At 70.5% G+C, this 114,789-nt stretch carries 103 protein-coding genes and 3 pseudogenes (1 of these 106 cut by a window edge); 72 read left to right on the top strand and 34 right to left on the bottom strand.

Annotation, left to right across the window (positions count from 1 at the left end; all coding sequences use genetic code 11):
* Positions 1-393 carry the 3' portion of an inositol monophosphatase family protein gene (locus V1227_RS36560; protein ID WP_329789707.1) on the top strand. Its footprint begins 372 nt before the window's first position, so the window shows 393 of its 765 coding nt (coding positions 373-765); its start codon lies off the left edge, out of view; its stop codon occupies positions 391-393.
* Here V1227_RS36560 and V1227_RS36565 read toward each other — a convergent pair.
* Complete coding sequence (locus tag V1227_RS36565) at positions 390-1,280, bottom strand: AsnC family protein (protein ID WP_442916410.1); 891 nt, start codon at positions 1,278-1,280, stop codon at positions 390-392. The two genes, V1227_RS36560 and V1227_RS36565, sit on opposite strands and share 4 nt — an antisense overlap.
* Before the next feature lie 205 nt (positions 1,281-1,485).
* Between V1227_RS36565 and dnaE the strand changes: the two genes are divergently transcribed.
* From dnaE to V1227_RS36585, 4 genes are read left to right on the top strand one after another with little or no spacing between them, the layout of a single operon-like run.
* A complete protein-coding gene (dnaE, locus tag V1227_RS36570; protein WP_442916562.1) occupies positions 1,486-4,998 on the top strand; it encodes a DNA polymerase III subunit alpha in 3,513 nt (1,170 codons plus the stop codon).
* Positions 4,999-5,034: 36 nt separating this feature from the next.
* Positions 5,035-6,240, top strand: coding sequence for a cytochrome P450 family protein (locus tag V1227_RS36575; protein ID WP_329789709.1), 1,206 nt, complete (start codon positions 5,035-5,037; stop codon positions 6,238-6,240).
* Between the two features lie 4 nt (positions 6,241-6,244).
* On the top strand, positions 6,245-7,507 hold the full coding sequence (locus tag V1227_RS36580; RefSeq protein ID WP_329794204.1) for an adenosylmethionine--8-amino-7-oxononanoate transaminase: 1,263 nt from the start codon (positions 6,245-6,247) through the stop codon (positions 7,505-7,507).
* Positions 7,508-7,518: 11 nt separating this feature from the next.
* The gene (locus tag V1227_RS36585) at positions 7,519-8,022 is read left to right on the top strand and encodes an RICIN domain-containing protein (RefSeq protein ID WP_329789710.1); all 504 of its coding nucleotides are present in this window, start codon (positions 7,519-7,521) and stop codon (positions 8,020-8,022) included.
* Positions 8,023-8,049: 27 nt separating this feature from the next.
* Here the strand turns inward: V1227_RS36585 and V1227_RS36590 are convergent, their stop codons facing one another.
* Positions 8,050-8,304 carry a glutaredoxin family protein gene (locus tag V1227_RS36590; RefSeq protein WP_236218359.1) on the bottom strand — a complete coding sequence of 85 codons (255 nt, stop codon included), beginning with the start codon at positions 8,302-8,304 and terminating at the stop codon, positions 8,050-8,052.
* A 36-nt stretch (positions 8,305-8,340) separates the two neighbouring features.
* On the opposite strand from V1227_RS36590, the gene bioD reads away from it, so the two are divergent.
* From bioD to V1227_RS36610, 4 genes are all read left to right on the top strand, one after another.
* Positions 8,341-9,060 (top strand): dethiobiotin synthase, encoded by a 720-nt coding sequence (bioD, locus tag V1227_RS36595; protein ID WP_329789711.1) that lies wholly within the window; start codon positions 8,341-8,343, stop codon positions 9,058-9,060.
* A 70-nt stretch (positions 9,061-9,130) separates the two neighbouring features.
* Positions 9,131-10,147: a biotin synthase BioB gene (bioB, locus tag V1227_RS36600; protein WP_090095644.1), complete on the top strand. Its 1,017-nt coding sequence runs from the start codon at positions 9,131-9,133 to the stop codon at positions 10,145-10,147.
* Positions 10,147-10,344 (top strand): biotin synthase auxiliary protein BsaP, encoded by a 198-nt coding sequence (gene bsaP, locus V1227_RS36605; RefSeq protein WP_236218355.1) that lies wholly within the window; start codon positions 10,147-10,149, stop codon positions 10,342-10,344. Before bioB ends, bsaP begins: the two co-directional genes overlap by 1 nt.
* Before the next feature lie 13 nt (positions 10,345-10,357).
* Positions 10,358-10,951, top strand: a complete 594-nt coding sequence (locus tag V1227_RS36610; RefSeq protein ID WP_329789712.1) for a DUF2567 domain-containing protein — start codon at positions 10,358-10,360, stop codon at positions 10,949-10,951.
* 20 nt (positions 10,952-10,971) lie between these two features.
* Here the strand turns inward: V1227_RS36610 and V1227_RS36615 are convergent, their stop codons facing one another.
* The 4 genes from V1227_RS36615 to V1227_RS36630 all read right to left on the bottom strand — a co-directional run bounded on the left by V1227_RS36615 (position 10,972) and on the right by V1227_RS36630 (position 14,837).
* On the bottom strand, positions 10,972-11,694 hold the full coding sequence (locus V1227_RS36615; RefSeq protein WP_329789713.1) for a putative hydro-lyase: 723 nt from the start codon (positions 11,692-11,694) through the stop codon (positions 10,972-10,974).
* On the bottom strand, positions 11,691-12,935 hold the full coding sequence (locus V1227_RS36620; protein ID WP_329789714.1) for an MFS transporter: 1,245 nt from the start codon (positions 12,933-12,935) through the stop codon (positions 11,691-11,693). Before V1227_RS36620 ends, V1227_RS36615 begins: the two co-directional genes overlap by 4 nt.
* A 542-nt stretch (positions 12,936-13,477) precedes the next feature.
* Positions 13,478-14,158, bottom strand: a complete 681-nt coding sequence (locus tag V1227_RS36625; RefSeq protein ID WP_329789715.1) for an LON peptidase substrate-binding domain-containing protein — start codon at positions 14,156-14,158, stop codon at positions 13,478-13,480.
* 10 nt (positions 14,159-14,168) lie between these two features.
* Complete coding sequence (locus V1227_RS36630; protein WP_329794205.1) at positions 14,169-14,837, bottom strand: NUDIX hydrolase; 669 nt, start codon at positions 14,835-14,837, stop codon at positions 14,169-14,171.
* 100 nt (positions 14,838-14,937) lie between these two features.
* Between V1227_RS36630 and nadA the strand changes: the two genes are divergently transcribed.
* From nadA to nadC, 3 genes are read left to right on the top strand one after another with little or no spacing between them, the layout of a single operon-like run.
* Entirely contained in the window at positions 14,938-15,957 is a 1,020-nt protein-coding gene (nadA, locus tag V1227_RS36635) for a quinolinate synthase NadA (protein WP_329789716.1), read from the top strand.
* Entirely contained in the window at positions 15,957-17,570 is a 1,614-nt protein-coding gene (locus tag V1227_RS36640; protein WP_329789717.1) for an L-aspartate oxidase, read from the top strand. Before nadA ends, V1227_RS36640 begins: the two co-directional genes overlap by 1 nt.
* Positions 17,567-18,427 (top strand): carboxylating nicotinate-nucleotide diphosphorylase, encoded by an 861-nt coding sequence (nadC, locus tag V1227_RS36645; protein WP_329789718.1) that lies wholly within the window; start codon positions 17,567-17,569, stop codon positions 18,425-18,427. Before V1227_RS36640 ends, nadC begins: the two co-directional genes overlap by 4 nt.
* Before the next feature lie 45 nt (positions 18,428-18,472).
* Here nadC and V1227_RS36650 read toward each other — a convergent pair whose 3' ends face one another.
* On the bottom strand, positions 18,473-18,883 hold the full coding sequence (locus V1227_RS36650; RefSeq protein WP_329789719.1) for a hypothetical protein: 411 nt from the start codon (positions 18,881-18,883) through the stop codon (positions 18,473-18,475).
* 22 nt (positions 18,884-18,905) lie between these two features.
* Positions 18,906-19,685, bottom strand: a complete 780-nt coding sequence (locus V1227_RS36655; protein ID WP_329789720.1) for a carbon-nitrogen hydrolase family protein — start codon at positions 19,683-19,685, stop codon at positions 18,906-18,908.
* Positions 19,686-19,709: 24 nt separating this feature from the next.
* Between V1227_RS36655 and V1227_RS36660 the strand changes: the two genes are divergently transcribed.
* A complete protein-coding gene (locus tag V1227_RS36660; protein ID WP_329789721.1) occupies positions 19,710-21,209 on the top strand; it encodes an ABC transporter substrate-binding protein in 1,500 nt (499 codons plus the stop codon).
* On the opposite strand, the gene V1227_RS36665 is transcribed toward V1227_RS36660, so the two are convergent.
* Entirely contained in the window at positions 21,202-21,693 is a 492-nt protein-coding gene (locus V1227_RS36665) for a hypothetical protein (protein ID WP_329789722.1), read from the bottom strand. The two genes, V1227_RS36660 and V1227_RS36665, sit on opposite strands and share 8 nt — an antisense overlap.
* A gap of 99 nt (positions 21,694-21,792) precedes the next feature.
* Between V1227_RS36665 and V1227_RS36670 the strand changes: the two are divergent.
* Positions 21,793-22,850: pseudogene (locus tag V1227_RS36670) on the top strand (aminotransferase class V-fold PLP-dependent enzyme).
* Here V1227_RS36670 and V1227_RS36675 read toward each other — a convergent pair.
* Positions 22,831-24,129: a M14 family metallopeptidase gene (locus V1227_RS36675; protein ID WP_329789723.1), complete on the bottom strand. Its 1,299-nt coding sequence runs from the start codon at positions 24,127-24,129 to the stop codon at positions 22,831-22,833. The pseudogene V1227_RS36670 and the gene V1227_RS36675 overlap by 20 nt on opposite strands.
* 132 nt (positions 24,130-24,261) lie before the next feature.
* Here V1227_RS36675 and hisD point away from each other — a divergent pair, with 132 nt between their 5' ends.
* From hisD to V1227_RS36695, 4 genes are read left to right on the top strand one after another with little or no spacing between them, the layout of a single operon-like run.
* A complete protein-coding gene (gene hisD / locus V1227_RS36680; protein ID WP_329789724.1) occupies positions 24,262-25,578 on the top strand; it encodes a histidinol dehydrogenase in 1,317 nt (438 codons plus the stop codon).
* Entirely contained in the window at positions 25,575-26,681 is a 1,107-nt protein-coding gene (locus V1227_RS36685) for a histidinol-phosphate transaminase (protein WP_329789725.1), read from the top strand. The genes hisD and V1227_RS36685 overlap by 4 nt, the downstream gene beginning before the upstream one ends.
* On the top strand, positions 26,678-27,277 hold the full coding sequence (gene hisB / locus V1227_RS36690) for an imidazoleglycerol-phosphate dehydratase HisB (protein ID WP_329789726.1): 600 nt from the start codon (positions 26,678-26,680) through the stop codon (positions 27,275-27,277). Before V1227_RS36685 ends, hisB begins: the two co-directional genes overlap by 4 nt.
* Positions 27,277-27,432 carry a hypothetical protein gene (locus tag V1227_RS36695; protein WP_236218320.1) on the top strand — a complete coding sequence of 52 codons (156 nt, stop codon included), beginning with the start codon at positions 27,277-27,279 and terminating at the stop codon, positions 27,430-27,432. Before hisB ends, V1227_RS36695 begins: the two co-directional genes overlap by 1 nt.
* Here the strand turns inward: V1227_RS36695 and V1227_RS36700 are convergent.
* Both V1227_RS36700 and V1227_RS36705 read right to left on the bottom strand, forming a co-directional pair.
* A complete protein-coding gene (locus V1227_RS36700; protein ID WP_329789727.1) occupies positions 27,429-28,034 on the bottom strand; it encodes a class I SAM-dependent methyltransferase in 606 nt (201 codons plus the stop codon). The genes V1227_RS36695 and V1227_RS36700 overlap by 4 nt on opposite strands.
* Positions 28,031-28,555 carry an RNA 2'-phosphotransferase gene (locus tag V1227_RS36705; RefSeq protein ID WP_329789728.1) on the bottom strand — a complete coding sequence of 175 codons (525 nt, stop codon included), beginning with the start codon at positions 28,553-28,555 and terminating at the stop codon, positions 28,031-28,033. Before V1227_RS36705 ends, V1227_RS36700 begins: the two co-directional genes overlap by 4 nt.
* 71 nt (positions 28,556-28,626) lie before the next feature.
* Here V1227_RS36705 and V1227_RS36710 point away from each other — a divergent pair, with 71 nt between their 5' ends.
* Positions 28,627-29,478 (top strand): alpha/beta fold hydrolase, encoded by an 852-nt coding sequence (locus V1227_RS36710; protein ID WP_329789729.1) that lies wholly within the window; start codon positions 28,627-28,629, stop codon positions 29,476-29,478.
* Here V1227_RS36710 and soxR read toward each other — a convergent pair.
* The gene (gene soxR, locus V1227_RS36715; RefSeq protein WP_442916563.1) at positions 29,422-29,868 is read right to left on the bottom strand and encodes a redox-sensitive transcriptional activator SoxR; all 447 of its coding nucleotides are present in this window, start codon (positions 29,866-29,868) and stop codon (positions 29,422-29,424) included. The genes V1227_RS36710 and soxR overlap by 57 nt on opposite strands.
* Before the next feature lie 73 nt (positions 29,869-29,941).
* Between soxR and V1227_RS36720 the strand changes: the two genes are divergently transcribed.
* From V1227_RS36720 to priA, 5 genes are all read left to right on the top strand, one after another.
* Positions 29,942-30,604: a thiamine pyrophosphate-dependent enzyme gene (locus V1227_RS36720; RefSeq protein WP_329789731.1), complete on the top strand. Its 663-nt coding sequence runs from the start codon at positions 29,942-29,944 to the stop codon at positions 30,602-30,604.
* Entirely contained in the window at positions 30,604-31,497 is an 894-nt protein-coding gene (locus tag V1227_RS36725) for a transketolase family protein (RefSeq protein ID WP_329789732.1), read from the top strand. The genes V1227_RS36720 and V1227_RS36725 overlap by 1 nt, the downstream gene beginning before the upstream one ends.
* Positions 31,498-31,686: 189 nt before the next feature.
* Positions 31,687-32,499, top strand: a complete 813-nt coding sequence (locus V1227_RS36730) for a hypothetical protein (protein ID WP_329789733.1) — start codon at positions 31,687-31,689, stop codon at positions 32,497-32,499.
* Between the two features lie 10 nt (positions 32,500-32,509).
* Entirely contained in the window at positions 32,510-33,145 is a 636-nt protein-coding gene (gene hisH / locus V1227_RS36735; protein ID WP_236218306.1) for an imidazole glycerol phosphate synthase subunit HisH, read from the top strand.
* Positions 33,146-33,220: 75 nt separating this feature from the next.
* Positions 33,221-33,952, top strand: a complete 732-nt coding sequence (priA, locus tag V1227_RS36740) for a bifunctional 1-(5-phosphoribosyl)-5-((5-phosphoribosylamino)methylideneamino)imidazole-4-carboxamide isomerase/phosphoribosylanthranilate isomerase PriA (protein WP_090095667.1) — start codon at positions 33,221-33,223, stop codon at positions 33,950-33,952.
* Here priA and V1227_RS36745 read toward each other — a convergent pair.
* Both V1227_RS36745 and V1227_RS36750 read right to left on the bottom strand, forming a co-directional pair.
* A complete protein-coding gene (locus tag V1227_RS36745) occupies positions 33,918-34,619 on the bottom strand; it encodes a Clp protease N-terminal domain-containing protein (protein WP_329789734.1) in 702 nt (233 codons plus the stop codon). The genes priA and V1227_RS36745 overlap by 35 nt on opposite strands.
* A 462-nt stretch (positions 34,620-35,081) precedes the next feature.
* Complete coding sequence (locus V1227_RS36750) at positions 35,082-35,462, bottom strand: PPOX class F420-dependent oxidoreductase (protein ID WP_329789735.1); 381 nt, start codon at positions 35,460-35,462, stop codon at positions 35,082-35,084.
* 45 nt (positions 35,463-35,507) lie between these two features.
* Between V1227_RS36750 and hisF the strand changes: the two genes are divergently transcribed.
* The 6 genes and pseudogenes from hisF (at position 35,508) to V1227_RS36775 (ending at position 38,517) form a co-directional block, all read left to right on the top strand.
* Complete coding sequence (hisF, locus tag V1227_RS36755; protein ID WP_090095669.1) at positions 35,508-36,266, top strand: imidazole glycerol phosphate synthase subunit HisF; 759 nt, start codon at positions 35,508-35,510, stop codon at positions 36,264-36,266.
* A complete protein-coding gene (locus V1227_RS36760; protein WP_329789736.1) occupies positions 36,263-36,622 on the top strand; it encodes a hypothetical protein in 360 nt (119 codons plus the stop codon). Before hisF ends, V1227_RS36760 begins: the two co-directional genes overlap by 4 nt.
* Positions 36,619-36,969: a phosphoribosyl-AMP cyclohydrolase gene (hisI, locus tag V1227_RS36765; protein ID WP_329789737.1), complete on the top strand. Its 351-nt coding sequence runs from the start codon at positions 36,619-36,621 to the stop codon at positions 36,967-36,969. The genes V1227_RS36760 and hisI overlap by 4 nt, the downstream gene beginning before the upstream one ends.
* Positions 36,970-37,155: 186 nt before the next feature.
* Positions 37,156-37,338: a hypothetical protein gene (locus V1227_RS36770; protein ID WP_329789738.1), complete on the top strand. Its 183-nt coding sequence runs from the start codon at positions 37,156-37,158 to the stop codon at positions 37,336-37,338.
* Positions 37,335-37,595, top strand: a pseudogene (locus tag V1227_RS40775) (caspase family protein); the annotation flags it as partial. The gene V1227_RS36770 and the pseudogene V1227_RS40775, both read left to right, overlap by 4 nt.
* Before the next feature lie 91 nt (positions 37,596-37,686).
* The gene (locus V1227_RS36775) at positions 37,687-38,517 is read left to right on the top strand and encodes a hypothetical protein (RefSeq protein WP_329789739.1); all 831 of its coding nucleotides are present in this window, start codon (positions 37,687-37,689) and stop codon (positions 38,515-38,517) included.
* Here V1227_RS36775 and V1227_RS36780 read toward each other — a convergent pair.
* Entirely contained in the window at positions 38,493-39,086 is a 594-nt protein-coding gene (locus V1227_RS36780; protein WP_442916411.1) for a TetR/AcrR family transcriptional regulator, read from the bottom strand. The two genes, V1227_RS36775 and V1227_RS36780, sit on opposite strands and share 25 nt — an antisense overlap.
* Before the next feature lie 55 nt (positions 39,087-39,141).
* Between V1227_RS36780 and V1227_RS36785 the strand changes: the two genes are divergently transcribed.
* From V1227_RS36785 to V1227_RS36810, 6 genes are all read left to right on the top strand, one after another.
* Positions 39,142-40,680, top strand: a complete 1,539-nt coding sequence (locus tag V1227_RS36785) for an anthranilate synthase component I (protein WP_236218292.1) — start codon at positions 39,142-39,144, stop codon at positions 40,678-40,680.
* Positions 40,670-41,071 carry a Trp biosynthesis-associated membrane protein gene (locus V1227_RS36790; RefSeq protein ID WP_329789741.1) on the top strand — a complete coding sequence of 134 codons (402 nt, stop codon included), beginning with the start codon at positions 40,670-40,672 and terminating at the stop codon, positions 41,069-41,071. Before V1227_RS36785 ends, V1227_RS36790 begins: the two co-directional genes overlap by 11 nt.
* A gap of 132 nt (positions 41,072-41,203) precedes the next feature.
* Positions 41,204-42,013 carry an indole-3-glycerol phosphate synthase TrpC gene (gene trpC / locus V1227_RS36795; RefSeq protein ID WP_329789742.1) on the top strand — a complete coding sequence of 270 codons (810 nt, stop codon included), beginning with the start codon at positions 41,204-41,206 and terminating at the stop codon, positions 42,011-42,013.
* 35 nt (positions 42,014-42,048) lie between these two features.
* Complete coding sequence (gene trpB / locus V1227_RS36800) at positions 42,049-43,269, top strand: tryptophan synthase subunit beta (protein WP_329789743.1); 1,221 nt, start codon at positions 42,049-42,051, stop codon at positions 43,267-43,269.
* Positions 43,269-44,057 (top strand): tryptophan synthase subunit alpha, encoded by a 789-nt coding sequence (gene trpA / locus V1227_RS36805; RefSeq protein ID WP_090095679.1) that lies wholly within the window; start codon positions 43,269-43,271, stop codon positions 44,055-44,057. Before trpB ends, trpA begins: the two co-directional genes overlap by 1 nt.
* A gap of 280 nt (positions 44,058-44,337) precedes the next feature.
* Positions 44,338-44,904 (top strand): Uma2 family endonuclease, encoded by a 567-nt coding sequence (locus V1227_RS36810; protein ID WP_329789744.1) that lies wholly within the window; start codon positions 44,338-44,340, stop codon positions 44,902-44,904.
* Here V1227_RS36810 and V1227_RS36815 read toward each other — a convergent pair.
* Positions 44,901-46,049 carry an FAD-dependent monooxygenase gene (locus tag V1227_RS36815; RefSeq protein ID WP_329789745.1) on the bottom strand — a complete coding sequence of 383 codons (1,149 nt, stop codon included), beginning with the start codon at positions 46,047-46,049 and terminating at the stop codon, positions 44,901-44,903. The two genes, V1227_RS36810 and V1227_RS36815, sit on opposite strands and share 4 nt — an antisense overlap.
* A gap of 260 nt (positions 46,050-46,309) precedes the next feature.
* Here V1227_RS36815 and lgt point away from each other — a divergent pair, with 260 nt between their 5' ends.
* From lgt to V1227_RS36830, 3 genes are read left to right on the top strand one after another with little or no spacing between them, the layout of a single operon-like run.
* Entirely contained in the window at positions 46,310-47,305 is a 996-nt protein-coding gene (gene lgt / locus V1227_RS36820) for a prolipoprotein diacylglyceryl transferase (RefSeq protein ID WP_329794206.1), read from the top strand.
* A 3-nt stretch (positions 47,306-47,308) separates the two neighbouring features.
* Positions 47,309-47,971: a response regulator transcription factor gene (locus V1227_RS36825; protein WP_329789746.1), complete on the top strand. Its 663-nt coding sequence runs from the start codon at positions 47,309-47,311 to the stop codon at positions 47,969-47,971.
* Positions 47,972-48,019: 48 nt separating this feature from the next.
* Positions 48,020-49,393 carry a sensor histidine kinase gene (locus tag V1227_RS36830; RefSeq protein ID WP_329789747.1) on the top strand — a complete coding sequence of 458 codons (1,374 nt, stop codon included), beginning with the start codon at positions 48,020-48,022 and terminating at the stop codon, positions 49,391-49,393.
* Here the strand turns inward: V1227_RS36830 and V1227_RS36835 are convergent.
* Positions 49,362-50,261, bottom strand: coding sequence for a TAXI family TRAP transporter solute-binding subunit (locus tag V1227_RS36835; RefSeq protein ID WP_329789748.1), 900 nt, complete (start codon positions 50,259-50,261; stop codon positions 49,362-49,364). The two genes, V1227_RS36830 and V1227_RS36835, sit on opposite strands and share 32 nt — an antisense overlap.
* A gap of 111 nt (positions 50,262-50,372) precedes the next feature.
* Here V1227_RS36835 and dctA point away from each other — a divergent pair, with 111 nt between their 5' ends.
* The 3 genes from dctA to V1227_RS36850 all read left to right on the top strand — a co-directional run bounded on the left by dctA (position 50,373) and on the right by V1227_RS36850 (position 58,293).
* Complete coding sequence (dctA, locus tag V1227_RS36840) at positions 50,373-51,731, top strand: C4-dicarboxylate transporter DctA (RefSeq protein WP_329789749.1); 1,359 nt, start codon at positions 50,373-50,375, stop codon at positions 51,729-51,731.
* Between the two features lie 540 nt (positions 51,732-52,271).
* Positions 52,272-56,795, top strand: coding sequence for a glutamate synthase large subunit (gene gltB / locus V1227_RS36845; RefSeq protein ID WP_329789750.1), 4,524 nt, complete (start codon positions 52,272-52,274; stop codon positions 56,793-56,795).
* Positions 56,788-58,293 (top strand): glutamate synthase subunit beta, encoded by a 1,506-nt coding sequence (locus V1227_RS36850; RefSeq protein WP_329789751.1) that lies wholly within the window; start codon positions 56,788-56,790, stop codon positions 58,291-58,293. Before gltB ends, V1227_RS36850 begins: the two co-directional genes overlap by 8 nt.
* A gap of 102 nt (positions 58,294-58,395) precedes the next feature.
* Here V1227_RS36850 and phnD read toward each other — a convergent pair whose 3' ends face one another.
* On the bottom strand, positions 58,396-59,298 hold the full coding sequence (gene phnD / locus V1227_RS36855; protein WP_329789752.1) for a phosphate/phosphite/phosphonate ABC transporter substrate-binding protein: 903 nt from the start codon (positions 59,296-59,298) through the stop codon (positions 58,396-58,398).
* The gene (locus tag V1227_RS36860; RefSeq protein ID WP_329789753.1) at positions 59,295-62,900 is read right to left on the bottom strand and encodes an nSTAND1 domain-containing NTPase; all 3,606 of its coding nucleotides are present in this window, start codon (positions 62,898-62,900) and stop codon (positions 59,295-59,297) included. The genes phnD and V1227_RS36860 overlap by 4 nt, the downstream gene beginning before the upstream one ends.
* Before the next feature lie 414 nt (positions 62,901-63,314).
* Between V1227_RS36860 and V1227_RS36865 the strand changes: the two genes are divergently transcribed.
* The 3 genes from V1227_RS36865 (at position 63,315) to V1227_RS36875 (ending at position 65,616) form a co-directional block, all read left to right on the top strand.
* Positions 63,315-63,629 (top strand): hypothetical protein, encoded by a 315-nt coding sequence (locus V1227_RS36865; RefSeq protein ID WP_329789754.1) that lies wholly within the window; start codon positions 63,315-63,317, stop codon positions 63,627-63,629.
* 154 nt (positions 63,630-63,783) lie between these two features.
* Positions 63,784-64,257, top strand: a complete 474-nt coding sequence (locus V1227_RS36870) for a carbonic anhydrase (RefSeq protein ID WP_329789755.1) — start codon at positions 63,784-63,786, stop codon at positions 64,255-64,257.
* A gap of 9 nt (positions 64,258-64,266) precedes the next feature.
* Positions 64,267-65,616, top strand: a complete 1,350-nt coding sequence (locus tag V1227_RS36875; RefSeq protein WP_329789756.1) for a SulP family inorganic anion transporter — start codon at positions 64,267-64,269, stop codon at positions 65,614-65,616.
* A gap of 224 nt (positions 65,617-65,840) precedes the next feature.
* On the opposite strand, the gene V1227_RS36880 is transcribed toward V1227_RS36875, so the two are convergent.
* The gene (locus V1227_RS36880) at positions 65,841-67,061 is read right to left on the bottom strand and encodes an IS110 family transposase (protein ID WP_329794022.1); all 1,221 of its coding nucleotides are present in this window, start codon (positions 67,059-67,061) and stop codon (positions 65,841-65,843) included.
* 648 nt (positions 67,062-67,709) lie between these two features.
* Between V1227_RS36880 and V1227_RS36885 the strand changes: the two genes are divergently transcribed.
* A complete protein-coding gene (locus V1227_RS36885; RefSeq protein ID WP_329789757.1) occupies positions 67,710-68,534 on the top strand; it encodes a DNA/RNA non-specific endonuclease in 825 nt (274 codons plus the stop codon).
* On the opposite strand, the gene V1227_RS36890 is transcribed toward V1227_RS36885, so the two are convergent.
* Together V1227_RS36890 and V1227_RS36895 are read right to left on the bottom strand one after the other, a co-directional pair.
* On the bottom strand, positions 68,524-71,388 hold the full coding sequence (locus V1227_RS36890) for an NACHT domain-containing protein (protein WP_329789758.1): 2,865 nt from the start codon (positions 71,386-71,388) through the stop codon (positions 68,524-68,526). The genes V1227_RS36885 and V1227_RS36890 overlap by 11 nt on opposite strands.
* A 52-nt stretch (positions 71,389-71,440) precedes the next feature.
* Entirely contained in the window at positions 71,441-73,372 is a 1,932-nt protein-coding gene (locus tag V1227_RS36895; RefSeq protein WP_329789759.1) for a helicase-associated domain-containing protein, read from the bottom strand.
* A gap of 76 nt (positions 73,373-73,448) precedes the next feature.
* Between V1227_RS36895 and V1227_RS36900 the strand changes: the two genes are divergently transcribed.
* Positions 73,449-74,096, top strand: coding sequence for a DUF2461 domain-containing protein (locus tag V1227_RS36900; protein WP_329789760.1), 648 nt, complete (start codon positions 73,449-73,451; stop codon positions 74,094-74,096).
* Here V1227_RS36900 and V1227_RS36905 read toward each other — a convergent pair.
* Positions 74,044-74,388, bottom strand: coding sequence for a VanZ family protein (locus V1227_RS36905; RefSeq protein ID WP_329789761.1), 345 nt, complete (start codon positions 74,386-74,388; stop codon positions 74,044-74,046). The genes V1227_RS36900 and V1227_RS36905 overlap by 53 nt on opposite strands.
* A 64-nt stretch (positions 74,389-74,452) precedes the next feature.
* On the opposite strand from V1227_RS36905, the gene pyk reads away from it, so the two are divergent.
* The 3 genes from pyk to V1227_RS36920 all read left to right on the top strand — a co-directional run bounded on the left by pyk (position 74,453) and on the right by V1227_RS36920 (position 77,524).
* Positions 74,453-75,877, top strand: coding sequence for a pyruvate kinase (pyk, locus tag V1227_RS36910; RefSeq protein WP_236218249.1), 1,425 nt, complete (start codon positions 74,453-74,455; stop codon positions 75,875-75,877).
* Positions 75,878-75,981: 104 nt separating this feature from the next.
* On the top strand, positions 75,982-76,884 hold the full coding sequence (gene tesB, locus V1227_RS36915) for an acyl-CoA thioesterase II (protein ID WP_329789762.1): 903 nt from the start codon (positions 75,982-75,984) through the stop codon (positions 76,882-76,884).
* A gap of 82 nt (positions 76,885-76,966) precedes the next feature.
* The gene (locus V1227_RS36920; RefSeq protein ID WP_329789763.1) at positions 76,967-77,524 is read left to right on the top strand and encodes a Uma2 family endonuclease; all 558 of its coding nucleotides are present in this window, start codon (positions 76,967-76,969) and stop codon (positions 77,522-77,524) included.
* Here the strand turns inward: V1227_RS36920 and V1227_RS36925 are convergent.
* Positions 77,521-78,027 carry an Lrp/AsnC family transcriptional regulator gene (locus V1227_RS36925; RefSeq protein ID WP_329789764.1) on the bottom strand — a complete coding sequence of 169 codons (507 nt, stop codon included), beginning with the start codon at positions 78,025-78,027 and terminating at the stop codon, positions 77,521-77,523. The genes V1227_RS36920 and V1227_RS36925 overlap by 4 nt on opposite strands.
* Before the next feature lie 60 nt (positions 78,028-78,087).
* Between V1227_RS36925 and V1227_RS36930 the strand changes: the two genes are divergently transcribed.
* Positions 78,088-78,681 (top strand): LysE family translocator, encoded by a 594-nt coding sequence (locus tag V1227_RS36930; RefSeq protein ID WP_329789765.1) that lies wholly within the window; start codon positions 78,088-78,090, stop codon positions 78,679-78,681.
* On the opposite strand, the gene V1227_RS36935 is transcribed toward V1227_RS36930, so the two are convergent.
* Positions 78,664-78,966, bottom strand: coding sequence for a DUF2218 domain-containing protein (locus V1227_RS36935; protein WP_329789766.1), 303 nt, complete (start codon positions 78,964-78,966; stop codon positions 78,664-78,666). The genes V1227_RS36930 and V1227_RS36935 overlap by 18 nt on opposite strands.
* Positions 78,967-79,087: 121 nt before the next feature.
* Here V1227_RS36935 and gndA point away from each other — a divergent pair, with 121 nt between their 5' ends.
* Positions 79,088-80,518, top strand: coding sequence for an NADP-dependent phosphogluconate dehydrogenase (gene gndA, locus V1227_RS36940; RefSeq protein WP_329789767.1), 1,431 nt, complete (start codon positions 79,088-79,090; stop codon positions 80,516-80,518).
* The gene (dacB, locus tag V1227_RS36945) at positions 80,515-82,050 is read left to right on the top strand and encodes a D-alanyl-D-alanine carboxypeptidase/D-alanyl-D-alanine endopeptidase (protein ID WP_329789768.1); all 1,536 of its coding nucleotides are present in this window, start codon (positions 80,515-80,517) and stop codon (positions 82,048-82,050) included. The genes gndA and dacB overlap by 4 nt, the downstream gene beginning before the upstream one ends.
* A gap of 54 nt (positions 82,051-82,104) precedes the next feature.
* Here dacB and V1227_RS36950 read toward each other — a convergent pair whose 3' ends face one another.
* Together V1227_RS36950 and V1227_RS36955 are read right to left on the bottom strand one after the other, a co-directional pair.
* Positions 82,105-84,330 (bottom strand): SulP family inorganic anion transporter, encoded by a 2,226-nt coding sequence (locus V1227_RS36950; protein ID WP_329789769.1) that lies wholly within the window; start codon positions 84,328-84,330, stop codon positions 82,105-82,107.
* Between the two features lie 399 nt (positions 84,331-84,729).
* Positions 84,730-85,047, bottom strand: a complete 318-nt coding sequence (locus tag V1227_RS36955) for a hypothetical protein (protein WP_236218230.1) — start codon at positions 85,045-85,047, stop codon at positions 84,730-84,732.
* A 147-nt stretch (positions 85,048-85,194) separates the two neighbouring features.
* On the opposite strand from V1227_RS36955, the gene V1227_RS36960 reads away from it, so the two are divergent.
* The 11 genes from V1227_RS36960 (at position 85,195) to V1227_RS37010 (ending at position 101,303) form a co-directional block, all read left to right on the top strand.
* Positions 85,195-86,043 (top strand): helix-turn-helix domain-containing protein, encoded by an 849-nt coding sequence (locus tag V1227_RS36960; RefSeq protein ID WP_329789770.1) that lies wholly within the window; start codon positions 85,195-85,197, stop codon positions 86,041-86,043.
* Between the two features lie 32 nt (positions 86,044-86,075).
* Positions 86,076-86,258: a DUF397 domain-containing protein gene (locus V1227_RS36965; protein WP_236218226.1), complete on the top strand. Its 183-nt coding sequence runs from the start codon at positions 86,076-86,078 to the stop codon at positions 86,256-86,258.
* A 326-nt stretch (positions 86,259-86,584) separates the two neighbouring features.
* Positions 86,585-89,416: an AfsR/SARP family transcriptional regulator gene (locus tag V1227_RS36970; RefSeq protein WP_329789771.1), complete on the top strand. Its 2,832-nt coding sequence runs from the start codon at positions 86,585-86,587 to the stop codon at positions 89,414-89,416.
* Positions 89,417-89,486: 70 nt separating this feature from the next.
* Entirely contained in the window at positions 89,487-89,642 is a 156-nt protein-coding gene (locus tag V1227_RS36975; protein ID WP_329789772.1) for a hypothetical protein, read from the top strand.
* A gap of 11 nt (positions 89,643-89,653) precedes the next feature.
* On the top strand, positions 89,654-92,626 hold the full coding sequence (locus V1227_RS36980) for a helix-turn-helix transcriptional regulator (protein ID WP_329789773.1): 2,973 nt from the start codon (positions 89,654-89,656) through the stop codon (positions 92,624-92,626).
* 119 nt (positions 92,627-92,745) lie between these two features.
* A complete protein-coding gene (locus V1227_RS36985; protein WP_329789774.1) occupies positions 92,746-93,498 on the top strand; it encodes an ABC transporter ATP-binding protein in 753 nt (250 codons plus the stop codon).
* A gap of 4 nt (positions 93,499-93,502) precedes the next feature.
* The gene (locus tag V1227_RS36990; RefSeq protein ID WP_329789775.1) at positions 93,503-96,019 is read left to right on the top strand and encodes an ABC transporter permease; all 2,517 of its coding nucleotides are present in this window, start codon (positions 93,503-93,505) and stop codon (positions 96,017-96,019) included.
* A gap of 762 nt (positions 96,020-96,781) precedes the next feature.
* Entirely contained in the window at positions 96,782-98,044 is a 1,263-nt protein-coding gene (locus V1227_RS36995; protein ID WP_329789776.1) for an ABC transporter substrate-binding protein, read from the top strand.
* Positions 98,045-98,118: 74 nt separating this feature from the next.
* The gene (locus V1227_RS37000) at positions 98,119-99,018 is read left to right on the top strand and encodes a carbohydrate ABC transporter permease (protein ID WP_329794207.1); all 900 of its coding nucleotides are present in this window, start codon (positions 98,119-98,121) and stop codon (positions 99,016-99,018) included.
* A complete protein-coding gene (locus V1227_RS37005; RefSeq protein ID WP_442916412.1) occupies positions 99,015-99,845 on the top strand; it encodes a carbohydrate ABC transporter permease in 831 nt (276 codons plus the stop codon). The genes V1227_RS37000 and V1227_RS37005 overlap by 4 nt, the downstream gene beginning before the upstream one ends.
* 36 nt (positions 99,846-99,881) lie before the next feature.
* Complete coding sequence (locus tag V1227_RS37010) at positions 99,882-101,303, top strand: GH1 family beta-glucosidase (RefSeq protein ID WP_329789778.1); 1,422 nt, start codon at positions 99,882-99,884, stop codon at positions 101,301-101,303.
* Between the two features lie 76 nt (positions 101,304-101,379).
* On the opposite strand, the gene V1227_RS37015 is transcribed toward V1227_RS37010, so the two are convergent.
* Positions 101,380-102,579 carry an esterase-like activity of phytase family protein gene (locus V1227_RS37015; protein WP_329789779.1) on the bottom strand — a complete coding sequence of 400 codons (1,200 nt, stop codon included), beginning with the start codon at positions 102,577-102,579 and terminating at the stop codon, positions 101,380-101,382.
* A 72-nt stretch (positions 102,580-102,651) separates the two neighbouring features.
* Here V1227_RS37015 and V1227_RS37020 point away from each other — a divergent pair, with 72 nt between their 5' ends.
* Entirely contained in the window at positions 102,652-103,674 is a 1,023-nt protein-coding gene (locus V1227_RS37020; protein WP_329789780.1) for a GNAT family N-acetyltransferase, read from the top strand.
* Between the two features lie 78 nt (positions 103,675-103,752).
* Complete coding sequence (locus V1227_RS37025; protein ID WP_329789781.1) at positions 103,753-104,778, top strand: LacI family DNA-binding transcriptional regulator; 1,026 nt, start codon at positions 103,753-103,755, stop codon at positions 104,776-104,778.
* A 64-nt stretch (positions 104,779-104,842) separates the two neighbouring features.
* Here V1227_RS37025 and V1227_RS37030 read toward each other — a convergent pair whose 3' ends face one another.
* Positions 104,843-105,229, bottom strand: coding sequence for a hypothetical protein (locus tag V1227_RS37030; RefSeq protein ID WP_329789782.1), 387 nt, complete (start codon positions 105,227-105,229; stop codon positions 104,843-104,845).
* Between the two features lie 137 nt (positions 105,230-105,366).
* Entirely contained in the window at positions 105,367-105,717 is a 351-nt protein-coding gene (locus tag V1227_RS37035; protein ID WP_236218199.1) for a hypothetical protein, read from the bottom strand.
* A 185-nt stretch (positions 105,718-105,902) separates the two neighbouring features.
* Here V1227_RS37035 and V1227_RS37040 point away from each other — a divergent pair, with 185 nt between their 5' ends.
* Both V1227_RS37040 and V1227_RS37045 read left to right on the top strand, forming a co-directional pair.
* A complete protein-coding gene (locus V1227_RS37040; protein ID WP_329789783.1) occupies positions 105,903-106,325 on the top strand; it encodes a DM13 domain-containing protein in 423 nt (140 codons plus the stop codon).
* A 212-nt stretch (positions 106,326-106,537) separates the two neighbouring features.
* Positions 106,538-107,488, top strand: coding sequence for an AraC family transcriptional regulator (locus V1227_RS37045; protein ID WP_329789784.1), 951 nt, complete (start codon positions 106,538-106,540; stop codon positions 107,486-107,488).
* Here V1227_RS37045 and V1227_RS37050 read toward each other — a convergent pair.
* From V1227_RS37050 to V1227_RS37060, 3 genes are read right to left on the bottom strand one after another with little or no spacing between them, the layout of a single operon-like run.
* Complete coding sequence (locus V1227_RS37050; RefSeq protein WP_329789785.1) at positions 107,485-109,512, bottom strand: 3-hydroxyacyl-CoA dehydrogenase NAD-binding domain-containing protein; 2,028 nt, start codon at positions 109,510-109,512, stop codon at positions 107,485-107,487. The genes V1227_RS37045 and V1227_RS37050 overlap by 4 nt on opposite strands.
* 3 nt (positions 109,513-109,515) lie before the next feature.
* On the bottom strand, positions 109,516-110,718 hold the full coding sequence (locus tag V1227_RS37055) for an acetyl-CoA C-acetyltransferase (RefSeq protein ID WP_236218191.1): 1,203 nt from the start codon (positions 110,716-110,718) through the stop codon (positions 109,516-109,518).
* A gap of 56 nt (positions 110,719-110,774) precedes the next feature.
* On the bottom strand, positions 110,775-111,209 hold the full coding sequence (locus V1227_RS37060) for a GNAT family N-acetyltransferase (RefSeq protein WP_329789786.1): 435 nt from the start codon (positions 111,207-111,209) through the stop codon (positions 110,775-110,777).
* 107 nt (positions 111,210-111,316) lie between these two features.
* Between V1227_RS37060 and V1227_RS37065 the strand changes: the two genes are divergently transcribed.
* The 4 genes and pseudogenes from V1227_RS37065 to V1227_RS37080 all read left to right on the top strand — a co-directional run bounded on the left by V1227_RS37065 (position 111,317) and on the right by V1227_RS37080 (position 114,748).
* On the top strand, positions 111,317-112,453 hold the full coding sequence (locus tag V1227_RS37065) for an acyl-CoA dehydrogenase family protein (RefSeq protein WP_329789787.1): 1,137 nt from the start codon (positions 111,317-111,319) through the stop codon (positions 112,451-112,453).
* Positions 112,450-113,574: a CaiB/BaiF CoA transferase family protein gene (locus V1227_RS37070; RefSeq protein WP_329789788.1), complete on the top strand. Its 1,125-nt coding sequence runs from the start codon at positions 112,450-112,452 to the stop codon at positions 113,572-113,574. Before V1227_RS37065 ends, V1227_RS37070 begins: the two co-directional genes overlap by 4 nt.
* Positions 113,575-113,892: 318 nt before the next feature.
* Entirely contained in the window at positions 113,893-114,090 is a 198-nt protein-coding gene (locus V1227_RS37075; RefSeq protein ID WP_236218184.1) for a hypothetical protein, read from the top strand.
* 164 nt (positions 114,091-114,254) lie between these two features.
* Positions 114,255-114,748, top strand: a pseudogene (locus V1227_RS37080) (helix-turn-helix transcriptional regulator).
* The last annotated feature ends 41 nt before the right edge of the window (positions 114,749-114,789 follow it).

Below are 114,789 nucleotides of genomic sequence, written 5' to 3' on the forward strand. Positions count from 1 at the left end.
GGGGAGGGCGCCTTCCTGAACGGCGTCCGGCTGCGGGTGTCGGAGAAGACGTCCCTGGACGGCGCGCTGGCCGGCACCGGGCAGGCGCAGCCGGGACAGGGACCGGAGATGGCCGACCGGGTGGGCGCGTCGTACGCGGCGATGGCGAAGAAGGCCCTCCACGTCCGGATCTCCGTGCCCGTCACGCACCAGCTCGCCCAGGTCGCCGCCGGACGGATGGACGTGCACTGGCAGTACGACAACGTGCGCGCGCACGCGTCCGGTGTGCTGCTCGTGCAGGAAGCGGGAGGTGTCGTCACTGATCTCGACGGCAAGCCGTGGACGCTGACCAGCGCCGGGTACCTGGCGGCGGCGCCGGGCGTGCACGCCGAGGCGCTGGAGGTCCTGGGTTAGTCGTCGACGGTCCAGACGAGGGTGTTCTGGTCGACCTCAGGGCGGACGCTCCAGCGGACCTGGATGATCTCGGTCGCGTCCGGCAGCACGAACACGCTGTGCCCGCCCGCGGTCTCGCCGGGCTGCACGCCGAGCTTGTGCGCCGGGCGGGAGGACAGCGAGACGGGGGCCTTCGTGACGGTCTCGCCGGTCTTGGTCACCAGCACGAGGTACATGTCCGGCAGGGAGGTGTACGGCACCTGCGAGGTGTTCGTCACCTCGGTGTGCACGACCACGGCCCGCTCCCCGTCGGCGAGCTTGTAGCCGGCCGCCGTGAAGAGGAAGTCGGCCGGGTCGACGACCTCGACCAGCTGGATCGACAGGCGGGCGCCCTCGAGGCTGTCCGCCTCCAGCGCCGTGCCGATCTTGCCGGTCCGCGAGAGGGGCTTGGGCTGCGGCTGGTCGGCGCGCACCCAGCCCGCCGACTGCGGCGGGCCCCAGGTCGACTGCGGCGGCTGCTGAGCCGGGAACGGCTGGCTCACCGGACCCTGCGGGCCGTACTGCTGGACCTGGTGGGGGCCGCTCTGGTGCACCGCGTAGGGCCCGGACGGCGGGCCGCCCATGTAGTTGCCGTAGGCGGCGGCGTTCGCGAGCGCCCGGCGGACGCCGTTCGGGTCGCACTCCACGCCCACGAGCAGGGGCAGGCCGCTGCCCGACAGGGTGATCAACCGCATGGCCGCCTCGCGCGGGTCCATGCCGAGGCGCTGGGCGATCTCGTGCACGGCGGCACGACCCGACTCGGCGAGAACGGCGAGAAGGCGAGCGTCTACGGGATCGGGGGCCACCACGAAAAGAACGCTACCCGCCGCCGCGGAGGCGTGTGCCACCGCGTACCTGATCGAGATCATGCGGGCGCCGTGGCCTTCGCCACGGCGTGTCGGCGGGGCGTTCGCGAATCGCGGAGGCCAATCCGAGGCTGCCGCGAGCGGTGCCTGTAGTGTTGGCGGGCGCCCGGACGTGTTCGTCCCTCATTCGCGCTAAAACGCTTGCTACACAAGGGGGTTGCCGGTGGCAGACTCGTTTGTGCACCTGCACGTGCACACCGAGTACTCGATGCTCGACGGCGCGGCCAAGGTGGCCCCGCTGTTCGAGGAGGCCGGGCGTCTCGGCATGACGGCGGTCGGCATGAGCGACCACGGCAACATGTACGGGTCCGACGAGTTCTACCAAACGGCGCAGAAGACCGGCATCAAGCCGATCATCGGCATCGAGGCCTACCTCGCACCGCACAACCGCCTGCACAAGAAGCCGGTCTTCTGGGGCGACCCGGGCCAGCGCGGCGACGACATCTCCGGTGCGGGTGCCTACACGCACATGACGATGTGGGCCCGCAACGCGGACGGCCTGCGGAACCTCTTCCGGCTGCACACCGAGGCGAGCAAGACGGGCTACTACTACAAGCCCCGCATGGACCGCGAGCTCGTCGCGCAGCACGCCGACGGCATCATCGCGACGACCGGCTGCCCGTCCGGCGAGGTGCAGACCCGGCTGCGGCTCGGCCACGTCGACGAGGCGCTCAAGGCCGCGGCGGACTACCAGGACATCTTCGGCAAGGAGAACTTCTTCCTGGAGCTGATGGACCACGGCCTCGACATCGAGCGCCGCGTCCGCGACGGCCTGCTGGAGATCAGCAAGAAGCTCGGCATCCCGCCGCTCGCCACCAACGACAGCCACTACGTCACCAAGGACCAGGCCGACACGCACTCCGCGTTGCTCTGCGTGCAGTCCGGCAAGATGCTGACCGACCCGAACCGGTTCAAGTTCGACGGCGACGGTTACTACCTGAAGTCGTCCGAGGAGATGCGGCAGATCTGGAAGGACCTGCCGGAGGCGTGCGACAACACGCTGCTCGTCGCGGAGATGGTCGAGTCCTACGACGACATCTGGAGCATCAAGGACCGGATCCCGAACTTCGAGGTCCCCGAGGGCGAGGACCAGGCGTCCTGGTTCCGCAAGGAGATCCGGCGCGGCCTCGAGTGGCGCTTCCGCGGCCAGGAGGTGCCGCAGGAGTACATCGAGCGCTGCGACTACGAGGCCAAGGTCATCATCGACAAGGGTTTCCCGGCGTACTTCCTCATCGTCGCCGACCTGATCAACTACGCCCGCAGCGTGGGCATCCGCGTCGGTCCCGGCCGTGGTTCCGCCGCGGGTGCCGCCGTGTCGTGGGCGCTCGGCATCACGAACATCGACCCGATCCCGCACGGTCTGCTGTTCGAGCGGTTCCTGAACCCCGAGCGCACCGCCATGCCCGACATCGACATCGACTTCGACGACCGCCGTCGAGGCGAGATGATCCGGTACGCGAGCGAGAAGTACGGCGCCGACAAGGTCGCCCAGGTCATCACCTTCGGCACCATCAAGACCAAGGCCGCGCTGAAGGACTCGGCGCGCGTGCACCACGGCCAGCCGGGCTTCGCGATCGCCGACAAGATCTCCAAGGCGCTGCCCCCGCCGATCATGGCGAAGGACATCCCGCTCAACGGCATCATCAACAAGAGCCACCCGCGCTACAACGAGGCGGCCGAGGTCCGCTCGCTGCTCGAGACCGACGCGCAGGTGAAGGAGATCTTCGACACCGCGCTCGGCCTGGAGGGCCTGATCCGCAACGCCGGTGTGCACGCGTGCGCGGTCATCATGTCGAAGGACCCGCTGTCCGACTCGATCCCGCTCTGGTACCGCGACGACGGCTCGTTCATCACCGGCTGGGACTACCCGTCGTGCGAGAACATCGGCCTGCTGAAGATGGACTTCCTCGGGCTGCGCAACCTGACGGTCATGGGCGACGCCATCGAGAACATCGAGATGAACCGGGGCAAGGACGCCGTCCCGGACTTCGACACGCTCCCGATGGACGACCCGGAGACGTACGCGCTGCTCGGCCGCGGCGACACGCTCGGCGTGTTCCAGCTGGACGGTGGCCCCATGCGCGACCTGCTGCGCCGCATGCAGCCGACGTCGTTCGAGGACATCGTCGCGGTCGGCGCGCTGTACCGCCCCGGTCCGATGGGTGTGAACGCGCACAACGACTACGCGGACCGCAAGAACGGCCGCCAGGAGGTCAAGCCGATCCACCCGCAGCTCGCCGAGCCCCTCAAGGAGATCCTCGGCGAGACGCACGGTCTGATCGTCTACCAAGAGCAGATCATGTTCATCGCCCAGGAGGTCGCCGGGTACTCCATGGGGCGCGCGGACGTGCTCCGCAAGGCGATGGGCAAGAAGAAGGCCGAGGTCCTCGCCAAGGAGTTCGAGGGCTTCCAGGCGGGTATGCGGGCCGACCCGCGCGGGTTCTCCGACGAGGCGATCCAGGCGCTGTGGGACACGATCCTCCCGTTCGCCGGCTACGCGTTCAACAAGTCGCACGCCGCCGCGTACGGCCTGATCTCCTACTGGACCGCGTACCTCAAGGCGAACTTCCGCGCCGAGTACATGGCCGCCCTGCTCACGTCGGTCGGTGACAACAAGGACAAGTCCGCGGTCTACCTCGCGGAGTGCCGTCGGCTGGGCATCAAGGTGCTCCCGCCGGACGTCAACGAGTCGGCGCTGCGGTTCAGCGCGGTCGGCACGGACATCCGCTTCGGCCTGGGCGCGATCCGCAACGTCGGCGCGAACGTCGTCGAGTCGATCATCAAGACCCGCAAGGAGAAGGGCGCCTACACGTCCTTCACGGACTTCATGGACAAGTCCGAGCTCGTCGCCTGCAACAAGCGCGTGATCGAGTCGCTGATCAAGGCGGGCGCGTTCGACTCGTTCGGCCACCCGCGCCTCGCGCTGATCCAGGTGCACGAGGACGCGGTCGACGCCGTCGTCCCGATCAAGCGCAAGGAGGCCGAGGGCCAGTTCGACCTGTTCGGCGGCGACAGCGCCGACGACCAGGACGACAGCACCTCGCCGCTCGCGCACCTCAAGTTCGGCACCGAGGAGTACCCGCGCAAGCAGATGCTGAGCCTCGAGAAGGAGATGCTCGGCCTGTACGTCTCCTCGCACCCGCTCGACGGCGCGGAGCGGATCCTGCGCAAGTTCGCACCGAGGCCGATCGCCGTCGTGCTCGACGACCCGCCCAAGGAAGGCGAGCTGATCGTCTCGGGCATGATCTCGTCGATCGAGCGCCGGGTGAACAAGAACGGCCTGCCGTGGGCGATCACGGTGATCGAGGACCTGGACGCCTCCATCGAGGTGCTGTTCTTCCCGAAGGCCTACGAGGTGCTGCGCGACGACCTGGAGCTCGACTCCGCGGTGTGCGTGAAGGGCCGGGTGAACTGGCGCGAGGACAAGATGGCGATCTTCGGCGACGGTGTCGTCCCGCTCGACATCAGCGACGCGGAGATGAACCCGGACGCGGAGCCGCCCCTCGTCCTCGGGCTGCAGACCAAGATGCTGACGCCGGAGCTGATCGAGGAACTGAAGATCACGCTCAAGTCCCACGCGGGCCAGGTCGCCGTGCACCTGGAGGTGCAGAAGCGCGACAAGTCGAAGGAGATGCTGGTGGTGGACAACTACCGCGTCAACACGACGCCTTCGCTCTTCGGCGACCTGAAGACGATCCGCGGGATCACCATCCAGCGGTAGTGGCGAGGTTTCAGTGAACGGGGTTAACTGGGTGAGGTGACGACACTCACCCAGTTGCCCGACGACTACGTCCAGAACCCGCACGAAGTGCACGACCTGCTGCGCGCCGAGGGCCCCGTGCAGGAAGTCCTCATGCCGCACGGGCTCAAGGTCTGGCTCGTGACTCGGTACGACGAGGCGAAGATCGCCCTCACCGCCGCGGAGGTCAGCAAGAACATCGCCGAGGGTGGTCACCTCATGGCGGTGCACTCCTCCCGAAGCGACCAGCACCGCGAGATCGAGCCCACGCTCTCGGTGCACATGCTCAACATGGACCCGCCCGGCCACACGCGGCTGCGCAAGCTCGTGACCAAGGCGTTCACCGCCCGCCGCATCGAGCTGATGCGCCCGCGCGTGCAGGAGATCGCGGCCGAGCTGATCGCGAAGCTGAACGACGGCGACGAGGTCGACCTGCTGGAGGCGTTCGCGTTCCCGCTGCCCATCACGGTGATCTGCGAGCTGCTCGGCATCCCGATCGACAACCGCGACGACTTCCGCGAGTGGTCGAACCAGCTGCTGACTTTCGGCACGCCCGAGCAGGTCCAGGCCGCCGCGTCCGCGATGGCCGGCTTCCTGTTCCAGCACGTCACGGCGATCGCCGAGGCCGAGCCGGACGACACGTTCTTCTCCGCCCTGGTGCACGCCGACGACTCCGGCGACCGGCTGAACACAGAAGAGCTGATCTCGATGGCGTTCCTGCTGCTCGTGGCGGGTCACGAGACGACGGTGAACCTCATCGGCAACGCCGTGCTCTCGTTGCTGCGCAACCCCGACCAGCTGCAGGTCCTCAGGGACCGCCCGGAGCTGATCCCGGCGAGCACCGAGGAGTTCCTGCGGCTGGAGGGCCCGGTGAACGTCGCGACCTTCCGCTACACCAGGGAGCCCCTCGAGCTGGGCGGCGTGACCGTGCCCGCGGGCGAGATCCTGATGGTGTCGCTGATCGCCGCGAACCGGGACCCCGAGCGCTACGAGAACCCCGACCGGCTCGACGTGACGCGGTCGGCGCAGGGGCACGTCGCGTTCGGCCACGGCATCCACTTCTGCCTGGGCGCACCGCTGGCCCGGCTGGAGTTCGACGTGGCGCTGACGCAGCTGCTGGAGCGGTTCCCGAACCTGGCGCTGGCGGCGGAGCCCGAGACGCTGGTGTGGCGGGACAGCACGCTCATCCGCGGCCTGCACACCCTGCCGGTACGCCTCGCCTAATGTGCTGCGGGTGGACGACCTGCTGAAGCTCGACCAGGCGCACGTCTGGCACCCGTACGGCCCGATGCCGGGCACCCAGGAACCGCTGCTCGTCTCGGAGGCCTCGGGTGTCCGGCTCACCCTCGCGGACGGCCGGGAGCTGGTCGACGGCATGTCGTCGTGGTGGGCGGCCATCCACGGCTACCGCCACCCGGTGCTCGACGCGGCCGTCACCGAGCAGCTCGGCCGGATGAGCCACGTGATGTTCGGCGGGCTCACGCACGAGCCCGCCATCCGGCTGAGCGCGAAGCTCGTCGAGATCACCCCCGAGCCGTTGCAGCACGTCTTCCTCGCCGACTCGGGCTCGGTGTCGGTCGAGGTCGCGATCAAGATGTGCCTGCAGTACTGGCGTTCGCGCAAGCGGCCGGAGAAGCGCCGCCTGATGACGTGGCGCGGCGGGTACCACGGGGACACGTTCAACCCCATGTCCGTGTGCGACCCCGAAGGCGGAATGCATTCGCTCTGGCGTGGAATCCTCCCGGTCCAAGTGTTCGCGGACGCGCCGCCGGCCGAGATGGACACCGCCTACGTCCAGCACCTCGCGGACCTCGTCGAGCAGCACGCCGACGAGCTGGCCGCGATCATCGTCGAGCCCGTCGTGCAGGGTGCCGGTGGCATGCGGTTCCACGACCCGCGATATCTGCACGTGCTGCGAGAGCTCGCGTACACACACGACGTGCTTCTCGTGTTCGACGAGATCGCCACGGGATTCGGCCGCACCGGCGAACTGTTCGCCGCCGACCACGCGAACGTCAGCCCGGACGTGATGTGCCTCGGCAAGTCGCTGACGGGCGGCTACCTGACGATGGCCGCCACCCTCTGCACGTCACGGGTGGCGGACGGGATCAGCAAGGGCGAGGTGCCGGTGCTCGCGCACGGGCCGACGTTCATGGGCAACCCGCTCGCGTCGGCGGTGTCGCTGGCGTCGATCGACCTGCTGCTGTCCCAGAACTGGAAGAGAGAAGTCGCTCGCATCTCGGCCGGGCTGTCCGAGGGCCTTGCGCCCGCGCGCGCCTTGCCCGGCGTTCGGGACGTACGCGTCTTGGGCGCTATCGGCGTCGTGCAACTGAACGAGCCGGTGGACATGGCGCGCGCCACACGGGCCGCCGTGGACGCCGGGGTGTGGCTGCGGCCGTTCCGCGACCTCGTCTACACGATGCCGCCGTTCGTCAGCACGGACGACGACGTGGCCCAGATCGCCGCCGCGGTGGTGGCCGCCGCCCGCTAACGTGACACCTCATGGGGAAACTCCCGGCCGCCCTGGGCGCGGTCGTCCTGCTCGCCGCGGTTCTCGTCGTGCCGGCGCGGGCGTCGGCCGAGCCCGTCACGTTCCCCAAGCTCCACGGCTCGGGCCGCGGCGGCACGATCAGCCTCCCCGGGACGGGCAGGTGCCTCGACGCGGCGCTGGAGGAGATCGACCGCAACGGCGGCAAGGTGCAGATGTGGACGTGCGGCCTCGCCGGTGACGAGCAGCAGTGGCGCTACGACCACCTCCCCGACATCGGCGCCGGCGCGTACATCGTCAGCCAGGCCAACGGCAAGTGCCTCGAGGTCGCCCCGGAGGAGCTCGGCGCCGAGGGCGGCAGGCTCCAGATGTGGGACTGCACCGGCCGCGTGGAGCAGCGGTGGGAGGTCATCCACCACCAGGGCGACCTGTTCCTCACGAGCAAGGCGACCAGGGGTGTCCTCGGCGTGTGGAGCGTCCACGAGGGCGCGCCGATCGGTGTGCACGGCAAGAGCTGAGAGCCACGGCGGCGCCCCCGTACGCCTCTACGGCGAGGGCTGGACGTCGATCGCGGCCGCGAGCTGCGTGTCGGTCGGCTCGACCAGGACGTCCCCGCCCGGCAGCACCAGGACGGGGATGTTCCGGCGTCCGGAGAGCTCGACGGCCCGATCACGCGCCGCGTCGTCGTTCGCGACGTCGACGTAGGTGAACGGCACGTTGTTGCGGGTCAGCCAGGACTTGGCCCGGCGGCAGTCACCGCACCACTCGGCGCCGTACATCACGATCGGTTGCTCAGTCATGCCCTCACGGTAGGTGACGTCCTAAGGTGATGGTTCGTGAGCGTGCTGGTGATCACCGGAACCGGGACCGAGGTCGGCAAGACCGCCGTCACCGCGGGCATCGCGGCGCTGGCCAGGGCAGAGGGCAGACGGGTCGCGGTGCTGAAGCCCGCGCAGACCGGTCTGCTGCCCGGCGAGCCCGGCGACGTGGCGGAGGTGGCGCGGCTGGCGGGCGACGTGACGACGCGTGAGCTGGTCAGATACCCCGACCCGCTGGCGCCGGCCACCGCGGCCAGACGCGCGGGCATGGCCACCCTGCGCCCCCAGGAGGTCGCCGCGGAGGTGACGAAGCTCGACGAGACCCACGACCTGGTGCTGGTCGAGGGCGCCGGCGGGTTGCTGGTGCGGTTCGACGAGGCCGGGTCGACCCTGGCCGACATCGCGTGGGCCGTGAACGCGCCCGTCCTGGTCGTGGCCCAGGCCGGGCTCGGGACGCTGAACGCGACGGCGCTGACGGCGGAGGCGCTGCAGCGGCGCGGGCTGGAGTCGATCGGCGTGGTCGTCGGCAGCTGGCCGTCGCACCCCGACCTCGCGTCCCTCACGAACCTGGCCGACCTGCCCGAGGCCGCGGGTGCCCCGCTGCTCGGCGCGCTGCCGCAGGGTGTGACGAAGCTCGGCTCCGCGGACTTCCTCCCGGTGGCCAGGAGAGCGTTCTCACCCTGGTTCGGGGGCGAGTTCGACCCGGAGACGTTCGCGGCTCAATTCGCGGTCCAGTGACCTACGTCGCTCCACGATGAAGGATCCAGTGCGGCATAGTGCACGCCAGGCCACAGGAGGAGGAGAGACCGTGACCGCAGCACCGGAACAGATCGACGTGCTCGACGAGGCTCGCGAGCAGGTGCTCGAACGAGGCGTCGGGCTCACCGAGGCCCAGGTGCTGAAGGTGCTCGAGCTCCCCGATGACCGGATCCCCGAGCTGCTGGCGCTGGCGCACGAGGTCCGCGAGCGCTGGTGCGGCCCCGAGGTCGAGGTCGAGGGCATCGTCTCGCTCAAGACCGGCGGCTGCCCCGAGGACTGCCACTTCTGCTCGCAGTCCGGCCAGTTCCCCTCGCCGGTGCGCTCGGCGTGGCTCGACATCCCGGGCCTGGTCCGCGCGGCCCGGCAGACCCGCGACACCGGCGCGACCGAGTTCTGCATCGTCGCGGCCGTGCGCGGCCCGGACAAGCGGCTGCTCTCGCAGGTGCGCGACGGCATCAAGGCCATCCGCGCCGACGGCAACGACATCCAGATCGCCTGCTCGCTCGGCATGCTCACGCAGGAGCAGGTCGACGAGCTCGTGGCGATGGGCGTGCACCGCTACAACCACAACCTCGAGACGGCCCGCTCGCACTTCCCGAACGTCGTCACCACGCACTCCTGGGAGGAGCGCTGGGACACGTTGCGGATGATCCGCGACGCCGGCATGGAGGTCTGCTGCGGCGGCATCATCGGCATGGGGGAGACCCTGGCGCAGCGCGCGGAGTTCGCCGTGCAGCTCGCCGAGCTGGAGCCCGACGAGGTCCCGCTGAACTTCCTCATCCCGAACCCCGGCACGCCGTACGAGAACTACCCGGTCGTGGAGGGCGCGGAGGCGCTGCGCACGGTCGGCGCGTTCCGCCTCGCCCTGCCGCGCACGATCCTGCGGTTCGCGGGCGGCCGTGAGCTCACGTTCGGCGACCTGGGCGCGAAGCAGGGCATGCTCGGCGGCATCAACGCGATCATCGTCGGCAACTACCTGACCAACCTCGGCCGCCCGGCGCAGCAGGACCTCGACATGCTCGAGGAGCTGTCGATGCCCATCAAGGCGCTGAGCCAGACCCTGTGATGATCACTACCGTGTACTGCTCCTTCTGCGGCAAAGAGGAAGCTGACGGCGACCACGCGGTCTGCCGTCAGCGGTTGTCGGTGATCGATCCGCCCAGGTACTGCGGGGAATGCGCGCGCCGCATGGTCGTCCAGGTGACCCCGGACGGCTGGACGGCGCGCTGCAGCCGCCACGGGGAGATCGGGTCCGCTCGGTAGTAACCTCTCGCGAATGGACGAGAACGCAGCGCCGGTGCGCACCGAACCCGTGCCGGAGCCGCCGTACGTCTACCACTACTACCTCCGGCCACGGCCGAAGGTGGTGGTGAAGCGGGACCTGCTGCCGGGCCTGGTGGTCGCGCTGACGACGTTCGCGGCCGGGCTGCCCGCGGCCTACCTGTGGTCGTGGCTCGCCCCGGCGCAGCTCAAGATCGTCTCGGCGCAGGACGGCAAGCTCTACCCGATCGGCGTGGAGAGCTACCACCGGCTCGACGCGCTGATGGTGTTCGTGCTGATCGGTCTCGGCGCGGGCGTGGTCACCGGCATCGCGGTGTGGCTGCTGCGGCAGCGGCGCGGTCCCGTGGCGATGCTCGGCATGACCGCGGGCTCGTTCGGCGCGGCCTGGTTCGCGCAGTACCTGGGCGGCTCGCTGGCCGCCGGCCGCTACCCGATGCCGTCGACGATCGAGGCGAACGACACCCTGCTCGTGGCCCCGGCCCTGGAGACGTGGTGGGGGATCCTCGCGTGGCCGCTGGGCGCGGCTCTCGCCTACGGCTGCTGCGCGGCGTGGAACGGCCTGGACGACCTGGGGCGGCGCCTCGGCTGAGGCACCGCCCTCGTGGTGGCCTATCCGACCCGATAGGCGAAGTCGGGCATGTCCGTCACGAACATCTGCCCCGGCGCGTGCGTGATCGCGAACGGCGGCCTGGACTTCATCAGCACCGCCTGCGGGGTCACCCCGCACGCCCAGAACACCGGCACGTCACCGGGTTCGTGCTCCACGGCGTCGCCGAAGTCCGGTGCGCCGACGTCGGAGATCCCGAGCATCTTCGGGTCGCCCGCACCGACCGGCGCGCCGTGCACCGACGGCATGAGCGCCGTGACCTTGTGCGCCATGTCCACAAGGGACTCCGGGATCCAGCGCATCGACACGACCATCGGCCCGTGCAGCCTCCCGGCGGGCCGGCACTGGATGTCCGTGACGAACATGGAGACGTTCCTGCCCTGCTCGACGTGCCGCAGCGGCACCCCCGCGTTCACGAGCGCGGTCTCGAACGTGAAGCTGCAGCCGATCAGGAACGTCACCAGGTCGTCGCGCCAGAACTCGGTCGCGTCCTCCGGTTCCGCTGTCAGCTCACCGTTCTCCCAGACCCGGTAGCGCGGTGCGTGCGTGCGCACGTCGGCGTCCCGCTTGAGCGCGCTGACCGTCTCGCCCGCGTCCAGCACGTCGAGCACCGGGCACGGCTTGGGGTTGCGGTGGGTGAAGAGGAGGAAGTCGTACGCCCAGTCCCGGGGGATGGCGATGAGGTTGGCCTGCGCCTGGCCCGGCGCCTGTCCCGCGGTCGTCATTCGAGCTCCTTGTTGGCGGTCTCCGGCAGCCAGACCAGTGCGACGACGGCGATCCCGTACGCGGCCGCCCCGAACAGCATCGCACCGCCGATGCCCAGCCGGTCGGCCATGAAGCCGACCAGCCCGGGGAACACCGCGCCGAACGCGCGCCCGAGGTTGTAGGTGAAGCCCTGCCCCGTGCCGCGCAGCTGCGTCGGGTAGAGCTCGCTGAGGTAGCTGCCGAACCCGCTGAAGATGGCGGACGTGCAGAACCCGAGCGGGAAACCGAGGAACATGACCAACGTGTTGGCACCGTTGGGGATCTGCGTGTACGCCACGATCAGCAACGCGCTGGTGACCGCGAACAGCGCGAAGGTCTTCTTGCGCCCCAGGTAGTCCGTCAGGTAGCCGCCGCACACGTACCCGATCCACGCACCGGTGATGAGGAACGCGAGGTACCCGCCCGTGCCGATGATCGTGAGCCCGCGCCCGGTCTGCAGGAACGCCGGCAACCACAGGGCGAGCGTGTAGTACCCGCCCTGCACACCCGTTGCGAGCAACGCCGCGAACAGCGTGGTCTTGAGGATCGGCCCCTGGAAGATCTTCGGGAACGTCCCGCGCGCCCTGGGCTGCGCCTTGACCTCGGGGGCGTCGTCGACGTTGCGGCGCACGTAGAAGATGAGGACCGCGGGCAGCGCGCCCGTCCAGAACATGACCCGCCAGCTGATGGCGGGGTCGGCCAAGCTCGCCACCAGCGTGTTGACGACGACAGCGAGCCCCCAGCCCACGGCCCACGCGCTCTGGATGAACGCCACCGTGCGCCCGCGGTACTTCGGCTTGCAGTACTCGGCCACGAGGATCGCCCCGGCCGCCCACTCGCCACCGAAACCGAGGCCCTGCAACGCCCGGAAGACCAGCAGCGTCTCGTAGTTCGTCGCGAAGCCGCACAGCACGGTGAAGAACGCGTACGCCGCCACGGTGATGATGAGCGTTCTCGACCTCCCGAACCGGTCGGCCATGACGCCCGCCACCGCGCCGCCGATGGCGCTCATCAGCAGCGTGCTCGTGCCCAGCAGGCCCGCTTCCGCCTTGGTGAGGCCGAAGTAGCCCGTGATCGCGACCAGGCTCAACGGCAGAACCCAGTAGTCGTACGAGTCCAGCCCATAGCCGCCGAACGCGCCGATGAACGCGCGCCTGCCCTTCTGGCCCAGACTGCGGAACCAGGCGAAACGGCCTGTGTCCTCGGTCGTGGTCGTGCTCATGCGACACCTCGCAGCGTGGTGGAGGAGTGGTCGAGTGTGATGTGGGACTCAGCGTATGGGATTGTTGAACAATCCGACAAGACCACAATTCAACGATCCGACGATCGGTGGGTGGCGGATGGGCTGAGCGGCGCTCCGGAGTGCGGCTCAACGGGCTGCGGCTCAGGGGCGGAGGACCCGAGGTGGCCGTGGCGGGCGTGAACGCAGGCGGGCTGCCTAGAAACCAGCGCGTTGGGGTTTGTCTGTACGCCAGAAGGATGCTGGCGCCCGCGTGGCAGGTAAGGCCTGGCCGCGACCTGTGCGGCGAGGCGAGAACTGGGCAGGAGTCGCGATGCGCTCAGCAGGCAGCATGGCGAAATGGGGCACAGCCCTGTGGAGGGACACGTCCTGACCGGGACTGCCGCCGAGCCGGTCGACTGGACGGTCGGGGTCGGCTGTGCGTTCCGCCGAGGCCCATCGGGCGGTCGGCTGCACGTTCCGCCGCCGAGGCCCACGGGGTCAGGCTTCCGGGTGCGCCCAGCGCGGGCTCCCGGCCGAGCCGCCTAGTTGGGCGAAGGCACGTGCCCGAACTCCGTCAACGGCACCGGAACCGCCTTCAAGGTGCTCAAGATCCCGGTCTCCCGGTGCAGCATCCGCCGCACCAGCCGCAAACGGCGGGCCGGCGATCTCTCCTCCAGCAGCCGCTGCCGGTCCTCGACGGGCAGCAGGCAGTCCGCGGCCAGCAGGTACGACAACGCGCCGAGGTCCACGTCCGCGGCGGGGGAGGACCAGTCCTCCCGGTTCCACGCCGCCCCGCAGTAGCGTTCGTGGGCCGCGCGGGCCCCGCGTTCGAGGATGGGCACGACCTCCTGGGCCGCCTCGGGCACCGGGGCGTCGTCCACGTAGTCGACGTGCGCCAGCAGGTAGGGGGCGGTGGTGGTGTCCACGTCCAGCAACCGGAACCGCCGCACCCCGCGCGTCACGATGTCGAAGCGCCCCTCGGGCAGCGGACGTGCGTCGAGGAGGTCGGCCGAGCAGCCGATGTCCTGCAGGGAGCGGACGTTGTCGGCGCCCACCTCCCAGCCCTCCTTGATGCACACGACGCCGAAGGTGCGGCCGAACAGCGAGCCGGTCATCAGGTCGACGACCAGCTGGCGGTAACGCGGTTCGAAGATGTGCAACGGCAGGGACGCCCCGGGCAGCAGCACGGTGCCCAGGGGGAACAACGGAAGCGTCTCTGCCACGCGTGCAACGTTACGGGGTGGCAACTCCGCCTGCTGGACGGCCGGATCCCGGCGGCCTCAGCACGGCGAACGGATCGGTCACCTTGATTCCCTTGGCGCTGAACCGGAACAGGGCGGCCGGCCTGCCTCCCGACGGGCCGGGGGGTGCGGTGCCGCCCGTCGGTTCCAGCAGCAGGCGGCGGGAGAGCACGCGTTGCAGGTTCGTCGCGGAGACGCGGTAGCCCAGTGCGGCGGAGTAGTGGTCGCGCAGCAGGGAGATGGTGAACTCCGGTGGTGCCAGGGCGAAACCGAGGTTCGTGTACGACAGCTTCGAGCCGAGCCTGTGCCGCGCTCGTCCGACGATCGAGGCGTGGTCGAACGCCATCGCGGGAAGTTCCTCGACGCAGTGCCACGTGGTGTCCGAGGGGACCTCGGGGTCGACGTCCGACGGAACCAGCCCGAGGAACGCCGTCGCGACGACGCGGGGGCCGGGAACGCGGTCCGGGGCGCTGAAGACAGCCAGCTGCTCGACGTGTGACAACTGTCGCACGTCGACTTTTTCCGCCAGCTGACGGCGGATGGAGGACTCCACGTCCTCGTCGACCCGCAGCTCGCCACCGGGCAGCGACCAGCGGTGAGCGTGTGGCTCCCGTGCGCGCTCCCACAGCATGACCTGGAGTGACGCACCTCTCACCCGCAGCACAGCTGCCAGAACTTCATGTCCCACACCGGCCACTCGGCTGATACTATCGGCCACGTTTTCGACCAATAGGCGAAAACCCCGGATCGAGGAGGCAGTGATGGTCGCTACCGCAATCGTGGAGCGAACCGCGTCGGGTGTGTACGGCGGAGTCGAGCCGAACGCAGCGTGGCGGGACGAGGTGTTGCGCCTCGCCGAGGAGCGGGATGCCGTCATCCTGGCGCACAACTACCAGCTGCCCGAGATCCAGGACATCGCCCACCACACCGGCGACTCCCTCGCGCTCAGCAGGATCGCCGCGCAGTCCGACGCGCGGACCATCATCTTCTGCGGCGTGCACTTCATGGCCGAGACCGCGAAGATCCTGAGCCCCGAGAAGACCGTGCTCATCCCGGACGAGCGCGCGGGCTGCTCGCTCGCCGACTCGATCACCGGCGCGCAGCTGCGCGAGTGGAAGGCGCAGCACTCCGGCGCGGTCGTCGTGTCCTACGTGAACACCACGGCCGAGGTGAAGGCCGAGACCGACATCTGCTGCACGTCGTCGAACGCCGTCGACGTGGTGCGCTCGATCCCCGCCGACCGCGAGGTGCTGTTCTGCCCGGACCAGTTCCTGGGCGCGCACGTCAAGCGCGAGACCGGCCGCGAGAACCTGCACATCTGGGCGGGCGAGTGCCACGTCCACGCCGGCATCAACGGTCCCGAGCTGGCCGAGCGCGCCGCCGCGAACCCGGACGCCGACCTGTTCATCCACCCGGAGTGCGGCTGCGCCACCAGCGCGCTGTACCTGAGCGGCGAGGGCATCGTGCCGGCGGAGAAGGTCAAGATCCTCTCGACCGGCGACATGATCACCGCCGCGCGCAGCACGAACGCCCGCAAGGTGCTCGTCGCGACCGAGGTCGGCATGCTGCACCAGCTGCGCAAGGCCGCGCCGGAGATCGACTTCCGCGCCGTCAACGACCGCGCGTCGTGCACCTACATGAAGATGATCACGCCGGCCGCGCTGCTGCGGTGCGTGCGCGACGGCCTGGACGAGGTGCACGTCGACCTGGAGACCGCCAAGCGCGCCCAGGGCGCCGTGCAGCGCATGATCGAGATCGGCCAGCCCGGCGGCGGTGAGTGATGGCCGCGCGCTGGGAGGCGCGAGCCGACCTGATCGTGGTCGGCACGGGTGTGGCGGGTCTCACCGCCGCGCTGCGGGCTCGTGAGCTGGGACTCCGGGTCATGGTCGTCACGAAGGCCGCGGGGGACGACGGCAACACGCGCTGGGCGCAGGGCGGCGTCGCCGTCGTCCTGGAGGACCAGCACGACCCCGGCGACTCGGTCGCGAGGCACGTCGAGGACACGCTGACGGCGGGCGCGGGCCTCTGCGACGACGCGGCGGTCGCGGCGATCATCACCGGCGGCCCCGCCGCCGTCGCCCGGCTGCGCGAGCGCGGTGCCGTGTTCGACGCCAAGCCCGACGGCCTGCTCGAACGCACCCGCGAAGGCGGCCACAGCGCGTTCCGCGTCGTGCACGCCGGCGGCGACGCGACCGGCGCCGAGGTCGAGCGCGCGCTGCTCAAGGCCACTGTGGACGGACGGGTTCCCCTGCTGGAGAACCACGTCGCGGTCGACGCCGTCAAGACGCCGCTCGGTGCCGTGGCCGGACTGCTGGTCCTGGACGGCAACGGCGTGCCCGGCGTGCTCACCGCGCCCGCCGTGCTGCTGGCGACCGGTGGCATCGGCCAGATGTACCAGGCGACCTCGAACCCCTCCGTGGCGACGGGTGACGGCCTGGCGCTGGCCCTGCGCGCCGGCGCCCTGGCGGCGGACGTCGAGTTCATCCAGTTCCACCCGACCGTCCTCTACACCGGACGCGGCGCGCGAGGCCGTTGCCCGCTCGTCACCGAGGCCGTGCGCGGCGAGGGCGCCGTGCTGGTCGACGCGACCGGCGCCCGCGTGATGAAGGGCGTGCACCCGCTGGAGGACCTGGCCCCGCGCGACGTCGTGGCGGCCGCGATCACCCGCCACATGGCGGCGGGCCCCGGCGGCGTCGACGACCACGTCTTCCTCGACGCGACGTCGTTGCGGGACATGGCTTCCCGCTTCCCGACCGTCCACGCGGCCTGCGTCTCCGTGGGCATCGACCCGGCCGTGGACCCGATCCCGGTCGCCCCGGCGGCGCACTTCGCGTGCGGCGGCGTGGTGTCCACCGTCGACGGCCGCACCGGCGTGACCGGCCTGTACGCCGTCGGCGAGGTCGCGCGCACGGGCCTGCACGGCGCGAACCGCCTGGCGTCCAACAGCCTCCTCGAAGGCCTGGTCTGCGGCACCCGCGCCGCCGAGACCGTGGCCGCCGACCTCGCCATCGGCCTGATCGCCCCCGCCCGCGCCGTCGACCCCGCGTTGCCGACGGCGCCGGTGGCGGACAGGGACATGCTCCAGCGCGTGATGTCGCGCTACGCCGCGATCGGCAGGGACGCCGAGGGGCTGGCCGTCGTCGGCTCGGTGCTCGACGTGTCCACTGTGGACAAGCAGCTGGAGTCGCGGGAACTGGTCGAGGACGCGGCGCTGACCATCGCCGCCCGCGCCCTGATCGCGGCGGCGCAGGAACGCACCGAGTCGCGCGGCTGCCACGTCCGCACGGACTTCACCGAGCGCTCCGGGGCGTGGCAGCGCAGCCAGCTCGTCCGGCTCACCCCGACCGGTCAGCCCGTGCTGGCCGATCCCGTTCTGGTGGAGGGGGTCGCATGACCACCGAGGGCAGCACCGACAACGGCATCGACTGGGACGACGCGAACCGGGTCATCCAGCTCGCGCTCGAGGAGGACCTCCGCTACGGCCTCGACGCCACGACGCTCGCGACCGTGCCGGAGAAGGCCGTCGCCACCGCGGAGATCACTCCCCGGGCGGCCGGCGTGCTGTGCGGGGTCTCCGTGGCCCGCACGGCTTTCCAGCGCTACCTGCCCGAGATCGAGGTGCTGCACGAGGCCTCCGACGGCGACAAGGCCGTGCCCGGCGAACCCGCGCTGGTGCTCAGGGGATCGACGCGCGGCCTGCTCACCGTCGAACGCACGGCGCTGAACCTGATCTGCCACCTGTCCGGCATCGCCTCGCGGACAGCGCTGTGGGTCGAGGCGGTCGAGGGCACCGGTGCGGCCGTCCGCGACTCGCGCAAGACGTTGCCGGGCCTGCGCTTGCTCCAGAAGTACGCGGTCAGGGCGGGCGGCGGCGTCAACCACCGGATGGGCCTCGGCGACGCGATCCTGATCAAGGACAACCACGTCGCCGCGGCCGGTTCGGTCGGTGCCGCGATCCGCGCGGCGCGCGCGCACGCGCCGGAGCTGCTGATGGAGGTCGAGGTCGACAGCCTGGAGCAGCTCGACGAGGCGCTGGCCGAAGGCGCGGAACTGGTGCTGCTGGACAACTTCACGCCCGAGCAGTGCGCGCGGGCCGTGGCGCGCAGGCCGGAGGGCGTGAAGCTGGAGGCGTCCGGCGGGCTCACCCTGGACGTGGCCCGCGCGTACGCCGGGACGGGCGTGGACTACCTGGCCGTCGGCGGGCTCACGCACTCGTCGCCGTCGCTCGACCTCGGCCTGGACCTGAAGTAGCGCAGGGGGCGGCCCGCACCCCCGAGGCGGGCCGCCCGGCCGGGGTCACCCGCGGCGCGGCCGGTAGCGCACGAAACCGCCCTGCCGGGTGCCGGGGAACGTCTGCGCCCGGCGCCAGTCCGCGGTGGCGGAGCCGACGCCGACGCCGTTCGCCAGCGCGTCGGCGTGGTCCTCCGCGCTCACCCACTCCGCGTAGTTGATGACCTGCTTGCCGTCCTCGCGGATGTGGAAGGCGGCGGAGATGCCGCCGGGGTGCGGGTTCGGCTCGCTCGCCAGCGCCACGAAGACCGCGTCGACGAACCCCCGCGCGGCGGCCTCGTCGTCGGTGTCGATCGTGACCAGGACGACGCACCCCACGGGCTTGTCCGGGGAGGACATGCCGGCGGTGCGGTAGAGCTCGAAGCCGTCGATCTCCTTGCGGTCGCGGACGAACCCGGGCAGTTCGGGAAGAGTCATGCCCCGATCCTGCGGGCTCGACCTAACTGGAGGTCAAGCGCCGGTTCGCCAGCACGGGCAGCACCTCGCGCGCCTGCTCGACCACGGCGAGGTCCAGGTCGACGACCGTGCCGGACGGCTGGTCCGACAGCTGCACGACGACGTTGCCGAACGGGTCCGCGACCGTCGAGTACCCGATGCCGGTCGGCGCGGACGACCCCAGGTCGCCGGGATGGGCCTGTCCGCACGCCACGACGTACGAGGTGCAGTCGAGAGCACGGGCCCGCACCAGCAGTTCCCACTGCTCCTTCTTGCCCGGCCCGGCGCCCCACGACGCCCCGACCAGCACGGCGGACGCGCCCTTGTCCGCGAGCGCGCGGAAGAGCTCGGGGAAGCGGATGTCGTAGCAGGTCGCGACGCCCAGGGTCACGCCGTCGACCTCGAAGACCACCGGCGAGGAGCCGGGAGCGACCGTCCGCGACTCCTGGAACCCGAACGCGTCGAACAGGTGGATCTTGTCGTACCCGACGTGCAGGCCGGGCCCGGTCACCAGCAGCGTGTTCGCCACCCGGTCGCCGGCAGGCGTGAACATGCCGGCCACCACCACGACGTCGTGCGCGGCGGCGATCTCGTGCACGGCGGACGCCCACGGGCCGTCCAGGGGCTCGGCGACGGGCCCGAGGGGCACGCCGAAGCGGCACATCGTCGCCTCCGGCAGCACCACGACCCGCGCGTCCTCGGCCCGGCGCACCGCGTCGCGGACGAGCTCCAGGTTCGAACGGGGATCGGTCGTGGAGCTGATCTGACTCACGGCGATGCGCATGGGGATCACTGTAGGGTCCGGGACGTGCGTTCCCCACTGCTCCTAGTCGTGCTGCTGGCCGTCGCGGGCTGCACCGAGACCGCCACGCCCCGCCCGGACGGAGGGTCGAACGGCACGTCGATCGTGCTGGCCGACCGCGATGAACCCACGACGCTGAACCCGCTGCTCGGCTACGGCGCGCAGGGCGTGTCCAAGATCTACGACGGCCTGGTCGAGCACCGCCAGGACGGCTCGCTCGCTCCCCGGCTCGCGGCCGACCTGCCCGAACCGGCGGCGGACGGCCTGAGCTGGACCGTGAAGCTGCGCGGGGACGTGAAGTTCACCGACGGCAGCGGGTTCGGCGCCGAGGACGTCGTCGCGACGTACACCGCGGCGCTGAGCAACCCGGTCAAGGAGCGGTTCAGCACGCTCGAGAGCGTCGAGCAGCTCGACCCGTCCACGGTCCGCTTCACCCTGAAGCAGATGCACGCCGCGTTCCCGCACCTGCTGGTGCTCGGCATCCTGCCCAGCGAGCAGGCGAACCCGGACGGCCGGCCGGTCGGCACCGGCCCGTACAAGGTCACCGAGTGGAAGAAGGGCGATCGGCTGCTCCTGGAGAGCAACGAGAGCTACTTCGACGGCGCGCCCAAGGTGAAGAAGGTGACTGTCGTCTTCGTCACCGACGACAACCAGCGCGCCCGCCGCATGCAGGACGGCGAGTTCGACGGCACGGTGCTGCCGCCCAAGACCGCCGAGCAGTTCACCGGCAGGTCGGGTCTCACCGTGCAGTACCACCGCAGCGCCGACTACCGCGCGGTGCGGCTGCCCGCGGCGAACCCGGTCACCGGCAACGCCGCCGTCCGCCTCGCCCTGAACTTCGCCGCGAACCGCCAGGGCATGATCGACAGCCTGCTCGACGGCAAGGGCACCATCGGCTACACGCCCGTGCCCGACGCGCTGGCCGAGGAGTTCGACCCGTCCGCGAGGTTCCGGTTCGACAAGGACGAGGCGTCGAGGCTGCTCGGCGCGGGCGGCTGGGCGCCCGGTGCGGACGGCATCCGGGTCCGCGAGGGCGTGGCGGCCCGCTTCACGCTGATGTACCCGCTGGGCGACGACCTGCGAGCCGACCTCGCGACGGCGTTCGCTGCCGACGCCAGGGCGGTGGGCGTGGACGTGCAGCTCGCCGGCCTGTCGTGGGAGGCGATCCGCCCGCGGATGGACCAGGACGCTCTGCTCTACGGCGAGGGTTCGCCGTTCGACCCGGACCTGATGCTCTACGACCTGCGCGGCCAGGGCAGCCCGGCGGCGGACGCGGCGATCGAGAACGGCCGCGAGCTCATCGACCCGGCGCAGCGGGCGGTGGCGTACAAGCTCTTCCAGCAGGCGTTCGTGGCCGCTCCGTCGATGGTGGTGCTGGTCTTCCCCGAGCACGCGTACGTGCTGCGCGACTCGTGGAACGGCTACCAGCCCGTGGTCGACGCGAACTCCTACGGCGCACTGGCCTGGGGCCCGTGGTGGAACCTGGAGAAGTGGGAGCCTAAGTAGTGCGGGCGTTGATCTCGCGGACGGCGCGCTCGGGGTCGTCCGCCCAGAACTCGACGCGCTCGACCCGCTTCGCGCCCGACTTGCCGAGGTCGACGAGCTGCGGCTCGCGGAACGGCACGGACACGTTCGTCCTGGTCAGCGACTGGATGACGAGCGCGTCCCCGATCACCTCCACGCTGCGCTGCCCCTTGTGGCCGCGCTCGGCGACCTGGGCCGCGCCGAGGTCCGCGGTCGGGATGCGCCAGTCGAAGAACCCCAGCTGGCGCAACCGCAGCTCGTCGGCGGAGACGGTGTGCGGCTGCTTCGTCAGCACGTAGAGAGCGCCCGCGCACACGACGGCGTTCAGCACGCCCAGGACGATCAGCGTGATGAGCAGCCACGGGATGTCCAGCCCGAACGCGACCAGCGCGATCCCGACCGCCGTGATGATCAGGAACCGCACGTACCGCGGCTTCATGCGCTTGCCGTAGGGGATCTCCACCATGCGACGAGCCTATTTCGTGGCAGAGTGCGAACCGTGAGCGACCTGATCTTCCTGGACAGCGCCGGTTCCTCGATCCCGCCCGCACCCGTCGTCGACGAGGTGGTCGGACACCTCCGCCGGGAGACCGAGATCGGCGGCTACCGGGCCGCCGCGGAACGCCGCGACGACCTCGAGGCCGGGTACGGCGTGCTGGCCGAGCTCTTCGGCTGCGAGCCGTCCGAGGTCGCGTTCACCGACAGCGCGACCCGCTCGTGGCTCGCGGCCTTCGACGCCGTGCCGCTCGCGGAGGGCGACCGGATCCTCATCACCGAGGTCGAGTACGGCGGCAACGCCGTGCCGATGCTGCGCCGCGCGCAGGAGACCGGCGCGACGATCGAGGTCATGCCGTCCGACCGGCACGGCCAGGTCGACGTCGAGGCCCTCGACCTCGACGAACGGGTCAAGCTCATCTCGCTCGTGCACGTGCCCACGAACGGCGGCCTGGTCAACCCGGTCGGCGAGATCACCGCGAAGGCCCGTGAGGCCGGCGCGCTGGTGCTGCTCGACGCGTGCCAGTCGACCGGGCAGATCGACCTCCGCGCGGTCGACTACGACATGCTCGTCTGCACCGGGCGCAAGTGGCTGCGCGGGCCCCGCGGCACGGGCGCGCTGGTCGTGCGGGACGAGGTCCGCCGGAGGCTGCGGCCGAGGCTGATCGACCACAGCGCCGCCGAGTGGGTCGCGCCGGACCGCTTCGAGCCGCGTGACGACGCGCGGGTGTTCGAGCTGTGGGAGTTCAGCGTCGCGGACAGGCTGGGGATGATCGCCGCGGCCCGGTACGCGCTGGCCAAGGGCTTGGACGTGATCGAGGCCGAGGTGGGTGACCGCGCCGCGCGCCTGCGGGAGGGCTTGCCGCGATTCCCGGCATCACCGTGCGCGACCTGGGCGAACGGCGGTCCGGCATCGTCACGTTCACCAGTGACGTGGTGTCCGCGGTGGAGCTCAAGGACCGGCTGTGGCGGGAGAACGTCGCCGTGACCGTGTCGCAGCGCGGGTCGACGCTGATCGACATGACCCGGCGGGGCCTGGACGAGGTAGTGCGGGCCTCCCCGCACTACTTCGTCACCCCCGAAGAGGTCGATCAGGCGGTGGAGAGGATCAGCAGGTCTGCCCGATGACCCGCTTCACGCAGTCCGAGTAGCTCATCAGCAGGTCGACGGCGCGGTCGTTGCGGGCGGTCTGCGTCCCGATGACCGTGTCGCGCGGGTAGAAGCCGTTCAGGCCGCTGCCGCTCGCCGGGTACATCTCGAACGTGAAGGCCCAGATCTTGTGCTGGCCCCACATCCAGTCGTCGCTGCTGCCGTCGGTGATGTAGAGGTCGCTCGCCTGCTCCGGCGTGTAGCCGTTGGTGGCGGCCATCTGCCGGCCCAGCGTCTGGAACGCGCGCGCCTCGTCGGCGTTCAGGCCCGTGTCGGTGTCCGCGCGGGTGTAGCCGTACGGCCACAGCACGAGCTCCGAGTACGAGTGGAAGTCGATGAACGTCTTGATCTGCTGCGTGCCCCCGACCACGCGGGAGTTCACGAAGTCGCGGATGCGGGCGGTCTCCGGCGCGGAGAACGGCGCGGTGCCGCGGTAGGTGTCCGACGTGCTGGTGCCGCTGGAGCCGCCGCAGCAGCCCCACTTGTAGCCCCAGTTGCGGTTGAGGTCGGTGCCGTTGCCCTGGCGGTTCTTGCGCCAGCCGCGGAAGGAGCCGGTGGCGATGTCGTACTCGGCGCCGTCCGGGTTCATCATCGGGACGAGCCAGACCTCGCGGCTGTCGACCAGGTTCTTGACCGCCGGGGTGGCGTAGTTGTCGGTGTAGCGCTTGATGATCTGCAGGCACTGCTCGACGGTCAGGTGCTCGCGGGCGTGCTGGCCGCAGACGAACAGCACCTCCGGCTCGCTCTCGTCGGACGCGACGTTGTCGCTGACCTTGAGCGCCCAGATGTCCCGGTTCTGGTAGCTCTTGCCGATGCTGCGCAGGCTCGCCAGGGTGGGGTGGTCGCGGACCGTCTGCTGCAGCTCCGCGGTCATCTCCGCGTAGTTGTGGTAGCCGGTGTAGCCGGACGGGAAGTCCTGGGTGCCGACCTGACCGGGCTGCGGATCCGTGAAGTCGACCTTGCCGAGCTTCTTGAGCTCGGCCTCGAAGTCACCGACGTACCTGATCGGCAGCCCGGTCGCCTGCAGGGCGCGGTACTGGGCCTTGTCGGCGACGACCTGGACCGTGGTGAGCTTCGTCGCTCCGAGCACGTCGACGCCGATCCGCGCGACCTGCGTGCGTTCGGCGGACGTGTTCGCCGTGACCTCCAGCAGGTAGCGGCCGGAGTCGGCGTTGCTGGGTGCCGCCATGCCCGCGACCAGCACGGGCAGGCAGAACCCGAGCACTGCGGCGATCATGCCGCGGCGCTTGGTGAACATGGTTCCTCCATCATCAGCAGGGGTTTGCGACGGAGTGGTGCTCGACCGAGCGTGGCCGGGGCGTCACAGGCTGAGTAGCGCCGATAGCGGGGTGACCGTTGACAGATTTCCGCGGGAACTAGGCTGTAGGACATGCTGAACCGCATCGACCTGCGAGGTCGTACCACGACCCCCGCTCAGTTGCGCGCCGTCGTGCCGCGCGCCGAGGTGGACGTGGACGCGGTGCTGCATCACGTGCGTCCGCTGGTGGACGCGATCGCCGACCGCGGTGTCGAGGCCGCTCTCGAGTACACGGAGAAGTTCGACGGCGTCCGCCCGGCCTCCGTCCGCGTGCCCGTGCCGGAGATCTCGTCCGCTTTGTCCTCGTTGGACCGGGCCGTGCGCGAGGCGCTGGAAGAGGCCATCGAGCGCACCCGCCGCGTGCACTCCGACCAGCGCCGGGTGGAGACGACCACGCAGGTCGTGCCCGGCGGCACCGTCACCGAGAAGTGGGTGCCGGTCGCGCGCGTCGGTCTGTACGCGCCCGGCGGCCTCGCCGTCTACCCGTCCACCGTCGTCATGAACGTCGTCCCCGCGCAGATCGCGGGCGTCGAGTCGCTCGTGGTGTGCTCGCCGCCGCAGGCCGAGTTCGGCGGCCTGCCCCACCCGACGATCCTGGCCGCCGCCGCGCTGCTGGGCGTCGACGAGGTGTGGGCCGTGGGCGGCGCGCAGGCCGTGGCGCTGCTGGCGCACGGCGGCGTGGACACCGACGGGGCCGAGCTGGCCCCGGTCGACATCGTCACCGGCCCCGGCAACATCTACGTGACGGCGGCCAAGCGGCTGCTGCGCGGCCTGATCGGCATCGACTCCGAGGCGGGCCCGACCGAGATCGCGATCCTCGCCGACTCGTCGGCCGACCCGGTGCACGTGGCCGCCGACCTGATCTCCCAGGCCGAGCACGACCCGCTCGCCGCCTCGGTGCTGGTGACGGACTCCGCCGAGCTGGCGGACGCGGTCGACGCCGAGCTGGACCGGCAGGTCGTGGCGACCAAGCACGTCGAGCGCATCCGCACCGCCCTGGGCGGCAAGCAGTCCGGTGTCGTCCTGGTGTCCGACGTGGACGAGGGCGTCCGCGTGGTCGACGCCTACGCCGCCGAGCACCTGGAGATCCAGACGCGCGACGCCCGGTCCGTCGCCGCCCGCGTCCGGTCCGCCGGGGCGATCTTCGTCGGCGCGTACGCGCCGGTGTCGCTGGGCGACTACTGCGCCGGCTCGAACCACGTGCTGCCGACCGGCGGCTGCGCGCGGCACTCGTCGGGGCTGTCCGTGCAGACGTTCCTGCGCGGCATCCACGTCATCGACTACTCCGAGGAAGCACTGCGCGAGGTCGCGGACAAGGTCGTGGCACTCGCCAACGCGGAAGACCTGCCCGCGCACGGGCAGGCCGTCACAGCGAGGTTCTCCCGATGAAGCCAGTCGTCGGCGCGAGGGTGGAGCTGTCCGACCTGCCCCTGCGCGAGGACCTGAGGGGCCGCACGCCCTACGGCGCGCCGCAGCTCGACGTCCCGTACCGCCTGAACACCAACGAGAACCCGTACGCGCCGACGGATGCCCTCGCGGCGGACGTCGTCGCGGCGGTCGCCGAGATCGCCGGAGAGCTGCACCGCTACCCGGACCGCGACGCGGTGGCGTTGCGCGAGGACCTGGCCGCGTACCTGACGGAGGCGACGTCGGTCACGCTGACGTCGGAGAACGTCTGGGCCGCCAACGGCTCGAACGAGATCCTCCAGCAGGTCCTGCAGGCGTTCGGCGGTCCGGGCCGCGTGGCGCTGGGCTTCGAGCCGTCGTACTCGATGCACCCGATCATCGCCGCCGGCACCCGCACCGAGTGGTCGCCGACCCCGCGCCGGCCCGACTTCTCGCTGGACGTGGAGAAGGCGGCCGCGATCATCGCCGAGACCCGCCCGGACGTCGTCTTCGTGACGTCGCCGAACAACCCGACGGGCCAGTCGATCCCGCTCGCGGACCTCCGCCTGCTGATCGCCTCCTCGACCGGCATGATCGTCGTGGACGAGGCGTACGCCGAGTTCTCGCCGCAGGAGAGCGCGATCAAGCTGCTCGACGAGTTCGGCTCGCGCCTGATCGTCTCGCGGACGATGTCGAAGGCCTTCGCGTTCGCGGGCGGCCGCCTCGGCTACCTGGCGGCGGCCCCGGCCGTCGTCGACGCCCTGCAGCTGGTGCGCCTGCCGTACCACCTCTCGCAGCTGACGCAGGCCGCCGCGCGCGCGTCGCTGCGGCACGCCTCGGAGACGCTCGGTTCGGTGGCCCTGCTGGCCGCGGAACGCGACAGGGTCGTGGCCGAGCTGGGCGCGATGGGCTTTCAGGTCGTGCCGTCGGACGCGAACTTCGTGCTGTTCGGCTGGTTCGAGAACGCACGCGAGGTGTGGAAGTCCTATTTGGACCACGGCGTGCTCATCAGGGACGTCGGAATCGCGGGTCACCTGCGGGTGACCATCGGAACGCCCGAGGAGAACGACGCTTTCCTCGCGGCCAGCAAGGAGGTCAGCCGGTGAGTCGTGTCGGCAAGGTGGAGCGCACCACCAAGGAGTCGTCGGTCTACGTCGAGATCGACCTCGACGGCACCGGCAAGGTCGAGATCAGCACCGGAGTGCCGTTCTACGACCACATGCTCACCGCGTTCGGCGTGCACGGCTGCTTCGACCTGATCGTCCGCGCCACCGGTGACGTCGAGATCGACGCCCACCACTCGGTCGAGGACATCGCGATCGTGCTGGGCCAGGCGCTGCGCGAGGCACTGGGGGACAAGAAGGGCATCCGCCGCTTCGGCGACTGCTGGATCCCCATGGACGAAACCCTCGCCCACGCCTCGGTCGACGTCTCGGGCCGCCCGTACACCGTGCACAGGGGCGAACCGGAGCAGTTCAACAGCTTCGTGATCGGCGGCAACTACCCGTTCGTGCTGAACAGGCACGTCTTCGAGTCGCTCGCCTTCCACGCCCAGATCGCACTGCACGTGCGCGTCGAGTACGGCCGCGACCCGCACCACATCGCCGAGGCCGAGTACAAGGCCATCGCCCGCGCCCTGCGCGCGGCCGTGGAGCCCGACCCGCGCGTCGGCGGCATCCCGTCGACCAAGGGCGTTCTCTGATGCCGAAGGAAGTCGTCGTCATCGGCCTGCTGGCCCTCGCGGGCTTCCTGGCCGGTGGCGTCTACACCACGTGGAAGACCGCCAGGGTCATGGCGGTCGTCCTGCTGGTGCTGGCGCTGGTGGCGGTGGGCGGCGCCGTTCTCTGGCTGCTCTAGCCCCTGCGGGCGAGGACCCAGTGGAACGTCGCCGGGTCCGGCTCGTGCATGGTCACGAGGTCGTCGACGACGATCTCCAGGTGCTCGGTGAGCAGCTCCCGGTTCCTCTCGGGGGTGTTGCTGCCGAAGAACATCTCCACGCCGAGCCACGTCTCGGTGACGTCGGGCGTGCCCACGCCCAGCGAGGCCAGGAAGAGGCCGCCGGGCTTCAGCCACCGCGCGATCCCCGCGAAGAGCGCGGGTTGCTCGGCGCGGGGCACGTGGAGGATCGAGTAGAACGCCGCGACGCCGTCGAACTCGCCGTCCGGGAAGTCGAGCGCCGTCATGTCGGCCTTCTCGAACCGTGCTCCCGGCACGTTCGCGCGCGCCAGTTCGACCTGCCGCGCCGACAGGTCGACGCCGAGGACGTCGTGCCGTTCCGCGAGCTTCCGGCTGCACGGGACGCCCGCCCCGCAGCCGAGCTCGAGCACCTTCGCACCCTCGGGCAGCCGGCGGTCGAACTCCGCGAGGTAGTGCGAGCGCGGGTCGTCGGCGATCTGCGCGGACCACGCGAGGTACCGCTGCGCGATGGCGTCGTAGCCGTTCTCGACGGTCCGCTTCACGACGTCGCCAGGTAGCTCGCCGGTACGTGCTGGGTGAGCCACACCCCGTTGGCGCTGAGCCGGAACTCGTGCCCGTCCTCGTGCATCGCCTTGGCGTCGACCGTCAGCACCAGCGGCCGCCCGTGCCGCGCGCCGACCCTTCGCGCGGTCTCGCGGTCGGGGGAGAGGTGCACGTCGTGGCGCGACATGGGGCGCAGGCCGTCGCGCAGGATGTCGTCGAGGTGCTGCGCGACCGTGCCGTGGAACAGCTGGTCCGGCGGCGTCGCCGCCGGCAGGCCGAGGTCCACCTCGACGCTGTGGCCCTGGTTCGCGCGGATGCGGTCGCCCGCGACCGTGAAGCGGTTCTTGTCGTTGCGTGCCACGACCTCGAGCATCTCGGCCTCGGAGATGCCGAGCGCGGCCAGGAGGTCGGCCACCGGGACCCAGCCCGCGGGGTCGAGGGTCAGGCCGACGCGCTCGGGCTTGTGCCGGAGCGCCTTGGACATCCGCTTCGAGAGGCGGATCATTCTTTCGTCTTCCATTTCGCCCCCAGGAAACCACAGCGCGTCCATCGATTTTGCGATTTCATGGCCGGGTGTGGCGCGAGCGGCGGGTGACCGGTGAGACCGAGATCTTCGTGGCGTGGCGGGAGGGGCGGCAGGACCGGGCGTTGCTCGCGATCCACGGCGGCCCCGACTGGGACCACAGCTACCTCCGCGACCCGCTGTCGGAGCTCGCCTGCCGGCTGCTCCTGCCCGACCTGCGCGGATGTGGCCGTTCGGGACGAGTGAGCGAGTACCACCCCGACGGCGTGGTGGACGACCTCGTGCGCGTGCTGGACTCGTTCGGCGTCGAGCGCGCGGACGTGCTGGGGCACTCGTACGGCGGCATGGTCGCGCAGCGGTTCGCGATCACCCACCCGTCCCGCGTGCGGAGCCTGGTCGTGTCGGGCAGCAGCATGCTGCCGGTACCGCCGGACGCGTTCGAGGGCTGGGCGGAGCGCGACGCGCTGCTCGCCGGCCGGGAGGACCCCTGGCAGCGCCAGGATCCGACACCGGACGACGTCAAGGCCGAGGCAGTCGCGGCGGCACCGGTGAACATCTGGCGCGCCGAGGCGATGCCGGGCTACCTGCGGCGGCTGGAGGCCGTCCGGTTCGGCGTCGAGTGGGTGCGGCAGCTGCAGGCCGGCACCCTCGTCACACCCCGGCTCCCCGATGCGGCGCAACGGATCGCGGAGCTCGACATCCCCGTGCTCCTGCTGCACGGCCGCTATGACATGACGTTCCCCGTGAGCCTCGTGGAGCCGACGCTGGAGCTGATCCCGCGGGCACGCGCCGTCGTGCTGGAGGCAGGCCACATGCTGCACGTCGACGACCCCGAGGGGTACCTGCGCGCACTGCGGGAGTTCCTAGGCGGTGCCACCCTCGAGGGCGGGCTTGAGCTTGGGGGCACCCGGCCCGTGTGAGGCCTGCTCGTCGTCGATGTTCTGCAGCGCGCAGCTGCGCAGCGACAGGCAACCGCAGCCGATGCAGCCGGTGAGCCGGTCGCGCAGGCGGTACAGGGCGTCGATGCGCGCGTCCAGCTCGGCGCGCCACGCGCGGGAGAGGCGTTCCCAGTCGGACTTCGTCGGCGTGCGGTTGTCCGGCAGCTGGGCCAGCGCGTCGCGGATGTCCTCCAGGGTGAGACCCACGCGTTGGGCGGTGCGGATGAAAGCCAGGCGGCGCAACACCGAGCGCAGGTAGCGGCGTTGGTTGCCCGCGGTGCGCACGGAGGTGATCAGGCCCCGCTCCTCGTAGAACCGCAGGGCCGTGTGGGGCACGCCGCTGCGTTCGGCGACCTGCCCGATGGTCAGCATTTCCGGCAACTTGCTCACCGGATCATGGTAACCGCTTGACCTCCAGCATAGTCGAGGTTGAACAGTTGGTGCCATGCAACGGATACCGGAGCTCTTCGCGAGGATGACCGGGGACGAGAAGCACGAGTGGGCGGCGGCTTCCACGATCGACGTGCTCTGGGTCCTCTACGACAAGGTCCTCAACGTCACGCCCGCCACGGCCGACGACCCTGACCGCGACCGGTTCCTGCTCTCCAAGGGGCACGGTCCGATGGCCTACTACGCCGTCCTGGCGGAGAAGGGCTTCCTCGACGAGTCCACTTTGGACGACTGGACCTCGTGGGACAGCCCGCTCGGCCAGCACCCCGACCGCGTGCTCGTACCCGGCGCCGAGATCAGCAGCGGCTCGCTCGGCCACGGCTTGCCGATCGCGGTCGGCACGGCGATCGGACAGCGGATCGGCGGAAGCCGCGGGCGTACGTTCGTGCTGGTCGGCGACGGTGAGCTGGACGAGGGCAGCAACCACGAGGCGATCGCCGTGGCCGCGCGGCTGCGCGTCGCGAACCTCACCGCGATCGTCGTCGACAACCAGTCCGCGATGTACGGCTGGCCCGGCGGCATCGCCCGGCGCTTCGCCGTCGAGGGCTGGCAGACCGCCGAGGTGGACGGCCGCGACCACGAGGCCCTCCTCACCGCACTGACCGCTCCGCACGACCGCCCGCACGCGGTCGTGGCCAAGATCGAGAAGGGCCACTGATGACGACCATGCGCCAGGCGTTCGTCAAGACCGTCAACGACGAGATCGCCACCGACCCGCGCATCGCCGTGGTGACCGCGGTGATCTCCAGCAACGAGTTCCCGCAGGAGCACGAACGCGTCGTCGACGTCGGGATCCGCGAGCAGACCATGGTGGGCGTCGCGAGCGGCCTGGCGCTCACAGGCCTGCGACCGGTCGTCCACAGCTACGCGCCGTTCCTCGTCGAACGGCCGTACGAGCAGATCAAGCTCGACATCGGGCACCAGGACGTCGGTGCCGTGTTCGTCAGCATCGGCGCGTCCTACGACGACCCGGTGTGGGGCCGCACGCACCAGTCGCCGGGCGACGTCGCGTTGTTCGACACGCTGCCCGGCTGGACGGTGCACGTGCCCGGACACCCGGACGAGGTCACACCCCTGCTGCGGCAGGCGCTGAAGGACGACAACCGCGTGTACGTCAGGCTTTCGCTGCACGAGAACAGCCGGGCGTACCCGGTCGGCCGGGGCTTCACCGCGCTGCGCCACGGCAAGCGCGGCGTCGTGCTCGCCGTCGGGCCGATGCTCGACCGGGTCCTCGAGGCGGTCGACTCCGAGAACGCCGACGTCACGGTGCTGTACGCGGCCACGGTCCGACCGTTCGACTCGGACGGACTGCGCGCCGCCGTGCAGGACACGGACCACGCCGACGTGATGGTCGTGGAGCCGTACCTCGAGGGAACGTCATCCCATCTGGTATCCGAGGCGCTGCAACAAATCCCGCACCGCATTCGTTCTACAGGTGTCAAACGACACGCTGAACTCCGCAACTACGGCACGGCCGAGGACCACGACGCCGCGCACGACCTCGACGTGGTGGGGCTGGGCAGCGCTGTGCGGAGTTTCTTCAGGGGGTGAAGGAACATGTTCGCAGTCATGGGGGATGACTGGACCGGCGCGCCTTCCCGCGCCGCATAGGGGAAGCGAGGCGCGATCGGGCGGTGCGCCCGATCGCGCACCGCTGTTCGCACGACTGTCCGTTCCGGAACGCGACGACGGTGGCATGTCTCCACGAGCCCCCGAACCGGACCAGGAATGATGTTGTGCGTGAGAATGCTGATCTGGACCCCGTTGAACGCCGCCGAGCTGCAGAAGGCCATGCACGGCGGCAACGTGGGACCCGCGGCGCTCGTCCCGGTGCAGACCGGCACGGTGCTGCTGCCTCCGCCTGCCACCAGGCTCAACGAGGCCGCGTACATGACGAGCAGGGTGCGCAGGATCGGGGGCGGCGCCGCGCTGGCCGTGTGGAACGACGAGGCCGCGTTGCTCTACCTGTTCACCACGACGCTCGGCCGCGCCTCGATGTGGGGTTCGCGCGAGGCGGTGCTGCGGTTGTCGGCGCAGGCGAAGCAGTCGGGCCCGGCCGGGAGGTTCTTCGACCGCGCGACCGCGGGCATGATCGACCTGCGCGAGAAGGAGAGGTGGCAGCTCGACGCCATCGACAAGCTCACCGCGCTGCACCCGGCCGCCGGCCGCCGGGCTCCGCTCGAACGCATCCGCGACTTCACCAACGCCGAGGCGGCGATCCCGGACTTCTTCCGCGCCGCGGGCCTGCAGGAGGTCGCGCAGGTGGCCGAGCTCACCGAGGAGGGCCGGGCGGACTTCATGCTGCAGGCCCTGGAGCCGCCGCGCGCGCAGATGTGGCCGTCCGCGCTCATCTTCCCGTTGCTCGTGGTGGCGGCGCTGGCGACGGTCCTGCTCCAGCTCCCGGCGGTCGTGTACTACCTCATCGGCGCGCTTCTGCTCGTGGTGATGTGCACGCTGATGGTGGCGCTCAGGCGGCAGCTCGTGCGCAAGAAGCCCATCAACACCGTGTTGCCGGTCATACCGGTTACGCAGGGTGCGGTGCCGACCGACTAACCTGGACGTCGTGGCACGTGTCGTCGTACTTGACTATGGCTCCGGCAACCTGCGCTCGGCCGAGCGCGCGCTTCAGCGTGTCGGCGCCCATGTCGAGGTGACGTCCGACCCGCGCGCCGCCCGTGAGGCGGACGGCCTGGTCGTGCCCGGCGTCGGCGCGTACGCGGCGTGCATGGAGGGCCTGAACTCGGTGCGGGGCGCCCGGATCATCGGCGAGCGCCTCGCCGGCGGCCGTCCGGTGCTCGGCATCTGCGTGGGCATGCAGATCCTGTTCGAGCGCGGCATCGAGCACGGCGTGCTGACCGAGGGCTGCGGCGAGTGGCCCGGCACCGTCGAACGGCTCGAAGCGCCGGTCGTGCCGCACATGGGCTGGAACACGGTCCGCGCGCCGGAGGACTCGCAGCTCTTCGCGGGCCTCGACAAGGACACCCGGTTCTACTTCGTGCACTCCTACGGCGTGCGCCGCTGGGAGCTGGAGGCGGCAGACCACATCAAGGCGCCGCTCGTGACGTGGGCCGACCACTCGGGCGACGAGTTCGTCGCCGCCGTCGAGAACGGACCGCTCTGGGCGACGCAGTTCCACCCGGAGAAGTCCGGTGACGCCGGGGCGCACCTGCTGCGGAACTGGCTGTCCACCCTGGCGTGACGCCCCCGTGCGCAGTCGGCGCAGACGCCAGGAGCACTTGGCGGAGCCCGTGCCGCGGGACGCTAGGCTGCTCAGGTGACGTTCACACTCCTCCCCGCTGTTGACGTGGCCGACGGTCGTGCCGTCCGGCTCGTGCAGGGCGAAGCCGGTACCGAGACGAACTACGGCGAGCCGCTCGACGCGGCCCTGCAGTGGCAGCGCGACGGAGCGGAGTGGATCCATCTCGTCGACCTCGACGCGGCGTTCGGCCGCGGCTCGAACCGCGAGCTCATCGCGCGCGTCGTCGGCGAGCTGGACGTGAAGGTGGAGCTGTCCGGCGGCATCCGCGACGACGCCTCGCTGGAGGCCGCGCTCGGCACCGGCTGCGCCCGCGTCAACCTCGGCACGGCCGCGCTGGAAGACCCGGAGTGGTGCGCGAAGGCGATCGCCGCGTACGGCGAGAAGATCGCCGTGGGCCTCGACGTCCGCATCACCGAGCAGGGTCACCGGGTCAAGGGCCGCGGCTGGACGTCGGACGGCGGCGACCTCTGGGAGGTCCTCGACCGCCTCGACCGCGACGGCTGCTCCCGCTACGTCGTCACGGACGTCTCGAAGGACGGCACGCTCACCGGCCCGAACCTGGACCTGCTCAGCGAGGTCTGCGCCCGCACCGACGCCCCGGTGATCGCCTCCGGCGGCGTGTCCACCGTGGACGACCTGGTGGCGCTGGCGAAGCTGTCGCGCGACGGCGTCGAGGGCTCCATCATCGGCAAGGCCCTCTACGCCGGCGCCTTCACGCTCCCGGAAGCACTGGCCGCGGTCCGCTGACCACGGACTCGATGTGAGCGGCCGCGGCCGCGTGCGTCACACCGGTGTTGTGCAGCACGTCGGCCGCGGTCCCGCCTTCCTCGAGCAGCACGCCGAGCAGGATGTGCTCGGTGCCGATGAACATGTGGCCCATCCGCAGCGCCTCGCGCACGGCCAGTTCGAGGGCCTTCTTGCAGTGCGCCGTGTACGGCTGCTTCTCCGGCCGTTGCTTGGCCTCGGTGTCGAGCCGGTTGAGGGTGGCGATGCGCGTGCTGCCGTCACCCGACTCCAGCTTCGCGATGGTCTTCGCCGCGAGCCCGCCCGACTCGTCCAGCAACCCGAGCAGCAGGTGCTCGGTGCCGATCCGCTCGCTGAACCGCGCGTGGTGCCTCGCGAGCGCGATCACCCGCCGCGAACGCTGCGTGTAGCGCTCCATGGTGGGCTTGCCGAGGTCCGGTGACTCCCTGGGCACGAACCGCTTCTGCGCGGCCTGCTTCGTGACGCCGAGGCTCTCGCCGATCTCGGCCCAGCTCGCCCCGCCGCGCCTCGCCTCGTCCACGAAGTGACCGATCAGGTGATCGCCCAGCTCGTTCAGCTGACCGCTCGTCTCCACTGCTCTCGCCAGGCGCACGAGAGCGTCGTCGGCCTCCCGGGCGACGGTGACGATGAGGTCGGTCAACTGGATCATGCGTCAACTTTAGGTTGACGTCGAGTGGTGGGTCAACCTGGGGTTGACGGACTGGCGCGCTCAATCAATGTCGATTCTGCGGTCCACGTCGACTCAAGGTGGACGGCCTGATCAACGTCGATCCGCCTGGATCCATGTGTGCTGATGACAACGTTGTCATCAGCATCGACCCAGCGCCAAGCGTTTGCGAAGAGGTGGACACGACACAACATGACACGCTTGGTCCGCATCGACTCTGCCATCCATGTCAACCCATGTCAACCGATGTCGATCCATGTCGACGGCCATCCCGTCCACGTTGATGCGCTTGGTCCACATTGACGACTCCATCAACGTGGACGGTTCTCGACAATGTCGACCAGTTGCCCTCCATGCCGATCAGAGGCGTCAACATCGTCTCCACGTCGATGTCACCGAATCAACGTCGACCCGCTGAGATCAACGTTGACGGTCCACCCCGCGTCAGGACGCCGCCGTGATCCGGATGCCGATCGAGCCGGTCCGTCCGCGCCGCAGCTTGCTGCCGAACACGGTCATCCACCCGAACACCCCGTACTTCTTCGAGATGCGGGACCGCACGTCGTCGCTACCGGTGTCGTCCAGCAGGGACGCGTGCGCCTTGATCGACGGCCCCTTGGGGTTGCCGCGAACGTCGCACGGCCCGACCTCGACGTCACCGCTGCGCCGGATCCGCTTGACCTTGCCGGTGTCCACGGCGCTCCACGCGTAGATCACCTCGTCGCTCTCGCCCGGCACGACCCAGACCGGTGTGGGTACCGGGGTGCCGTTCTTGCGGAACGTCGTCAGCAGCAGGTACTTGCCCTCGCCCAGTTCCCGGATCATGGCCGCGCAGCGTAGTCCGAGACGGCGGCTTGTAGGCTTTCCCGCATGTCAGTCGCGGTCCGTGTCATCCCCTGTCTCGACGTCGACCGGGGCCGGGTGGTGAAGGGCGTCAACTTCACGAACCTCGTCGACGCGGGCGATCCGGTCGAGCTCGCGAGGGCGTACGACGCCGAGGGCGCCGACGAGCTCACGTTCCTCGACGTGACGGCGAGCAGCGGCGACCGGGAGACGACGTTCGACGTGGTCCGCCGCACCGCCGAGCAGGTGTTCATCCCCCTCACGGTCGGTGGCGGCGTGCGCAGCCCCGAGGACGTCAACAAGCTGCTGCGCGCCGGCGCGGACAAGGTCAGCCTCAACACCGCGGCCATCGCGCGACCCGAGCTGCTCAAGGAGTGCTCGGAGCGCTACGGCGCCCAGTGCATCGTGCTGTCGGTCGACGCGCGGCGCGTGCCCGGCGGCACCGGGTTCGAGGTCACCACCCACGGCGGGCGCAACGGCACCGGCATCGACGCCGTGCAGTGGGCCGCGAAGGGTCAGGAGCTGGGCGTCGGTGAGATCCTGCTGAACTCGATGGACGCCGACGGCACCAAGGCCGGGTTCGACCTCGAGCTGATCGAGCTGGTGCGGCGCGAGGTCGACGTCCCGCTGATCGCGAGCGGTGGCGCGGGCGCGGTCGACCACTTCGCGCCGGCCGTCGCCGCGGGTGCGGACGCCGTGCTGGCGGCCAGCGTGTTCCACTTCGGCCAGCTGCGCATCGGCGAGGTCAAGGACGGCCTGCGCCAGGCGGGCGTCGTGGTGCGGTGAAGCCCGTCGAGGTGCGGGTGGCCTCGGCGGTCGGGTTCGGCGGCGGCCTGGTGTTCTTCGTGGTCGGGCTGGTCCTGTGGCGCTCGACCGGCGACGCGGACGTGCTGAAGCTGCCGTCGTTCATCGCGGCCGTCGAGCTGCCGGTCGCGGCGGCGTTGCTGCTCAGGCTGCGGCTGATGCACTACCCGGCGATGCTCGTGTTCGTCCTCGTCGCGTTGCTGCACCTCGTCATCGTGCTCGCCGACGGACCGGCGTGGGCTCGCGTCGCGTCCGGCGTGCTGTCCGCTGTGCACATCTACGGCGTGGTCCTGCTGAACACCGGACCGGCTCGTGAACACCTGGGAGGATCCCGTTGAGCAGCCCGCTCGATCCCGCCGTCTCCGCGAGGCTCAAGCGCACCCCGGACGGCCTGGTGTGCGCGGTCGCGCAGCAACGCGGCACCGGTGAGGTGCTGATGGTGGCGTGGATGGACGACGAGGCGTTGCACCGCACCCTCACCACCCGCCGCGCGACGTACTACTCGCGCAGCCGCCAGCAGCTGTGGGTGAAGGGCGAGACTTCGGGCCACACGCAGTACGTGCACGAGGTCCGGCTGGACTGCGACGGCGACACGCTGCTGCTGACCGTCGACCAGGTCGGTGCCGCCTGCCACACGGGTGACAGGACGTGCTTCGACGCCACGGTTCTCCTAGCGGACGTGTGACGCACGGCGCACTGATCCTGATGAGTCTTCATGGCTGACATCACGGTCCACGTCGAGGCGTAGGGCGAGAACCTGGCGCAGGGCAGCGCGGAGCTGCTCGAACTCCTGACCACAGCCGCCCGCCCCGTCACCGGGTCCGCACCGGACGGCGCGAAGTCCGCCGGTCTGGCGATCGGCGAGCTGGTCGTGACGGGTGTGCTGTCCGCTGCGTCCGTGCGCGCCGCTTCGTCGGTCCTGTCGTCATGGCTGCAAGGACACGCGAAGCGCAAGGTGACCCTGAAGTCCGGCGACGACGAGATCGTCATCGACGGTCCGCTGACGCGCGCTCAGCAGGAACTGGTCGAGAAGTGGCTGCGTGAACGCGGATGAGCCGGCACGCGCTGCTCGTCGCGGTCGGTGACTACGAAGATCCTCGCCTCAACGCCCTGCGTGCGCCGAAGCAGGACGTCACGCGCCTGGCCGCCGTGCTGGAAGACCCGGCGGTCGGCGGCTTCGACTCGGTGCGGGTCGTGGCCGACGCGCCCGACCACGAGATCCGCAAGGCGCTCGAGGACACGCTCGCCGAACGCGACGCGGACGACCTCGTGTCTGTCTACTTCTCCTGCCACGGCGTCAAAACACCGCAGCAGCGACTGTACTTCGCCGCCACCAACACGCGGCAGGACCGTCCGCGGGCACGGCCGTGGCGCGCACCCTCGTCAACGAGCTGTTCGAGGGTTGCCCCGTGCCGCGGGCCGGATCCTGTTGCTGGACTGCTGTTTCAGCGGCGGGTACGGCAAGGGCATCAAGGCTTCCACCGGAGGTTCGGTGCTCGACGACCGCAGCGGCGAGGGCTACGTCGTGCTGACGGCGTCGAACGCCTTCGAGTACGCGTTCGAGGAGGAAGGGCTTTCCCTTGGGGCGCCACGGGCCTCCGTCTTCACCGACGTGCTGCTGGAGGGGTTGTCGAGCGGTGCCGCCGACCTGAACGGCGACGGCTGGATCGACGCCCAGGAGCTGTTCGGCTACCACGCGATCCCGAGGTGTTCCGCCAGATCGCCTGGGCGGTGGAGGGGAAGGTGCTGCCCGCCGACCGGCTCCAGCAGGCCGAACCGGCCGAGCTGGGGCCAAGTGCGCAGGGCGTCGGTCGGCGAGTGCGAGACCGTCGTCGTGGCCCACGGCTACCACCCCGTGTGGACCCCTTCGGTGGTAGCCGTGCTCACGGTCGGGGTGCTGGGCGAGACCGCGTTGGCCGAGCGGCGCCGGCGGCTGGAGCGGGCGGTGCTCATGGTGCGCCTCGCGGCCGGCGACGGCGTGGTTCTCGGCGGGGGTGACGCCCTGGCAGGCGCCGCCGACGTGCTCGACGGGTCCAATCCCGCGCACGCGGCCCTGGCTGACGCGTTGCGGGAGCCACGGCGCCGGATCGCGCTCAACGCGGGCTTCGACCCGTCCGCCGCGGTCGAGCCGGTGTTCCGCGCGGTCGGGGTGCTGAGCACAGCGGTCGGCCTCGCCGTGCAGGCGGCGCAGCGGTTCCTGCTGCTCGGTCAGCCGAGGTCGCCGGTCAGGTAGCGCTGCAGGTTCGGGGCGATGGCCTTGACGACGGTCTCCACGTCGGCCGACGCCAGCGGCTCGAACCGCACGACGTAGCGGACGATGCCCAGCCCGACCATCTGCGTCGCGCACAGGGTGGCGCGCAGCTCGCTCTGCTCGACGCCGATCTCCGCGAGCACGCTCCTGAAGATGGCGTTGACCAGGAACTGCTTCAGCGCGCCCGCCACCTCCGGCTGGCTCGTGACGCTGCGGATCAGGGCGGCGAACGTGCCGCCGCCGGTCGCGTCCCACACCGTCACGAACGTGCGGATGATGCGCTCGCCCGCCTGCTCCACCGGCCCGTCGAGCAGGCGCTTGAGGACCTCGGCCGGGTCGAACGGCAGCTGCAGCACGGACTGGGCGAACAGGCCCTCCTTGCCGCCGAACCAGTGGTTGACCATCGCGGCGTCGACGCCCGCCTTCGCGGCGATCGCGCGTACGGTGGCACCGTCGTAGCCCTTCTCGACGAAGACCTCGCGGGCCGCGGCGACGAGCGCGGCCCTGGTGTCCTCGCCCGCGGCGCGGCGGCCTCGCCTTTTCTGGTTCACTTGCTCCACACGGGCCATATTTCAACAGATGTTGAATTTATGCAACAATCGTCCCATGGTGAGCGTCATCGGGGCTGTGGCCGCTGCTGGTCTGGGGGCCGTGAGCCCCACGCGTGAGGAGTTCCGCGAGCTGGCGGTCAACCGCCGGGTCATCCCGGTGGTGCGCAAGCTCCTCGCGGACGCCGAGACGCCGGTCGGCCTGTACCGCAAGCTCGGGGCCGACCAGCCCGGCACGTTCCTGTTCGAATCGGCCGAGAACGGACGCTCGTGGTCGCGCTGGTCGTTCATCGGCGTGCGGTCGTCCGCGGCGCTGACGGCGACCGGTGGTGACGCGTTCTGGACGGGCACGCGACCGGTCGGCCTGCCCGACGGCGGCGACCCCATGCAGGTCCTGCGCGAGACCGTCGAGGTGCTGCGCACGGACCCGCTGCCCGGCATGCCCCCGCTGACCGGCGGCATGGTCGGCTACATCGGCTACGACGCGGTGCGCCGCCTCGAACGGCTGCCCGTCATCGCCGAGGACGACCTGAAGCTGCCCGAGATGGTCATGCTGCTGGCGACCGACCTCGCCGCGCTCGACCACCACGAGGGCACCGTCACGCTCATCGCGAACGCGATCAACTGGGACGACTCCGCCGAGCGGGTCGACGCCGCGTACGACGACGCGGTGCGCCGCCTCGACGAGATGACGACGGCCCTGCACACGCCCGCGCCGCCGACCGCGGCCGTGTTCTCGCGGCCCAAGCCCGAGTTCCGGCGCCGCCGGACGCAGGCGGAGCACTTCGCGGCCGTCGAGAAGGCCAAGGAGGCCATCCGCGCGGGCGAGGCGTTCCAGGTCGTGGTGTCGCAGCGGTTCGAGATCGACACCGACGCCGACGCGCTCGACATCTACCGGGTGCTGCGGGCGACCAACCCGAGCCCGTACATGTACCTGCTGCGCCTCGAGGGGTTCGACATCGTCGGGTCCAGCCCCGAGTCCCTGGTGACGGTGCGCGACGGCAAGGCGACCACTCACCCGATCGCGGGCACTCGCTGGCGCAGCGAGGACCCCGAAGAAGACGCCCTGCTGGAGAAGGACCTCCTCGCCGACCACAAGGAACGCGCCGAGCACCTGATGCTCGTCGACCTCGGCCGCAACGACCTGGGCCGCGTCTGCAAGCCGGGCTCCGTGCACGTCGTCGACTTCTTCAAGGTCGAGCGGTACAGCCACGTCATGCACATCGTGTCGACCGTCACCGGTGAGCTGGCCGAGGGCAAGACCGCCTACGACGCGGTCGCGGCCTGCTTCCCGGCCGGCACGCTGTCCGGTGCGCCGAAGCCGCGCGCGATGGAGCTCATCGAGGAGCTGGAACCCACCCGCCGCGGTCTCTACGGCGGCGTCGTGGGCTACTTCGACTTCGCCGGCGACGCGGACACGGCCATCGCGATCCGCACCGCCCTGGTGCGCGACGGGGTGGCGTACGTGCAGGCGGGCGGCGGCATCGTGGCCGACTCCGACCCGCGGGCCGAGGACAACGAGTGCCTGAACAAGGCGGGCGCGGTGCTGGCCGCGATCGCCACCGCGCAGACGATGGCCCCCGCCGTTGAACGGTAGCCGTCCACTGTGGATCGCCGCGCTCCTGCTCGTGGGCGCGGCGGGTGCCTTCTGGGGTGCGGGCTCGGTGCCGATCGCGCTGCTGAGCCTCGCCTCCGTCGCGGCGGTCGTCGCCCTGAGCGGGGTGGCGCGCCGCGTTCTCGGTGCGCTGCTCGTCGTCGTGGGTCTGGTCGCGGGGTTCTCCGGCCACTGGCTGGCCGTCGTCGGAGGCGTGCTCCTGGCGGGTTCCGGTGTGCTCCAGGTGGCTCTGGGGAGTCGTATGCCGAAGATCGGGGTGGGCGGGCAGAAGGCTCGCGCGCACGACCCGGAGACGGACATGTGGCGGGCGCTGGAGCGCGGGGACGATCCGACCGACGATAAGCCCCGCGGCGGACCATCCTCGAACGAGTGAAGATCATCCATTGACGTTCGCGCATGTGACACGTGCACAGCCCTGGTTAGCTGCGTGGACACCGAACCCCCGGTGGCGGAGGCGTTACTCCGGCGGGGTTAGCATCCCCATAGCGGGAAGGGGAGCAAGACTGTGACGGTTCTCGAGTCGATCCTCGAAGGTGTGCGTGAGGACCTCGCCGCTCGCGAGGCCCGGTTGCCCTTCGACGTCGTCAAGGAGCGCGCGGCCAAGACCGCCCCGCCGCTCGACGTGCTGTCGGTGCTGCGCGGGCCGAACGTGGGCGTGATCGCCGAGGTCAAGCGCCGCAGCCCCTCCAAGGGCGCGCTGGCGGAGATCCCGGAACCCGCCGAGCTCGCGTCCGCGTACGAGGCGGGCGGAGCGTCGGTGATCAGCGTGCTGACCGAGCAGCGCCGCTTCGGCGGGTCGCTGGCGGACTTCGACGCGGTGCGCCGGGCGGTGAAGATCCCGCTGCTGCGCAAGGACTTCATCGTGTCGCCGTACCAGGTCCACGAGGCGCGCATGCACGGCGCCGACCTGGTGCTGCTGATCGTGGCCGCGCTGGAGCAGAACGCCCTGGTGTCGCTGCTCGACCGGGTCGAGTCGCTCGGCATGACGGCGCTGGTCGAGGTGCACACGGCCGAGGAGGCCGACCGGGCTCTCGAAGCCGGGTCGGCGGTCATCGGCGTGAACGCGCGCAACCTCCACACGCTGGAGGTGGACAAGGACGTTTTCGGCAGGATCGCGCCGGGACTACCCTTCGAGACGATCAAGATCGCCGAGTCGGGGGTCACCGGGCCCGGCGACCTGATGTCGTACGCCGGCGCGGGTGCTGACGCGGTGCTCGTCGGCGAAAGCCTGGTGACCAGCGGAGACCCCAAGGCCGCCGTGAACAAGCTCGTGACCGCGGGCTCACACCCCGCGTGCCCCCGGCCGAGCCGATGAGGACCGGTCGACAACAGCGTTAGAGGAGTTACCCGATGGGCCAGTTCACGCCCACACCGCACGATCCCGACGCACGCGGCCACTTCGGCCCGTGGGGTGGCCGGTTCGTCCCGGAGGCCCTGATCGCGGCGGTGGACGAGCTGGCCGCCGAGTACGACAAGGCCCGCCTGGACCCGGAGTTCGTGAACGAGTTCCAGCGGCTGCTGAAGGACTTCGCGGGCCGCCCGTCCCTGCTGACCGAGGCCCCGAAGTTCGCGGAGCACGCCGGCACGCGGGTCTTCCTCAAGCGCGAGGACCTCAACCACACCGGCTCGCACAAGATCAACAACGTGCTCGGCCAGGCGTTGCTGGCCAAGCGCATGGGCAAGAAGCGCGTGATCGCCGAGACCGGCGCCGGCCAGCACGGCGTGGCGACGGCGACGGCGTGCGCGCTCCTCGGGCTCGACTGCGTCGTCTACATGGGCGAGGTCGACACCGAGCGGCAAGCGCTCAACGTCGCGCGCATGCGCCTGCTGGGCGCCGAGGTCATCCCGGTGAAGTCCGGCTCGCGCACGCTGAAGGACGCGATCAACGAGGCGTTGCGCGACTGGGTCACCAACGTCGACGAGACGCACTACCTGCTCGGCACGGCCGCGGGCCCGCACCCGTTCCCCCTGCTCGTGCGCGACTTCCACCGCGTCATCGGCATCGAGGCGCGCGAGCAGATCCTCGAGAAGGCAGGCCGGCTGCCCGACGCCGTCGTCGCCTGCGTCGGTGGCGGCTCGAACGCCATCGGCATCTTCCACGGCTTCATCGACGACGCCGACGTGCGCCTGGTCGGTGTCGAGCCCGGTGGCTCCGGCCTCGACAGCGGCAGCCACGGCGCCACGCTGACGGCCGGCACGCCCGGCTCGCTGCACGGCGCGATGTCGTACGTCATGCAGGACGAGGACGGCCAGATCACCGAGGCGCACTCGATCTCCGCCGGTCTCGACTACCCCGGTGTCGGCCCGGAGCACTCGCACCTCAAGGACATCGGCCGCGCCGAGTACTTCCCCGTCACCGACGCCGAGGCGATGGAGGCGTTCGCGCTGCTCTCCCGCACCGAGGGCATCATCCCGGCGATCGAGTCCTCGCACGCGCTCGCGGGCGCGCTGAAGCTCGGGCCGTCGCTCGGGCCGGACGGGCTGCTGGTCGTGAACCTCTCCGGGCGTGGTGACAAGGACATGGACACGGCCGTGAAGTACTTCGGCCTCGTTGACGGGGGACAGGCCTGATGTCGTTGTCCGACGTGTTCTCCACCGCGCGCGCCGAGTCGCGTGCCGCGCTGATCGGCTACCTGCCCGCGGGCTACCCGACGGTCGACGGGTCCAAGGACCACCTCCGTTCGATGATCGAGTCTGGCTGTGACCTGGTCGAGGTCGGCCTGCCGTTCTCCGACCCGGTGATGGACGGCCCGACGATCCAGGCCGCCGCCGAGCAGGCGCTGTCCGCGGGCTTCCGAGTGCGCGACCTGTTCGACGTGGTGTCCGCCGTCTCCGACGCCGGCGGGCGTGCGGTCGTGATGACGTACTGGAACCCCGTGCTGCGCTACGGCGTGGACGCGTTCGCGCGCGACCTGGCCGCCGCCGGTGGCCTCGGCATCATCACGCCCGACCTCGTCCCGGACGAGGCCGACGACTGGATGGCCGCGTCCGAGGCGCACGGCCTCGACCGGATCTTCCTGGTGGCACCGTCGTCGACCGAGGAGCGCGTCGCGATGACGGCCCGCGCCTCATCCGGCTTCCTGTACGCCACCGCGGTCATGGGCGTCACCGGTGCTCGTGACGTCGTGTCGTCCGCTGCTCCCGAGCTCGTCGGCCGCGTCCGCGAGCACACGTCGCTGCCCGTCGGCGTCGGGCTCGGCGTGCGGTCCGGTGCGCAGGCGGCGGAGATCGCCGGGTTCGCGGACGGGGTGATCGTGGGGTCGGCGTTCGTGTCGGCCGTGGCCGAGGGCGAGACGGCTGTGCGTGCGCTGGCCGCTGATCTGGCCAAGGGCGTGCGGTCGGCGGCTGCGACCGTCTGAACCTCCTCTCTCTTCGCGAAGCCGCTCGGTTCTCCGGAACCGGGCGGCTTCGTCGTGTTCGGCGCGGATGTCGGACCTGCCTCCTTCCGGAGTCCTTGGTGTTCCGCCATGAGCATGACACGGATTCGAACACCTGATCGAGTGAATCTGCGTCCGGTTGGGTCAAACCCCAGTTGAGCGTCGGTCCTACCTGCGAACCTGTCCTCATGCACGAGTCAGCCGCCCGCCCGGCGTGCCACACTGGTGGTGCGCAGGTGGTCAACGGAGGTGATGCCCGGTGGTGGCGCCAACCGAAGCCAAGACCGATTTCCTGCTGCCCAGCCACGAGGGGCCCTGGACGATCGAGGACGTCCTCGCTCTGCCGGAGGACAACAGCCAGCGGATCGAACTCGTCGACGGGATGCTCTACGTGAGCCCGCTGGGCACGGCCGCACATCAGAGACTGGTGTTCGAGGCGTCGTACGCGCTGCGCGGAGCCTGTCCGCAGGACTACGAGGCGACGATCGAGTTGAACGTCGAGTTCGACGACCGCCGTCTGTTCATCCCCGACTTCACCGTGCTGAAGAGGAAGGGCGCGAAGGGCCTGACCGTTCCGGTGGAGGACGTGCTCCTCATCGGCGAGGTGATCTCCAGGAGCACCAAGCTGAAGGACCTGGTGGTCAAGCGCCAGGTGTACGCGGAAGCACGCGTGCCCTACTACCTGATCATCGATCCGGCGAAGGGCGTGCCGGAAGCGGTGCTGCTCGAACTGGACGACGAAGGCGAGTACGCCGAGATCGCCCGGAGCGGGGAGGGCGTCCTGACCATCGAGCGACCGTTCCCGGTCACCATCGAGCTGCCTTCCTAGCCGTAGAGCCACTCCAGCCGTTCGTGCAGGTCGGCCGTGGTCCACGAGGCGAACAGCGCGTTCCGGGCCTCCGCCGCCCCACCAGCCGGGTGGTAGACCTCCCGGCCCATCAACCGCGACACGTGGTGGACGCGCGCGGTCCGCTCGGAGCGGAGCGCCACGTACCGCGCACAAGAGCCGGCCACGTCCCGTGAGTCGAACACCTCGGAGAGGCACACGGCGTCTTCCAACGCCTGGCAAGCCCCCTGCGCCGCGTACTGCAGCACGGGATGGGCGGCGTCGCCGAGCAGCACGACCCGCGAGTCCTGCCACGTCGCGACCGGCTCCCGATCGCACAACACCCACGCCCGCCACTCGCGCGCCAACGCCATGACGCGAGCAGCGTCGTCGCACATCGGCGCGAAGTGCCGCAGCACCTCGGCGTGCTCGGTCGGCTTGCCGGTGACGGGCTCCGTGGCGCCGTTGTCCGTCGTGGCCACGAGGTTCACGTACCGCCCGCCGGCGATCACGTACCAGACCACGTGGTAGCGAGGCCCGGCCCAGAGGGTGACGACGTTCTCCTTCAACGACCGCGGCACGTCCTGTGCCGGGATGACCGCGCGGAAGGCGGTGTGCCCGGAAACCCGCGGCTCCCCGTCACCCACGAGCTGCCGCCGCACCGCGGACCGCAACCCGTCGGCCCCGACGAGCGCTTCGCCGCGCACGAGCTCACCGGACCGCAGCTTCGCGGTGACTCCGTCACCGTCCTGCGCGTAGGCCTCGACAGCGCTGTCGCCCCTCAGCTCAACGCGCTCGTGGTTCCGGCAGGCGTCGAGCAGCGGCGCGAGCACGTCGTTGCGGTGCACAACGGCGTACGTCCCGAAGCGCCTTCGGAACTCTTCGCCGACGGCCAGTCCGGCGATCCGCCTCCCGGACACACCGCAGCGCAGCCGCAGTTCGTCGACGTGCACGGCCCGGGCCCGCACCTCGGCGCCGACGCCGAGAGCGTCGAGCGCGCGGAACCCGTTCGGGCCGACCTGGATGCCGGCGCCGATCTCCTCGAACGCGGGCGCGGCCTCCAGCACCTTCACGCGGTGCCCGGCTCGCGCGAGACCGAGAGCCGTTGCCAGACCGCCGATGCCGCCGCCGACCACCAGGACCGTCATGTCCGACCTTTCGCGAGCCCGCCAGAGACCGCGTCCGAGTATCGCGACTCCGCGATCACGCGGTCGTGGAGGTGGCCGGGCCGAGGCTGGGCGCCGGGAGTTGGGGGTGTCCACGGGTGTACGGGAGGCTGGGCGGTCGCGTGCATCCGCGAAGCCGGCTGGCAAGGCTCGCCCAACTCGGCTCGGGCCTCGCCTGGTTCGGTAACGATCGCGCGTCCGAACGAGGCGCACACAGGGCCACCGGTACGGTGGGCGTCGTGTTGAACGGGTTGAACGCCGCCGTCCTGGCCACGATCCCGAGCCCAGACCGTGGTGTTTGGTACCTCGGACCGCTCCCCATCAGGGCGTACGCGCTGTGCATCATCGCCGGCATCATCGTCGCCATCTGGTGGGGTGAGCGCCGGTGGGTCGAGCGGGGTGGCATCAAGGGCGAGGTCACGGACATCGCCGTATGGGCGGTGCCGTTCGGGCTCGTCGGTGGGCGGCTCTACCACGTCATCACGGACAACCAGAAGTACTTCGGGCCGGGCAAGGACCCGCTCGCGGCTCTGGAGATCTGGAACGGCGGCCTCGGGATCTGGGGTGCCATCGCCCTCGGTGCGGTGGGTGCGTGGATCGGGTGCCGGCGCAAGGGCATCCCGTTGCCCGCCATGGCGGACGCGCTCGCGCCCGGCATCGTGGTGGCGCAGGCGATCGGGCGGCTCGGCAACTACTTCAACCAGGAGCTCTACGGCGGCGACACGACGTTGCCGTGGGGGCTCGAGATCTACCGCCGAGTCACGCCCGAGGGGCGTGAGGACGCGCTGGCGGGCGTGGCGATCGACCACACGCCGATCCAGGTCGTGCACCCGACGTTCCTCTACGAGCTGCTGTGGAACCTCGGTGTCGCGCTGCTGATCGTGTGGGCGGACCGGAAGTTCCGGCTCGGGCACGGGCGGGTGTTCGCGCTCTACGTCGCGGGCTACACGGCCGGCCGGTTCTGGATCGAGCTGATGCGCACGGACGAGGCGACGCTGATCTTCGGGCAGCGGGTGAACGTCTTCGTGTCGGCGCTGGTGTTCTTCGGGGCCATCGCGTACTTCGTCATCGCCCGGTCGCGTGGTGGGCGTGAGGACGTGGCGGCGGTGCGAACCGCCCACCCCACCGACGGCGAGCCCGTCGAACCGGGCGAGACCACGTCGCGAGGAGCCGAGGCGGTCGAGGACGACGCCGAGAAGGACAAGAAGAACTCCCCGGAATCCGTCAAACCGGAGTGATCTGTGCGCGTGCTCGTCGTCGAGGATGACGACCGGGTGGCCAGGGGCCTGCTGACCGCGTTGCGGCACGCGGGCTACGAGGTTCATCGGGTGGCCACGGCCGCTGACGCGCTGCGTGCGGCGCCGGCGGACGTGGTCCTGCTCGACCTCGGCCTGCCCGACGGCGACGGCCTGGACGTGCTGCGCGAGCTGCGGCACCGGCCGGGCACGGCCGTCATCACGGTCACCGCGCGCGGTGAGGAACGTGAACGCGTGCTCGGGTTGCGGGCCGGCGCGGACGACTACGTGGTGAAGCCGTTCGGCACGTCCGAACTGCTCGCCCGGATCGAGGCGGTGCTCCGCCGCACGCGCACCCACCGGGCCGAGCCCGACAGCGAGGGGCCGATCCAGGTCGGCCCGTTGCGGATCATCGCCTCGACGCGCAGCGCGACGCTCGCCGGCGAGGCTCTCGCGCTCACGCGCAAGGAGTTCGACCTGCTCGCCCTGCTTGCCACCCGCAAGGGCGAGGTGGTGAGCCGCGACTTCATCGTGGACCAGGTGTGGCAGGCGCACTGGGAGGCGCCGTCGCGGACGCTGGACACGCACATCGCGGCGCTGCGCGGGAAGCTCGGCGACCAGGTCAAGATCGAGACGGTCCGCGGGGTGGGGTACCGGCTCGCCACGTGACGAGTCTCCGAGAGACATCCACAGGCCGGTGCGGAACAATTCCAAGCGATGCTCCGCCGACTGCTCGTCATCACCGTTCCGCTGCTCGTCGCCCTGGTCGCGGCGCTCGGCATCCCCTTGGCGTCCGCGGTGGTGCAGCGGGAGACGCAGACGACCTACCTCGACCGCCTCGGTGACGCGAGCAGGTTCGCCTCCCTCGCCGAGAGCGCGCTCCAGTCGGACCGGCTGGAGGCGCTGAGCCAGGAGATCCAGCGCTACGACACCCTCTACGACGTCCCCGTCGCGATCGTCAGCGCCGACCGGCGGATCGTGCTGGCGTCACGGCAGGGCTTCAACCCGAGCAGCGACCCCGAGGTCACCGCACTGCTGAACACCGCCCTGAACGGCGGCGTGCGGCCCGAACCGGAGTACACGGGCTGGCCGTGGCGCACGGGGCCGCTGGTCGTCGTCGAACCGGTCGGGCGCGACAGCGAGGTGGTGGCCGCGGTCGTCACCATCTCGCGGACGAACGGCCTGCGCGCCGAGGTGCTGCGGCAGTGGGGGCTCATGGCACTCGCGGGTCTCGCGCCGATGCTGGCCGTGGTCGCCGCGGCCTGGCCGATGTCGCGGTGGGTGCTGCGGCCGGTCAGCAAGCTCGACGAGGCCACGGCGGCCGTCGCGCAGGGCAACCTCGACGTGCGGGCGGACGAGGTCGGCGGGCCGGCGGAGCTGCGCAGGCTCGCGAAGAGCTTCAACACGATGGTCGACGTGGTCGGCAGGGCGCTGAACAGGCAGAAGGCGTTCGTCGCCGACGCCTCGCACCAGCTGCGCAACCCGCTGGCCAGCCTGCGGCTCGCCGTGGACAACCTGGAGCCGCACGTCCAAGGGGAGGACGCGAGAGAGGCCCACCAGATCGCCGTCGAGGAGGCCGAGGAGATGGGCCGAGTGCTCGACACGCTGCTCGCCGCGACCCGGCTCGACAGCGCGCGGCAGACCGAACCCGTCGAGATCGACCAGCTCATCACGACCCACCGGGCCGCCTGGCAGGCGCTCGCGAGCAGGAGCGGGGTCGAGCTGAAGATCGACGTGCCGGCGGGCCTCACCATGCAGGAACCGCCGGGCGGGCTCGGCAGCGTCCTGGACGAGCTCGTCAGCAACGCCGTCCGCCTCTCCAACGCCACCGAGGTCGTGGTCACCGGCAAGCCCGGTGAGCTGCACGTCGTCGACAACGGCGACGGCCTGGACGACGAGGAGCGCGAGCTCGCGCTGCAACGGTTCTGGCGCGCGACCAAGCACCAGAACATCGCCGGTACGGGCCTCGGGCTCGCGATCTGCGCCGAGCTGATCGAGTCGGCAGGGGGCACGCTCACGCTGCACGACGCCGGCCCGGGCCTGGACGTGAAGGTCGCCCTCAGCGCTTCACGGAACGGAACCAGCGCATAGCGCCCTCGTGCAGCGGCACGAGCCCGGTTGCGATGCCGGTGCGGACGTTGATGCGCGACGCTTCCGGGTGGCCCTCCACGATCCGCGCCGTCTCGGTGAACACCGTGCGCGTCACCACCTCGACGACGTCCGCGCTCAGCGACTCCCGCGCCAGCAGCAGGTTCGGCACCGCGAACGTCTGGTTCGCCTGCACGCCCTCGTAGGTGGTGCTCGGGATCGTCGCCGGGATGTACGGGCCCTTGTACTCGTCGGCCAGCTGGACGGCCTCGGCCGGGATGTTCACCAGCCGCACGTTCCCGACCAGGTCCGAGATCGCGGGAGTCGGGATCCCGGTCAGCGCGAGCAACGCGTCCAGCGACCCGTTCGCGACCCTGCGCGAGGCCTCCGCGTGCGCCATGCGTTCGTCCAATGCGGACACCTTGAAGAAGTCCAGCATCCGCTTGGTGGTGAACTCCGTGCCCGAACCGATGGGACCCAACGAGATCCGCTTGCCCGCGAGGTCGGCGAAGGTGTGGATCGGCGACGCCACCGGCACCGCGATCTGCATGAAGCTGTCGTAGAGCCTGCCCACCGAGCGCACGCTCTGCGGGTCGTCGATCGGGTCCAAAGAGGACAGCGCGAGCTGGGCCTCGCCGGAGCGCAGCAGCTGCAGGTTCTCCACCGACGCGGCCGTGGGGATCGCGGTGACCTTCGTGCCGGGCAGCTGCTCGGCCAGCGCGGCGGCCAGTGCTCCGCCCACCTCGCGGAACACCGCGCCCTCGGGACCGGTCGCGAGCACCAGCTCAGCGGGGGCGTCGACCCTGCGCGGGGTGCACCCGGCGAGAGCCAGCCCGGCCCCTAGCAGAAGCGTGCGACGGCTGAACGACACCGATGAAGCCTAGCTGTTACGTCAGGGCTGTCTGAAGTTTCCTGACGTCCGCTTGTCGGGCCTGGTGGCGCGGCTCACTCTCTCTCCCAACACGTAGTTCAAGGAGGAACAGTGGCCACCACGACCACAGGGCGCAAACCGATCTACAAGCACCTCTACTTCTGGGTGCTCGTCTCCATCGTTCTGGGCGCTGCCGTCGGGTTCCTGTTCCCCAAACAGGCGTCCGAGATGAAGTGGCTCGCCGACCTCTTCGTGAACCTCGTCAAGGTCGTCATCGCGCCGACCATCTTCGCGACGATCATCGTCGGCATCGCGGGCCTCGGGAACCTCGCCAAGGCGGGTGGCCTCGCACTCCGCACGATCCTCTACTTCACCGCGATGACCACGGTGGCGCTCGCCATCGGTCTCGTCGTCGTGAACATCGTCCAGCCGGGTCACCACGGTGGCGAGATCCAGCTCAACGCGAGCCAGGCCGACGCGACGCTGAAGTCCGCGGCGAACGCGGAGACCGGTGTCACGGGCTTCATCCTGAGCCTGGTGCCGAAGTCGTTCGTCAGCGCGTTCACCGACGGCCAGCTGATCCAGGTGCTCGTGGTCGCCATCCTCGTGGCCGTCGCGGTCGCCGGCATGGGTGAGCGCGGCGCCAAGGTCGTCTCCGCGATGGAGACGCTGTCCAAGGTGATGTTCGGCATCATCAAGATCGTCATGTACGTCGCCCCGATCGGTGCCTTCGGCGGTATCGCCTACACCGTCGGCAAGTTCGGCGGCAGCGTCCTCGGCAAGCTGCTCTGGCTGATGGGCTCGTTCTACGCGACCTGCATCCTGTTCGTCATCGTGGTGCTCGGCCTCGTGGCGAAGTTCGCGGGCTTCAGCCTCTTCAAGTTCCTGCGCTACATCAAGGACGAGATCCTCATCGTCCTCGGCACGTCGTCGTCCGAGTCGGTGCTGCCGCGCATGATGGTCAAGCTGGAGGCGGCGGGCGCGCAGAAGTCGGTCGTCGGCCTCACCATCCCGACGGGTTACTCGTTCAACCTCGACGGCACCTGCATCTACCTGACCATGGGCGCGATCTTCATCGCCCAGGCCACGGGTCACGACGTGTCGATCGGCGTCCAGATCGGCCTGCTGCTGTTCATGCTGATCGCGTCGAAGGGCGCGGCGGGCGTCACCGGCGCCGGCCTCGTCACCCTGGCCGCCTCGCTGCAGGCGTTCGAGGCCCACTCGGCCATCCCGGCGGTCGGCATCGCGCTCATCGTCGGCATCGACCGCTTCATGTCCGAGGCCCGCGCCATCACCAACGTGATCGGCAACGGTGTCGGCTCGCTCGTGGTCGCCGCGTGGCAGAAGGCCCTCGACAAGGACCGCCTGACCGAGGTGCTGAACAACCCCGACAGCGTCGACGTCGACGACCTGCTGGCCAAGCAGACCGGCGCCGGCGACGACGAGAAGGAGCCGGTCGCGGCTCACTGAGACGTCCGTGGCCGGAGGCGACTCTTCCCGCCTCCGGCCACGCGACCCACGACCTCCGCGAACACCGAGGTCCCGCTCTCCCGCCTGCGGCGGGGTGAACGGGACCTCGGTCTCGTTTGACCGGAAACAACTGCCGCGACCCGGTTTGCACGGTGCGCGTACCATCTGAAGTGGGACGACGTGAGCGTCCGCTAACTGAGACGATAAGGCGCTGACCAGCGAAGACGCCGGTAGCGCGTGCTGATCCAGTGGGAAGCACCGAATGTAGTGCAGCTCTCATCGGACTGGCGCCAGTTGAACGTTCGGTTACGCTAACCCGGATGTAACGAACGCCGACGTTGGCCGCAATGTCGCTCCGCAACGGGGAATCGTTACACATCCATGACCTAGATCACCCATTGGCGGGTGTCCCTGGGTTTCGCGGCTGTTAAAGTCGCGTCAACACGCGGGCCATCGTCGTCCCGTGCTCCCACCTGTTGGTTCGAGGTCTGAGCACGAGGACATTGTTCTTTCGCGAGGACGACGAAGGAGGTCTGCGCAGTGATCTTCTCCGCCATCCCCGGCCCCCAGGGTCTCTACGACCCGGCTGATGAGCGCGACGCCTGCGGTGTCGCCATGGTGGCCGACATCCAGGGCAGGCGTTCCCACGGCATCGTGAGCGATGCGCTGACGGCGCTGGCCAACCTGGAGCACCGGGGTGCCGCCGGTGCCGAGCCCACCTCGGGCGACGGTGCGGGCATCCTCCTGCAGCTGCCGGACGAGTTCCTCCGCGCGGTGGCCGGGTTCGACCTGCCCGAGCGCGGGCAGTACGCGGCGGGAATCGCTTTCCTGCCGTTCGAGGCCGAAGAACGCGAAGCCGCCATGCGGCAGATCGAGCGCATCGCCGAGGAGGAGAACCTCGTCGTCCTCGGCTGGCGCGACGTCCCGGTCGCCCCGGAGTCCGCCGGCGTCGGCCCGACGGCCATGTCGGTGGCGCCGCACTTCGCACAGCTGTTCGTGAAGGGCACGCGCGACGAGTCCGGCATCGCCCTGGACCGCCTCGCCTTCTGCCTGCGCAAGCGCGTGGAGCACGAGGGCAGCGTCTACTTCCCTTCGCTGTCGGCGCGCACGATAGTCTACAAGGGAATGCTGACGACCGAGCAGCTGCCGGCGTTCTTCCCCGACCTGCACGACGAGCGCCTCTACACGGCGATCGCGCTGGTGCACAGCCGCTTCTCCACGAACACGTTCCCCTCGTGGCCGCTCGCACACCCGTTCCGGTTCGTCGCCCACAACGGTGAGATCAACACCGTGCGCGGCAACCGCAACCGCATGCGCGCCCGCGAGGCGCTGCTGGACAGCGACCTGATCCCCGGCGACCTCGCCCGGCTGTTCCCGATCTGCAACCCGGACGGCTCGGACTCGGCGTCGTTCGACGAGGTGCTGGAGCTGCTGCACCTCGGCGGCCGCAGCCTGCCGCACGCGGTGCTGATGATGATCCCGGAGGCGTGGGAGAACCACGCCACGATGGACCCGAAGCGCCGCGCCTTCTACCAGTTCCACGCCTCGCTGATGGAGCCGTGGGACGGCCCGGCCTGCGTCACGTTCACCGACGGCGAGATCGTCGGCGCGGTCCTCGACCGCAACGGCCTGCGTCCCGCCCGCTGGTGGCAGACCGCCGACGGCCGCGTCGTCCTGGCGTCGGAGACCGGCGTGCTCGACGTGCCGTCCGACCAGGTCGTCGCCAAGGGCCGCCTGCAGCCCGGCCGCATGTTCCTCGTGGACACCGCCCAGGGCCGGATCATCGACGACGAGGAGTTCAAGTCGACCCTCGCGTCGGAGCAGCCCTACGACGAGTGGCTGCACGCCGGCCTGCTCGACCTGGCCGACCTGCAGGACCGCGAGCACGTCGTGCAGAGCCACGAGTCCGTCGTGCGCCGCCAGCTCACCTTCGGCTACACCGAGGAGGAGCTGCGGATCCTGCTCACGCCCATGTCGGTCTCGGGCGCAGAGCCGCTCGCGTCCATGGGCACCGACACCCCGGTCGCGGCGCTCAGCCAGCGCTCGCGGCTGCTCTACGACTACTTCGTGCAGAACTTCGCGCAGGTCACGAACCCGCCGCTGGACGCGATCCGCGAAGAGATCGTCACGTCGGTCAAGCGCGTGATGGGCCCCGAGCAGAACCTGCTGGAGCCCGGCCCGGTGTCGTGCCGCCACGTCACGCTCGACTACCCGGTCATCGACAACGACGAGCTCGCCAAGCTCATCCACATCAACGACGACGGCGACCTGCCGGGCTTCGCCTGCACCGTCCTGTCCGGACTGTACGAGGTGGACGGTGGCGGCGAGGCGCTGGCCGCGGCGATCGAGCGCGTGCGCCGCGAGGCGTCGGAGGCGATCGCGAACGGCGCCCGCACGCTGGTGCTGAGCGACCGCGACTCGGACCACCGCATGGCGCCGATCCCGTCGCTGCTGCTGGTCTCCGCGGTGCACCACCACCTGGTGCGCACCAAGGAACGCCTGCGCGTCGCGCTCGTCGTCGAGTCCGGTGACTGCCGCGAGGTCCACCACGTCGCCGCGCTGCTGAGCTACGGCGCCGCCGCGGTGAACCCGTACCTCGCGTTCGAGACGATCGAGGACCTGATCAGCCAGGGCGCCATCACCGGCGTCCCGGCGCACAAGGCGATCCGCAACTACGTCAAGGCGCTCGTCAAGGGCGTCCTGAAGATCATGTCCAAGATGGGCATCTCGACCGTCGGCGCCTACACCGCGGCGCAGATCTTCGAGGCGGTCGGCCTGTCCAACGACCTGCTGGACGAGTACTTCACCGGCACGCAGTCGAAGCTCGGCGGCGCCGGCCTCGACGTGCTCGCCGAGGAGGTGGCGCTGCGCCACCGCCGCGCCCACCCGGACAACCCGACGGCGCGCGAGCACCGCAGGCTCGAGGTCGGCGGCGAGTACTCCTACCGCCGCGAGGGCGAGCTGCACCTGTTCACGCCGGAGACGGTGTTCCTGCTGCAGCACGCCACGAAGACGCGCAAGGAGGACGTCTTCCGCCAGTACACGGCGGAGGTCGAGCGCATCTCGCGGCAGGGCGGCACGCTGCGCGGCCTGTTCAAGTTCCGCAGCGAGGGCCGCACGCCGATCCCGATCGACGAGGTCGAGCCCGTCAGCGCGATCGTCAAGCGCTTCAACACCGGCGCCATGTCGTACGGCTCCATCTCGGCCGAGGCGCACGAGACCCTCGCGATCGCGATGAACCGCCTGGGCGGCCGGTCGAACTCCGGTGAGGGCGGCGAGGACCGCGAGCGCCTGTACGACCCCGAGCGCCGCTCGGCGGTCAAGCAGGTCGCGAGTGGACGGTTCGGCGTCACGAGCGAGTACCTCGTGAACTCCACGGACATCCAGATCAAGATGGCGCAGGGCGCGAAGCCCGGCGAGGGCGGCCAGCTGCCCGGCTTCAAGGTCTACCCGTGGGTCGCGCGCACCCGGCACTCCACGCCGGGCGTCGGCCTGATCTCGCCGCCGCCGCACCACGACATCTACTCGATCGAGGACCTGGCGCAGCTCATCCACGACCTGAAGAACGCGAACGAGCAGGCACGGGTTCACGTGAAGCTCGTCTCGTCCATCGGCGTGGGCACGGTCGCGGCGGGTGTCGCCAAGGCGCACGCGGACGTCGTGCTGATCTCCGGCTACGACGGCGGCACCGGCGCCTCGCCGATGAACTCGCTCAAGCACGCCGGGACGCCGTGGGAGATCGGCCTCGCCGAGACCCAGCAGACGTTGCTTCTCAACGGCTTGCGCGACCGCATCACCGTCCAGGTCGACGGCGCGCTGCGCACGGGCCGCGACGTCGTGGTGGCCGCGCTGCTCGGCGCCGAGGAGTTCGGCTTCGCCACGGCACCGCTGATCGTCGCGGGCTGCGTGATGATGCGCGTCTGCCACCTCGACACGTGCCCGGTCGGCGTCGCCACGCAGAACCCCGACCTGCGCGCCCGCTACACCGGTCAGGCCGACCACGTCGTGAACTTCTTCGAGTTCATCGCGCAGGAGGTCCGGGAGATCCTGGCCGAGCTCGGCTTCCGCACGATCGACGAGGCCGTCGGTCACGCGGAGCTGCTCGACAAGGACGAGGCGATCGAGCACTGGAAGACCGCGGGCCTGAACCTGGACCCGGTCTTCGAGGTGCCCGAGACCCCGTACCCGACGGCGAAGCGCCGCGTCCGCGACCAGGACCACGGCCTCGACAAGGCCCTGGACCGCACGCTGATCCAGCTCGCCGAGGCGGCGCTGGAGGACGCGCACCAGGTCACGCTCGAGCTGCCGGTCCGCAACGTCAACCGCACGGTCGGCACGCTGCTCGGCGCCGAGGTCACCCGCCGCTTCGGCGGCGAGGGCCTGGAGGACGACACGATCCGGGTGAAGCTGACCGGTTCGGCCGGCCAGTCGCTCGGCGCGTTCCTGCCGCGCGGCATCACGCTGGAAATGGTCGGCGACGCGAACGACTACGTCGGCAAGGGCCTGTCCGGCGGGCGGATCATCGTCCGGCCGCACGACGACGCGCCGTTCCGCGCCGAGGACCAGGTGATCGCGGGCAACGTGATCGGCTACGGCGCCACGTCCGGCGAGGTCTTCCTGCGCGGCCGCGTCGGCGAACGCTTCTGCGTCCGCAACTCCGGCGCGCTGCTCGTGGCGGAGGGCGTGGGCGACCACGCGTTCGAGTACATGACCGGTGGCCGGGCAGTGGTGCTCGGGCCGACCGGGCGCAACGTCGCGGCCGGCATGTCCGGCGGAATCGCGTACGTGCTCGACCTGGACCCGTTGTCGGTGAACCAGGAGATGGTGCAACTGCAGCGCCTCAGCGCCGAGGACCTGCGTTGGCTCAAGGACGCCGTCACCAAGCACCACCGGCACACCGGTTCCGCGGTGGCCGCGTCGCTGCTCGGTGACTGGACCCGTCGGGCCGGTGCGTTCACGAAGGTCATGCCCGGCGACTACCAGCGCGTTCTCGAGGCCATGCGCCTCGCCCGCGCTGAGGGCCGGGACGTTGACGCGGCTGTCATGGAGGCGTCTCGTGGCTGATCCACAGGGTTTTCTCAAGCACTCCCGCTCCGACGCGCCGAAGCGTCCGAAGCCGGAACGGCTGCAGGACTGGAACGAGGTCTACCTCCAGGAGGCCCCGGAGGAGCGCAACGCCGCCGTGCGCACGCAGGCGACGAGGTGCATGGACTGCGGAGTCCCGTTCTGCCACAGCGGAACCGCGGGCTGCCCGCTCGGGAACCTGATCCCCGAGTGGAACGACCTGGTGCGCCGTGGCGACTGGGAGCTCGCCTCGGACCGCCTGCACGCCACCAACAACTTCCCGGAGTTCACGGGCAGGCTGTGCCCGGCACCGTGTGAGGCCGCCTGCGTGCTGTCGATCTCGCACGACGCGGGTGGTGCGGTCGCGATCAAGCGGGTCGAGGAGACCATCGCGGACATGTCGTGGGAGAACGGCTACGTGCAGCCGTCCCAGGCAGCCGTGTCCTCGGGCAAGCGCGTCGCGGTCGTCGGGTCCGGCCCCGCCGGGCTCGCCGCCGCGCAGCAGCTGACCCGCGCGGGCCACGAGGTCGTGGTGTACGAACGGGACGACCGCCTGGGCGGGCTGCTGCGGTACGGCATCCCCGAGTTCAAGATGGAGAAGAAGGTCCTCGACCGCCGTCTCGCGCAGCTGCGCCGCGAGGGCACCAAGTTCGTCACCGGCTGCGAGGTCGGCGTCGACGTCACGGTGGAGCAGCTGCGCGCCGAGTTCGACGCGGTCGTGCTGGCCGTGGGCGCGTTGCGCGGCCGTGACGACAAGACGACCCCGGGACGCGAGCTCGAGGGCGTGCACCTCGCGATGGACCACCTGGTCCCCGCGAACCGCGCCTGCGAGGGCGACGGCCCGTCGTCGCTCTCCGCCGATGGCAAGCACGTCATCGTCATCGGCGGTGGCGACACGGGCGCCGACTGCTACGGCACCGCGACCCGCCAGGGCGCGCTGTCCGTGACGCAGCTCGACCAGTACCCGATGCCGCCCACCGTGCGCGACGACGAGCGCTCGCCGTGGCCGGTGTGGCCGCACATCCTGCGCACGTACCCCGCGCACGAGGAGGCGGGCGAACGCCGCTTCACCGTGGCGGTCAAGCGCTTCGTGGGGGACGACGCCGGCCACGTTCGGTTCATCGAGCTGCAGCAGGTGCGCGTCGAGAAGGACTCGTCCGGCCGCCGCGCCGTGATCCCGGTGTCCGACGAGATCGAGGTCCTGCCCGCCGACATGGTGCTGCTGGCGATCGGCTTCGAGGGCGTCGAGCACATGCGGCTCCTGGACGACCTGGGCATCTCGCTCACGACCCGCGGCACGATCTCGTGCGGCTCCGACTGGCAGACGACCGCGCCCGGCGTGTTCGTCTGCGGGGACGCCCACCGCGGCGCTTCCCTGGTGGTGTGGGCGATCGCGGAGGGGCGGTCCGTGGCGAACGCCGTGGACAAGTTCCTCACGGGCGCCTCGAGCCTGCCCTCGCCGGTGATCCCCAACCAGCTTCCGCTCGCTGTGGTCTGACAACGGCGTCCGACAGCGGAGAGCAGCATGACGCCCCGCGCGACAACGGAGTCGCGCGGGGCGTTCGCCTTTTCCAGGGGCCGACGCGTCCGGGGCCACCCGCTAGCCGGGCGTGCAGGAGCTCCAGCCGACGGCCCGGCACGCCGCCCGCACCGGTTCGTACAACGAGTCGTCGACCTTCGCGTACCCCCAGGCGGTGGCGTCACCCACCGGACACTCGCCCTGGCAGAACCCGTTGGCCCGCAGGTGGTCCGCCGTCGCCTTCGTCTGCAGGGCGGAGACGATCCGCTGCCGCAGCGGTTCCGGCAGGTCGTCCGCCACGGCCAGGGGAGCGCCGGGGATCGGACCGGACGTCCAGATCTTCTTCAGCTGCCCCGGCTGGACCTGGCCGCGTTCGACCAGGTGCCGGTCGACCATCTCGTCGAACGCGAAGCCCGCGTCGCACTGCCCGGTGGCCACGGCGAGCACGGTGGCCTCGTGGCCGCTGGTGAACACGGGCACGGTGTCGCGCGCCGGGTCGAGGCCGATCGCGCGCAGCGCCGTGCTCGGGTAGAGGAACCCGGCGGTGGACAGGCGGTCGGCGTAGCAGACCTTGCGTCCGCGCAGGTCGGCCAGCGACCTGATGGACGAGCCGGCGTGGGTGAAGCCGAAGCCGCGGTACGACGGTGCGGCGCCCTTCTCCTTCACCTGCGCGGAGACCGGGGTGATGCGCGCACCGCGTTCGCGCGCCACGACGTAGGACTGCGGGCCGAACGCGCCGATGTCGATCGAGCCGTCGCGCATGCCGTCGACGAGGGTCTCGTAGCCGGTCGGTTCCTGGACGCGGATCTCCACGCCGGTCTCGCGGCGCAGCATGTCGACGATCGGCAGGAACGTCTGCTGGGTCGTGATCGAGCTCGCGGTCGGGACTCCGCTGAACACCAGGGGTTCGCGGGCCCGCGCCACCTCGGCGGGCGGGGACGAGCACGCGGCGAGCAGCAGGACCGCCGGGAGGAAGCGTTTCATCGCAGGTCTCCTGAGCAGGTGTCGCGGTAGGGCAGGGCCGGGAGGTACTGCTGCCATTCGAGGCGGCTGAGGCCACCGCCCGCGACCGCGCAGGCGCGGTGGACGGTGTTGTCGAGCAAAGCCATGTCCCACAACACGGTCGTGCCGTCGGAGCCCGCGGTCGCGAGCACGGCGCCGCTGGGGGCGAAGGCGGCGGAGTTCACCGCCAGCCGGTGGCCGTCGAGCTGCCGGCCGACCTGGCGGGGCTGGTTCGGGTCGGTGACGTCCCAGACGAGCGTGCCGCCGGTGGACGTGCCCGCGACCAGCTTCGTGCCGTCCGGGGCGAACGCGAGAGCGGTGACCTGCTTGTTCTGGCCCAGCGGCTGGCCGATCGGGAGCGGGTGGCCCGGATCGCTGATGTTCCACAGGATCGTCGTGCCGTCGGTGCTGCCCGCGGCGAACACCTTGCCGTCCGACGAGAACGCCGCCGCGCTCACGCTGTTCCTGAGCCCCGCCAGCGGTGGCCCGATCGGCTCGCCGGCGGCCACGTCCCACAGCACGATCGTGTTGTCGCTGCCCGCCGTCGCGTCGATGCCGCCGTGCGAGGCCAGCGAGTGCAGCCGCGAGACCCCGGTGCCCTCGCCGATCTTCCTGGGCTGCTGCGGGTGGCCGACGTCCCAGCGGATCTGCCGGTTGTCCGCCCCGGTGGTGACGAGCGTGGTGCCGTCCTCGAACGCGACGGACTTCACCAGCATGCCGTGCCCGGTCAGCGGCGACCCGATGCGGCGGGGCCGGTCGGCCATCTCCCACACGACGGCGGGCCCGCGGGTGCTGCCCGTGACGAGGCGCAGGCCGTCGGGGGAGAACGCCAGCGACGACACCGCACCCCGTTGTCCCACCAGCGGATCGCCTGCCTGGCGCGGCCGGTCCGGGGTGCTGAGGTCCCACAGGACCGTGGTGGCGTCGTGGCTCCCGGCGGCCAGCACGGACGAGGTCGGCGAGAACGCCACGGAGGAGACAAGACCGCTGTGCCCGGTCAGTCGCGTGTGCGTGCGGTCCGCCGGGGTCCACAACGTCGTGGCGCCGTCCGAACCACCGGTGGCCAGCAGCGTCCCGGTGTCGTTGAAGGCCACGGACGTCACGGCCTTGCGGACGTTGTCGTTCAGCGGCTCGCCCGCGACCGGCCGCTCCGGTGAGCCGATGTCCCAGACCACCACCGTTCCGTCGTGGCTGCCGGTGGCGAGCTTCGTGCCCGAGAACGCCACCGACGACACCCCGGCGCCCTGGCGCTGGAACGGCTCGCCGAGCTGTGCCGGCCGCGGTCCGAGGCGCCACAACGCCGTGGTGCCGTCCGAGCGGCCGATCGCGAGCAGCGTCCCGGTCTGGTCGATCGCCACCGACGTCACCGGCTGGCCCGACGGCAGGCGCTGACGCCGTGAGGTGGTTCCCCGGTCCCACACCAGCACCGAGCCGTCGGAACTGCCGACCGCGGCGACGTCGCGAGACAGCGCCACCGACGTGACGGCCGCGCCCGTGCCGGACTCGGTGGCCAGCTGCCGCGGCTCGTCGGTGAGGTCCCAGAGGCTCGCCGTGCCGTCCGTGCTGCCGACGACGGCCGTGTGCCCGGCGGGACCGAACGCGACCGCGGACACCGTCTCGCCGAACGAACCGCCGTACCGCGTTGTCAGCAACGTGTTGACCAGTTCGGTGTTCGTGTCCGAGCTGGGAACGAGCCCGTGCGCGGCCAGCCCGAGCCGCAACGCGAGCCGCGGCGACGAGTTGCGCGCCACCTGGGCCTGCGCGATGAGGGCGCGGGCGGTCGCGGTGTCGCGTTCGTCGCTCGCGATGCTCCACTGCACGGCCGCGAGCCCCGCCGCGCCGACGGCCGCCACGAGGAACACCGCGAGCCAGCTGGTCGTGCGCCTGCGGTCGCGGCGCCGCTGTCCCTGCAGCGCGACGATCCTGGTGCGGCTCGCGGCCAGGAACCGGCGGGCGTCGGGGGAGAGGTCGTCGTCGGCCACCAGCGGCGCGATGGCGGCGAACGTGTCCTCGTTGAGCAGCAGGTGGTCGGCGCACCCGCCCTCGTTCCACTGCGAGGCGTCCAGCTCGACCGACTGCGCCGCCCGCAGGCCGATCTGCCGCTCGTCGATCGCGGTGCGCAGCGGCTTCCACTCGGTGAACAGCGCCTCGTGCGCCACGCCGATCCAGCGGCCCTGCTTGTCGCCGCTCGCCGTCAGCAGCCGGTGCCGGACGAACACCTCCAGCGCCTCGCGGGCGCCGGGGTCGAGCCGCGCCAGGCTGACGCGCTTGCGGGTCGGCCTGCCGGTGTGGTCGAGCGTGGCGAGCGACGCGAGCCGGGAGAGCAGCTCCTCCCGGCCGAGCCCGGTCTCCGAGACGGCGCCGTCGAGCACGTCGTCCGCGTGCCGGGCGAGCGCCCCGTGCACGCCGCCGAGGTGCTCGTAGCGTTCGCTGGACAGCGTGCCGCCCCTGGGCACGCCCATCGCGAGGTGCTGCAACGTGAACGCGAGCAGCGGCAACGCCTCGCCGCTCGCCGTGTCCTCCACGAGCCGTGCGACGAGCTCCGGGTGCACCTTGAGCCCCGCCACCCGCGCCGGCCCGGTGATCACCACGTTCAGCACCTCCCGGGCGAGCGGTGCGAGCACGTAGCTGCCGAGGTGGACACCGCCCAGCTCCGGCAGCGTCCGCAGGTCGTCGAGGAACTCCGACCGCAGCGTGGCGATCACCCGCACGTTGTCCGCCAGGGCGTCCTTGAGCAGGCTCGCCACGCACTGCCGATCCTCCTCGCCGGCGCGGGTGAAGAGCTCCTCCGCCTGGTCGATGGTGATCAGCAGCCGGCGGTCCTCGTCGACGAGCTCGTGCGCCACCCCGCGCAGCCCGTCGAGGACGAGCCGGTCCCTCGTCTCGCGCAGGCTCCAGCGCAGGCCGACGCGCTCGGCGGTCTTGCGCACCGACCGGGCCAGCGCGTCCAGCGGGTCGTTGCCCGGCAGCCACGGCGGCATGACGAGCCAGCGGGGGTCGTCCGCGAGCTGGGCCAGCAGACCGGCTTTGACCAGTGACGACTTGCCGCAGCCAGAAGGGCCGACGACCGCCAGCAGCCCCGGCCCGCGGCGCACCTTGCGGGCCAGCGCGCGGGTTTCCTGGTCGCGCCCGAAGAACACGGCGCTCAACGCCGTGCTGAACGCGTCGAGGCCCGGGAACGGCTCCTGGTCCTTCGCGAGCTTGCGGCCACCGGCGTCGAACTGCCGCAGCGCCTTCTCCAGGTGCTCGCGCGCGGTGGCGTGCGGGATGTGGTTGAGGTGCCCGATCAACGGGTGGATGACGCCCTCGGCCTGCACGGGCAGCAGCAGGCAGCCCAGGGCGTCCGCGATGGCGACCTCGGCGGTGCACCAGCTGGAGACGACCGAGGCCCCGCTGACGAGGCAGACCACCGCGTCCGCCCGCCGCAGCTCGTGGTGCAGGCGCTCGCGCCACGCCTCGCCGACCTGGATGCCGTCGTCGGGGTGGACCTCCAGGAAGGTGTCGTGATCGGGGTCGAGCCAGTCGCGGATCTGCGCCGCGATCGCCACGTCCTGCGTCGCATGGCTGATGAACACCCTCGCCACGGCAGGCCTCCTTTGGCATTCGGCCACCGATTGTGCAGAGCGGCAGGGGGTCGGTGATCGGTTGTCCATCAATTGGCACAACTCCAACGCGGGAGAGCTGCGCTCTGCATACCCGCGGGGCCGGCGGCGTGGCTCTGCCGCTCGGGTAGTCGCTGCGATGGCCACCGTCGCTTCGCGGTCCGGACTCGTTGTGCGCGGTGCTGTACCTTGGTGCATTCGCGCATGAAATGAACGTGAAGTGAAGTCGCAGTTCAGCGATTGGCATCGCTCCGTGTCGTTCCACCCTGTGAAACCTGAAGATACTTTCGGGTGAATTTGGTGCCTGAAACGGTGGCACATGTCATGTGTTAACCATCCCGTCATCCGCTCGGGTAAAACTGGTGGAGGGAAATCAACTCGGTCGGGGGTGTGAGCATGCGCAGCGTTCTTCTTGCTGTCGTCGTCGCCCTGTGCGCCGTGCTGACCCCGGCCATCTCCACGGCCTCGGTCGGCGCACCACCGCCGAAGTCCAAGACCTCCGCGCCGAAGGAGGAAGCGCCCCGCGAGGAACGGGAGCCGAGCCGGCTGAGGATGCCGGTCGCGTCCGCGGACCGCGCGTCCAAGGAGGCCACACCGTCTTTCACGACGGTTTTCGCACCCCGGACGGCACCCGGAGCCGCCCCGGTGACGGAGGCGGAACCGATAGCCGTCTGGCGCACACCTCCCGCACTGCAGGTGTTCCGGAACTGATCGGTCCCCACCACCCGATCAAACCGAACACTTTCTCCAGCAGTGAGGGATTCCCGTGGACTTCCATCGCTTTGTTCAGCATGCCCGCGCACACGCCGCAACGCGTTCCCGCGCACTCGGCCGCGAGCTCGCCGCGGGGCAGCAACCCAGCACGATGTTCATCACGTGCGCCGACTCGCGCATCGTGACCGCCGCGATCACCGGAGCCGAACCGGGTTCTCTGTTCGAGCTCCGCACCGCGGGCAACGTCATTCCCCCGTATTCGCTGACCGCGCCGACCAGCGAAATGGCGACGATCGAGTTCGCCGTGGTGCAGCTCGGCGTCAGCGAGATCGTCGTGTGCGGCCACTCCCACTGCGGCGCGGTGGGCGCGCTCACCGGCGGTGGCATCGACCACCTGCCCGCGATGCGCGGCTGGCTGCGCCCGAAGGCCCCGCGCACGCCGTCCGACCCGGCGATGCGCGCGGAAGGGCAGGACCACGTCCGCGCCCAGCTCGAGGTGCTGCGGGCGTACCCGTTCGTGGCCGAGAAGGCCGCCGCGGGCTCGCTGCGCGTGCACGGCTGGTTCTACGACATCGAGACCGGCGAGGTCTCCACGTGCGACGAGCACGCCTTCCTTCCGCTGTAGGGGCCGGCCGTGATCAAGAAGCACTGGCCCGACCTCGGGGCCTCGATCGTCGTTTTCCTGGTGGCGCTACCGCTGTGCGTGGGCGTGGCGGTCGCCTCCGGGGTGCCGGCCGAACTGGGCATCGTGACCGGCGTGGTCGGCGGCATCGTCGTCGGCCTCCTGCCGGGCAGCACGATGCAGGTGAGCGGACCGGCTGCCGGACTGACGGTGCTGGTGGCGGACGCCGTCTCGAGGCACGGGATCCAGGCCTTGGGCGTGATCGTCCTGGGCGCCGGACTGCTGCAGGTGCTCCTGGGCTTGGCGCGCTGCGGGAGGTGGTTCCGCGCGATCTCCCCGTCGGTCGTCCAGGGCATGCTCGCGGGCATCGGCCTGGTCCTGGTCTTCGGCCAGCTGAAGCCGATCGTGGCGTCCCCGATTTCCCTCGCCCTGGGCCTGCTGACCGTGGTCATCATGCTGCTGTGGCAACGCACCCCGATGCGCGTCGTACCGGGCGTGCTGGTGGGCGTGGTCGTCTGCACGGCCCTGGCGGCGCTGTTCGCCTCCGGCGTCGACAAGATCGTCGTGGGCACCCTCTCCGCGGACGTGCACCTGCCGAACTTCTCGCTGCTGGACACGGGGGTGATCGGCACGGCGGTCGTCTTCGCCCTGGTGGCGTCGGCGGAGAGCATGTTCAGCGCCGCCGCCGTCGACCGCATGCACAACGGCCCGCGCACCCGGTACAACAAGGAACTCGTCGCCCAGGGCGTCGGCAACACGATCTGCGGCCTCCTCGGCGCCCTGCCGATGACGGCGGTGATCGTGCGCAGCTCGGCGAACGTCGCCGCCGGCGCCCGCACCAAGGCCTCGCGAGTGCTGCACGGCGTGTGGCTGCTGCTGTTCGTGGTGCTGCTGCCGGGTCTGCTCACGCTGATCCCGGTGGCGGTGCTGGCGGCCGTCCTCGTGCACGCCGGCTGGAAGCTGCTGGGCCTCAAGGACCTGGTCCGCCTGTGGCGCACGGACAGGGCGGAAGGCGCGGTCCTCGTGCTGACCGCGGGCCTGATCGTGGCCACGGACCTGCTGACCGGAACCCTCGCCGGCCTGCTGGCGGCGGTCGTGAAGACGGCCTGGGACGTGTCCCGGCTCTCCGTGGTCGAGACGCCAGAGGGCTTGGCGCTCAAGGGCAACGCGACGTTCCTGCGGCTGCCCCGGCTGCTGGACGTGCTGGACGGCGTGGACCGCGAGCACGTGCGCATGGACCTGAGCGGGGTGCGACACCTCGACCAGGCCTGCGGCCAGGCGATCGAGCAGTGGGTGGACGAGTCGCGGCGGGCGGGCAGGACCGTCGAGCTCGTCGGCAGGGGTGAGCCGGTTCGCAGATAGGGGCGAGCGCGCCCGGACACGGGTGAGCCTGCCCGCAGACAGGGGCGAGCGGGCCCGGACAGGGGTGAGCGGGCCCGGACAGGGGTGAGCCTGCCCCAGAGGTGAGGCGGGCAGGCAAGCTCTCGCGGGGGTCCCCTTCGGAATGGGGTCCCCCGCGACCCAACTTACTCACCGGGTCTGACAATTCCGTCGTGAAGCCGAAGACATCCCAGTTGCCAGGGGTGTCAAGCGGCTGCGGCGGTGTGGTGTGCCCAGGCGGTGTGTTCGTTGTAGGTGGTGCGGGTTTTGAGGCAGCCGTGCAGGATGCCGACCAGGCGGTTGGCGAGCTGGCGCAAGGCGGCGTTGTGGCTGCCGCCTCGGGCGCGTTGCTGCTGGTAGTAGGCGCGGGCGCCGGGGCTGACCCGCATGGCGACGAAGGCCTGGGCGATCAGGGCGTCGAGCAGCCGGTCGTTATGGACGTGCCGGGCCGCGATGGTGCGTTTCTTGCCGGAGGCGATGGTGATCGGGCTGGTGCCGGCGTAGTTCTTGCGCGCCTTGGCGCTGGCGTAGCGAGTGGGGTCGTCTCCGAACTCGGCGAGCACCCGAGCGCCGAGAACGCGTCCCATCCCGGGTTGGGACAGGATGATCTCAGCGTCCGGGTGCCGGCCAAAATGGGCCTCGACCTCGCGCTGCAGGCCGGTGATCTGCTCGGCCAGCGTGGCCAGGATCGCGATCGTGGCGCGGGTCGCCGCCGCATAGGCGGCCGTCACCACCGGCGGCTGTCCGAGGTGTTCGGCGCGCAGCGCGGCCTGGATCTCGGCGGCCCTGGTGTCGACGTCCCGACGCCGGGCCCGCGCCAACGAGCCGCGGATCTGGTTGAACGACAACCTCTTCGCGGTGTCCGGATCGGCTGCCCGGCCCAGCAGCTCCAGCGTGTCCGGCGCGTCCAGATCGGTGAACGCCGCAAGCGCAGCGGGGAAGTACTCGCGCAACGAATGCCGCAACCGCAGCGTGTGACGGGTCCGATCCCAGATCAACGTCTTGTGCACCCGCGCCACGACCTTGATGCCCTCGGCCTCGGCCGAATCACCCGCGACCGGACGCAACTGGTGCGCGTCGGTGCGGACCATGTCCGCCAGCACATGCGCGTCCCCCGCATCGCTTTTCGCGCCCGACACCTGATACCGGTCCCGAAACCGCGCCACCGACAACGGATTCACCGCGAACACCGCATACCCAGCGGCGACCAGCGCGGCCACCCACGGACCCCGGTCGGTCTCGATCCCGACCCGCACCTGCACATCCCCCACATCGGCATCACCCGAGTGCTCGGCGATCAACGCGTGCAACCGCGCCATCCCCGCCACCCCCTCGGGCAACCGGGCCTTCGCCAGCCTGCGTCCGCCAGCGTCCATCACCTCGACATCGTGATGATCCTCAGCCCAGTCATCACCCACCAGCAGCAGCATCTCACCCTCCCGACTCACACCTCATCAGCAGCAACGGGAGAACCATCAGCGACCTAATGAACAGTGCTCACACCAGCCGGTGGGCACGACATCCCAGCAGCGATCCCGTTCTCCCGGCACCGGCGAGGGCACGATCTTCGGCAAGGACTCACAGTCCAGGCGAGCCGAGTGCTCACCCACCAGCGCTACCAGAACCGAGCCTGCCAGACGACCGGCTCAGCACTCATTAGGCGAGCCACCAAGCCACCGAGCGCAATGGCGAAGCCGAGCCGTCCGAGCCAACCCCGCCTGAGCAGCGGTAATGGCGCAACCACGACGGCGATGGGGGCTTGACTTCGGGTGCGAGATGCTACCGTTGCCCGGACCGGCCGAGCCTTTCTGCTCGGCTTTTCAGGCCGCCCAGCATCTCGCGAGGGCCCCGAAGTGAAGCCCCGATCGCAATCGTCGCGAAGCGGCGATGACTCGACCACGCGCGATACAGGACCCAAGGCGACTACCACGCAAAGGCAACGTCACCGCAGAAGGCAACCACCCCCGACGAACCACAGCCGAACTCCCGGCGAACACTAGGCCGTTCGGGTGCACCCAGCTAACGCCGACGTGAAAAGTGTCGACCCACCAGGTGAACCAGTAGGGGGCGACACCATGACCACCACAGCCGTGAAAACCGGTTTCGACACGCAGTTCCTCGGCACCGAGGCAGGCCTCCCGGTCCTGACCGAGCAAGGTGCCGCCGACGCCGTGGAGCTGGGCGGCGAGACCACCATCGACTACACCCACTTCTCGCTGGCGATGAGCAAGTCGCGCAGGTTCGCGAGCTGGGTCGCGTGGAACATCGACGGCGCCGAGATGAAGGCGTTGAGCCGCAACAACATCCCGTTCGTCAAGGACCCGCGGGTCCCCGCCGGGTTCCAGACCGGGGACGAGCTCTACCGCGACAACCGGCTCGACCGCGGGCACCTGGCCCGCCGTGCCGACCTCTGCTGGGGGCCCAAGGCGGAGGCGCAGAGGGCGAACAAGGACTCGTTCTTCTTCACCAACATCACGCCGCAGATGGACGACTTCAACCAGAGCACGAAGGAAGGGCTCTGGGGGCGGCTGGAGGACGCGGTGCTGGCCGACGTCGACGTGGACAACCTCAGGGTCAGCGTCTACGGCGGGCCGGTGTTCAACGTCGACGACCGGATCTTCCGGGGTGTCGCGATCCCGCGCGAGTTCTACAAGGCCATCGCGTTCGTGGTGGACGGGGAGCTGCGCTGCAGCGCGTTCCTGCTCACCCAGAACATCGTCCTGGCCGAGGCGCTCGACCTCGACGAGTTCCGCGTGTTCCAGGTGTCGCTGACCGAGCTGGAGAAGCGCACCAGCTTCACCTTCCCGGCCTCGTTGCACGCCGCGGACACGGCCTCGGTCCAGCTGCTCGACGCGGAGGAGCGCAAGCCGCTCGACAGCCTCGCCGACATCAGGTGGTGACGCGCACGCCGGGCAGTTCCTGACGCAGCTCCTCCAGCCGGGCCGGTGACTCCGGCTGGTGCACGACGAGGTGTTCCAACGCGGGCAGGTCGCGCAGTTCGGCGGCGACCGGCACGCCGAACACCTCCAGCGCGGTGATGGTCGGCCACCGCTCCAGGCCCGCCAGCGGGTAGGGCGGGCGGTGGTCGATCGCCAGCTCGCGCAGCGCGGGCAACGGCGGCAGCGCGGCCAGGCCGTCGTCCGTGGCCGAGTCGCGGAGCCGCAGGCGCCGGACCAGGCCGCCGTGGAGCGACGCCAGGTCGACGCGGCTGAAGTGCAGGTGCAGCTCGTCGAGGTCCTTCACCGGGGTCAGGTCGATGCGGCCGAGCGGGCGGCAGCGGCTCAGGTGCAGCTCCTTCAACGACCGCGAGCCCGCCAGCGGCGAGAGGTCGCGCATGACCTCGTTCTGCCACAGCTCCAGGCGGTGCAGCGACGGCATGGCGCCCAGCGGGTCCAGCGGGTTGATGTTGCCGATGCACCGCACGTACCGCAGCTTCGCCAGGTGCATGATGAACTGGATGCGGTGCCAGCCGCGGACGTCGACCCGGCGGTCGCCGAAATCCACTTTGGACAGCACGGTCTTGGCGTACTTCTCCGCGTCCGGGGTGTTGCGCCACGCCCGCAGCAGCTCGTCGATGACCATCGCGTGGTCCACGGCCACGAACTCCGCGATCCGCTCCCACGCGCCCTCGCCGCCGATGTTGGCCAGCGTCCGCACGATGTACGCGGCCTCCTCGGAGGCCTCGGGGCCGGGCAGCAGGTCGACCACGAACGAACCGGCCTCGGACAGCGCGTCGGCGTGCGCGAAGCTCGTCGGCGGGATCAGCGACGCGGCGGCCGAGGTCACCTGGGCTCGTGCCGTCTCCGGTTCGATCACGTCGGCCTGGTCGAGGCACGCCAGGGCGAGCAGCCGCAGCTTGTCCCGGCCGCGCTCGTCCTTGCGCGTGTCGTCGTTGCCCGCCAACAGGTCCATCAGCACACGGGCCCGTTCGCGGGGACGCGCGTGCGCGACCGCCATCACGACCACGTCGTGCCACTCGTCGAGATGCGCCCTGTCCACCAACAGGTTCAGGTCGCCGGCGTCGACGACCTCCTTGGCGGCCAGGTAGTCCCGGAACGTCCGGTGCACGAACTGCACCCGTTCGTTCGACACCTCCCGCAGCAGCCCGGCCCGTTCGAGCAGCCGCTGCATCGCTTCGTCCGGGTCGATGTCGTGCGACCGCAGCCCGCGCATCGCGTTCCCGAGCCGGTGCACGGCCTCCTCGCGCGGCACCATCAGCTCCCGGTTGCGCACCAGCGAGTACGCGAACCGCTGCAGCAGGACGAGCTGCTCCTCCTTCGAGAACGACGGCAGCGCGAGCCCCCGGTCCTCGTCCCACCGCACGAGCAGCAGGTCCAGGGCCGCCTCGTACAGGGAACGGCGATCGCGCGGCAGGTGCATGTTCCGGTCCTGGTGCAACGCGCAGAGCAGCCCCGCGAGCAACGGGCTCGACGCCAGCCGCCGCAGGTCGGGGCGTTTCGCGAGCGTCAGGACCAGCCGCGCCTCGCACTCGGTCAGCCACACCCGCGCGTCCCGCGACAGGCCCGGCTCGTCGCGGCCGGCGGTGTGCCACGCCTCGACGAAGTCGCGCACGCCCTTGTCGCTCAACGGCAACAGGTCGAACGCGGCGAAGCCGAGGTCCTCCAGCCAGTCCTCCGGCACCGCCGCCGGACGCGTCGTGATCGCGTACCGGGCCTGCGGGTAGGCGGTGACGAGCTTCTCCAGCCACGCACGGGCCTCCGCCCGCCGCTCCCACACCAGCTCGTCCACGCCGTCGACGAGGACGAGCGCGCGCCCCTCCCGCAGCCGCGCGGTGACCCACCCCGCCGGCTTCTCCTCCTCGATCATCGCGGCGGTCGAGGAGATGAACTCCTCCGGCTTCGGCAACGTCGTGTAGTGCCGCAACGGCACGAAGAACGGCACCAGCCCGAGCCACTCGTCGCCGGACGTCCGCGTCTCGCCCAGCGCGTTCATCGCGAGCCACCGAAGGAACGTCGTCTTGCCCGCGCCCGCGCCACCCCGGATCAGCACGCGAGGTGTGTCCGCGAGCGCCGCCGCCACCGGCAGCCCCGCCCCGGTCAGCTCGTCGGTGTCGCCGACCCGCGCCACCGCCAGCGACACGTACGAGCTGTCGAACGAGTGCCGCCGCGGCGCCCGGCCGCGGGACACCCCGAAGAGCTCCAGCCCGCCCAGCGCGTGCGCGACCTGGTCGGCGTAGCGGTCCTCGAAGTCCCGGTGCGACGCGGTCAGCGCCAGCTGCTGCTGGTCCGCGAGCCGGGCGACGGCGTCGGCCGTGGCCCGCCCCATCCGGAACATCTCCACCGCGAGCCGCCGCGCGTACTCCGGCTGCGACCACACGAGTTCGACGACCGCCGTGCAGACCCGCAGCAGCAACGCGTCGTACACCGCCGTCGCCTGGTCGGAGAGCCCCGCCGCCCGCCGGATCTTCTCCGACCTGCCCAGCACGTGGGCCCGCAACGACTCCGGCGTCAGCATCACGCGCAGCGCCTCGTCCGGCCGCAACGGCAGCGAGGCCTCGATCGACTCGCGCACCGCGTCCACGGCGGCCCGCCACTCGTGCTCCTCGACGGTGCTCAGCTCACCGCGGGCGAGCTCGGCGCTGACCCGTTCGACCAGCGGTCCCGGCCTGGTCAGCTCGCGCCGGCGCTTCTTGTCCCTGGCTCCCTTGTGCACGACTTCGAAGAGACCGAGCAGCACGCGCTCCAGCACGGTCTCGAGCACCATCAGCAGTCCGGCGGAGAACGGGTCGGCCACGTCCCCAGTATCGGCACGTGATCACCGGGAGCCCGGTGACTTCACCAGCTGTTCATCCCAGCCGGTCGGCGGGGAGCGCGACCCTGCGGACGTGGCCGATCGTGAACTCCCTGCTCGTGCCGTCCTCGCACTCCGCGCTCAGCACGCCCTCGAGGTGCTTGGTGGGGACCACCACGTACGTCTCCGTCCTGCGCGGCCCGCTGGCGTGCCCGATCTCGACGCGGCTGCCGTCGACCAGCGCCGACGCGAGGAGCAGGACCTCCTCGTCGCGCAGGAAGACGTTCTGGTCCCGCAGCGTCCTGGCGGCGTCGGCGCGCGGCGTCCCCCGGCCCACGGACGGCCTTTCCTGCTCCACCAGGCGGACCGCGAGCTGGGTCAGCTCCAGGTCGTCCACCTCGTCGCGCCACCACCGGTCCGGCCGGCGCTCGCCCCGTGCGGGTGCCCGCAGCCGCTCCACGTGCTCCACGATGGACTGATCGCCGCCGTCCACGCCGGTCGGCGCGTACCCGGACCGGCGCAGGGCCGTCAGCGTCTCCGCCATCGGCCGGTCCGACGCCAGCACCGTCGGCGCCAGGAACCGCAGCTTCAGCGACGCCAGCCGCTTCGACCTCGCGATCTCCTGCAGCAGAACGGGATCTGTCCCGCGCACGCAGCTCGCCACGTTCGTCACCGTCAGGTGCCCGTGCTTGCGCGCGATGTCGCGCACGTGGAAGTCGATCACCTGCGGCAACGCGGCCTCCGACACGGCGGCCAGCTCGGCGAGCACCTCGTCCGCGGACAGCCCGGAGTCGAGCGCGCGCCGCACCGAGCCCGCCGACAGCCGCCACACGCGTGCCGCGTCGTTGTCCTCCAGGTCGGCCACCAGGTTCAGCGTCGCGCTGAGCGCCGGCGACGGCAGCCCGTTCACCACCGCGGTCATGTCCGTCTGGAACGCGGCCTTCTCCGTCGCAGGCGGCATGAGGGCGGCCGCGGCGGCCCCGACGTCACCGTCGTGCACCACCGCGAGGCCCAGCGGCGTGAGCGCGCCGCCCGCGACCAGCCCCAGCGCCTCCATCTCGCCGATCACCGCCGCGGTCGCCCGCGGGTCGTGCACCGCCGGCCGTTCCCAGGCCAGCTCCGCGACCAGCTCGCCGACGTCGGTGAAGGCCTCGTCCGCCGAGAACCGCTCCAGCGCGCTGCGCCGCAGCAGGAGCCCGTGCGCGCCGGTGTAGTCGCGCAACGCCGCCCGCGCCTGGTCCGGAGCCGGTCGCCAGTCCATCCGCCGCCACGCGCCGACCAGCGCGGCGAGCCGCGGGCCAGGCTGCGAGTCGAGCCACACGTCGCCCTGCCTGGTCGGCAGCAGCCGGGAGCGGTCCACCCCGAGCAGCTGCGCCTCGACCGCGAGCTCCAGCCACAACCGCAGCACGCCGTCCGCGACCCGCAACACCCGCGCGGCCCGCCGGATCTCCACGGTCGCCACGCCGCCGGTGTAACGGGCGTCGAACGCGTCCTGCTCGCAGTGCGCGAGAAGCCGCGCGACCCCGTCCACTGTGGACATCGCGGGGACGACCGGCGAGATGGCGGACGCCCTGCGCCTGCCGGGCGTCTTCGGCCGTAACGTGAGCTGACCGCGCACCGCACCCGTGGCGCGCACCGAGTTGACCGCGATGAGCCGCGGTCCCTCCGGCCACGCGAGCGCCCGCTTCTTGAGCTCGTCCAGCGCCCGTTCGAAGTCGCCGGTCGAGCACCCCAGCTCGGTGCAGACGGTGTCGACGGTCCCGGTGCCGCCCTGCGCCACGATCGTGCCCAGGACGTCGAGCGCGCCCTGGTCCAGCGTGTCCTCGGCGGCGTGCACCGAGTCCGAGTCGGTGAGCTGCGTCGCCAGGTCCTTCATCGTCCGGATGAACCGGTCCGCCACGTCGCGGCGGTGCAGGAGGATCGAGGTCACCTCGTCGGGACCGAGTCGGAGGAGCCAGGTCGCGAGCGCGTTGATACGGCGAGGCATTCGTCGGATTATGGTCGCGGTTGTGCGCCCTCAAACGAATTTTCACGCACATGGGCGATCGGCCTAGGCTGACTCGGTGACGTTCAGCGGTTTCGGCGAGTACGCCATCGACTTCTTCGACGGTCTGGTCCTGGACAACTCGAAGGCGTACTGGGACGACAACAAGGAGACCTACCTGCGCGACGTGCGCGCCCCGATGGAGGCGTTGCTGCTCGCGCTGGAGAAGGAGTTCGGCGAGGGCAAGGTGTTCCGCCCGTACCGCGACGTGCGGTTCGCGAAGGACAAGACGCCCTACAAGGACCACTGCGGCGGTGTGGTCGAGAAGGGCCGCGGTGGCGGCGCGTACTACGTGCAGCTCAGCCCCGAGGGCCTGATGACCGGCGGCGGCTCGTTCCACATGCAGTCCGACCAGCTGGCCCGCTACCGCGCCTCGGTCGACGCGCACGGCGTCCTGCTGCGCAAGATCCTGGACAAGCTGCTCAAGCAGGGCTGGACGCTCGCGGGTGACGTGATGAAGACGAAGCCGCGCGGGTTCGCCGACGACCACCCGCACCTCGACCTGCTCAAGCACCGGTCGATCTACGTGCGCAAGGTGTGGGAGCCGGACGACGTGCTGCACGAGCCGGAGTGCCTCGACCGCGTGCGCAAGTCGTGGAGGCAGCTCAAGGACTTCAACGCGTGGTGCGAGGACCACGTCGGCGTGAGCGAACAGCCGCGGCGATAGCCCAGCCCAGGCCGATGCCGAGCACGTCCACCAGCGCGTCCACCACGTCGCCGCTGCGGTGCAGCGGCGTGATCACCTGCTGGAGAACCTCCGAAACACCCGCGTAAACGACGAGCGCGAGCAGGATGCGAGGGATTTTCGCGTACAGGCCGGTGAACGCCAGAAGTGTGAACAGCACCGCGTGGACCACCTTGTCCGTGCCGGGTGGCGAGCTGGGCACACCTGACTCCGGGGTGAACAGCACGACGACGCTGAGCAACGCCGCGGTCACAAAAGGCAGTACTCGACCCATTCCCGAAACATTACCGATGGGTAGTTCGGGATCGGTCCAGGAACCAGGACTACTCTCTCTAGACGTGAGTCGACGCGCAAAGATCGTCTGTACCCTCGGTCCCGCCACCGGCACGCCGGACAAGGTTCGCGACCTGGTAGCGGCCGGTATGGACGTGGCCAGGATGAACTTCAGCCACGGCAGCCATGCCGACCACAAGCAGGTCTACGACATGGTCCGCGCCGCAGCGGACGAGTCCGGCCGCGCCGTGGGCATCCTCGCCGACCTCCAGGGCCCCAAGATCCGCCTCGGCCGTTTCGCCGCGGGTCCGGTCGACTGGAACACCGGCGACGTCGTCCGCGTCACCGTCGAGGACGTCGAGGGCACGCACGACCGCGTGTCGACGACGTACAAGGAGCTCGCGAAGGACGCCAAGGTCGGCGACCGCCTGCTCGTCGACGACGGCAAGGTCGGCCTCGTGGTCATCGACGTCGAGGGTTCCGACGTCGTGTGCGAGGTCACCGAGGGCGGGCCCGTCAGCAACAACAAGGGCCTCTCGCTGCCCGGCATGGACGTCTCCGTGCCGGCGCTGTCGGAGAAGGACATCGAGGACCTCGAGTTCGCGCTCTCGCTCGGCGTGGACTTCATCGCACTGTCGTTCGTCCGCTCGCCCGCCGACATCGACCTGGTCCACCAGGTCATGGACCGCTCGGGCAGCAAGCGCCTCCCGGTGATCGCGAAGATCGAGAAGCCGGAGGCCGTGGACAACCTCGAGGCCATCGTGCTCGCCTTCGACGGCGTCATGGTCGCCCGCGGTGACCTGGGTGTCGAGCTGCCGCTCGAGCACGTGCCGCTGGTGCAGAAGCGCGCGATCCAGATCGCCCGCGAGAACGCCAAGCCGGTCATCGTCGCGACCCAGATGCTCGACTCGATGATCACGAACTCCCGCCCGACCCGCGCCGAGACGTCCGACGTCGCGAACGCGGTGCTCGACGGCGCGGACGCCCTGATGCTGTCCGGCGAGACCTCGGTCGGCCGCTACGCCATCGAGTCCGTGCAGACCATGGGCCGCATCATCGAGGCCGTCGAGACCGAGTCGGTCGTCGTGCCGCCGCTGACGCACGTCCCGCGCACCAAGCGCGGCGTGATCTCGTACGCGGCCCGCGACATCGGCGAGCGCCTCAACGCCAAGGCCCTGGTCGCGTTCACGCAGTCCGGCGACACGGTCCGCCGCCTGGCCCGCCTGCACACGCACCTGCCGCTGCTGGCGTTCACGCCGGAGCCCTCGGTCCGCTCGCAGCTGTCGCTGACGTGGGGCACCGAGACGTTCCTGGTCCCGAAGGTGGAGTCCACCGACGAGATGGTGCGCCAGGTCGACGTCGCCATGATCGAGATCGGCCGCTACCAGGCCGGTGACCTCATGGTCGTCGTCGCGGGCTCGCCCCCCGGCACCATCGGGTCGACGAACCTCATCCGCGTGCACCGCCTCGGCGAGGACGACCACGCGTAAGTGGCTGGGCTCTCAGCCCGATACGTCGTGCCCCCCGGCCCCGTCCCCTCATACTGGTCGTGAGGGCGCGGGGCCGATGCCGTGCCGCTAGGAGAGTTTCTGCCGTGACTGAGGCCGCCCGTGCCGCTGCCGAGAGCCCGTCGGGCCTGACCGGACAATCCGCAGTGGACGACCTGGTCGCGTTGCTCGACCTGGAACGCATCGAGGAGAACATCTTCCGCGGCGTCTCGCCCGCCGAGTCGCCGGTGCGCGTCTTCGGCGGCCAGGTGGCGGGCCAGGCCCTGGTGGCCGCCGGCCGCACCGTCCCGGTCGAACGCCGGGTGCACTCGCTGCACTCGTACTTCATCCGGCCCGGCGACCCGCGCGTGCCGATCGTCTACGAGGTGGACCGCATCCGCGACGGCCGCTCGTTCACCACCCGCCGCGTCGTCGCCGTGCAGCACGGCAAGGCGATCTTCTCGCTGTCCGCGTCCTTCCAGGTGGAGGAGCAGGGCGTCGAGCACACCTCGGACATGCCACCGGTGCCGGACCCCGAGTCCCTGCCGACGTGGAGCGAGTCCGCCAAGAGCTACCCGCTGGTGAACCTGAAGTTCCCGCGCCCCATCGACGTCCGCTACGTGACCGAGCCGCCGTGGGAGTCGCGTGAGGACGGTCCGGGCGAGGCCGCGTCACAGGTGTGGATGAAGGCCGACGGCAAGCTGCCGGACGACCCGATGCTGCAGCTCTGCGTGATGACGTACGCGTCGGACATGACGCTGCTGGACGGAGTTCTGGCCCGGCACGGCGTCTATTGGGGCCTGGACAAGGTTCTCGGGGCTTCCCTGGACCACGCGATGTGGTTCCACCGGCCGTTCCGGGCCGACGAGTGGTTGTTGTACGACACGACTTCGCCCACCGCTTCCGGGAATCGCGGGCTGGCGACCGGGCGGTTCTTCACCCGGGACGGGGCCCTGGTGGCGACCGTGGTGCAGGAAGGGCTGATCCGGGTGATCAAGTCTTCCGAGTGATGGCATGGAGGATCTCCAAGCAGGAAGCTGGTGAGAGCTGGTGGCGGAAGAGACTCCATTCAGGCCGAAGAAAGGTGATCATGTGAGCGCTGAAGCGTGGCCGGATCACCTGATCGGCCTCGATGAGTGGGACGCGATGCCAGAGGACAAGAACCTCGAGCTCGTGGATGGAGTCCTGCACGTGGTGGCCGCAGCCGCACCCCTGCACCAGAAGGCTCAGAGCAGGCTGGACAACTGGCTCGACGAGCAACTCCCGGGAAGTCTGATCTCCTACCAAGACGTCGACGTGGTGATCGACAGCTCGAACCGGCCGACCGTGCGCAAGCCCGACGTCGTCGTGGTGACCGCGGAAGCCGCGGACCGCAACCCGAAGCGCTTCACCGCGGAGGACGTGGTCCTCGCGGTGGAGATCGTGTCCCCTGGTTCCGAGCGCGTCGATCGCGTCACCAAGCCCATGCAGTACGCCAAGGCGGGGATCGCGCACTACTGGCTGGTGGAGCTCGGAGACCCGATCAGCCTGACCGCGTTCGAACTCGTGGACGGCATCTACAAGCTCGTGGAGGACGGCGTGGGCGAGGTGCGGCTGACCCGGCCTGCCCCGCTGGCGTTCGACCTCGACGCGCTGACCCGCCGCCGCTAAGCCTTCCGGCGGCGGTGCGTGGGCCGCAGGTTCGAAGGCGGCGTCAGAGCGCGGGTCTCCACCCGTTCCAGCACCACCGACGAGGTCAGGTTCCGCACCTCGGTCCGCGAGGCGATCTTGTCCATCAGGAACGCCTGCAGGTGCGTGGAGTCCGCGACCGCGATGTGGATCAGGAAGTCGGCCTGCCCGGAGACGTGGAAGATCGACCGCGTCTCCGGCTGGGCCATCACGAACGCCCGGAACCCGGCCACCACGACCCGCGTGTGCGGCCGCACGTTCACCGAGATCACGGCCTCCAGCGGCAGCCCGGTCGTCGCCGGGTCGACGACGGCGTGGCAGCCCGTGATCACACCGAGGTCGCGCAGTCGCCGCACGCGCTGCAGGCACGAGGACGGCGCCAGCCCGACGATCTCCGCCAGCGTCCTGTTCGGCAGGGTCGCGTCGTTCTGCAACTCCTCCAGGATGTGCCAGTCGACCGAATCGAGTTCGGCTTGTTCGCGCATAACCGAACATCGTACTGACCTGCTGGAACAGGCACGAACGATGCGCAGACGATCTGCGCCATGCACATCGCGTGGACGTCGTTCCTGCTGGCGCTCGTGGTCATCACGGTCGTGCCCGGCCCCGACTTCGTACTGGTCATGGGGAACGCGGTGCGGAGCCTCCGCCAGGGGATCGAGGCGGCGCTCGGGGTGCTCACCGGGTTGCTGGTCCACGCGACGCTCGCGACGGTCGGGTTGTCCGCGCTCGTGGCGGCGGCGCCGACGGCGTTGTTCGTCGTCAAGGCGATCGGCGCGGCCTACCTGGTCCACATGGGCTTCATGACGTTCCGGAGCGCCGGCAAGCCCGTCGGGGAACAGCCGCGGCAGCGGAACGTCTTCCTGCGCGGCATGTTGTGCGACCTGTTGAACCCCAAGGTGATGCTCACGTTCCTGAGCCTCATCCCGCAGGCGATGGACCCGAACGCCGCACCCCTGCCGCAGGCGGCGCTCCTCAGCGCGGTCACGGTGGGCGTGTTCGCGGTGTTCTGGGTCCTCGTGGTGCCCTCGGCGCGTCAGCTGGGCCGGTTGCTGAGCAAGCCGAGGACGCGTGCCGTGTTCGAGCGGTTCTGTGGGACCGCTCTCATCGGGCTGGCGGCGTCAGTTCTCGCTACCTGAGTCCCACGTGACGGAAAGCTCGTCGCGGGTCCCGAACCGGACCAGGTGCCGTTCGACGACGTCGCGCAGCCGGGCCACGTCCTCCTCCGACGACGAGACCACGCGCATGATCAGCGCGTCGGACGAAGCCTCGAACTCCGCCACACCGCCCGAGAAGCGCACGAACCCGCGTCCGTCCTCCCAGGACCCTTCGAGGTCCTTGTGCGTGAAGTGCTTCACCAGCTGCGATCCGTACCTGGAGGCACGGTCGGTCGCCGAGCGTCCCACGCTCGTGAATTCCGCCATGAAGCCAACGTACGCCTAGCACTACGTACCGGCACGTGACGCGGTTCACCTGGCGAAACGAAGGCTGAGAACACCCTGTGACGTCTCGCGTAATGCCGGAGAACACGGCAGGCTGTGCGCTATGACGGAAGGCAAAGCACGTATCGCGGTCACCGGTCTGGCCACCATGGGCAGCAACCTCGCGCGCAACCTCGCGCGCCACGGCTTCAAGGTCGCCGTGCACAACCGGACGCCCGCGAAGATGAAGGCCCTGCTCGACGAGCACGGCCACGAGGGCGACTTCGTCGGCGCCGAGACGCTGCAGGACCTGGTCGACAGCCTGCAGACGCCGCGCCAGATCATCATCATGGTCAAGGCGGGTGGCCCGACCGACGCCGTCATCGACGAGCTGAGCGGGCTGCTGGAGCCCGGCGACATGGTCATCGACGGCGGCAACGCCCACTACGCCGACACGCGGCGCCGCGAGGCGGCGCTGAAGGAGAAGGGGCTGCTGTTCGTCGGCGCCGGCATCTCCGGTGGCGAGGAGGGCGCGCTCAACGGCCCCAGCATCATGCCGGGCGGACCCGCCGAGTCGTACAAGCACGTCGGGCCGGTCTTCGAGGAGATCGCGGCGAAGGTGGACGGTCAGCCGTGCTGCGTGCACGTCGGACCGGACGGCGCCGGGCACTTCGTGAAGATGGTGCACAACGGCATCGAATACGCCGACATGCAGCTGATCGCCGAGGCGTACGACCTGCTGAGCCGCATCGGCGGGCAGACGCCGGCGGAGATCTCCGAGGTCTTCACGCAGTGGAACTCGGGCGACCTGGAGTCGTACCTGGTCGAGATCACCGCCGAGGTGCTCAAGCACGTCGACGCGAACGGCACGCCGCTGGTGCAGGTCATCGAGGACGCCGCGGAGCAGAAGGGCACCGGCCGCTGGACCGTGCAGGAGGCGCTGGAACTGGGCGTCCCGGTCACCGGCATCGCCGAGGCCGTGTTCGCGCGGTCCCTGTCCGGCCACACCGACCAGCGCAAGGCCGTGCGCGACGCGTTCGGCGCCGCCGAGGTCGTCGCGAAGCCGGACGCCGAGCTCGTCGACGACGTGCGCCAGGCGCTCTACGCGTCGAAGGTCGTGGCATACGCGCAGGGCTTCGACATGATCCGCGAGGCGTCGAAGAACTTCGACTGGAACATCGATCTCGGCGCGATGGCGACGATCTGGCGCGGCGGCTGCATCATCCGCGCGCGGTTCCTCAACCGCATCCGCGAGGCGTACGACAACAACGCGGATCTCGCCTCCCTGCTGGTGGACGACTACTTCCGCGACGCGGTGCGCGACGCGGAGGCCGCTTGGCGCAGGGTCGTGGTCCGCGCGGTCGAATCCGGCGTGCCGACGCCGGGCTTCGTGTCCGCTCTGGCCTACTACGACGGACTCCGCTCGGAGCGCCTGCCCGCCGCACTCGTTCAGGGACAGCGCGACTTCTTCGGCGCGCACACGTACAGGCGCATCGACAGGAGCGGTAGCTTCCACACGTTGTGGTCGGGTGATCGATCAGAGGTGGAAGCGTGAAATTACGAATCCTGGGGGTGGTCGTCGCTGCGGCGGCAGGGTTGACCCTGACGTCGAGCGGCGGCGCGGGAGCGGCCGGCAACGAGGCGCTCACCGCGGACCTCGACGCGATCCTGGCCGACAACGCGCTCAAGGGCGCGGACGTCGGCCTGGTCGTGCGGGACGCCGGTACCGGTGAAGTGATCTACACGAGGCAGAGCGGCAGGCGTTCGCAGGTCGCGTCGAACCTGAAGCTGCTCACCACGGCGACGGCGCTGGACCTGCTGGGCCCGGACCACCGCTGGAAGACCGAACTGGTCTCCAGCGGCACCAGGTCCGGGTCGACGCTCAACGGCGACCTGGTGCTGCGCGGCGGCGGTGACCCGACGATGTCCCGGCTGCGCTACCAGCAGCTCGCGGACACGCTGAAGGCCAGCGGTGTCACGACGGTCAACGGCGCGTTGGTCGTCGACGACACCAAGTTCGACGCGCAGCCGTACGGCACGGGCTGGGCGTGGGACGACGAGCCGTACTCCTACAGTGCGGAGACCTCGGCGCTCACTCTCTCGCCCGACGCGAAGTTCAGCGCCGGCACGGTGGTCGTGCGCGTCAAGCCGGGCGCCGCGGCGGGTGCCCCGGCCGTCGTGACCGTCGAGCCGGCGAACGACCACGTGCAGATCGCGTCCACGGCGACCACCGGCGGCGCCGGCATCGTCGTGGAGCGCGAGCACGGCACGAACGTGATCAGGGTGAGCGGGTCCACGAACGTCGAGACCACGCGGCTCTCGACGGTCAAGGACCCGACCGGCCTCGTCAGCTCGGTGTTCCAGAAGGCGTTGCAGGCCAACGGCATCACCGTCACCGGTGGGGTGAAGAGGGCCAAGGCGCCGGCCGGTGCCGCGGTGCTCGCGACCGACACGTCGATGAAGCTCAGCGAGCTGAACGTGCCGTTGCTCAAGGACAGCAACAACATGCTGGCCGAGGTGTTGGTCAAGACCGCGGGCGGCTCGTTCGTCAACGGCGTCAACCAGCTCAGCACCAAGTGGGCGGGCCTCGGCGTCGACCCGAACGCCGTCGAGGTCTTCGACGGCTCCGGCATGTCGCGGCTCGACCAGTTCTCGCCGGACGACCTCACCTCGGTGCTGGTCAAGGCGAGGACCAAGCCGTGGTTCGCCGCCTGGCAGGCGTCGCTGCCGGTCGCCGGTGTCGACGGCACGCTGGTCAACCGCATGCGCGGCACGCCGGCGGCGGGCAACGTGAAGGCCAAGACGGGCTCGCTGTCCGGCGTGTCCGGCCTGTCCGGCTACGTGCGCACGGCAGCCGGTCGTGACCTCGTGTTCTCGGTGGTGCAGAACAACGTCCTGCTGTTCAACAACCCGAGGAACATCGAGGACAGGATCGCCGTGCGCCTGGCCTCGGACGGCGCCGCCCAGCCGGCCTCGCCGCAGGTCCAGTCGGTGCCGCAGCAGCGCAGGGCCCCGGCGCAGGACCGCACCGCGGTCCCGGCGAAGGAGCGCTTCGACGTGGAGTGCTCCTGGGTCGGCACCTGCTAGGAGAACGTCCGGAGTGGAGCCGTCCCGAGCGTTTCCGGGGCGGCTCCTCACGTTCTAGGCCGGTGACGGCACCGGCTCCAGCCCGTTGCGGTCCGGGTCGACCAGGTACACGCGGGCGTTGGAGATGTCGAAGTACAGGCCCTTCAACGACAACGTGCCCGCGGCGATCGCCTCCCGCACGCTCGGGTAGCCCAGCAGGTTGTCGAGCTGCTGGGCGACGTTCGCGACGGCGAGCCGGTCGGCCACCGGCAGCTGCGCGCAGCCGGGGGCGGTGGGCGCGTGGAACCGGATCAGCGACGGCTCGGCGTTGCGCAGCCACGAGTGCAGGTGCGAGCCGCGCGAGGCGGACCCCTTGACGAGCGCCTTCATCGCGCCGCAGTCGGAGTGCCCGCACACCACGATCGTGCTGACGCCGAGGTTCTCCACCGCGTACTCGATCGCCGCGCCGACCGAGCTGTCGCCCGCCGACGGCACCGGCACCAGGTTGCCGAGGTTGCGGACGCAGAACAGGTCGCCCGGCCCGGACGTGGTGATCAGGTTCGGCACCACCCGGGAGTCGGCGCACGTGATGAACAGCTGCCGCGGCCGCTGTCCGCGCACCGCAAGCTCGTGCAGGAACGGCCGCACGAGCGGTGCGGAACGCCGTTCGAACTCGTGCATTCCGCGCAGCATCGGATCGCTCTCCGGGAGCTGTTCGGCGGACGACCGCTGGGCGGGCAGCGTGACCTCGCCGGGCGTGCCCTGCCAGTGCGACCACGGGGCGAACCACCGCGGCAGCGGGCCCGGCAACGTCTTGCGCCGTCCGGGTTTGCCCTGGTTCGCCCGGTCGTACCAGGTGTCGTGCACCTCGTCGACCCGCACCTGGCCACCGAGCCGCTCGTACCCCTCGCGCCAGTCGTCGATCGCCTCGTACGACGCGTGGTCGAGGTAGTCGACGTGCAGCTCCAGCACCACGGTCCGGCCCAGCGGCAGCCTGCGCAGCTCGCGCACGAGCCGCCCGACCCCCAGGAACACCAGGGTTCCCCGCACGCACACCCGGTCGCCCTCGACGCGCACCGAGCAGTGCGTCAACCGGTACAACGCGCGCAGGAGCGCGATGGCGAGGCCGACGACCACGCCCTCCAGGAGTCCGAAGAGGACGACGCCGAGCACCGTCGCCGCGTAGACGACGAACTCGCCGTGCCGCGACAGGGTCCGCATCCGGTCGATCGACACGAGCTTGAGCCCGACGACCAGCAGCACGCCCGCCAGCGCCGCCAGCGGGATCAGCTCCAACGCCGAGGAGAACGCCAGCACCGCGACCGCGATCCACAGGCCCTGGAAGATGGCGGCGCAGCGGGTCTTCGCGCCCGCCGCGACGTTCGTGGAGCTGCGGGCCAGGCCGCCGCTGATGGGGAACCCGCCCAGCGCGCCCGCGAGCACGTTGCCGGTGCCCTGCGCGACGAGCTCCTTGTCCAGCCGGGCGCGCGGCCCGTCGTGCAGCCGGTCCGTGGCGACCGCCGACAGCAGCGACTCCATGCTCGCCACCAGCGCGACCGTGACGACGGCCGTGGCCACCGCGCCGGCACTGCCCTCGGGCATCTCCGGGAACACCAGGGCGTGGCTGTCCGGCAGGTCGACGCGCGCGACGTCGAGGCGCAGCACCAGCTCCAGCCCCGTCGCGACGGCCACGGCGACCAGCGGTGCGGGGATGACCGAGGCACGCGGGACCCGCGGCCACAGCAGCAGGACCGCGACCGCGACCACGCCTGCCACCACCGACCCGAGCTGGGGGCCGGAGAGCTGTTCCAGCAGCAGGGCGGCGTTCGCGGGCACGGACGACGCCGCCGTGCCGCCGAGCACCACCACGAGCTGTCCCACGGCGATGGAGATGCCGATGCCCGCGAGCATCCCGTGCACCACGGCCGGCGACAGCGACATCACCAGGCGGCTGATCCCGGTGAGCCCCAGCGCGATCTGCAGCACGCCCGCGGCGAGCGTGATCGCCGCGGTGGCGGCCCACCCGAACTGCGCGACCAGCCCGGCGACGATCACGACGAGACCGGTGCCCGGCCCGCTGATCTGCAACGGCGCCCCGCTGAGCGCGCCGACCACGACGCCGCCGATGACCGCGGAGATGATCCCCGCCATCAGCGGTGCGCCCGTGGCGTGCGCGATGCCGAGCGACATCGGGATCGAGATCAGGAACAGCACGAAGCTCGCGGGCAGGTCGTTCCTCAGCACCAGCGGTGGACCGTGCGGGGTGTGCTCGCCGGCGTTGGACCTGGGCGGGTGGTTCACGACAGATGTCCCTTCGGAGGAAAGACGGCATGGCCCTGTGCGCCTGGGGCGCAGGGCGGGGAAGGGGAGTGAGCCGGGGTGGGGCTCTAGCGGCGCGGCACGCGACCTAAGGGCAGCAACCGGCGCGGCCGCACGGCATCGAGCTCGTCGGCGCGGTCATGCGGGGTCGGCACGGGAACACCTCCGTGTCGGCACAGGCGTCCTGGGCGGATCGGGCCGCGTCGCCCTCCATGATGAGGCCGGGAACCGCGCCGCGGCAGATCTTTCAGCCAACCGTGTTGATCTTGTCGAAGATCGTCACGCGAGGTGATGACGTAGAAGGGCCGGCTCCGGTCGGGGGGTGCGGAGCCGGCCCAGGTCGTAGCGGAACCGACGAGCTAAACCATCGGGTTCCGGAAATCAGCCCACCGAGCGCAGGTGCTTGCCGTGCGCAGTCTCCTGCCCGACGACGGTCAGGACGAGCTGCGCGGAGAGGTAGGCACGGCACGGTGCGGGCATCCGCCTCGAGAACCAGCCGCGCCTGCAGGTCGCGCACCGGCCGTGCTCGTCGGGCTGGTGCTCGTCCAGCAGCGCCTCGACCACCGCCACCACCCTCGGGAGCTCAACCCTGGCGAGCACGAGAGCGGTCTGGTCGTCGCCGCGCTGGGCCAGATCGGTGAGCGTGGCCAGGTGCGAGTGCAGCGACTTGTCCAGTTGGCTGAACACCGTGACGGCCATCAGGCTCAGAGCTCCAGTCCCTACGTAAGCAGCCCATGCAGCCTGTCGCGCCGTACCTGCGATCTGCAAGTTGCAGTACACGAATGGATGACGTCTCTTTGCGGCGCGCTCCTTTGCTCTCAAACTGGTGCGGACCAGGAGGTGTGGATGCCACGGGGTAGCAGCCCGACCCTGCGCAGGAGGCGGCTCGTGAGCGAGCTCCGGAGACTGCGCGAGACGGCCGGGCTGACGATCGAGGAGGTCGGAGAGCGCCTGGAGTGCTCGGCCTCCAAGATCAGCCGCATCGAGACGGGCCGTGTGGGGGTGAGCCCGCGTGACGTGCGGGACATGCTCACCGCCTACGGTGCGGACACCGCCACCCTCGAGGAACTGGTCCAGCTGGCCAGGGAAGCCCGTCGCAAGGCGTGGTGGGACGAGTTCGGCGACATCGTGCCCGGTCGTTACGTGGGGTACGAGGCCGACGCGGACTCGATCAGGACCTACCAGGGGCTGATGATCCCGGGTCTGCTGCAGTGCGAGGCGTACACGAGGGCGTTGATCTCCCAGGTGCTGCCGGACGCGAGCGCCGCCGAGATCGACCGGCGCGTCCGGTTGCGGAAGGCCCGGCAGGCCTTGCTGAGCGAGGACGACCCGTTGCGCCTGCACGTCGTGATCGACGAGGCCGCCCTGCGCCGGCTCGTCGGCGGCGCCGGGGTGATGCGCGTGCAGATGGCGCGTCTCCTCGAAGTCGGTGCATTGCCGAACGTCACGATGCAGGTCGTGCCGTTCAGCGCCGGTGGTCATGCTGCGATGGACGGCCCGTTCGTCATCCTGAGCTTTCCGGAGCAGCTCGACCCCGACGTCGTGTACATCGAAAGCACCAGAAGCGGCGTCTACCTCGAGCAACAATCAGACGTCCATTCCTACGCCGAGATGTTCGAGCGCCTCGTGAAGTCCGCTCTGAGTCAGCGGGAATCGGCAACCCTGATCACTGAGATCGCTCGCACTCTCGCGTGACCGCGATCGGGAGTGAACAGACAGTGGAAAGCTTGCGTTGGCGCAAGAGCAGCCGGTCGTCGGCCGGTGGGCCGGAGTGCGTGGAGATCGCGCTCGTCCCGTCGGGCGCGGCGGTCCGCGACAGCAAGAACGCGGACGGAGCGCGGCTCGAGTTCGGTGGCGCCGGATGGGACACCTTCCTCGCCGCCGCGAAGACCGGCTCTTTTGTCAGCTGAGTGACAGGTGCACGAGAAGGCCCCGGTTGGATGATCCAGCCGGGGCCTTCTGCTCTTCGCAAAGGGGGACGAGGGCCGGCCGGCGTTCCGCCGCCGCGGGCTGGATGCCCCTTGCACGCCGGCCGACCCACGTCGATCATGGGGAGCAGCGGGTGTTCCGCTGTCCGGTCCAACCTGTTCCCACTCGGTGATCTCCGGTTTCCGTTGATCTCGCCGTCTGTGGTTGGTTGGACACGCTAAGCGTAAGAATGCCTTCTACAGCACGACTGGAGCCCGACTGAAGTGATCTTCGAGCTCCAGGTGGCCCACAGGCGAAGGACACATCGGTGACGCACGGCGAGGAACTCCTCAGGTACGAGGTTCTCGGCCTTCTCCGAGTCGTTCGCGCAGGTCAAGAGGTTGATCTCGGTGCGGCGAAGCAGCGCGCCGTCCTCGCGGTGCTGCTGCTGGCCCGCGGCACGCCGGTCAGCCGCGGCCAGATCATCGAGGCCGTCTGGGGTGACAACGTGCCCTCCAGCGCCGTGAATTTGGTCCAGACCTATGTCGCCGGCCTGCGCCGGGCGCTCGAACCGGCCCGCGCGCGCAGGGCTCCCGCCGAGCTGCTCACGTCGGTCGGCGACGGCTACCTGATGCGCGTCGACCCCGGTGCGCTCGACCTCGACGTCTTCGAACGCCAGGTGCTGCTCGCGAACCGCCTGCGCGCGGCCGGTGACCTCGCCGGAGCCGCGGTCGAGCTGGACGACGCGCTGGCGCTGTTCCGCGCCGAGCCGCTCGGCGGTGTCTCCGGGCTCTTCTTCGACGTGGAACGCGGCCGCCTCGTGGAACGGCGGCTCGCGGTGCTGGAGGAACGCGCCGAGCTCGGGCTCGCGATCGGCCAGGGCCCCGAGCTGGTCTCGCAGCTGACCGCCGTGGTCGCCGAGCACCCGTTGCGCGAACGCGGCCACGGCCTGCTGATGCGGGCGCTGGTCCAGGCCGGGCGGCAGGCCGAGGCGCTCGCGGCGTACCGGGAGGCCCGCGGCGTGCTGATCGAGGAACTGGGCGTCGAGCCCGGCCCCGAACTGCGCCGCGTGCACCAGGCCGTGCTGGCGGGGGAGAGCCCCGAACCAGCCCGCGCGCCGGTGCGCACGACGCCCCAGGCCGCGGCCGAACCCGCGCCCGTGACGGTTCCCGCGCAGCTCCCGCGCGCCCCCGTCTCGCTGGTGGGCCGCGACGCCGAGGTGGCGGTCATGGACGCGTTGCTGCGCGGCCACGACGGCCCGGTGCTGCTGGTGACGGGCCCTGCCGGAGTGGGCAAGACGGCGCTGGCCCTGCACTGGGCGCACCGGGTCCGCGACGAGTTCCCGGACGGTCAACTCTACGTCGACGTGCACGGCTACGACCCGGACCGGGAGCCGCTGGAGATCGGCGAGGTGCTCAACCGGTTCCTGCGCGCCCTCGGCGTCCCGGCCGGGGACACGCCCGTCTCGGTCGACGAGCGCTCCGCCCTGCTGCGCACGCTGCTGGCCGACCGCCGGATGCTCGTGATGCTCGACAACGTCCGCGGTTCGGCCGATCTGCTGCCGTTGCTGCCGGGCGCGCCCTCGTGCGTGGTCGTCACGTCCCGGCGCCGCCTGGTGGGGCTCGTCGCGCAGGTCGAGGCCAAGCTCGTCGAGCTGGACATGCTCGACCCGGACGCCGCCGTCGCCGTGCTGGGCCGCGTCGCCGGTCGCTCGGACGCCGAGGCCGACGCGCTGCGCGAGCTGGCCGAGCTGTGCGACGGCCTGCCGCTGGCGTTGCGCATCGCCGCCGCCCGCCTCGCCGTCTCACCGAAGCTGCGGGTGGCCGAACTGGTCGAGGAGCTCCAGGACGAGCACGGCCGGTTGGCCGCCCTCGGCCTGGAAGACGGTGAGGGCACCGTGCGAGCAGCTTTGGACGCCTCGCGCCGTGCGTTGCCCGCGTTGGCGTCACGGCTGCTGGCGATCATCGGCCTGCACCCCGGTGCCGACCTGACCGCGCACGTGGTCGCCGCGATGGGGGAGGTCCCGCTGCCGGAGGCGCAGCGGTCGCTCGACGCCCTGACGGCCGCGAACCTGCTGTCGGTCAGCGAACCGGGCCGCCACTTCGCCCACGACCTGGTCCGCGTCTACACCAAGACGCTGGCGGGGGAGCTGTCCGAACCCGAGCGGCGGGCCGCCACCGGCCGGATGCTCGACTACTACCTGCACTGCGCGGACATCGCCGACGGCCTGCTCCCGATCAACCGCGGCAGCGTCCTGGTGGCGCCGGAGCACCGGCCCGTCCACGTGCCCGCGCTGGCCGGTGCCGCCGACGCGATGGCGTGGTTCGACGCCGAGCGGGCGAACCTGATCGCCGCCGCGGAACTGGCGTCCGCGACGGGCTGGCACGTGCACGCGTGGCAGCTGCCGTACACCCTGTCGCGGTACCTGTGGCTGCGGACCGAGCGCGAGACGTCGTTGCGCATCACCCAGGCCGCGCTGCAGGCCGCGATCGCGCTGAACGACGACGACGCCCGGTTCGTCATGCAGTTCAACGTCGGCATCGCCCTGCTGCAGATGGAGCGCTACGACGAGGCCCTGCACGCCCAGCGCAACGCCCTGGAGGTGGCGCGCCGCAAGGAGGACGTGCACCAGCAGGCACGGGCGCTGACGACGATCGCCGGAACGTTGCAGGACATGGGGCGCGCGGAGGAGGCCGAGACCCACTACCGCGAGGCCATGGAGATCTCGCGCGTCGCGGGGTCGAAGTGGGCGGAGGCCAACGCCCACCACCACCTCGGCCTGCTCTACCTGAGCGGCCGGCGCTTCGACGACGCGATGCCGTGGCTGCGCGTGGCGTTGCGGATGTACCACGAGGTCGGCGAGCAGTGCGGGGAAGCGGCCTGCCACGTCGACATCTCCACGGCGCTGCTGGAGACCGGGGACATGGAGGGCGCGCTGTCGTCGGCCCGCACGGCGTTGGCGGTGGCGTGCGACGCCGTCTCGCCGTACCACCAGGCGCTGGCGCACGACCGGCTGGCGGCGGTGTTCGACCGGCTCGGCGCGGCGGGGGCGGCGGCGCACTGGCAACGAGCCCTGGCGCTGTTCACCGAGCTGGGAGCGCCGGAGGCCGACGGTGTGAGGGCGCGGCTCGCCCGTGCCCGCGCGGTGACCGTGGGGTAAGGGTTTCCGCACCCGGGACTGCGTGATCGACCGATGCCGGGGGCGCCGCCTCAGGACGAACCTCAGGACCATGACCGAATGGACCCCTGAGGCGATCAAGGCGGAGATCGACTACCGGCGCGGCAACGCGATGTGCGCCTGGCGGCGGGCGAACCGGGACATGCCGTCGTGGTTCAGCCGCGTGATGCACCGCACCTCCGGAAAACACAGCAGCACCGGCTCATGACGTGTGACAGCATGCCCCTTGTGGCGCGTCTCGGTTCCGGAATCCCGTTGGTCGCGCGCGACCGCGAGCTCGACCGGTTGCGCGCCGCACTGGCGAAGGCCGGGGAGGGCACCGCGGGGGCGGTGCTGCTCGCGGGCGACGCCGGTGTGGGCAAGACGCGGCTGGTCGACGAGCTCGCGGCCGGCGCGGACGACACGCTCGTCCTCACGGGACGGTGCCTCGACGCCGGTGAGACGGGCCTGCCGTACCTGCCGTTCGCCGAGGCGCTCGGCACGGTGAAGAACGCCGTGGTGAACCGGCCCGCGCTCGCGATGTTGCTGCCGCAGCTCGCCTTGCCCGCCGCACGGGAGCCCGGCACCGAGGCCATGATCGCGCCCAGCCTGGTCCCCGGCCGCCGTCCCGAGCAGGACGTCGGACAGCTCCAGCTGTTCGACGCCGTGCTCGGGGTGCTGGGCGACCTCTCGGAGCGGCAACGGGTGCTGCTCGTCGTCGAGGACCTGCACTGGGCCGACGCGTCCACCCGCTACCTGCTGTCGTTCCTGTTGTCCCGCCTGCGTTCCCAGCGCCTGCTGGTCGTCGGCACCTACCGCGCGGACGACCTGCACCGCAGCCACCCGTTGCGCCCCTTGCTGTCCGAGCTGGTCCGGCTGCCCGCCGTCGACCGCATGGACCTCACGCCGTTCAACGCCGCGGACGCCCGCCGGTTCGTCGAGGCGCTGTCCGACGACCTGCCGGAGGACGTCGTCCAGCAGGTCGCGGAACGCTCCGAGGGCAACGCCTTCTTCGCCGAGGAACTCATCGCGGTGGCCACCTGCGACGACGCCAGGTCGCTGCCGTCCGCGCTCGCCGACGTGCTGCTCAGCCGCGTCGAGAGCCTCAGTCCCGAAGCGCAGCACGCCGTCCGGGTGGCGTCGGCCTGGGGGCGGCGGGTGCGGCACCACCGGTTGCACGAGGTGGCCGGCATGACCGACCTCGCGTTCGACGCGGCGCTGCGCGAGCTGGTCCAGCACCACCTGCTCGTCGTGGGGGACGACGAGGTCTACACGTTCCGCCACGCCCTCGTCCGCGAAGCCGTCTACGGCGACCTGTTGCCCGGAGAAAGGGTGCGGCTGCACGCCGCCTACGCGCGTCACCTGGCCCGGCGGCCCGACGAGCGCGGGACCGCGGCGGCGCTGGCCCACCACGCCTTCGAGAGCCACGACCTGCCGCAGGCGCTGACCGCCTCCATCCAGGCGTCCAAGGAGGCAGAACGGGCCGGCGCGCCCGCGGAGTCGTTGCGGTACCTGGAGAAGGCGCTCAACCTGTGGAACGCCGTGCCCGAGGTCGACCGTCCGTCCGATGTAGACGAATCGGTGCTGCTGCGGCGCGCTTCCTGGGTGGCGGGCACGGCCGGGCAACCGGAACGCGCCGTGGCGTTCGCCCGCAGCGCCACCAAGGCGATCGGCGCCGAGCAGACCCCCGAGGAGGCCGCCGAGATCTGGCTGCGGCTTTCGCAGGCGCTGTCGATCCTCGACGGCAACGAGGAGGAGCACTTCCTCGCCCTCGGGAAGGCGCTCGCGCTCGTGCAGGGCCGCGACCCCAGCCCGACCCGCGCCCGCGTGTTCGCGGGCAAGGCGTCGTCCCTGCGCCAGCAACGCCGCGACGACGAGGCGCGGGAGGCCGCGGAGCTGGCGATCGCCGACGGCCGGACGGCGAACGCACCGGGAGCGGTCGCGGACGGCCTGGGCACCCTCGCGATCCTCGACGACCACGCGAACCGGCTGCGGGAGGCGGAGGACAGCTTCGAGCGTGCGATCGAGTGCGCACGCGAGGTCGGAGCCTTCAACAACGAGCTGAGGGCCTGGTACTACTACGGCCTGATGCACTACGACCACGGCGATCTCGCCGAAGCCGCCCGCGTCTTCAACCTGGCCGGGGACAGGGCCAAGGAGACCGGCCTGACGTGGAGCATGTTCGGGCTGGAGATCCGCATCCTGCAGGTCCTGGTGCACTACTACATCGGCGACTGGGACTACGCGGCGTGGGCCAGCGAGCCGCCCGGCATGTCGGTGTCGTCGACGGTGCTCGCACGGCTGGCGTCGGCGAGCACGCACCTCACGGTCTCGCGCGGCGACCTGGCCGAGTCCGAGCGGATGATCACGAAGCTGCGCAGCGACTGGCACCGCGACATCCAGATCGCGCTGATCAACGGCGGCACGGGCGCGGAGCTCGCGTTGTGGCGCGGCCGTCCGGAGCTCGCCGTCGAACGGGTCACGGACGCGTTGGAGTGGGCCCGCAAGCTCGGCGGCCCGTGGATGCTGGCGGGCATCCGGATCGGCGCGATCGGCATCGCGGCGCACGCCGAGATCGCCGCGAAGGCCCGGCGCAAGAGGGACGCCGGGGCCGAGGGGAAGGCCGTCGCGGCAGGGCACGAGCTCGCCGAGCACGTGCGGCTGACCGCGCGCAACGGCAAGCCGCGCGCCGGCGTCCTGGGCCCGGAGGGACGGGCGTGGCTCGCCCGCGCGCTCGCCGAGGAGTCCAGGTTGGAGGGTGCGGGCGACCCGGCGCTGTGGCAGGCCGCCGTCGACGAGTTCGCCTACGGCGTCGTCTTCGAGCAGGCGCTGTGCCGGTGGCGGCTCGCGGAGGCGTTGCTCGGGGCCGACCGCCGCGACGAGGCCGCCGAGCAGCTGCGCCAGGCCGACGAGGTGGCGACGAGGCTCAAGGCCGTGCCGCTCGCGGAGGCCGTCGCGGCGTGCGCGAAGCGGGCCCGCATCACCCTCAGGGCTGACGAGCCGGTGCGCGAGCACGTCGACCTCTTCACCCCGCGCGAACGCGACGTGCTCGGCCTGGTGGCCGCGGGACGGACGAACCGCGAGGTCGGCGAGGAGCTCTACATCAGCGAGAAGACCGTTTCCGTGCACCTTTCCCGGATCATGGCGAAGCTCGGGGCGTCGCGGCGCGCGGAGGCCGTGGCCATCGCGTACGACCGGGGTCTGCTCGACTAGCCCCGGATGTCATACCTCAGGCTGACGCGCAACGCGTCGCGGAGTTGATGTCAGCGCACTCAGGCTCCTCATAGCTTCTTCCTCAGCACGGAACATCCCCTGTGAGGAAGGCGAGCGACATGTCTGCACTGGTGTCCGAGGTCGGCACCCGGACCGCGGCGGCGGCCCACAACCTGGTGAAGGTCTACGGCAAGGGTGACACCGCGGTGCGGGCGCTCGACGGCATCAACGTCGCGTTCCAGGCGGGGAGGTTCACCGCGATCATGGGTCCGTCCGGCTCCGGCAAGTCCACGCTGATGCACTGCCTCGCGGGCCTCGACACCGTCGACAGCGGCGCGATCCACATCGGACAGACCGAGATCACCAAGCTGAACGACAAGGACCTCACCAAGCTGCGCCGCGACCGCGTCGGCTTCGTGTTCCAGGCGTTCAACCTCCTGCCGACGCTGACCGCCGAGCAGAACATCCTGCTGGGCCTCGAGCTCGCCGGGCGCAAGCCGGACAAGGAGTGGTTCGACACCATCGTCAACGTCCTCGGCCTGCGCGACCGCCTCACCCACCGCCCGACCGAGCTGTCCGGCGGCCAGCAGCAGCGCGTGGCCTGCGCCCGTGCCCTCGTCGCCCGCCCCGAGGTCATCTTCGCCGACGAGCCGACCGGCAACCTGGACTCCCGCAGCGGTGCCGAGGTCCTCGACTTCCTGCGCATGTCGGTGCGCAAGCTGGGCCAGACCGTGATCATGGTGACGCACGACCCGGTGGCCGCGAGCTACGCGGACCGCGTGGTGCTGCTCGCCGACGGCCGCCTCGCGGGCGAGATCCACCAGCCCACCACCGAGTCCGTCGTGAACGCCCTCACGCACCTGGGGGCGTGAGGTAATGCTGAAGACCATCCTCGCGGGCCTGCGGGCCCGCACGGCGAGGCTGGTGCTGTCCAGCATCGCCATCGCGCTCGGCGTCGCGTTCGTGACGGGAACCCTCGTCCTCAGCGACGCCGTCGAGGCCCAGACCAGGGACAACTTCGCCCGCGGCGCCCGCAACGTCGACGCCGCGGTGCACATGACCGAGAACAGCCCGGACCGCGACAACGGCATCCCCGCCGACTTCGTCGGGAAGATCAGGGCGGCGCAGGGCGTGGCCGGAGCGGACGCCCGCGAGTTCGGCAGCGCGGCTCTGCTCGGCAGCGACAACAAGGCGCGCAACGCGCTGGTGCAGCCCTTGCCCACCACGGAGAAGCTGCGCGACTTCAACCTCAAGGACGGCAAGTTCCCGGTCAAGGCCGACGAGGCCGCGGTCGACACGAAAACCGCGCAGGTCGCGAAGCTCAAGGTCGGCGACGAGCTCAAGCTGCTCGACGAGGACAACGCCGAGCACTCGTTCACGATCGTCGGCACCTACCAGCAGGGTGCGAGCAGCATCTCGATGTCCGGCAGCGACCACGTCGTGGTGTCGCCGGAGGGCCTGCGCACGGTCATCCCGAAGCAGCACGTCTACGAGATCGTGGCCGTCGCGAAGGACGGCGTGTCGCAGCAGCAGCTCGTCGACGACATCACCAAGGCCATCGGCCCCGGTTACCAGGTGCAGACCGGTGAGCAGCTGACCAAGGCGGCGCTGGAGCAGGTCGGTGACGCCGCCGGCGAGATCAGGTCGGTCCTGCTCGCGTTCGCCGCGATCTCGCTGGTCGTCGCGGGCATGGTCATCTACAACACCTTCACCATCCTCGTCGCCCAGCGCACGAAGGAGCTGGCGCTGCTGCGCTGCGTCGGCGCCGAACGCGGCCAGGTGTTCCGCAGCGTGCTCGCCGAGGCGGTCTTCATGGGCCTCGCGGCGTCCGTCCTCGGCATCCTGGGCGGGCTCGGCGTCTCAGCGGGCCTGCAGGCGTTCATCGGCTCGGTCGGCGGCCCCAGCGGCGACGACTTCCCGATCCGCCTCCCGATCACGTGGACGACCATCGCCGCGGGCTTCGCCGTCGGCGTCGTCGTGACGGTCCTGTCGGCCGTGCTGCCGGCCCGCCGCGCCACGAAGGTCGCCCCGGTCGCCGCCCTGCGCTCGCAGCCCGACAGCCAGGACGACGTGGCCCGCACCGGCAAGGTCCGCATCGTCCTCGCCGCCCTGATCGCCCTGGCCGGCGGCGCCGCCGTCTACCTCGGACTCCAGCAGGAGAAGGAAGAGGCGGCGATGTTCATCACCGGCGGCGGCACGATGGTGCTGCTGCTCGCGGTCCTGCTCCTCGGCCCGCTGTACGTGCCACTCGTGAACCGCCTGTTCGGCAAGGCGCTGCGCGGCGTCCCCGCGAAGCTCGCCTCGGCCAACGCGGGCCGCAACCCGAAGCGCACCGCCGCCACCACCGCGGCCCTGATGATCGGCGTGACCATCGTGGCGATGGTGACCGTCGTGGCGGGCAGCGGCCGCGAAACGATGGCCAAGAAGGTCGACGAGCGCTTCCCGGCCGACTACGAGGTCACCTCGAACGTCTACAGCCAGCCGCTCTCGCAGAAGTTCGCCGACGAGCTGACCAAGGTCCGCAACGTCGAGAAGATCGCACCGGAGCTCCAGGTCTACGGCGAGTCCGACAAGTTGAAGTACGGCGACGTCACCGGCTACCCGTCCGACGCCATCGGCACCCTGGTCCGCCCCCAGCTGGCGGCCGGCACCCTGACGGCCCTCAAGGACGACGAGATCGCACTGCGCGAGCGCGAGGCCAAGGACGTGGGCCTGTCGATCGGTTCGTCGGTGAAGATCGGCGCCAAGACCTTCAAGGTCGTCGCCCTGATCAAGGACAACGCCTACGGCGCCGGCATCGTCACCCTCCCCGCCGCCCAGGCCGTCATGGAGGACGCCCCCAAGGGGTACCAGAAACTGCTGGTCAAGCTCGCCCCCGGCACCGACATCACCGTCGCCAGAGCCGACCTGGAACGCGCCATCGCGTCGTCCCCGGTGGCCGTGCTGAACTCGGCGGCCGAGACCAAGGCGGAGCTGAACGCGCAGATCGACCAGATCCTGCTGTTCATCTGGGCCCTCGTCGGCCTGGCCCTGGTCATCGCCCTGTTCGGCATCGCGAACACCCTGACCCTCTCGGTCCTGGAACGAACCCGCGAGTCGGCCCTCCTGCGCGCCCTGGGCCTCACCAGGGGCCAGCTGCGCCAGATGCTGGTGGTGGAGTCGATCCTGATGGCCCTGATCGGCGCCGTGGTCGGAGTGGTCCTGGGCGCCGGCTTCGGCTGGCTGCTCGTCGAGGCCCTGTCGAGCCCGGAGCTGCAGATCAGCTACTCCATCCCGTTCGGCCAGATCGGCGTGATGCTCGGCCTGGCGGTGGTCGCGGCCGTGATCGCCGCGGCGCTCCCCGCCCGCCGCGCCGCCCGGAACTCCGTGGTGGCCGGCATGGCCGAGGCGTAGGGGACGCCCCGCCTGGCTCCCCGCTGTCGGGGGCTCGGGGTCAGGTGGGTTCGGGCGTGCGGAACAGGGGCCGCACGACCGGGGGATCGGTGGAGGTCCGGTGCTGTCGGGGCACCGGACCTCCGCTGCGTTCGCGTGGGCTGCGGAGCCGTCGATTCATCGCTGCTTCGCGACAACAGTGGTGCCACCTCATTGCCGCTTTTCTGACGAGGGTTGTTCGCCCGGTCGGTCACCTGGTCGGCAAATGCGGTGGCAAAACCGATTCGTGCAGCTCTGACCAGCGGTGATGATGCGAGAACCACGGTGATGAAGTAAGGCGCGCGATACGTGCACAATGGTGAACAATCCGCCGGAACACAAACGAGCCGACGCGAACTGACCGGCGCGGCACAGGCCTCGGCAGACCGCGGCCCGCGATCCTGCGCTACCCACCCCCGGCGCCTCTCAACCGGCTTCCGGCAAAAAATCTCGGCCCCGCGCGTCACGATCCGCCCTCAACCCCCTCTACCTGGGGTGAGGGACGACCGGAGCGAGGGCCCGGTCGTCCCTCTTCGCACGTCAGGCGCACCCCAGACGCCGTCCGGGACCGACCGTCCACCCGGTCCACCCGAGACGCCCGGAGATCCGGCGCAGGTTTTTGTTGCCTCTCTCCACAAAGTTACGGAACGATGTCGACCGCTTGACACCCGCGCGTCTCCGGTTGAGTGTGAGAGCGCTCTCATCACAGTTAAGCGCCGCTCACGGCGTCGTCGAGGAGGACGGATGAGCAGAAGGCTGGTCGGCAGCGTCGCTGCGACCCTCGTGATGGTTCTGGTCGCCGGGTGCGGCGGGAGTTCCGGGGCCGACGGCAAGATCGAGCTGTCGCTGGGCCTGTTCTCCGACTTCGGGTACGACAAGCTCATCGAGGAGTACATGGCCTCGCACTCGAACATCAAGATCGAGCAGCGCAAGGTCAAGATGGAGCAGCACAACACGCAGCTCGCGACTCAGCTCGCGGGTGGCCGTGGTGCCGCGGACATCGTCGCCCTCGAGGAAGGCGTGGTCTCGCAGTTCCGCGCCTCCAAGGACAAGTTCGTCAACCTCGCGGAGTACGGGGCCAAGGACCTCAAGGACCAGTGGGCCGGGTGGAAGTGGAACCAGGGCACCGCTGACAACGGCGAGTTCGTGCTGGGGCTGGGCACGGACATGGGCAGCCTCGGGCTGTGCTACCGCGCCGACCTGTTCGCGGCGGCCGGGCTGCCGACGGACCGGACCGAGGTCGCCAAGCTGTGGCCGACCTGGGCCGACTACGCCAAGGTCGCGGACCAGTTCACGGCCAAGACGCCGAACGTGAAGTTCGTCGACACCGGCCGCAACGTCTACAAGGCCATTCTCGACCAGACCGAGGAGGGCTACTTCGCGAAGGACGACTCGTACATCGCGGAGAAGAACGACAAGGTCAAGACGGCGTTCGACACGGCGGCGGCGCTCGGCACCAAGCAGCAGACCGGTGCCCTCGAGCCGTTCAGCCAGGACTGGAACGTCGCGCTGAAGCAGGGTTCGTTCGCCACCACCACCTGCCCGGCCTGGGCGCTCGCGCTGATCAAGGCGGGTGCCGGCGACGCGGCGGCCGGGAAGTGGGACGTGACGACGGCGCCCGGCGGTGGCGGCAACTGGGGTGGCTCGTTCCTCGCCATCCCGAAGCAGAGCAAGCACCCCAAGGAGGCCTACGAGCTGGCCAAGTGGCTGACGGCCCCGGAGCAGCAGAAGCGGATCTTCAAGGAGACCGGCAACCTGCCGAGCCAGCCGAAGGTCTACCAGGACGCCGAGGTGCAGGCGACCGTCAACGAGTACTTCAACTCCGCTCCGGTGGGCCAGATCTTCGCGACCTCGGCGGAGTCGCTGAAGCCGACCTACCGCGGCACGAAGGACTCGAAGGTCGGCCCGGTGTTCGCCACCGCGCTCACCCGCGTGGAGCAGGGCAAGCAGTCCGCGGCCGAGGCGTGGACGCAGGCCCTGAAGGAAGCGACGGACGCCGCCAAGTGACGGCTGTCCGCACGGAGACCGAGGCGGCCCCGGCCGTCTCGGTCTCGTCTTCCAAGGAGCCGAAGCGCTTCAAGCTGAGCAACTGGGACGCCAAGTACACGCCGTACCTGATCATCGCACCGTTCTTCCTGGTGTTCGGGATCTTCGGGCTCTACCCGCTGGTCTACACGGCGTGGGTGTCGCTGCACGAGTGGCAGCTGATCGACGGGAACCTGGGATTCGTCGGTTTCGCCAACTACGCCGAGCTCTTCGGCGACAGCAAGTTCTGGAACGCGCTGTTCAACACGCTCAGCCTGTTCGTGCTCTCGACGGTGCCGCAGCTGCTCGCGGCGCTCGGGCTCGCCGCGCTGCTCGACCGGGGACTGCGCGGAAGCGCGTTCTGGCGCGCGGGCGTCCTGCTGCCCAACGTCATCTCGGTCGCCGCGGTCGCGCTGGTGTTCGCGCAGTTCTTCGGCCGCGACTTCGGCATCGTGAACTTCCTGCTCGGCCTCGTCGGTGTCGACCCGGTCGACTGGCGCGCCGAGACCTGGGCCTCGCACCTCGCGGTGTCCACGATGGTCATGTGGCGCTGGACCGGCTACAACGCGCTGCTGTACCTGGCGGCCATGCAGTCGGTGCCCAAGGACATGTACGAGTCGGCCACTTTGGACGGTGCGTCGCGCTGGCGGATGTTCTGGTCGATCACCGTGCCGTCGATCCGCCCGACCATCCTGTTCACCGTCGTCACCTCGACGATCGGTGGTCTGCAGCTGTTCGCCGAGCCCGCGCTGTTCGACCCCGGGTTCGCCGCCAACAACTCCACCGGTGGTTCCGACCGGCAGTTCCAGACGCTGGTGCTCTACATGTACGAGAAGGGCTTCCGGTTGTTCGACGCCGGGTACGCGGCCACCATCGCGTGGATGCTGTTCGTGGTCGTCCTGCTGGTCGCGATCGTCAACTTCACGCTGACGCGGCGCATCGCGGGCAAGGAGTGATCGTGAAGAACGCGAAGGCAGGACCGCTGCTGTACGGGTTCCTGGTCGCCGTGCTCGCGGCGTCGGTGTTCCCGCTGTACTACTCGTTCATCGTGGCGTCGAAGGACAACTCGGTCCTCGGCGAGAAGGTCCCGCCGCTGGTCCCCGGCGGCAACCTGGCCGAGAACATCACCCGCGTCTTCGACACGGTCGACTTCTGGCTCGCCATGCAGAACTCGTTCATCGTGGCGTCGACCGTGGCGATCTCGAACGTCGTGCTGGGCACGCTCGCCGGGTTCGCGTTCGCGCGGCTGCGGTTCAGGGGCCGCGACTCGCTGTTCCTGGTCGTGCTCGGCACCGCGATGGTGCCGACGCAGCTCGGCGTGATCCCGCTGTACATGCTGATGTCGGACCTCGACTGGTACGGCACGCTGCAGGCGGTCATCGTGCCGGTGCTGATCGGGTCGTTCGCGGTGTTCTGGATGCGCCAGGCGTGCGAGGAGACCGTGCCGTACGAGCTGATCGAGGCCGCGCGCGTCGACGGCTGCTCGGTGCTGCGGACGTTCTGGCACGTCGGCTTCCCGGCGGTGCGACCGCAGGCGGCCGTCCTCGGCATGTTCACGTTCATGACGGCGTGGAACGACTTCTTCTGGCCGTTGATCGTGCTGGACCCCAACGACAGCCCGACGGTGCAGGTCGCGCTGTCGACGCTCGCCAGCGGCTACTACACCGACTACTCGTTGATGCTCGCCGGCGCCTCCATCGCGGTGCTGCCGGTGATCGCGATCTTCGTCCTGCTGTCGCGCCAGATCGTCGGCGGCATCATGCAGGGCGCCGTAAAGGGATAGAACACCGCAGGGATCAAGCCACGAGGATGTGACTGAATGACGACCGACTCGGACGTCGAGGTCGGGCGGGAGGTGCTGACCTTCCCACCGGACTTCCTGTGGGGGGCGGCCACCGCGGCGTTCCAGATCGAGGGTTCGACCACCGCGGACGGTCGTGGCGCCTCGATCTGGGACACGTTCGCCGCGACGCCCGGCAAGGTGCTGGCCGGTGACACGGGTGACCCGGCCTGCGACCACTACAACCGCTACGCCTCCGACGTGGAGCTGATGAAGTCGCTGGGGCTGGCTTCGTACCGGTTCTCCGTGGCGTGGCCGCGGATCCAGCCGAGCGGCAGCGGCGCGGTCGAGGAGCGCGGGCTCGCGTTCTACGACCGGCTGGTGGACTCGTTGCTGGAGAAGGACATCCAGCCGCTGGTCACGCTGTACCACTGGGACCTGCCGCAGGTGCTGGAGGACTTCGGGGGCTGGCGCAACCGCGACACCGCCTACCGCTTCGCCGAGTACGCCGCCATCGTGCACGAACGGCTCGGCGACCGCGTGCAGGCGTGGACCACGCTGAACGAGCCGTGGGTCTCGGCGTTCCTCGGCTACGGCAACGGCATCCACGCACCGGGCGTCACCGACGCCGTGGCGTCCCTGCAAGCCGCGCACCACCTGCTGCTGGCGCACGGCCTCGCCACGCAGGCGTTGCGCGCGCAGGCACCCGACTCGCACCGCCTGTCGATCGTGCTGAACTTCAGCACCATCTGGGGCGACGGCGACTCGGAGGCCTCCCGGGAGGCCGTGCGCAAGGTCGACGGGCTGCAGAACCGCATCCTGCTCGACCCGGTCCTCGGCCGCGGCTACCCGCTCGACGTCCTGCAGGACACGACGTGGCTGGGCGACTGGACGAACGTGGTGCGCGACGGGGACATGGAGACCATCGCGACCCCGATCGACTGGATCGGCGTGAACTACTACAACCCGACCCGCGTCGCGCCGGCCGACCCCGACCACGTGCCCGCCGGGCCGCACGCGGGTCTGCGCGGTGTCACGATCGAGCCGCCGCAGGGCGAGCTCACCGGGTTCGGGTGGGAGCAGAACGCCGACGCCTTCACCGAGCTGCTGGTGCGCCTGTCCCGCGACGCGGGCGGGGTGCCGCTGGTGGTCACGGAGAACGGCTCCGCGTTCCCGGACGTCGTCGACGCCGCGGGCCGCGTGAACGACGTGCAGCGGACGAAGTACCTGGTGGACCACGTCCGCGCGGTGCACAGGGCGATCTCCGAGGGCGCCGACGTCCGCGGCTACCTCGCGTGGTCGCTGCTCGACAACTTCGAGTGGGCGGCCGGGTACTCGCAGCGGTTCGGGATCGTGCACGTCGACTTCGAGACGCAGCAGCGCACGATCAAGGAGAGCGCGGTCGCGCTGTCCAGGATCATCGGGCAGAACGGGCTTCCCGCCCGCGGTTACACCGTTTAGCCCCTTGCTCGGGCCGAGGGGTCTCGCGCTCTCACCCGCGGACACGTCCGTGCCGCGGGTGAGAGCGCTCTCTTGTCTAGCGCCTGCGCAGGACCCTCGGGTCGGCGTGCAGGTTCTCGCCGAGCCGGATGGTGATGAACTCGTTGTCGTCCGGTTTGCCCGGGTTGCGACCCGACGACGACGGGAAGTTGTTGTCGTTGAGCACCGCGATCGTGCGGTCGTCGAGGATCGTGACGTCCTCGATCGTGACGAACGGGAACCTGAACGGGTTCGCCTGCCCGCCGACGTGCTTCGGGTTGGCGAGGTCCAGCAGGTCGGCGACCAGGGTCTTGTCGAGCGCGCCGTCGCGGTCGCGGTCGCGCTTGTCGGCGAGGTGGACGCGCTTGACGATCGCGTCGGCGCCCTGCGCGCCGTCCCGCTCGATGACCAGCAGCCGGTTGGCGTCCACGGCGATGGCGTCCCCGATCGCGAAGTTCGGGTCCTCCAGCCGGTACTTCCAGGTCGTGCCGGTGAAGGCGCCGCTCGCGACGTCGAACTCGTTGAGGCGCAACGTTCCCGGCGCGTCACCGGCGACGGTGCCCTCCAGCAGCGCGTTGATCCTCTTCCCGTCCGGCGAGAGCGTGATGCCCTCGAACCCCTTGCTGCCACCCAGGTTCGGGTTGCCGGCGGGGTTCTCCGGGGCGCGCACACCCGGCAGGGGGACCGGCGGGGACATCAGCCGGCCCGCGCGGTCGAAGTGCAGCAGGTACGGGCCGAACTCGTCGCCCATCCAGTAGGTGCCGTCGGGTCGGCGGGTGATCGACTCGACGTCGAGGTCGGCGCCGGTGATCACCCGGTCCGGCCGGGTGAGCGGGAACGGGATGTGGCCGTGCGGGTCGGTCAGCGTGACGCCGCCTACCACGTCGACGGTGTTCTTCGCGAAGTCCGGCGCGATGCGGTGGATGCGCAGCAGGAAGTCCGCGCTGTTGGCCCTGGTGCCGTACCCGTTGTCGGAGATGGCGTCGAAGGTGCCGTCACCGTTGCGGACGAGACCGCTGAAGCCCTGGACCGGCTGGTCGGCGAACGGCGGCGTGACCCCGTTGATCGGCGCCGTGCCCAGCGCCGAGCCGCTCGGTTCGCTGCCGGGCAGGAAGGTGAGCGCCGGGAGGGACGCGAAGTTCGTGAGCGTCGCCCGCCCCGGTGCCTTCCTGCTGACCTCGACCGGCGCGGCGGAGATGGGGGTGGCCAGCGCCGTGACGGTGAGCAGGGTGAGGCCTGCGGCCAGTGTTCTCCTCATGCCGCGACCCTATGACGAGCGTTTTACCCGCGGTTCGCCTCGCGGCAACAAGTTCCGTGAACTCTTGACGTCATGACGACGACCTGGCGCATGCGCTTCGAACTCAGCGACAGCCCCGGCGCGCTCGCCCGCGTCACCGTCCGGCTGGCCGCGGCCGACTGCAACGTCCTCGCGCTGCACGTGATCCCCGTCCCCGGCGGGGTGCTGGACGAGATCGTCGTGCGGGCGGGGGAAGGCGTGCTGCCCGCCGACCTGGTGGAGGCCGTGCGCAGCGAGGGCGGCAGGCGCGTCGGGATCACCAGGGCCGAGATGCGCGACCTCGTCGACGAACCGACGGCGGTGCTGCGCGCGGCGAAGATGGCGCTGACCGACCCGGACCGGACAGCGGAGGCGCTGCGGCAGGTCCTGGCCGCCGACGCGGTGACCTCCGGCGAGGCGACGGACGACCAGGTCCAGTTGGGAGAGTTGGTCGCCCGGCGCGGCTGGGCGAGGTTCACCCAGGTCGAGCTCACCCGCGCGCAGGCGTTCCTCGAGCTGCTGGACGCGCCGGCGCCCTCGCTGCGCGGGATGCTCAGCGACGACGGCGTGGCACTGGTCCTGCGGCCCGGCGTGGCCGAGGACGAGGAGGCCGTCACCGGCCTGCACGCCCGCTGTTCGATGAGGACGTTGTTCAACCGCTACCACGCGGGCATGCGCACGCTGCCCCGCCGCTGGGTGCACCGGCTGCTCGACCCGCCGCGCGGCACCACGACCCTCGTCCAGTGCGGCGACCAGGTGGTGGCGCTCGGTCAGCTCATCCACACCGGAACGCCCGAGTGCGCCGAGATCTCGTTGCTCGTGGAGGACGCCTGGCAGCACCGCGGCGTCGGCGCGGCCCTGCTCGCCGCGCTCGCGTCCGAGGCCCGTGCCGCGGGGTTCGCGGAACTCGTCGCGTGGTGCCTGCCCACGGAGACCGCTCTCGTGAGGACGGCCGCCCGCGCGGGCCTCGCCGCCACGACACGCCGGGAGGACGGACTGCTGCGGGTGTCCATCGCCCCACGTGGACGTGCGCTCACGACACCGGTGGTGGCTGTCGCGGGCGAAAAAACACGATGAACAGCGCGGAAACCCTCCTCGGAGATCGCTTGCGGCTAAGCTGCTCGGCGACTCAAAGGTTTTCATCGAGGAGTGGTGGTGCTCGTGTCCAACCACGCGCGTCCGACGTTGGAAGACGTTGCCGCGAGGGCAGGGGTCTCCCGCGCCACGGCGTCCCGGGTGCTGAACGCGTCACCCCGCGTGAGCCCCGAAGCGCTCGAGGCGGTCAACGCCGCCGTCCTGGCTCTCGGCTACCAGCCGAACCGGGCCGCGCGGGCACTGGTCACCCGTCGCACCGGCGCCGTGGCCGTGGTGTTCTCCGAACCCGAGCCCAAGATCTTCGATGACCCGCACTTCGCACGCCTGATCCGCGCGGGTGCCCGCGCTCTCGCGGACGTCGACGTGCAGATGGTGCTCATGCTGGTGCACTCGCTGGACGACCAGGCGCGCGCACACCGGTTCCTGGCAGGCGGTCACGTCGACGGCGCGCTGGTGTTCGCACCGCACCGCAACGACGAGCTCGTGTCGATCGTGAAGAAGCTGCCGCTGCCGGTCGTGTACGCCGGTAAGCCGTGGGGGTCGTTGCGGGGCATGCACCTCGTCGACAACGACAACGAGGGCGGCGCCGTGGTGGCGACCAAGCACCTGAAGTCGCTCGGCCGCAAGAAGATCGTCCACGTCTCCGGCCCGCTCGACGAGATGTCCGCCATAGACCGCCTGAACGGCTTCAAGTCCGCGCTGTCGTTGGACGACAAGGCAGCCGCGAAGCTCACCGAGGACGGCGGGTTCACCAGGGAGGGCGGCCGCAAGGCCATGTCCGTCCTGCTGGCGAAGTTCCCCAACCTCGACGCCGTGTTCGTGGCGTCCGACCTCATGGCCGCCGGCGCGCTGGAGACGTTGCACGAGGCGGGCAAGCGCGTGCCGCAGGACGTCGCGGTCGTGGGCTTCGACGACCACGTCGCGATAGCCGAGCACACGACGCCGCCGCTGACGTCCGTGCGGCAGGACTCGGACGAGCAGGTCAAGCACATGGTCGAGCACCTGATGAAGCTGCTGCGCGACGAGACGGTCAAGAAGAAGCAGCAGATGCTGCCGACGGTGCTGGTGCGGCGCGAGTCGGCCTGAGCGCGGACGACCCCGGCAGAGCCGGCACGCGGCTCGACCCGCCTGCGCTGTCACCCCTGAAGGGCTAACCCATGTTCTTGCAGGTGGGCGGCGGCAACGGGTTGAGCGGGCTGCACGGCCAGCCGGAGGACGACGGCGCCGTGGTCGTCGCGGTGGGCTGAGGTGGCGGCGGCTGCTCCTGGTTCGTCACGGCCGGCGGCGGGGTGGTCTTCCTCGGCGGCGGCTGCGTGCTCGGCGGCGTGCTGCTCGTGCTCGGCGGGGCGCTGCTGACGGTGGTCGAGATCTCCGTCGTGCTCGGCGGTGTCGAGCTGGTGGAACCGACCCAGGTGGAGTCGGGCGTTCTGCTCAACGGGTCGTCGGCGGAAACGCCGTGGATCGCCATGCCCACCAGCACTCCGAGCAACGCGGAACCGAGCACGGCGGAACCGCCTGCGGTCCACAGTGCGCGCACAGCGGTCCTCCTTGGGATGCTCACGGTTGGAAGTCAGACGGTCACGCCCCGGCAGGTTACCGGCTGACCCGGTCGCAGGAGAACGCTCGTCCGGGTGCCTTATCGGCTGCCCGACGGTCCCGGTTGAGTGATCGCCGTCATTCCACCGTGATCCGGGCAAGTACCAAACTGGCCCCGGAAAGCCCTGCCACCAGCACTGTTCCGGTCATGTGCCACGTCGGAGCGTCACCCGTGCAGGTGAACACCTCGGTGAAGCGCTGCGAGGAGCACGTGACGAACGGGACCGACGTGAGGGCGATCGACGAGGCGGCGACCCCGCCGAGCACCGCGGAGCCGAACGTGCGCATGAGAGGGAACGCGGCGTTCGCGGTGCCGACCGCCGCGATGGCGAACAGCAGCGGCACCGGTCTGGGGAACAGGCCGGTCAGCGCGCAGCCGACCATCAGGACGCCGAGCACGGCCTGGCCGATCCTCGCCTGTGTCGCCACGGTTACGGACCCTAACAACTCCGTAAGCTCTTTCCGGTCCGGTTTGCGCCAGTATTTTCGGTATGCGCCATCGTCGATTCCTGATTCCCGTCTCAGTTCTCCTGGTCGTCGCCCTCGGGATCGGGCTGTACCTGTTCCAGCCCTGGCGGCTGTTCACGGTTCGCCAAACGAACGACGCGCTCCTGGTGCCCACCGCGACCTCGCAGATGACGTCTTCCGCCGCTTCGGCGCCGGCCTCGGAAACGCCGAAGCAGGTCGCCGAAACGCCGGAGGAGATCGCGGCGGGGCAGTGGCGCTCGCTCGAACACGCGACCACCGGCAAAGCGAGCCTCATCGCGCTGCCCGGCGGCCGCCATTCCGTCCAGTTCGCGTCGCTGAACACCAGCGATGGCCCTGACCTGTACGTTTACCTGTCCCCGCACGCCTCGGACTCGTCCGAGAAGACGTTCGGCCAGGGATTCACGAGCCTCGGCAAGCTGAAGGGAAACCGCGGCGACCAGGTGTACGAAATCCCTTCCGGTGTGGACGTGTCCACCATTCGGAGCGTGGTGATCTGGTGCCAGAGGTTCTCCGCGGGCTTCGCCGTGGCCCCACTGGAACAAGCCTGAAACACCAGGCGGTCATCCGTTCTCTTCGCACTGTTGACTTTCTTGGTCTAGACCACATAACGTCAACGGACACAACATCGTCCCTTGCCGATGGGCGTGCGGAAGCCCCGTTGGCGAGGAGCACGGCTCACCGCGTGGGCCCACTGCGGCGGTGACGCGGCTCCGGCTCTCCCCGGAGCCGCGTCACCCCCGCGGGCGTTTTACTGTTGTTCGTGCACTCCAGGACCGTGGCGATCCACTACGTGCGCGCGGCACTGCGCGCGTGCCCGGACCCGTCCACCGTCCTGCGGGGCGCGGGCATCCCGCCGAGCCTGCTGGACGACGACAGGGCGCGCGTGACGCCCGCCCAGTACACGACGTTCATCCAGACCCTCTGGGAAGTCCTCGACGACGAGTTCATGGGCTTCGGACCGCGCCCGTCCAAGCGCGGCACGTTCGCGATGATGTGCCTGCTCGCCGTGCACTGCCCGGACCTCGAATCGGCCCTGCGGCGCGGCCTCGCCTTCTACGCGCTGTTCGACGAACCGCTGGAGCTCGCGCTCGTCGACGGCCGCTTCACGCTGCACATCCCCGGCGACCCCGACCACTTCCTGACCGAGTCGCTGCTGGTGCTGTGGCACCGCTTCTCGTCGTGGCTGATCGGCCGCCGCATCCCGTTGCGGGGCGCCGAGTTCGCCTACCCCGAACCCGCGCACGCCGCCGAGTACCACCTGATCTTCGGCTGCCCGCTGGCGTTCGGCGCACCCGCCACCGCGATCACGTTCGACCCGAGGTTCCTGCGCATGCCCGTGGTGCAGGACGAGGCCGCGTTGCGGCGCTTCCTGCGGCACTCGCCGGCGGACCTGCTCTCGCGCCGCGACCACGGCGCGGACACGGCGGGGCACGTGCGGCGGCTGCTCGGGCGCGGGGTGACGGGGCTGGAGGCCGTGGCGGCCCAGCTGGGCGTGTCGGCGCCGACGCTGCGGCGCAGGCTCGCCGCGGAGGGGACGTCGTTCCGCGAGGTGCGCGAACAGCTGCTGCGCGACCAGGCGGTCGCCTCGCTGGTGCGGGGCGGGGAGTCGGTGGAGGAGCTGGCGCTGCGCCTCGGGTTCTCCGAGGCGAGCGCCTTCCACCGGGCCTTCAAGAGGTGGACCGGGTCCTCACCCGGCTCCTACCGCGCCTAGAACCTGTCGCGCTCCCGCAGCGAAGCCGGAGGCCGGAACCGCTCGCCGTACGTGTCGGCGAGGTAGTCCGCCCGCTCCACGAACGCCTGCACGCCGCAGGAGTTGATGAACTGCAGCGTGCCACCGGTCCACGGGGCGAAGCCGAACCCGAAGATCGAGCCGATGTTCGCGTCCGCCACCGACGTCAGCACGCCCTCGTCCAGGCACCGCACGGTCTCCAGCGACTGCACGAACAGCAGCCGGTCGCGAACGTCCTGTTCGGACACCCCGGCGTCGGCCTTCGCGTACCGGGTCGTGAGCTCGGGCCAGAGGAACTTCCTGCCGCCCTCAGGGTACTCGTAGAACCCGGCACCGGCCGACTTCCCGCTGCGCCCCAGCGACACCATCTCGCGGATGAGGTCGTAGGCCGCGCTCTCCGACACCAGCGACGGGTCGTCCGCGAGCGTCTGGTCGTGGATCTTCAGCTGCAGCGACAGCGTCACCTCGTCCGACACCGCCAGCGGGCCGACGGCCATGCCGGACTTCTTGGCGACGTTCTCGATCAACGCCGGCGAGACGCCCTCGGCGAGCATCGTGATCGCCTCGATCACGTACGTGCCGAACGTCCGGGAGGTGTAGAAGCCGCGCGAGTCGTTGACCACGATCGGCGTCTTCCCGATCTGCCGCACGTAGTCCAGCGCGCGCTGGAGCGTCTCCTCGGACGTCTTCTCGCCGCGGATGATCTCCACGAGCCGCATCTTCGGCACCGGCGAGAAGAAGTGCAGGCCGATGAACCGCTCCGGCGCCGTCACCGCGGACGCGAGACCGGTGATCGGCAGCGTCGAGGTGTTGGACGCGATCACCGCGTCCGGCAACGCCTTCGCCTCGGCCGCGGGCAGCACCTCGTTCTTCAGCTCGCGGTTCTCGAAGACCGCCTCGATGACGAGGTCGCAGCCCGCGAGGTCGTCGTCGGAGTCGGTCGGCGTGATGCCGTCCAGGCCCTGTGCGCCCTTGCGGGCCGACTCCAGCGTGACGTCCTTCAGGACCACCTCGATGCCCGCCTTCGCGGACACCTCGGCGATCCCCGCGCCCATCATGCCCGCGCCCAGCACGCCGAGCTTGCCCACGCGCTTGCCCGTGGCGGACGCGCGGCCGTTGACCTCGTTGAGGTTGAACCAGAACGCGGTGATCATGTTCTTGGAGACCTGGCCGGACGCCAGCTCCAGGAAGTAGCGCGCCTCGATCTTCAGCGCCGTGTCGAAGTCGACGTACGCGCCCTCGACGGCCGCCGCCATGATCTTCTCCGGCGCCGGGTAGACGCCGTGCGACTTCTTGCTCAGCACGGCGGGAGCGGCCGCGAGGACGCCGTAGCTGTTGGGGTCGGCGAACTTGAGGTCCGGCACGCCCGCGCCCTGCACGTCCCACGGCTGCGTCGGCGCCGGGTTCGCCTTGATCCACGCACGCGCCTCGGAGAGCAGCTCCTCGCGCGTGTCCACGAGCTGGTGCACGATCCCGGCCTGCAGCGCGCGTTCCGGACGCAGCTGCTTGCCCTCCATGAGCAACGGCAACGCCTTCTGCACGCCCAGCAGGCGCACCATGCGCGTGACGCCACCGCCGCCGGGCAGCAGGCCCAGCGTCGCCTCGGGCAGGCCGACGCGGATCTTGTCGTCGTTCAGCAGGATCCGGCGGTGCGCGGCGAGGGCGATCTCGAACCCGCCGCCGAGCGCGGTGCCGTTGATCGCGGCCACGACCGGCTTGCCGAGCTTCTCCAGGCGCCGCAGCTGCGCCTTGAGCTCCTCCACGCCGTCCAGCGCCTGCGAGACGTTCTCCGGCGTGATCGCGATGAGCACGTTCAGGTCGCCGCCGGCGAAGAACGTCTTCTTGGCGGACGTGACGATCACGCCGGTGATGTCGTCGGCCTCGAGCTTGGCGACCGAGTCGCCCATCAGCTCGCGGTACTCGTCGTTCATCACGTTGGCGGAGCCGGACATGTCCATCGTCAGGGTGACGATGCCGTCGGCGTCCTTGTCGTAGTGGAACGGCATCTTCTAGACCCTCTCGATGATCGTGGCGATGCCCATGCCGCCGCCGACGCACAGCGTGGCGAGTCCGCGGCGCAGGTCCCGGCGCTCCAGCTCGTCGAGCAGCGTGCCGAGGATCATGCAGCCGGTGGCGCCGAGCGGGTGGCCGAGCGCGATGGCGCCGCCGTTGACGTTGACCTTGTCCTCGGGGATGTCCATGTCCCGCAGGAACTTCAGCACGACCGAGGAGAACGCCTCGTTGACCTCGAACAGGTCGATGTCCTCGACCGAGAGGCCCGCCTTGTCCAGGGCCTTGCGCGCGGACGGCGCCGGTCCGGTGAGCATGATCGTCGGCTCGGTGCCCACGACCGCGACGGACACGATCCGCGCGCGCGGCGTGAGGCCCAACGCCCGGCCGGCGGCCGCGGAGCCGATCAGCATCGCGGCGGCGCCGTCGACGATCTGCGAGGAGTTGCCCGGCGTGTGCACGTGGCTGATGCGCTCGACGGTGGGGTAGCGGTCGATCGCGACGGTGTCGTAGCCGAGGTCGCCGTGGAACTGGAAGCTGGGCTTGAGCCTGCCCAGCGACTCCACCGTCGACTCGGGACGGATCGTCTCGTCCTCCTTGAGCACCACCGTGCCGTTCTGGTCGACGACCGGCACGACGGACCGCTCGAACCAGCCGTTCTTCTGCGCCTCGAACGCCCGCGCGTGCGACCGCGCCGCCCACTCGTCGACGTCGGTGCGGGAGAAGCCCTCCAGCGTCGCGATGAGGTCGGCCGACACGCCCTGCGGCACGAACGACAGGTCGAAGTTCGTCTGCGGGTCGATCGCCCACGCGCCGCCGTCGGAGCCCATCGGCACGCGCGACATCGACTCGACGCCGCCCGCCACCACCAGGTCCTCGAACCCGGACGCGACCTTGGCCGCGGCGAGGTTCACCGACTCGAGCCCGGACGCGCAGAACCTGTTGAGCTGCACACCGGCCGGGCGCTGGTCCCAGCCCGCGGCCAGCACCGCCGTGCGGGCGATGTCGCCGCCCTGCTCCCCGAGCGGGGACACGACGCCGAACACGACGTCGTCCACCGCGGAGGTGTCGAGGGAGTTGCGTTCGGACAGCGCGCGCAGCACACCGGCGGCCAGATCCACGGGCTTGACGCTGTGCAGCGACCCGCGCTTCCCCTTGCCGCGCGGCGTGCGCACCGCGTCGAAGATCAAGGCTTCGCTCATGGTCCTCACGCTAGGCCCGCCCCGCCGAGCTGGCCATGACCGTGGAGGGTGACCGATTAGCTCACCTGGAACTCCATGTACTCGGGATCCTCGGCCTGCCGGAACCCGAGCCGCCGGTAGAGCCTGCGAGCGGGCAGGTTGTCCTCCCAGACCCGCAGGACGACGACCTTCCAGCCCTGCTCCGCCGCCCACGCCAGAACGGTCCTGACCAGGCTTTCCCCGATGCCGCGGCCGCGGTGGGAGGCGCGCACCCACATCGAGTAGAGGTAGAGCCCCTCCGGCTTTCCGGTGGCCGCGACCAGGGCGACGGGGTCGGGGTCGAGCGCGACGACCTTCAGCCCCTCGGCCGCGCGGTCGCGCCACTCGTCCTCGCCGTACCGCTGCTCGGCCGCCAGCGCGGACCCGAACTCCTCGGGGTCGCTGGACAGCGCCTCCAGGCGGATGTCGCGCCACAGCCGCCACTCGTCCGGCGCGACCTGATGGATCTGCATACCGAGCAGTCTGGACGACCGGGGTGGGAATTTCGCTCAGTTTTTCGGGTGACGACCTGGCGCGCCGGTCATGGCGTGGACCACCGCCCGGTGGTTTCGTGGACCGCATGGCAGAGCGTCGATCGCGGTGGATGGACAGCGACCTGGACCAGTTGCGCCAGCTCGCGCGCACGTTCTTCGAGAAGGAGGTCACGCCGCACGCGGAACGCTTCGCCGAGCAGAAGCAGGTCGACCGCGAGCTGTGGCTCAAGGCCGGTGAGCTCGGGCTGCTGTGCCTCTCCATCCCCGAGGAGTACGGAGGCGGCGGCGGGACGTTCGCCCACGAGGCCGTGCTGCTCGAGGAGCAGGCGCGCGCCGGCGACAGCTCGTGGGGCAACAGCGTGCACAGCGGCATCGTCGCCCACTACCTCAACTCCTACGGCACCGAGGAGCAGAAGCGGCGCTGGCTGCCGAAGCTCGCCTCGGGTGAGCACGTCGGCGCGATCGCGATGACCGAGCCCGGCGCGGGCTCCGACCTCCAGGGCATCCGCACGAAGGCGATCCGCGAGGGCGACGAGTACGTCATCAACGGCTCGAAGACGTTCATCACCAACGGCGCGCTCGCCGACCTCGTCATCGTGGTGGCCAAGACCGACCCTGCGCAGGGCGCCACCGGCATCTCGCTGCTCGTCGTCGAGAACGACATCCGGCGCGGCCGCGTGCTCGACAAGGTCGGCATGAAGGGGCAGGACACCGCCGAACTGTTCTTCGACGACGTCCGCGTGCCGGCGGACAACCTCCTCGGCGGCCAGGAGGGCCTCGGGTTCGTCCAGCTCATGCAGCAGCTGCCGCAGGAACGCCTCATCATCGGCGTCTGCTGCATCGCGGGCATCGAGGCGGCCGTCGACCTCACGCTCGGGTACGTGAAGGAGCGCAAGGCGTTCGGCAAGGAGCTGATCAAGTTCCAGAACACCCGCTTCAAGCTGGCCGAGTGCGCGACCGAGGCGTCCGTGACCAGGGCGTTCATCGACGAGTGCATCGAGAAGCACCTGCGCGGCGAACTGGACGTGCCGACCGCCGCGATGGCGAAGTGGTGGGCCAGCGACCGGCTGAGCAGGGTCGTCGACGAGTGCGTGCAGCTGTTCGGCGGCTACGGCTACATGAACGAGTACCCGATCGCACGTGCCTGGTCCGATGCCCGCGTGCAGCGGATCTACGGCGGCACGAACGAGATCATGAAGGAAATCATCGCGAGGTCCCTGTGAGCGGGCCTCTGGAGGGGTTGCGCGTCGTCGAGCTCGCGGGCCTCGCGCCCGCGCCGTTCGCGTGCATGGTGCTCGCCGACCTGGGCGCGGACGTGGTGCAGGTCTGCAAGCCGGGGAGCCGGTCGACGGTTCCCGGCGACTTCCTGGGCCGCAACCGGCGCTCCGTCGCGATCGACACCCGCACCCCCGAGGGCGCCGATCTGGTGCTGCGGCTGGTCGAACGCTCGGACGTGCTGGTGGAGGGCTTCCGGCCGGGTGTCACCGAGCGCCTGGGCATCGGCCCGGCCCAGTGCCTCGCCCGCAACCCGCGCCTCATCTACGGGCGCATGACCGGGTGGGGTCAGGACGGGCCCCTCGCAGACCGCGCCGGCCACGACATCAACTACATCGCCGTCGCGGGCGCGCTGGAGCCTCTGGGCCGGGCCGGCGGGCCGCCGTCGTTCCCGATCAACCTGCTCGGCGACTTCGGCGGGGGAGGGCTGCTGCTGGCCCTCGGCGTGCTCGCCGCGCTGTATGAGAGGGAACGCTCCGGGCGCGGTCAGGTCGTCGACGCGGCCATGGTCGACGGGGCGGCGCTGCTGACGACGTTCCTGCACGGGATGCGGTCCGCGGGCATGTGGCCGGGCGGGCGCGGCGAGAACATGCTCGACGGTGGAGTGCCGTTCTACGACGTCTACGAGGCCGCGGACGGCGGGTACGTGGCCGTGGGCGCGCTGGAGGAGAAGTTCTACGCCGACCTCGTGCGCGTGCTGGGGCTGGAGGACGCACCCTCGCGCAACGACCCCGCGAACTGGCCTGAGCTGCGGGAACGCATCACCGCGGCGGTGAAGACCCGGTCGCGCGACGAGTGGGCGGGCCTCGCGGAGGACACCGACGCCTGCCTGGCGCCCGTGCTGACCCCGGACGAGGCGGCACGTCACCCGTACAACGCGGAACGTTCCACTTTCGTGGACGTCGGTGGCGCGCTGCACCCGGCTCCGGCGCCCCGCTTCGACCGCACGCCGACGGCCGTTCCGACCCCTCCGGTGTCCGCGGGGGTGAACACCGGGGAAGTGCTTGCCGACATGGGTGTGTCCGCCGACCGAATTATGGAACTGCGGCGGTCTGGAGTAATTGGATGAATGGCCGGGCGCGCATTAATTGCGCCACGAGGGCGTGACGGAGCGTGAAGGCGGCGGTTCGGCATCCGGGTGAGGCCCGGTGCACCAGGTTCTGTCCAAGCTGTGGGATGCGAGGGAGTCCGTGTTCACCTCGTGCCCAGGACATCGGCGCTGCTGACGCCCCGCTTTAGCCGCCATTCGGGTGACATTGGGCGCCCCGCAGGCGTGCGCCCCTGGTCGATCGCCGCTGTGGTTGGGCGTGGTCGTTGTTCATCGCAAGGGTGAATGGTGGACCATGTCGGGTGACACGGGCGGTCCGCCGCCTGACCGGTGAGCGACATGGACGGAGAGGTACCTGTGAACCTCAAGAAGGTGCTAGTGCTGGCGGGCGTCGCGCTGGTGCTGTTCCTCCTGATCACCCGGCCCGAAGAGTCCGCTTCGGCGGTCCAGACGGCTCTCGGCTGGCTGCGGGAGGGCGCGGAGTCGATCATCACCTTCGTCAGGAGCCTCTTCGGCACGGCGACCCCCATCGCCTAGTGACGCACCGTGATCCTCGACCGTTCGCGTTGAGCCGGACGGGTGGAATGCGGCCAATCACGCACTGGTAACGGGTGTTCTGAGGATTCAGGGTCTGGCGATTGTCAGACCTACCGAATACCTTCCGCTGCAATGGCCGATCCCCGACCGACGAGGAGGCATGGATGGTCGAGGACTCCGGGGTCCACGAGCTCTTGAAGCAGTGGGCGGCTGAACGGTCTGATGACGCAGAGATGCAGGAGGTGAACCGGATCAAGAACGCGTGGCTCGCTGAGGCTCCCCCTCGGCGCCGGGCATCCCCGTGCAGCGGGGTGCCGCACGGAGCGGGCCGCGTGGCTTGGTCAAGGTCGACTCGGCGGATCCGGCCTACGTGGCCGCGATGCGCAAGCGGGCGCCGGAGGCACCCGAGGCGTTGCTCGCCGCCGCGGCGAGCTACTGGCAGCTGGTGGGCGACGTCGCCGAGGCCGAGCAGTGGTGGGACGCGGGCATCAGCCCGCTGGACCAGCGCGCGCTCGACTACCGCGCGGCCGGCCTCACGCCCGCCGACCTCGGGAGGCGCCTGGGACCGATGACGGTTCTCCAGCACCTTCGCCGTGGCTCCGCCGCGGCCTGGTGCGTCGCACGTCTGCAGAGGCAGCGCCGGGACGGCGTGGCATAAGAGGAACGGGCTGCCGGAGGCGGCAGCCCTGTACCCATCCC

The organism is Lentzea sp. DG1S-22 (assembly GCF_036321065.1).
Lineage (GTDB): Bacteria > Actinomycetota > Actinomycetes > Mycobacteriales > Pseudonocardiaceae > Lentzea > Lentzea jiangxiensis.

What these genes read in the sequence shown, in the direction of transcription:
- V1227_RS36960 (WP_329789770.1), top strand. Translation starts at nt 85,195, where the DNA reads ATGCCACGGGGTAGCAGCCCGACCCTGCGCAGGAGGCGGCTCGTGAGC.
- V1227_RS36610 (WP_329789712.1), top strand. Translation starts at nt 10,358, where the DNA reads ATGGACGAGAACGCAGCGCCGGTGCGCACCGAACCCGTGCCGGAGCCG.
- trpA (WP_090095679.1), top strand. Translation starts at nt 43,269, where the DNA reads ATGTCGTTGTCCGACGTGTTCTCCACCGCGCGCGCCGAGTCGCGTGCC.
- V1227_RS36705 (WP_329789728.1), bottom strand. Translation starts at nt 28,555, where the DNA reads ATGGAAGACGAAAGAATGATCCGCCTCTCGAAGCGGATGTCCAAGGCG.
- V1227_RS36785 (WP_236218292.1), top strand. Translation starts at nt 39,142, where the DNA reads ATGGTGAGCGTCATCGGGGCTGTGGCCGCTGCTGGTCTGGGGGCCGTG.
- V1227_RS36955 (WP_236218230.1), bottom strand. Translation starts at nt 85,047, where the DNA reads ATGGCCGTCACGGTGTTCAGCCAACTGGACAAGTCGCTGCACTCGCAC.
- V1227_RS36830 (WP_329789747.1), top strand. Translation starts at nt 48,020, where the DNA reads ATGCTCCGCCGACTGCTCGTCATCACCGTTCCGCTGCTCGTCGCCCTG.
- V1227_RS36620 (WP_329789714.1), bottom strand. Translation starts at nt 12,935, where the DNA reads ATGAGCACGACCACGACCGAGGACACAGGCCGTTTCGCCTGGTTCCGC.
- soxR (WP_442916563.1), bottom strand. Translation starts at nt 29,868, where the DNA reads ATGCTGACCATCGGGCAGGTCGCCGAACGCAGCGGCGTGCCCCACACG.
- V1227_RS36685 (WP_329789725.1), top strand. Translation starts at nt 25,575, where the DNA reads ATGAAGCCAGTCGTCGGCGCGAGGGTGGAGCTGTCCGACCTGCCCCTG.
- V1227_RS36975 (WP_329789772.1), top strand. Translation starts at nt 89,487, where the DNA reads ATGACCGAATGGACCCCTGAGGCGATCAAGGCGGAGATCGACTACCGG.
- V1227_RS37075 (WP_236218184.1), top strand. Translation starts at nt 113,893, where the DNA reads ATGGACGGAGAGGTACCTGTGAACCTCAAGAAGGTGCTAGTGCTGGCG.
- V1227_RS36815 (WP_329789745.1), bottom strand. Translation starts at nt 46,049, where the DNA reads ATGACGGTCCTGGTGGTCGGCGGCGGCATCGGCGGTCTGGCAACGGCT.
- hisF (WP_090095669.1), top strand. Translation starts at nt 35,508, where the DNA reads ATGTCAGTCGCGGTCCGTGTCATCCCCTGTCTCGACGTCGACCGGGGC.
- V1227_RS36650 (WP_329789719.1), bottom strand. Translation starts at nt 18,883, where the DNA reads ATGACTCTTCCCGAACTGCCCGGGTTCGTCCGCGACCGCAAGGAGATC.
- V1227_RS36865 (WP_329789754.1), top strand. Translation starts at nt 63,315, where the DNA reads ATGCGCAGCGTTCTTCTTGCTGTCGTCGTCGCCCTGTGCGCCGTGCTG.
- V1227_RS36980 (WP_329789773.1), top strand. Translation starts at nt 89,654, where the DNA reads ATGCCCCTTGTGGCGCGTCTCGGTTCCGGAATCCCGTTGGTCGCGCGC.
- V1227_RS36895 (WP_329789759.1), bottom strand. Translation starts at nt 73,372, where the DNA reads ATGCCTCGCCGTATCAACGCGCTCGCGACCTGGCTCCTCCGACTCGGT.
- V1227_RS36695 (WP_236218320.1), top strand. Translation starts at nt 27,277, where the DNA reads ATGCCGAAGGAAGTCGTCGTCATCGGCCTGCTGGCCCTCGCGGGCTTC.
- V1227_RS36995 (WP_329789776.1), top strand. Translation starts at nt 96,782, where the DNA reads ATGAGCAGAAGGCTGGTCGGCAGCGTCGCTGCGACCCTCGTGATGGTT.
- V1227_RS37050 (WP_329789785.1), bottom strand. Translation starts at nt 109,512, where the DNA reads ATGCCGTTCCACTACGACAAGGACGCCGACGGCATCGTCACCCTGACG.
- V1227_RS36985 (WP_329789774.1), top strand. Translation starts at nt 92,746, where the DNA reads ATGTCTGCACTGGTGTCCGAGGTCGGCACCCGGACCGCGGCGGCGGCC.
- V1227_RS37065 (WP_329789787.1), top strand. Translation starts at nt 111,317, where the DNA reads ATGGCAGAGCGTCGATCGCGGTGGATGGACAGCGACCTGGACCAGTTG.
- gndA (WP_329789767.1), top strand. Translation starts at nt 79,088, where the DNA reads ATGACGGAAGGCAAAGCACGTATCGCGGTCACCGGTCTGGCCACCATG.
- V1227_RS37060 (WP_329789786.1), bottom strand. Translation starts at nt 111,209, where the DNA reads ATGCAGATCCATCAGGTCGCGCCGGACGAGTGGCGGCTGTGGCGCGAC.
- V1227_RS36905 (WP_329789761.1), bottom strand. Translation starts at nt 74,388, where the DNA reads ATGGGTCGAGTACTGCCTTTTGTGACCGCGGCGTTGCTCAGCGTCGTC.
- V1227_RS36585 (WP_329789710.1), top strand. Translation starts at nt 7,519, where the DNA reads ATGGGGAAACTCCCGGCCGCCCTGGGCGCGGTCGTCCTGCTCGCCGCG.
- V1227_RS36990 (WP_329789775.1), top strand. Translation starts at nt 93,503, where the DNA reads ATGCTGAAGACCATCCTCGCGGGCCTGCGGGCCCGCACGGCGAGGCTG.
- V1227_RS36565 (WP_442916410.1), bottom strand. Translation starts at nt 1,280, where the DNA reads ATGATCTCGATCAGGTACGCGGTGGCACACGCCTCCGCGGCGGCGGGT.
- V1227_RS36640 (WP_329789717.1), top strand. Translation starts at nt 15,957, where the DNA reads ATGGCCGCGCGCTGGGAGGCGCGAGCCGACCTGATCGTGGTCGGCACG.
- V1227_RS37010 (WP_329789778.1), top strand. Translation starts at nt 99,882, where the DNA reads ATGACGACCGACTCGGACGTCGAGGTCGGGCGGGAGGTGCTGACCTTC.
- V1227_RS36675 (WP_329789723.1), bottom strand. Translation starts at nt 24,129, where the DNA reads ATGTTCACCAAGCGCCGCGGCATGATCGCCGCAGTGCTCGGGTTCTGC.
- trpB (WP_329789743.1), top strand. Translation starts at nt 42,049, where the DNA reads ATGGGCCAGTTCACGCCCACACCGCACGATCCCGACGCACGCGGCCAC.
- dnaE (WP_442916562.1), top strand. Translation starts at nt 1,486, where the DNA reads ATGCTCGACGGCGCGGCCAAGGTGGCCCCGCTGTTCGAGGAGGCCGGG.
- V1227_RS36930 (WP_329789765.1), top strand. Translation starts at nt 78,088, where the DNA reads ATGCACATCGCGTGGACGTCGTTCCTGCTGGCGCTCGTGGTCATCACG.
- nadA (WP_329789716.1), top strand. Translation starts at nt 14,938, where the DNA reads ATGGTCGCTACCGCAATCGTGGAGCGAACCGCGTCGGGTGTGTACGGC.
- V1227_RS36615 (WP_329789713.1), bottom strand. Translation starts at nt 11,694, where the DNA reads ATGACGACCGCGGGACAGGCGCCGGGCCAGGCGCAGGCCAACCTCATC.
- V1227_RS37015 (WP_329789779.1), bottom strand. Translation starts at nt 102,579, where the DNA reads ATGAGGAGAACACTGGCCGCAGGCCTCACCCTGCTCACCGTCACGGCG.
- V1227_RS37020 (WP_329789780.1), top strand. Translation starts at nt 102,652, where the DNA reads ATGACGACGACCTGGCGCATGCGCTTCGAACTCAGCGACAGCCCCGGC.
- V1227_RS36935 (WP_329789766.1), bottom strand. Translation starts at nt 78,966, where the DNA reads ATGGCGGAATTCACGAGCGTGGGACGCTCGGCGACCGACCGTGCCTCC.
- bsaP (WP_236218355.1), top strand. Translation starts at nt 10,147, where the DNA reads ATGATCACTACCGTGTACTGCTCCTTCTGCGGCAAAGAGGAAGCTGAC.
- V1227_RS36655 (WP_329789720.1), bottom strand. Translation starts at nt 19,685, where the DNA reads ATGCGCATCGCCGTGAGTCAGATCAGCTCCACGACCGATCCCCGTTCG.
- V1227_RS36750 (WP_329789735.1), bottom strand. Translation starts at nt 35,462, where the DNA reads ATGATCCGGGAACTGGGCGAGGGCAAGTACCTGCTGCTGACGACGTTC.
- hisD (WP_329789724.1), top strand. Translation starts at nt 24,262, where the DNA reads ATGCTGAACCGCATCGACCTGCGAGGTCGTACCACGACCCCCGCTCAG.
- V1227_RS36720 (WP_329789731.1), top strand. Translation starts at nt 29,942, where the DNA reads ATGCAACGGATACCGGAGCTCTTCGCGAGGATGACCGGGGACGAGAAG.
- V1227_RS36590 (WP_236218359.1), bottom strand. Translation starts at nt 8,304, where the DNA reads ATGACTGAGCAACCGATCGTGATGTACGGCGCCGAGTGGTGCGGTGAC.
- V1227_RS36745 (WP_329789734.1), bottom strand. Translation starts at nt 34,619, where the DNA reads ATGATCCAGTTGACCGACCTCATCGTCACCGTCGCCCGGGAGGCCGAC.
- V1227_RS36925 (WP_329789764.1), bottom strand. Translation starts at nt 78,027, where the DNA reads ATGCGCGAACAAGCCGAACTCGATTCGGTCGACTGGCACATCCTGGAG.
- phnD (WP_329789752.1), bottom strand. Translation starts at nt 59,298, where the DNA reads ATGAAACGCTTCCTCCCGGCGGTCCTGCTGCTCGCCGCGTGCTCGTCC.
- V1227_RS37055 (WP_236218191.1), bottom strand. Translation starts at nt 110,718, where the DNA reads ATGAGCGAAGCCTTGATCTTCGACGCGGTGCGCACGCCGCGCGGCAAG.
- nadC (WP_329789718.1), top strand. Translation starts at nt 17,567, where the DNA reads ATGACCACCGAGGGCAGCACCGACAACGGCATCGACTGGGACGACGCG.
- V1227_RS36885 (WP_329789757.1), top strand. Translation starts at nt 67,710, where the DNA reads ATGACCACCACAGCCGTGAAAACCGGTTTCGACACGCAGTTCCTCGGC.
- V1227_RS36725 (WP_329789732.1), top strand. Translation starts at nt 30,604, where the DNA reads ATGACGACCATGCGCCAGGCGTTCGTCAAGACCGTCAACGACGAGATC.
- V1227_RS36665 (WP_329789722.1), bottom strand. Translation starts at nt 21,693, where the DNA reads ATGGTGGAGATCCCCTACGGCAAGCGCATGAAGCCGCGGTACGTGCGG.
- V1227_RS36870 (WP_329789755.1), top strand. Translation starts at nt 63,784, where the DNA reads ATGTTCATCACGTGCGCCGACTCGCGCATCGTGACCGCCGCGATCACC.